The organism is Streptomyces bugieae (genome assembly GCF_036352915.1).
GTDB lineage: Bacteria > Actinomycetota > Actinomycetes > Streptomycetales > Streptomycetaceae > Streptomyces > Streptomyces endophytica.
Window position 1 is genome coordinate 845,380 of the sequence record NZ_JAZBJP010000001.1, and the last position, 114,659, is coordinate 960,038.

Genomic DNA, 114,659 nt, shown 5'->3' on the forward strand with positions numbered 1-114,659 from the left:
CAGCTGGCCGAGACCGTGCTCGCCTACCTGAACGCCTTCGGCGACGTCCGGGCCGCCGCCGCCCAGCTGCACGTGCACCCCAACACCCTCCGCTACCGGATCCGCCGGGCCGAGGAGCTGACCGGCCTCGACCTCGGCCGCCCCGACCAGCGCCTGCTGGCCATGCTGCAACTGCGGCTGCCGCCGGCCCCCTGAGCCGTCACCGACTGCAGCGGCTGTTGGTTCATATTTCTCCTAGACTGGGCGCGATGCTCCCCTTGAGCCGACGGACTGGCGATCATGAGCTCCGACAAGGCACGGCCGGGCGGTTCCGACCGGGCGGGTGACCTCGCGAAGGCCGCCACGGCCGAACTGGACGCACAGGGGCTGATCGTCTCCTGGACCCTCGCCGCCCAGCGGCTGCTCGGTTACCGGGCCGAGGAGGTCCTCCGCCACCCCGCGGCGGAACTGCTGGCCCTCCCCGGCGACAGGGAGCGGGCGGCCGCGGTCGCCGCGTGGTGCCGGACCGGCGACGGCTGGGGCGGTTCGGTGGCCGCGCGCCACCGCGACGGCCGCGATCTGCAGCTGGCCGTCCAGGTCACCCCGGTGCTCGACGGCGCCGGCGGCGAGCGGTGGTCGGTGTTCGCCCTGGAGGAGTGGCGGATGCCGGGCGGCGGGGTCAACCAGCTGATGCTCGAACCGTTCCTGGCACACGCCCCGGTCGGCATGGCCGTGCTGGACACCGAGCTGCGCTACGTGTGGGTCAACGACGTGCTGGAACGGCTGATACCCCTGGAACGCCGGCTGGGGCGGACGGTGGACCAGGTCCTGCCGCCGCTGGAGGCCGAGGCGTTCCACGAGCGGATGCTGCGGGTCCTGCGCACCGGCATCCCGGTGATGGACTACGAATTCCGCAGCCCCACCTACGCCGACCCCAACCAGGAGCGCGCCTACTCGGCGTCCTTCTTCGGGCTGGCGGATCCGCAGGGGCGGCGGATCGGCATCTGGTACATGGTCATCGACGTCACCGAGCGCTGGCGGGCGCAGGAGCGGCTGGCCCTGCTGAACGACGCCAGCGTCCGGATCGGCAGCACCCTGGACGTCACCCGCACCGGGCAGGAACTGGCCGACGTCGCGGTGCCGGCGCTCGCCGACTTCGTCGCCGTCGATCTGCTGGACTCGGTCCTCCGGGGCGAGGAGCCGGTGCCCGGTCCGGTCGACAGCAGTCTGCTGATGCGGCGCTGCGGCCAGCAGTCGGTCAACGAGGGCTGCCCGGAAGCGGGGTTGGCGGTCGGCGAGGCCGTCCGGCGCTCCCCGGCATCGCCCATCACCCGCTGCCTGCTGGCCGGCGAGTCCCTGGTGGAGGCGGCCCTGGACCAGACGTCCAGCGCCTGGGTCACCGAGGACCCGGCCCGCGGCGCGGTGATCCGGGCGTACGGGTTCCGGTCGGTGATGGTGGCGCCGGTGCAGGCCCGCGGGGTGACGCTGGGCGCGGCGACGTTCTTCCGCTCGCGCCGGCTGGGGCCGTTCACCGCGGACGACGTGCGGCTGGCCGAGGAGCTGGTGGCGCGGGCCGCGGTGTGCGTCGACAACGCGCGCCGCTACACACGGGAGCGGACCGCGGCGCGGGTGATGCAGCAGAACCTGCTGCCGCACGAGCTGACCGGCGGCTCCGCCCTGGAGGTCGCGTCCTGGTACTTCCCGGCGGACGCGCCGAGCGGGGTGGGCGGCGACTGGTTCGACGTGATCCCGCTGTCCGGTGCCCGGGTGGCGCTGGTCGTCGGGGACGTGGTCGGCCACGGCATCAACGCCGCGGCCACCATGGGCCGGTTGCGGACGGCGGTGCGCACCCTGGCCAACCTCGATCTACCGCCCGATGAGCTGCTGGCAAGGCTGGACGACCTGGTCATCGGCCTGGTGAAGACCTACGGCGCCGAGCCGGCGGAGACCGGGAACGCCACGGTGGCGGCCACGTTCATGGGCGCGACCTGTCTGTACGCGATCTACGACCCGGTCAGCCGGCGGTGCTGCATGGCGCGGGCCGGGCACCTCCCGCCCGCGGTGGCCGGGCCGGACGGCACGGTCGAGCTGGTGGACCTGCCCGCCGGTCCCCCGCTGGGGCTGGGCTCGCTGCCGTTCGAGGCGGTCGAGCGGGAGCTGCCCGAGGGCAGTCTGCTCGCGCTCTACACCAACGGGCTGATCGAGACCTGCGATCCGGACATCGGGGTCGGGCTGGCCCGGCTGAGCGGCGCGCTGACGATGCCCGGGGCGGCGTTGAAGGACATCGGCGGGCGGGCGGTCAAGGCGCTGCTGACCGGACCGCCGTCGGACGACGCGGCGCTGCTGCTCGCCCGTACCCGCGCGCTCGGTGCGCACCAGGTGGCGTCCTGGGACCTGCCCGCCGACCCGGCCGTGGTCGGCAACGCCCGGGCGCTGGCCGGCCGGCAGCTGGCCGAATGGGGCATGGAGGAGCTGCAGTTCACGACGGAGCTGGTCGTCAGCGAGCTGGTCACCAACGCGATCCGGCACGGCACCGGCCCGATCACCCTGCGGCTGATCCGGCAGGCCGGGCTGATCTGCGAGGTCTTCGACGGCGGCAGCACCGCGCCGCATCTGCGCCATGCCCGGACGACCGACGAGGGCGGCCGCGGGCTGTTCATCGTCGCCCAGCTGACCCGGCGCTGGGGCACCCGCTACACCCCCACCGGCAAGATCATCTGGACCGAGCAGGACCTGCCGTCCGAGACGGCGTAGGAGTTCCGGGACGGCGCCGGCGCCGTTGGGCACGACGTGGGCGGGGACCCGCCAGGAGGCGGTGTCGTCGAGGTAGTCGTGATCGAGGACGCCCAGCGCGGCGTGCGGGCGGATCCGGAGCCCGGCGGGGCCCTGCGGGGTGGACATCCGCCACCACGTGCCGCGGTGTGCATATAGACACCACGTTGCTATTCTGACAATGCGTTGTCAAGTGTCGTGGTCACGTGTGTGCCACGTGCCGAAAAGGCGTCCCGTGAAGGGGGCCCGGGAGGAGGACCGGGTGTCGGACGAGATGGCCCTGCTGGTGGCCGATGTCTTCGAGGCCGCCGGGGCCCTGCGCCGCCTCGGCGAGCGCACCGCGCAGGCGGAGGGGCTCACCCAGGCCCGGTGGCAGGTGCTGAGCGTGGCGTCGGACGCGCCGATGACGGTGCCGCGGGCGGCCCGGCGGCTCGGGGTCAGCCGGCAGAACGTGCAGCGGGTGGCCAACGACCTCGCGGACCTGGGCCACCTCACCTTCGAGCCCAACCCGGATCACCGTGGTTCCCCGCTGCTGGTGCCCACCTCCGAGGGGCGGCGGGCGCTGTCCCGCGTCACGGAGCGCGCCACCGCCGTCCACCGCGCCCTGGCCCCCGCTCTGCCGGCGTCCGCGGTCGCCGAGACCCGGGCGTTCCTGCGCCGCCTGCTCGCCGAGCTGGACCGCCAGGAGGGTGCCGAGGGCGGGCGCGTCCCGCACCGGGGGGAGTCCTCGTAGGCGGCCGGCTACGGATTTCGCATTGGCCGGTCGCACAGCCATCGGGGGTGACTTTGTCGTCCCTCACAAATACGCCGCCGCGCATCGCCACATACGCTGACGCAAATCCATTCGGACGTGATGCCGCTCACCTCTCACGAGGAGGCCGGGCACGCTGCGGCGGCGCGATCAGCGCTCCCCACCCGCGCGAGCATCCGGAATCCGCGGCCCCGTGCCGCCGCTTTCGACATTCGACAGGGCCATGATCGCCACCTGCCAGCACCCGGCCCTGTCGTGCGTCCAGACCGAGGCGATCCCAGCAGTCACCCCGTGCATGACCCCTCCAACCCCTCAACGGATGTCGCAATGACCACACCTCCCCAGAGCCACCTGGCCGCTCCGCCCGCTCCCCCGGAAGACGGGTCGGCGTCGCAGCAGTCAGGGCTGCGCTCCGGCCTCAAGAACCGCCATCTGTCCATGATCGCCGTGGGCGGGGTCATCGGCGCGGGCCTGTTCGTCGGCTCCGGCTCGGGCATCGCCGCGGCCGGCCCCGGCATCCTGCTCTCCTACGCCCTGGTCGGCGCGCTCGTCGTGTTCGTCATGCGGATGCTCGGCGAGATGGCGGCGGCCAACCCGACCTCCGGTTCCTTCTCCGCGTACGCGGACCGGGCGCTCGGCCGCTGGGCGGGCTTCTCGATCGGCTGGCTGTACTGGTTCTTCTGGGTCGTGGTGCTCGCCGTCGAGGCGACCGCCGGGGCCGCCATCCTCACGAGCTGGGTCCCGGCCGTCCCGCAGTGGGCCTGGGCCCTGATCGTGATGGTCGTACTGACCGCCACCAACCTCGCCTCGGTCGCCTCCTTCGGCGAGTTCGAGTTCTGGTTCGCGGGCATCAAGGTCGTCGCCATCGCGGCCTTCATCGTCCTGGGCGGCCTGGCGATCTTCGGAGTGCTGCCCGGCACCGGCCACGCGGCGACCGGCTTCGGGAACCTCACCTCGCACGGCGGGTTCCTGCCCCACGGGCCCAGCGCGATCCTCACCGGTGTCCTGATGGTCGTCTTCTCCTTCATGGGCTCCGAGATCGTCACCCTCGCCGCCGGTGAGTCCGAGGACCCCGAGCGCGCGGTCACGAAGGCCACCAAGAGCGTGATCTGGCGAGTGGGCATCTTCTACCTCGGCTCGATCCTGGTCGTCGTCTCCCTGCTGCCGTGGAACGACCCCTCGATCACCAAGAAGGGCTCCTACGTCGCGGCCCTCGACTCCATCGGCATCCCGCACGCCGGCCAGATCATGAACGTCATCGTGCTGACCGCCGTGCTCTCCTGCCTGAACTCCGGCCTGTACACCGCCTCCCGGATGGCGTTCTCGCTCGGCCAGCGCGGTGACGCGCCGAAGAGCTTCGCCCGGACCAGCGTGCGCGGCGTCCCGCAGGCCGCGATCCTGGCCTCGGTCATCTTCGGCTTCATCGCGGTCGGCTTCAACTACCTGTGGCCCGACACCGTCTTCCAGTTCCTGCTGAACTCCTCGGGCGCGGTCGCGCTCTTCGTGTGGCTGGTGATCTGCTTCTCGCAGCTGCGGATGCGCGGGATCATCCTGCGCGAGAACCCGGCGAAGCTGGTCGTGCGGATGTGGCTGTTCCCGTACCTGACCTGGGCCACGATCGCGATGATCACGTTCGTGCTGGCCTACATGCTGACCGACGACAGCGAGGGCGGCGGCCGCATCCAGGTGCTGCTGTCGGTGCTGCTGGCGGTCGTGGTCGTCGGGATCTCCCTGGTCCGCGACCGGATCGGCGGCAAGTCCGACAAGACGGCGGGGCTCCCCACCCGCTAGCAGAAACGGACCGTACGGGGCGGTGGTGTGCACGGCACGCCACCGCCCCGTACGATCCCTGGACCGCCGCCCCCCGCCGCCCACGACTCCCGCTCGGAAGGCCAGCCCACGACGATGCCCGTCTTCAGACGCCGCAAGGACAACGTTCCCCGGATGGCCCCGGAGCTCGACGACGTCACCCTGGGCCGGGTCCGGAAGCGCGTCGAGACCGCCTGGTCCCGCGGTTCACTGGACACCGCCGTGATGGCCACCATGGCGCAGCTGCTCGACGAGACGGGCGACGACTGGGACCGCAAGGCGCACCGGCTCGCCGTACTGGCCGCGTCGGCCGGCCGGGGACTGCCCGGCATCTGGCGGCGGCACAGCCCGCACGACCCGGACGCCCTGCTGCTGCACGCCTGGTCCGATCTCCTCCGGGCCCGCGAGCCGGGTTCCGCCGTCGACCTGGCCGAGACCCGGGAGACCTGCCGGATCGCGGCCGATCTGGTGCCGGCCGATCCCACGCCGTGGACCCTGCAGCTGGCCGTGCTGCGGCTGGAGCGCCGCCCCTCCCAGGAACTGTCGGCGATCTGGCGCGAGATCAAGGCCCGCGATCCCTGGAACCGCGAGGCGCACCTCCAGGCCCTGGGCTACCTCTCGCCCGACGAGTGCGGCTCCAGCGCCCTGGTGCTGGACCTGCTCGACGGTGTGCGCAACAGCATGCCGCCGGACGCCCCCGCCGCCGGCCTGGAGCTGACCGCGCTGGTCCGCGCCCATCAGCGGGCGGTGGCCACCGGCGGGCTGTCCGCCCTGGGCGCGGGCGAGATCTGGCGCCGCCCGGACGCCGCCCGGGCCCTCGACCAGGCGGCACGGTACTGGCCGGCCCCCGGCTACCTGCACCACGCCCAGGCGATGGTGGATCTGAACGTCCTGGCGTACGCGCTGATCAAGTCCGCCCGGATGACCGAGGCGGCGATCGCCCTGCGAGCCACCAAGGGCGTCACCACGCCCTGGCCGTGGAACCTCGACGGTGAGCCCATGGAGCGGTTCACGCACCATTTCGAGCGGGCGATAGCGGACAGCTGAAGCCCGGACCGGGGCGAGCGGGGCGCCGCGCGGGCGCACGTCGTCAGCGGTCCGTGGCCCGTACGCGATGCGCCCGGTGTGTTCCCTGACCGCGGCGGCTTGTCCGTTTCCGGAGCATACGTACGGCCCGTAGCCGGAACGGGTGGAATTGCGGTCTCTTTCCGGTCTCTCCGGAGTGCCCCGATGTCGTACCGGGGATTGCTTCCTGGAAGAGCGTGGGGAGATCCGTATGCGGGACACCGTCAGCACCGGCCGCTCCGCGGCGACACAGGGCCGACGCGTGCTGCTCCTGCTCGCTCTGCTGGCCCTGCTGCACGCGGCGTTCGCCCCGGGCTCCCCGGAGGCGCCGGCCGGTGCCAGGGCCTGTGCCCCCCGCGCCACGGCCCCCGTCGCGTCCGCACCGGCCGTGCGGCCGTGCGCCGTGGGAGCGCCGGTGCTGGCGTCCGGCGACGGCGACCCCAGGCATCCGGGCAGCGGCGTCCGCCACCGGTGCGAGGGGTCGGTCTGCCATCTGCGCCACCACGTCCCGACCGGGGCGGCCGGCAAGGCGCTCGGGGCGTCACCGGTGGCCGCCGCCCGCACCGCGGGCGGCGTCCCAGCGTCCGGTGCCGTCCACACCTCCTCCGCCGCCGCTCCCGCGGGGCGCGTGACCGTTCTGCGCTGCTGACCGGGCCCGGCCGCATCCGCCCGCCCCGGCCCGTTCGACGGGCCACCGGGGTGCGGCGTGCGCGGCCTGCCGCCATCCGCTCACAGGACCGGCACCGCAGGAGAACCGGTATGCCCCGCGACATCTTCGGGGCCCTCGGCGCGCTCGTCCGCGCCGAGGCCTCGCGCACCGTCCCCAAGCCGAAGACCACTCCCCCGGCCACCTCGCGGCCGCCCGGCCGGCCGGTCCCGCCGCCGGGCGTTCCGGCCCCGCCACCGGGCGGCCCGGCCGATCCGCCGCCGGGCGCCCCGGACGCGGCGGACACCGCGGACGCCCCCGTCGCCCGCGGGCGCCGCCGTCCGCTGACCGCGCTGCTGCGCACCCTCCGCCTTCGCCGGAAGGGCCGGCCCGGCTCCGCCAACGGGCGGAGCGGCTCGGCCTCCTGACGAGGCGGGGCGGGCGACCAGGCGGGAGCCGCCGGGGCCCGGCAGCCCGGACCGGCGGCGTGCGCGCGGGCCCCGTTTGTCCGCCTCCCTGCCCGGCGCGATGCTGGACGCATGGCCGCACACACGGCCGGAGCCCCGGCACCGGTCTCCGGCCCGGATCTGGCGTCCGCCTGGGCCGTCGGGCGGCCCGGTCCGGTGGCCTCGGGGCCGCTGGTGGCGGTGCGGCGCCCCGTTCCCGCGCCGGGTCCCGGCGATCTGCTGCTGCGGGTCGAGGCGTGCGGGGTCTGCCGTACGGATCTCCATCTGGCCGAAGGGGACCTGCCGCCGCGCCGCCCCTCGACCGTCCCGGGGCACGAGATCGTCGGCCGGGTCGTGGCCACGGGGGCGGCGGTCGGCCGGTTCCGCGTCGGTGACCGGGCCGGCGGGGCCTGGCTGCGCGGCACCTGCGGCGGCTGCCGTTACTGCCGGGCGGGCCGCGAGAACCTCTGCCCGGCCTCCCGGTACACCGGCTGGGACGCCGACGGCGGGTTCGCCGAGGCCGCCGTGGTCCCCGCGGACTACGCCTATCCACTGCCGGAGGACCAGAGCGCCGTGCAGCTGGCGCCGCTGCTGTGCGCCGGGATCATCGGCTACCGGGCGCTGCGCCGCAGCGCGCTGCCGCCGGGCGGCCGGCTCGGCATCTACGGGTTCGGGGCCTCGGCGCATCTGGCCGCGCAGGTCGCGCTGGCCGAGGGGGCCCGGGTCCATGTGCTGACCCGTTCGGCGGCCGCCCGTCAACTCGCCCTCGACCTGGGGGCGACCTCGGCCCGCGACGCGTACGACCGGCCGCCCGAGCCGCTGGACGCGGCGGTCCTCTTCGCGCCGGTGGGCGACCTGGTGCCGGTGGCGCTGGAGGCGCTGGACCGGTCGGGCACGCTCGCCATCGCCGGGATCCACCTCACCGACATCCCGGTGCTCAACTATCAGCGCCACCTCTTCCACGAGCGCGATCTGCGCAGCGTGGCCTCCAACACCCGCCAGGACGGCGAGGAGTTCCTGCGGACCGCGGCGCGGATCGGCATCCAGGTCACCGTCAGTCCGTATGCGCTCGCCCGGGCCCCGCAGGCGCTGACCGATCTGGCCGCGGGCCGGGTGCGGGGCGCGGCGGTGCTGGTGCCCACCTGACCGGGCGCCCGCCGGCCTGGGGCCGCGCGGACGCCGACTGGCTCCCGCCTCGCCGGATGCCGCACCATGGAGGCAAAGCGGTAAATTACCGCATATCCGATGAAATGGCGGCGGGGTGGAGCCCTGGCCCCGAGGGCGGATTCGGCAACCGTGGCGTACGACAACGGCTTCCCTCCGCGTACGGAGGCGGTGCAGGCAGTGACCACGCGGGTCCTCGGGTCGTCCGGGGCCGAGCTGACCGCCGTCTATGTCCCGGCCGAAGGGGACGGCGAACTCCATCTGGCCGAGATGGTGGGTGGCTCCGGTGTCCGCATCGGACTGCCCGCCAGCTACGACGCGTCCGGCAACTCCCCGGTCGCCGCGGCCTTCCGCACCGGCCGGCCGCAGTGGGTGGGCGCCGCCGACCTCGCCGGGCACGGAGAGGTCTCGCTCGGGGTGCTGCCGCTGGGCGACGACACCAGGCGGCTGGGCTGCCTCGTCGTCGTCGACCAGGCGACGCACGCCTTCGACGAGGACCGCCGGCACCTCCTGGAGCTGCACGCCGACCAGGTGGCCGCGGGCCTGGAGGCGGTGGCGGCCCGGGTCATGGCGCGCACCGAGCGGCAGTCGCTGCTCGGCCCGGGGCTGGACACCCTGCGCGGCGGCGCGTTCACGCTGGTGCTGCGCACCGGCCGGATCGACGCGGACGCCCTGGTGCTGTCGCTGTTCGGGATCGCGCCGCCGGAGTTCGACCGGCGGGTCGAAACGCTGCTGGAGCGGACCGCGCCGGACGACGTTCCGGCGCTGATGTCGATCGTGGAACCGGGCGGACTGCCCGTCTCCGGGCAGCAGCTGTCCTTCCGGATCCGCCGGCCCAACGGCGAGCTGCGCTGGCTGAGTCTGCGCTGCCGGGTGCGCTACGACGCCGACGGGACGCCGGAGCGGATGCTGGGGGTGGTCGCCGACGCCTCGTACCTGCGCCCCAGCGCCGACGAGGTGTCCGTCGTCCAGCGGCTGTCGACCGCGCTGGCCGGTGCGACCACGATCCGGGAGGTCAGCCGGGCCGTGGTCGACGTGCTGCGGCCGCCGCTGGCCGCCAGCCGGATGGGGGTCGCCGAGCTGGAGGCCGACCGGCTCGTGGTCACCGTCCTCGATCCCCCCGAACCGGAATCCTGGCCCGAGAGCTGGCAGCGCGAATGGCGCACCGAATGGCCCGACGCCTCGTGCCACGCCCTGCCCACGCTGGAGGGCGTCCTGCGGGGCGGCCATGTGGCGCTGTGGCCCCCGGGGGCGGAGCTGGAGCCGGGGCTCGCGGACATCGGGCCGGGCGGGCTGGCGATCCTGCCGCTGCCGGCCGACGGCCGGGTGGTCGGCGTGTGCCTGCTCGGCTGGGACACCGAGCACCGGTTCGGGCCGGAGGAGCGGTCGCTGCTGACCGCGACCGCGGGGCTGGTCGGCCAGGCCCTGGTCCGCGCGCACGCGCTGGACGCCGGCCATGAGCTCGCCACCATGCTCCAGCGCAGCCTGCTGCCCCGTACGCTGCCGTCGCTGGCCGGCGGGGACACCGCGGTCCGCTATCTGCCGGCCACGATGGGCCTGGAGGTGGGCGGTGACTGGTACGACGTCATCCCGCTCTCCGACGGGCACGTGGCGCTGGTGATCGGGGACGTCGAGGGGCACAGTGCGGGCGCCGCGACGATCATGGGCCAGATGCGCACCGCGATCCGGGCGTACGCGGTGGAGGGCCATCCGCCCGACGTGGTGATCGCGCATGCCAACCGGCTGCTGCTCGGCATGGAGACCGATCTCTTCGCCACCTGCTCCTACGTGGACCTCGACATGGAGGAGGGCATCGCCTGGTTCGTGCGGGCCGGGCATCTGCCGCCGGTGCTGCGGCACCCGGACGGCCGGACCGAGGAGCTGAGCATCGAGGGCGGGCCGCCGCTGGGGGTCTCCGCGGAGGGCGAGTTCCCGCTGACCGAGGTCGGGCTGGCACCCGGCACGCTGCTGGTGCTGCTCACCGACGGCCTGGCCGAGTCGGCCAGCCTCCCCCTGGAGGACGGGATGCGCCGGGTGTGCGAGGTGCTCGCCGCGGCCGATCCGGCCGACACCGGGCGGGTCGCCGACGAACTGCTGGGCAGCGCCAAACGGCGGGACGACGACGTGGCGGTGCTGGTCCTGCGCTACGACGGCATGCGGGTCCGCCCGACCCGGGCGCACTGGGCGGTGTGGCGGCTGCCCGACGCGGTGATGCACGCCCGCCGGTTCACCGGCCGCACGCTGCGCACGTGGGGCGTGACCGAGGAGATGGACGTGGCGCTGCTGGTGGTGTCCGAGCTGGTCACCAACGCCATCGCGCACACCCAGGGCGAGGTGCGGCTGGACCTGACGCTGGCCGCCGACCGACTGCGGATCGCGGTCAACGACGCCTCGCCGCGGGCCCCGGTCAAGCCGGCGAGCGTGGACTGGGAGGCGACCGGCGGCCGCGGGCTGCTGCTCGTCGAGGCGATGTCGGCCTCGTGGGGCTCGGTGCCGCTGAGCGGCGGCAAGCAGGTGTGGAGCGAGATCAGCCTGCAGCCGGACGAGCGGATCGAGGCCGCCGGGATCGCGGAAGGAGGTCCGGGGCGGTGACCGGGCGTCTGCGCAGAGCCGTCGTCGCGCTGGCCGCGCTGGGACTGCTGGCCGGCCCGGCGGCCTGCGGCGAGGCCGGCGGCGGACACCGGACGGCCTCCTCCCCCGGCGCCCTGCGGATCGGGGTCCTCCTGCCGGACAGCACCTCGCGCTTCTACCACTTCGACAAGCCGCTGATCGAGCAGCGGATCCACCGGTTGTGCCCCGGGTGCTCGGTGGAGACCGTCAGCGCCCAGCACGACGTCGCCACCCAGCAGCAGCAGATGGACGCGATGATCACCAAGCGGGTCGACGTGCTGATCCTCGACGCCACCGACTCCCGGTCGCTGCGCTCCTCCGTCGAGGACGCCCACCGGGCCGGCATCCCGGTCGTCGCCTACGACCGGCTGGCGGAGGGCCCGATCTCGGCGTACGTCTCGTTCGACGGGGCGAAGGTCGGCCGGCTGCAGGGCGAGGCGCTGCTGCGGGCGCTCGGCCCCGCGGCGCACCGCGCGCAGATCGTGATGATGAACGGCGCGGCGACCGACCCCAACTCCGCGTGGTTCAAGCGCGGTGCGCTGTCCGTCCTCGCGGGCAAGGTGCGGATCGGGAAGTCGTACGACACGGCCGGCTGGCGTCCGGAGGCCGCCAACGGCAACATGACCGCCGCGATCGCGGCGCTCGGCGCCGACCACATCGACGGGGTCTACTCCGCCAACGACAGCCTGGCCGGCGGCATCATCTCCGCGCTGAAGGCCGCCAAGATCTCCCCGCTGCCGCCGATCACCGGTCAGGACGCCGAACTCCCCGCCATTCAGCGCATCCTCCAGGGCGAACAGATCATGACCGTCCTCAAGCCCTTCAAGCCCGAGGCCGACGCCGCGGCCGCGATGGCGGTGACCCTGGGGCGCGGTGAGCGGCTCGGCCGCCTGGCTCCCCACCGGATCAACAGCCCGACCCTGCGCGACATCCCGGCCGTGCTGCTCACGCCCGTCGAGGTGACGGCGGCGAACATCAAGGACACGGTGGTCAAGGACGGTATGTACACCATCGACCAGATCTGCACCCCCAAATACGCCTCCGCCTGCCGGAAGGCGGGGCTCACCAGCTAAGGCAGGTACCCATGTCAGCACCTCCGCTGCTGGCGCTGCGCGGCATCTTCAAGCGGTACGGCGCCGTGCAGGCCCTCGCTGACGTCGACCTGGAGGTCCGCGCCGGTCAGGTCGTGGCGCTCGTCGGGGACAACGGGGCCGGCAAGTCCACCCTGATCAAGGTGATCGCCGGGGTCGATCCGGCGGACGAGGGCACCGTCGAGTGGCAGGGCCGGCCGGTGCACATCACCCGGCCGCACGAGGCCCAGGACCTGGGCATCGCCACCGTCTACCAGGACCTCGCGCTGTGCGACAACCTCGACGTGGTCGGCAACCTCTTCCTCGGCCGGGAGATCCACCGGGCCGGGCTGCTGGACGAGGTGGAGATGGAGCGGGTCACGCTCGGCCTGCTCGACACCCTCGCCATCCGGCTGCCCAGCGTGCGGCTGCCGGTGGCCTCGCTGTCCGGCGGCCAGCGGCAGACCGTCGCCATCTCCCGCTCGATGCTGGGCGAGCCGCGGCTGGTGCTGCTGGACGAGCCGACCGCGTCGCTGGGCATCGAGCAGACCGCCCAGGTCCTCGACCTCGTCGAGCAGTTGCGGGAACGCGGCCTCGGAGTGCTCCTGATCAGCCACAACATGGGCGACGTCAAGGCGGTCGCGGACTGGATCGCGGTGCTCCGGCTGGGCCGCAACAACGGCTTCTTCGACGTGACCACCACGTCCCACGAGCAGATCATCTCCTCCATCACCGGGGCCACCGACAACGCGGTCTCCCGCCGCGCGTCCCACTGGGAGACGGAGCGATGACCCGGCAGCGGGAGGGCGAGCAGGCGGCGCGCCGCACCCGGCCGGCGCCGGGGCGGGCCGACCGGAACCCGCTCGCGGCCCTCAAGCGCCGGTTCCACAGCGGGGAGCTCGGCTCGGTCCCGGTCGTGCTCGGGCTGCTCGTGGTGTGGATCATCTTCGAGAGCCTCAACGAGAACTTCCTCTCGCCGCGCAACCTGTCCAACCTGAGCGTGGACATCGTCGGCATCGGCCTGATCTCGACCGGGGTGGTGTTCGTGCTGCTGCTCGGCGAGATCGATCTGTCGGTCGGCTCGGTGAGCGGGCTGGCCGCGGCCGGGTTCGCGGTGCTCAACGTCAACCAGGGCGTCCCGGAGGGGCTCGCGCTGGTCCTGGCCGTGCTCGCCGGGACCGTGATCGGGGCCGTGCAGGGGTTCTTCTTCGCGAAGGTCGGGGTGCCCGCCTTCGTGGTCACCCTGGCCGGACTGCTGGGCTGGAACGGGCTGATGCTCTACATCCTGGGCTCCGCCGGCACCATCAACCTCGACGACCAGGGCCTGCTGGCCAAGCTGACCGGCTATTACTTCACCCCGGTGGCGGCCGCGTACGGCCTGGCGGCGCTCGGGACGGCCGGCTACTTCCTCGCCTCCTACCAGGACGTGCGGCGCCGCCGGGCCGCCGGGGTGCCGGCCAGGCCGCTCGGCGAGATCGTGCTGCGCACCGCGGTGCTGGCGGTCGTCTCGCTGGCCGCGGCGTTCGTGCTCAACCAGTTCCAGGGCCTGCCGCTGGCCCTGCTGATCTTCCTGGTGTTCCTGGTCGGTCTCGACCAGGTGCTGCGCCGGACGCCGTACGGGCGCATGATCTTCGCGCTCGGCGGCAGCGTGGAGGCCGCCCGCCGCACCGGCATCAACGTGGACCTGGTGCGGATCTCGGTGTTCATGGTCTCGGGGACGATGGCCGCGATCGGCGGGCTGTTCCTGGCCTCCCGGGTCACCTCGGCCACCCAGACCGCGGGGTCCGGCAATCTGCTGATGGACGCGATCGCCGCCGCGGTCATCGGCGGCACCAGCCTGTTCGGCGGCCGCGGCCGGACCTGGTCCGCGCTGCTCGGTGTCCTGGTCATCCAGTCGATCGCGTCCGGCGTGGCCCTGATGGGCATCCAGACCGCCGTCCAGTTCATGATCACCGGCGGGGTGCTGCTGGTCGCCGTCGTCATCGACTCGCTCTCCCGGCGGGCCCGGCGGGCGCACGGCAGGGTGTGAGGCGCCCGCCCCGGCCCGGCCGCGCGGGCCCTCTTCCGTTCTGCCGGTGCCGGACCGGACCGCGCCGCGCACCCTGGAGGTGTGGCGACGCACACCGGTCCTGGCCCGGCCCCGAAGGAGAGGAGCGAGGCGATGCAGGAAACCATCACCGCAGGCGTGGACGGTACGCCGGAGTCGTCGGCCGCCGTTCTGTGGGCGGCCCAGGAGGCAGAGCTGCGCAGGGCCCGGCTGCGGCTGCTGCACGCCTGGGTGCTGCTCGCCCCGGAGTCCGCCGGGCCGCCCGGCGGGGAGAGCGACCAGAACTACTGGCCCCACCGGATGATGGACGAGGTGGCCGGTACCGTCCGGGCCCGCTACCCGGACCTCCCGCTGGAGCGGGAACTGGTGCCCAAGGACCCGCTGGAGGCTTTGACGGACGCCGCCGGCCGCTCGGACCTGCTGGTCCTGGGCACCCGCGACCTGGGCCCGGTGTCGCGATACGTACTGGGCGAGGTCGGCCTCCAGCTCATCGCCCGCACCACCACCCCCCTGGTCCTGGTCCGCACCCGGCAAGGCGCGGCGGTGGCCGGCCACGGCGGTGACGTGGTCGTCGGGGTCGGCCTGCACGAACCGCACGAGCCCCAGCTCACCTTCGCCTTCGACTGCGCCCTGCGGCACGGCGTCACGCTGCGCGTCGTGCACGGCCGGCACCTGCCGTCGTTCGCGTACAACCGGGGCGGCGGGGTGGAGCCGTACGCGGCCGAGGAGGCGGCCGCGGTGGCTCGTCAGGACCTGGCCCGGGCGCTCGGTCCCTGGCGGGAGAAGTACCCGGACGTGGCGGTGGACGCGCGGGTGGAGCTGGAGAGCGCGGCGCCGGCGCTGCTGCGCGACACCGCGGACGCCGGGCTGCTGGTCGTCGGGCGCCGCCACCGCCATCTGCGGCCCGGGCCGCGGATCGGCCACGTCGTGCAGGCGGTCGTCCACCACGCCGCGTGCCCGGTGGCGGTGGTGCCGCACGAGGGGAAGGGCGGATGATGACGACAGGGGCACCGAAGCGGAGGTGAACCATGGCGATCAGCGTCGAATGGCCGGTCCGGCTGCGGCTCGTCGAGGAGGGCGGCACGACCACGGCCCGGGTGGAACTCCGTACCCGTGCCGCGACCTTCACCGGGCACGGCACCGCGCGGCGCAGCCCGGAGGACCGGGACGTGCCGGAGATCGGGGAGGAGATCGCGGCCGGGCGGGCGCTGCGGGACCTGGCCGGGCAGCTGCTGCGGACGGCCGACGACGACCTGGAGGACGCCGGTGCCGCGCCGCCGCGGCACGAGACCCGCACCGCCTACGGCTGGACCGACGCACTGGCCTGAGCCGCGGTGGCGGACCGTGCCCGGTCGTGGAAGGAGCCGGCCATGTCGGATGCCACGCTCACCGACCTCTACGAGGTGACCATGGCCCTGTCGTACGTCCGCGAGGGCATGGTGCGGCCGGCGACCTTCAGCTGCTTCGTCCGGGACCTGCCGCCGGACCGGGGCTTCCTGGTCGCGGCGGGCGTGGAGACCGTCCTGACGCACCTGGAGGGGTTCCGGGTCGGGCAGGACGACGTCGAGGTGTTCGCCGAGACGCTGCAACGGCCGGCAAAGGACCTGGCCCCGCTGCTCGGCATGCGCTTCACGGGCGACGTGCGGGCGGTGCCGGAGGGGCGTGTGGTGCTGGCCGGCGAACCGTTGCTGGAGATCACCGCACCGCTCCCCCAGGCCCAGCTGCTGGAGTCGTACGTCCTCAACCAGCTCAGCCATCAGACCGCCCTCGCGTCGAAGTGCGCCCGCTGTGTGCTGGCCGCGCACGGGCGCCCGGTGGTGGACTTCTCGCTGCGGCGCACCCACGGCACCGCGGTGGCCCACACGGTGGCCCGGCTGGGCGCGATGGCCGGTTTCGCCGGCACCAGCAACGTCGCCGCGGCGCACGCCGAGGACCTGCCCGCCGTCGGCACGATGGCGCACTCGTACGTGGAGGCCTTCGAGGACGAGGAGGCGGCGTTCACCGCGTTCGCGCGCTGCCATCCCGGGCCGGTGACCTTCCTGGTGGACACCTACGACACGGCGTCCGGGGTCGCCGCGGCGGCCCGGGTGCTGACCGCCCTGGGCCGCGGGGACGGCTCCGCGATCCGGCTGGACAGCGGGGACCTGGCCCGGCTCTCCCGGCAGGCCCGCGCGATGCTCGACAACGCGGGCCTGCCGCAGGTCCGCATCGTCGCCAGCGGCGGCCTCGACGAGTTCGCGGTGCACGACCTGGTGACCGCGGGGGCGCCGATCGACGTCTTCGCGGTGGGCACCCGGGTGGGGGTGAGCGCCGACGCGCCCTACCTGGACTCGGCGTACAAGCTCGTGGCGTACGACGGCCGGCCGGTGATGGAGCTGTCGGCGGCGAAGGTGAGCGCGCCGGGCCGCAAGCAGGTGTTCCGCCGGCCCGGCTTCCTGGACGTGATCGGGCTGGCCGACGAGGCGCCGCCCGCGGACAGCGTGCCGCTGCTGGCGACGCTGATGCGGGCGGGCGAGTGCTACGCGCCGCGGGACCGGCTGGCGGACGCCCGGCAGCGGCTGACGACGGACCTGGCCGGGCTGCCCGGGCCGGCCCGGCGGATCCGGTCGCCGCAGCCGGTGCGGGCGGTGGTGTCGCACCGGCTGGCCGTGCTGACCGACCGGGTCCGGCGGCGGACCGAGCGCGAGATGCTGGCGCCGTTCGGGGCGGGCGCCTGACGGCCCCGAGGAGACGCGGACCGAGGAGCGGCGGTCCGGGAGACCGCCCGGAGGCGCGCCGTCAGGCCCGTTCCGGGACGACCACGACGGGGCAGTCGGCGTGGCACAGCGCGCTGTGGGCGACCCGGCCGAGCGGCAGCCCGAAGTGCCCGTGGCGGTGCCCCGCGCCGACGACCAGGAGGTCGGCCGCGGCGGCGCGGTGCACCAGCACCTTGTGCGCCGGCCCCTCGACGGTGGTGCGGCGCACCGTGACCGCCGGGTGCTCGGCGGCCGTCTCCGCCAGCGCCGCGTCGAGCTGCTCGGCGGCCTGCTTGTCGTGGTAGCTCTGCGCCTGGGCGGCGAGCAGCGGCGGGTCGTCGCTGCGTTCGTGGGCGGGACAGCGCCAGGCGCGGACGGCCTTGAGGAGACAGCCGCGGGCCTCGGCCTCCCGGAAGGCGAACCGCACCGCCTCCGCGCTCTTCGCCGGTTCGCCGACGCCGAGCAGGATGCTCCGGTGGCTGCCGACCAGCCCGGCCCGGTCGCCGCGCACCACGGCCACCGGGCACCGGGCCCGGGCCGCGACCGCCACCCCGACGGAGCCAAGCAGCCGGCCGAGGACCTCGCCGCGGCCGCGGGAGCCCAGGACCAGCGCGTAGGCGTAGTGGGCCTCGCGCAGCAGCGCGTCGACCGCCTCCTCGGGCAGCACCTCGGCGGAGACCTCGACGTCCGCGCGGCGGCAGCGGGCGCGCTCCACGGCGGCTCCGGCGACGGCCTCGGCGAGCACCTGTTCACCGGGCGGTTCCGCGGCGTCCGGGCCGGACTCCGGGGGCTCGTAGTGCTCCCAGGTGGAGGCGTGCACGATCCGCAGCGGCAGGCCGTGCAGGGCCGCCTCGTCCACCGCCCAGTCCAGGGCCCGCAGGGCCGGGTCCGAACCGTCGACACCCACGACCAAGGGCCGTTCCATGGCCGCCACCGCCCTTCTCACGGTCGTCCGGCTCCCGCCCGCGCCCTCCCATCGTCACCCCGCGTACGGGCGCCCGCCACGTCCAAACGCGCCCGCGGCTGCCGGGCGTGGTGCCATGGAAAGGACACCGACGCCGGACCCGACAGAACCGGCGACGGACAGCGACGAACGGATGTCACGATGACCGGTGCGCCGTTGCTCGCCACGGCCCTGCGCTCACTGCGGGCCGTGGTCCTCGACACCGACGGAGTGATCATCGACTCCGCCCGGCTGCACGCCGCGGCCTGGAAGGAAGCCTTCGACCCGTTCCTGGAGGCCACCGGCGGCCAGCGCCCGTTCGACCTCGTGGAGGACTACCTGCGGTACGTCGACGGCCGCTCCCGGCTGGACGGGGCGGCCACCTTCCTGGCGTCCCGGGGCCTGGACCTGCCGCCCGGCGGCGTGGACGACGCCCCCGGCACCGGCTCGGTCGGGGCCCTGGCCGCACGCAAGGAGCAGCTCTTCACCGCCGGCCTGCGGACCCACACCATCGAGGCCTGGCCCGGCAGCGTGCGCCTGCTGGACGCGCTGCGGCGGGCCCGGGTCCCGTGCGCCGCGGTCTCGGCGTCCCGGCACGCGACCGAGCTGCTGGCCGCGGCCGGGGTGCTGGCGCTGTTCCAGACCGTGGTGGACGGCAACGAGGTGCGCCGGCTGAACCTGCCCGGCAAACCGGACCCGGCGCTGTTCGTCGAGGCGGCCCGGCGGCTGGACGTGCCGCCCCGGGACACCGCCGTGGTGGAGGACGCGCTGGCCGGTGTCGAGGCGGGCCGGCGGGGCGGGTTCGGGCTGGTGGTGGGCGTGGACCGGACCGGCGGCCGGATCAGCGCGGCGGCCCTGCGCCGGCACGGCGCCGATCTGGTCGTGGCCGACCCCGGCGAGCTGCTGGTGGCCGGGGAGGACTGATGGCGCGCCTCTGGAGCTGGTCGTACGAGGGCTATGACCCGGCGGGCGAGCGGCTGCGGGAGACGCTGTGCGCGCTGGGCAACGGCTACTTCGTCACCCGTGGCGCGGCGTGCGAGGTGCTGGGCGACCCCGTGCACTATCCGGGGACGTACGTGGCCGGCTGCTACGACCGGCTCACCTCCACCGTGGCGGGCCGGTCCGTGGACAACGAGGACATGGTCAACATGCCCAACTGGCTTCCGCTGCGCTACCGGATCTGCCCCGCCGACGCCGCTCCCGGCCCGTGGCTCTCGCCCGACCACCCGCATCTCACCGCGCACCGGCAGGCTCTGGACCTGCGCGGCGGCACCCTGACCCGCTCCTCGGCGTACACCGACGAGGCGGGGCGGCGGCTGGGCGTGGAGGAGCGCCGCCTGGTGCACATGGGCGAGCCGCACCTGGCCGCGCAGCGCCTGACGTTCACGGCCGACGGGTGGGCCGGCGCGGTCGAGGTGGAGGCGGCGATCGACGGCGGGGTCCGCAATGCCGGGGTGGCGCGCTACCAGGGGCTGGCCGACCAGCATCTGCGCGGCTGGGAGGCGGGCTCCGAGCGGCCCGACACCATGTGGCTGACCTCGCGCACCATCGACTCGGACATCCTGGTGGCGCTGGCGGCGCGGCTGCGGGCCACACCGGCCCGGGGCGTGGCGCACCAGACCCGGCTGACGGTGCTGCGGACCTTTCAGACCATGGTGCTGCCGATCGGCCCCGGCAGCACCGCGGTCGTCGACAAGACCGTGGCGCTGTACACCTCCCGCGACCCGGCGATCGAGAGTCCCCGGCGCGCGGCGGTCGACTGCGTGGTCCAGGCGCCGCACTTCCGGCAGTTGCTGGCGTCGCACCGCCGCGCCTGGGCGGACCTGTGGCGGCAGGCGAAGCTGGAGGTGCCCGGGGAGGCCGGCCAGATCCTGCGGCTGCACCTCTTCCACGTGCTGCAGACCCTGTCGCCGCACACCGCCGAACTCGACGTCGGGGTGCCGGCCCGCGGACTGCACGGCGAGTCCTACCGGGGGCACGTCTTCTGGGACGAGCTGTTCGTGCTGCCGTTCCTGAACCTGCATCTGCCGCAGGTCTCCCGGGCGTTGCTGGAGTACCGCTACCGGCGGCTGCCGGCCGCCGTCCACGCGGCACGGGAGGCCGGCCGGACCGGTGCGATGTACCCGTGGCAGAGCGCCGGGGACGGCCGGGAGGAGACCCAGCAGCTCCACCTCAACCCGCGCTCGGGCCGCTGGCTGCCCGACTACTCGCGGCTGCAGCACCACGTCGGCTCGGCCATCGCGTACAACATCTGGCAGTACGGACAGGCCAGTGGTGACAGCGACTTCGTGCAGACCAAGGGCGCGGAGATGCTGCTGCAGATCGCCCGCTTCTGGGCCTCGGCCACGGCCTGGGACACCGGGCTGGGCCGGTACCGGATCCGCGGGGTGGTCGGTCCCGACGAGTACCACGACGGCTATCCGGGGGCGGCGCAGCCGGGCGTGGACGACAACGCCTACACCAATGTGACCGCGGCCTGGGTGCTGATGCGGGCCCTGGAGCTGTGCGACACACTGCCCGAGGCGCACCGCCGGCAGCTCTTCGAACGGATGCAGCTCACCCCGGACGAGCCGGAGCGCTGGGAGGACATCGCGCACCGGCTGCATGTACCGCACCACCGCGGCGTCATCAGCCAGTTCGCCGGGTACGGGGACCTCGCCGAACTGGACTGGGAGGGCTACCGGCGGCGGTACGGCGACATCCGGCGGCTGGACCGGATCCTGGAGGCGGAGGGCGACACCGTCAACCGCTACCAGGCGTCCAAGCAGGCCGACGTGCTGATGCTCGGCTACCTCTTCTCGCCGTCCGAACTCGCCGCCGTGTTCGGCGGGTTGGGGTATCCGCTCGACGAGGACACCTGGCACGCCACGGTGGACTACTACCTGAGCCGCACCAGCCACGGCTCGACGCTCAGCGCGCTGGCCCACGCCTGGGTGCTGGCCCGGGTCCAGCGGCCCGACGCCTGGGCGTACTGCGAGGAGGCGCTGGCCGGGGACGTGGCCGACGTCCAGGGCGGTACGACCGCGGAGGGCATCCACCTGGGCGCGATGGCCGGCAGCCTGGACCTGGTGCAGCGCGGCCTGACCGGGCTGGAGACCCGGGAGGAGGCCCTCTGGCTGGACCCGGCCCCGCTCCCGCAGCTGTCGAAGTTCGCGGTGCGGATCCGCTACCGCTGGCACTGGGACGTCGATCTGCGGATCCGCGCCGAGCAAGTGGGCATCGCCGTACCGGAGTCGGACCTGCCGCCGGTCCGGGTCCGGCTGCGCGACCGGTCCTTCGTCATCGCGCCCGGCACGGCCCGCCGCCTCGACCTGCCCGACCCCTGACGCGCCGGGCGCCCTCGCTAAGGGGCGCGGTCCGGCGCGCCCGGCAGCAGCGCGTCGAGCGCGGCGCGGTCGGTCTTGCCGTTGGCGTTGAGCGGCAGGGCGTGGAGGGCGGTGAGGGTGGCCGGGACCATGTAGCCGGGGAGCCGGTCGCGCAGGGCCGCGCGGAGGCCGTCGGCGGTGGTGCCGGGGATGCCGGTGTACGCGGCGGTGAGTTCCACGCCGCCGGGGGTGCTCCGGGGCAGCACGGCGGCGTCCCGGACGCCCGGCAGGGCGCGCAACGCGGCCTCGACCTCGCCGAGTTCGACGCGGTAGCCGTGCACCTGGACCTGCTGGTCGCCGCGGCCGAGATGGACCAGCGGCCGGCTGCCGTCGCCGGCGGCCGGGACGGCGGACGCGTCCAGCGCGGTGACGCGGTCGCCGGTGCGGTACCAGTGGTCGTCGGTCAGCGGTGTGGCCGGGTCGTACGGGGAGCCGTCGGGTGCCAGGAAGCGGCCGGTGTTGTCGGCCGGGTCGAGGTAGCCGGGGAAGCGCTGTGCGCCGCGGACGCACAACTCGCCGTCGTGGTCGAGGAGTTGGAGTCCCGGGTAGGGGGCTCCGATGGGGACGGTGCCGTTGGCCGGGGTCGGCCAGTGGGCGGGGTCGGGGGGCAGGCGGTAGGCGGTGCAGGTCACGGTCAGCTCGGTGGGGCCGTAGGCGTTCTCCAGCCGGCTGTGCGGGGCGGCGCGGTGCCAGGCCGCGGCCTGCTGGAGGGTCAGCGGCTCACCGCAGAACATGCTGTGGCGCAGCGTCGGCATGCTGTCCGGCTTCAGCGCGCGGAACCGCCGGGCGAGGGAGATCACCGACGGTACGGAGTTCCAGTGGGTCAGGGCGTGCCGGTTGACGAAGCGCACCGGGGCGAGCAGGTCGTCGCGGGACGGGACGACGAGGGTGGCGCCGCTCCCCCAGGTGGTGAACATGTCGTGCACGGACGGGTCGAAGGTGAGGTCGAAGGTCTGTGCGCAGCGGGCGCCGGGGCCGGCGGCGGCGCGCGGGACGGCGTGCGTGAGGTAGGCGCAGACGTTGCGGTGCTGGATGGGGACGCCCTTGGGGACGCCGGTGGAGCCGGAGGTGAAGAGGAGGTAGGCGAGGTCCTCAGGGAGGGCGGCGGGCAGGGCGGGGAGCGGTGCGGCGGTGAGGTGCGGCAGTTCGGGGTCGGTGCGGGTGACCAGGGGCACGCCGGGCGGGGTGGGCGAGGCGGCGGTCCCGTCGGAGAGTACGGCGTCGAGCCGGGCGGCGCGGACGATCCGGGCGTTGCGCTCGGCCGGGAAGGCGGGGCCGAGCGGGACGACCGTGGCGCCGAGGCGCAGGACGGCGAGGTATCCGGCGTAGGCGACGGCGGTGCGGCCGGCCAGCAGGCCCACCCGGCGGGGCGGGGTTCCGTCCAGGCGGTCGAGCAGCGCGGCCGCGAGGGCGTCGGCGCGGGCGGCGAGCCGGGCGTAGGTCAGCGTGCTGCCGCCGGTCTCCAGCGCGGGCCGGTCCGGGTGGGCGGCGGCCGTGGCCGCGAACCAGTCGTACAGGGTGTGCCGTGCGGCGGGGATGCTCACCGTTCGCCTTTCCAAGGGATGGGGTGGTGCGCGGCAGGGGTGCCGGGCGTACCAGCGGGCCCGCCCCGCGTGCCTGCGGTCATGGCGAATGCGCAGCTCAGCGGGGTGCTGGAGTGGTCGCGCAGGCTCAGCCAGCGGTAGCCCTGCCAGCGGCCCGAGCGGGCGCCGGGCGGGACGTCGATGGTCCAGGGCCGCCCGGCGAGGCCCAGTCCGCCGGCCTTGACGCAGGCTTCCTGGGCGGTCCACACCCAGGCGACCTCCTCGGCGGCCGCGGCCGGGGGCAGTGCGGTGAGCCGCCCGGCGTGCGCTCCGAGCAGCCGCCGGGCGAAGGAGGCGCTGACGGCGGGGTCCGGGCACTGGACGTCCACGCCGACGGCGCGCCCCGGCGCCACCCCGGCGGCGAGCGCGCCCCGGCTGTGGGACACGCTGATGCCGAGGTCCGGGTGCCCGCGCAGATGCGGCTTGCCCCGCCGGTCGGGGACGATCTCCGCCCCGGCCGGGCCGGGCCGCACGGCGGCCAGCAGCTGCCGCAACAGCCCGCGGCCGGCGAGGAATTCGCGGGCCCGCCATTCGGGCAGGGCGGCCGCCCGGAGCCGGTCGTCCCGGTGGGTGCTGGGGGCGGTGCGGTCCGCGGTCGTGGTGGCCACCCAGACCCCGCGGGCCACCTCGATCGGTGCCGTCACGGCAGGGTGCCCGGCCGTTCGAGGGCGGCCAGCACGTCCTCGGCGGCGTCCGCGAGGATGCCGAGGACCACCTCGTCGGCGCCGCCGCCGATGCCGAACAGCGCGGCCTGGGCGCGGAGTTCCTGGATCCCTCCGGTGGTGAAGCCGGCCGCGCCCCACAGCTGGGCGCAGTCGGCGAGGACGTGGTGGACGGTGGCGCCGGCGGCCGCCTTGAGGGTGGCGGCCGCCGTGGCGTCGTGCCGCAGCGCCACCTGGTCGGCCAACTCGACGGTGAGGGCGTGGAGTGCGCGTACGCGGAGCAGGCCGGCCGCGAACCGCTGCCGGACCGCGTCACGGTCCCACAGGGCGCCGTCCCCGTGCGGGCGCCCGGCGAGGCGGCGGTGGGTGTCGGCCAGCACCCGGCGGCACAGCGCCACGCCCCACTGGGCGCCGGCCAGCCGTTCGGTGCCGATGTGGCGGGCGAAGAGCGGCAGTCCGAGGCCGACGCGGCCGAGCACGTGGTCCCGGCCGAGCCGTACCCCGTCGAAGGTGACGTGGCCGGCGCCGGAGGCGGCGAACAGGGCGGAGTCGGCGGGGCGCACGGTGACGCCCGGTGCGTCGGCCGGCACCAGGACCCAGGTGAAGTGGGTGAAGTGCCGTCCGGGGCGGTGCCGGGCGAGGACGAGGAAGTGGGCGGCGGTGGTGGTGTTGGCGATCCAGTTCTTCTCGCCGGTCACGTCGAGGGCGTCGTCCTCGATCCGCAGTTCCGTGCGGAGGGCGGTGAGGTCGGTGCCGGCGGTGACGTCGGTGGCGGCGAGGGCGAGGGTGGCCCGCCCGGCGAGCGCACCGTCCAGGGCCTGCCGGGCCACCGGCGCCCGGCCGGTGGTGAGCAGGGGCAGCGCGGTGGCCAGCTGGACGCTGACCGACAGGGTGGCGGCGACGGAGAAGCGGGCGTCGACGGCGGTGAGCAGATCGGCGAGGCCGGCCGGGTCGATGCCGGTGCCGGGCCGCCGGTCGCGGTAGGCGCCGGCGGTCAGGCCGGCGCCGCCGAGTGCGGCCCAGACCTGTGCGCCGGGTGCGGTGCGGGGCAGTGCGTCGAGCGGGGCGTAGCGGGCGTCAGGCAAAGCTCACCCCCTGGTCGCGCAGCGCCAGCCGGCCGTCGGCGAGGTGCAGCCGGTCGTTGCTGTAGTTGAGCGGCGCGGACCGCAGGTCGCGCAGGGCCTGTTCGAGCCGGGTGGGTGAGTCCTTGAGGTAGCCGTGGCGCAGTCCGAGCGCGGCGATCAGGTCGTCGACGGCCGCCAGGCACTCCTCGGAGGCGGTGATCTTCAGCGCGTTGAGCTGGAGCTGGCGGGCCGGTGCGGACAGGTCGGCGCCGAACTCCACGGTGCGCAGGGCTTGTTGGAGCAGGGCGTGCACGATGTCGAGGCGCTGCCGGGACCGGGCGATCCGGGTGAGGAGGAGCTCGGAGGTGAGGTCGAAGCGGGCCCGGCCGGCGGGGCTGCGCAGCAGGCGCAGCACGCGGGAGAGCGCCCCGGCGGCGGTGCCGAGCCAGACCGCCGACCAGCCGAGGTGGGCCAGCGGCCCGAAGACCGTGGCCGCGATCCGGTGGAACTCCCCCACTTCGCCGACGACTTGGTGGCCGGGGACGCGTCCGGTCAGGGTGAGCGCGGCGCTGTGGCCGGCGCGCATGCCCATCGGCTGCCAGTCGCCGGAGGCGGTGAGGTCGAGCTGGTCGCGGTGGGCGTAGACCAGCGTCACCTCGTGGGCGGTGGCGTCGGCCCCGGGGCTGCGCATGGTGATCAGGAAGCCGTCGGCGTGGGCGCCGCCGGTGACGATGGGCGCGAACCGCTCCACCGCCAACTCGCCGCCCTCGTCGGCAAGTTGCGCCTGTGCGCTGAGCAGGTGGCCGCCCTTGCCGGCCTCCGTGGTGACGGAGGCGAGGTAGCACTCCCCCGCCGCGATCCGCGGCAGCACCTCCTTGCGCAGCCGCTCGCTCCCGTAGCGGACCAGGGCCGCCGCCTGCTGGCAGTGCATCGCGAAGATCATGCCGACGGACATGTCGCTGCGCCCGAGGGTCTGGGCGGCGGCCACCAGGTCCCGTGCGGTGCCGCCGAGTCCGCCGTGTGCGACGGGGACCAGCAGGCCGAGCAGGGCGGTGCGGCGCAGCGCGTCCAGCGCGGCCACCGGGAATTCCGCGGCGCGGTCGGTGTGGGCCAGGTGTTCCTCGGTGGCCTCGGTGACGGCGGCGAGCCGGTCGGTCAGGTCGAGCGGGGGCCGGGGGGCGGGCTCGGTGGTCATGCGGTCTCCCGGCCGGCCGTGCCGTCGCCGGCGCCCGCCGGCAGCTGTGCGGCGATCACGTTCCAGAGGCTGCCGGCGGTGGCGAAGGTGGTGTCGTTGAGCTCCTCGTCCGGCAGCGAGATGCCGAAGGTGTCCTCGACGGCGAACAGCAGCTCGATGGCCTGCATGGAGTCGACGCCGAGTTTGCGCAGGTCGGTGTCGGGGGTGAGGGTGATCTCGCCGGGGCCGGCGGGCTTGAGGAAGGGCCGCAGCAGGGCGGTGAAGCGGGCGTCCATGGGGTCTCTTTCGTGGTGCGGTCAGCGGGCGATGCGGCACAGGTCGTCGACCCGGCGGAGGTTTTCGGGTACGAGCGCGTCGGCGTCGAGTTCCCGGCCCAGTGCGGTCTCCAGCCGCTCGATGATCTCGATCAGCCGGAAGGAGCTGAAGGAGGGGAAGGAGTCGAAGGGGGCGCCGTCGAGGAGGCCGGCCACCTCCACGCCGAGCACCTCCGCGGCCACGGCGGCCACCCGGTCGCGGAGCGCGTCGTCGGCGGGTGGGGCGGCCGCGGGGGCCGGGTTGCCGGGCGGGGTGCCGAAGACGGCGATGTCGGCGGTGAGCACCTGCCGCAGCCGGTCCACGACGCCCGGGGGCTCGGCGCGGCCGCGGGACAGCCGGCGGTGGGCGAGGTAGGTCTGCTCGACGACCTTGTCCCAGGCCCGCAGGTGCCCGGCCTCGGCCGCCCGCCGCTCCTCGTCGGCGTGGTCGGTGAAGAGCGCGCGGTAGGTGGCGTGCAGGGTGCGGGAGCGGGCCAGCAGCCAGGTCTCGACGGCCAGTTGACCGATCGCCCGGACGCGGTCCGGGCAGGCGTCGTACGCGTCGAGGTAGGCGGCGACCGCGCTCTCGTCGACGGACACCAGCGGGGGCGGTCCGGCGGCCGGGCGGGCGGTGTCCGGTGCCACCTCGACGACCTCGGCGGACTCGATGCCGGCCAGCGCGTCCTCGGTGAGCACCCAGGTGCCGGGGGCGGCGGTGCCCCAGGAGGTCTCGCTGCGGTAGGCGTCGGTGACGTGCCAGCCGCCGGGCCCGGCGGCGAGCAGGAAGCTGTGTTCCATGTGTGCCTGCCCGTGGTACGGCAGCCAGGGCAGGTGGAAGGAGTCGGCGACGACGTAGCGGGCGGCGCCGGCCCGGCGGATCGCCGCGAACATGCCGGTGCGGCTCATCCGCTCCCGCCGCACGACGCGGAGCCCCAGGAGGCCCGGCGCCAGCCGGAGTTGCTCGGTGAGCGGCGGATCGACGGTGGGCAGTCCGCCGGGGCCCTCCCAGGAGCGAAAGCCCAGGGGGGCGCCGAGCCGGAGGTGTGCTCCGGGCCCGTGGTGGTGGTCCGCGAGGACCGCCAGGTTGACCTGGACGCAGTCGAGCAGACCGCTGTGGACGGAACCGAACGCGAACTGCTCCGGTTCCCCTGTGACGGCCATGGCCGGTGTCCTTCCGTGCGGGGTGGTGGGGCTCATGCCGCCCCCGTCAGCCGGGCGAAGCCCTCGGCGATCCGGGTGAGTTCGGTGGCGATGTGCGGCAGGCGGGTGGGGTCGGCGGCGTGCAGCGCCTCGTGCTGCTGCCGTTCGTCGCCGTAGAGCAGGCTGGTGGCGGCCTTGAAGCGCAGCGCCTGCGGGGCGTCGCCGAGGAGGTGTCCGGCGAGCACGACGATGCCCGCGTCGTCGAGGAGGCGGGCGGCGAGCGAGGCGGAGTCGGTGACGCCGCGGGCCGCCAGCCGGTCGCGCAGCGGCGCGAAGTCCGGGTAGACGTAGAAGCCGCCGGTGGGCGGGCGGCACACGGCGCCCGCCTCGACCGCGGTCCGGTGCACGGCCCGGGCCACCGCGCCGTGCAGCCGGGCGCTCGCCCGCATCCGCGCGGTGATCTCCGGCGGTTCGGCGTACGCGTACTCGGCGACCTGCTGCATCGGCCCGGCCAGGGTGGACCAGATCTCGCTGGCCGCGGCGAGGGTGGCGTCCCGGAGCAGGGCGCCGGTGTCGCCGGAGGGGAAGCGGGCCACGCCGATCCGCCAGCCGCCGAGGCCGAGGGTCTTGGACAGTCCGCTGGTGACGACGGTGCGTTCCGGGGCGACTTCGGCGGGGCTGAGGTAGGGGGTGGCGTCGGGGTCGTGGACGAGGTCGCGGTAGATCTCGTCGGAGACGATCAGCAGGTCCTCGGCGCGGGCCAGCGCGCACAGGTCGCGGATCAGCGCGGGCGGGGCCACGGTTCCGGTGGGGTTGTCGGGGAGGGTGAGGACCAGCAGCCGGGGGTCGGCGCCGGCCGCCCGGGCCCGGTGCAGGGTCTCGCGCAGCGCGTCGGGCGCCGGGACGCCGCCGCACTCGGCGGGGACCGGCACGCCGAAGACCTTCTTGCCGGCGTACCGGGCCTGCGGGGCGTAGCTGTTCCAGGCGGGCCGGGGCAGCAACAGGTCGCCGGGGACGACGAGTTGGAGGGCCATCAGCAGCGGTTTGCTGCCGGGGGCGACCATCACCCGGTCGGGTTCGGTGGGCAGCCGGCGGCGGGTGAAGTAGCCGGCCACCGCGCGGCGCACGCTCTCCGCGCCGGCCACCGGCCCGTACGCCGAGCGGCTCGCGCCGGCCGCCAGCTGGGCGGCGAGCTGGGGCAGGACCGGCAGCCGGGCCTCGCCGAACGCCAGGTGGACCAGCGAGGCCCCTTCGGCGCGGCGCCGGTCGACGAGCTGGTTGAGCGCCAGGTTCGGGGAGGGCGGGGCGACGGTGACGGCGGTCATGCGGGGTTCCTCTCCGCGCGGCCGGTGCGGCGGGCCGCGCCGGGGCCGGCCGGGCCGGGTGCGGTCGGTGCGCCGCCGCGCAGGGCCGCGGCGAGGTCGGCCGGGGTGGCGGGGTCGGGTACGAGGTCGTCGAGCCAGGCGGCGTCGGCGGAGTAGCGGGCCCGGAACGGCCGGCCGACCAGGTCGGGGTTGCGGGCCTGGAGCATCCGCAGCCGGAAGTACGCCCCGTCGGGGGTCTCCTCGACGCCGTCCACGACGACCTTGCCGGGGGTGGCGGACATCACCGGGCCGCGCACCGTGCGGGCCAGGCCCGGCAGGGTGCGGTAGGCGTCGGTGAAGATCTCGACCGCCCTGGCCAGCGGCACCTTGAAGTAGTCGTAAGGGCCGGTGTCGCGCTCGACGAACAGGTAGTAGGGCACCGCGCCGGCCGCGAGTTCGGCCCGCCACAGCTCGCTCCAGACCCGGGCGTCGTCGTTGACGTGGGCGATCAGCGGCGCCTGGCAGTAGACCACCGCGCCGGTCGCACGGATGCGGGCCAGCGCCTGCCGGGCGAGGCCGGTCGCCAGTTCCCGCGGGTGGCTGAAGTGCGCCATCACCGCGAGCTGCCGCCCGGAGGCGATCACCCGCTCGAACAGCCGCAGCACGTCGTCGGCGTCCGGGTCGGTGACGAAGCGCTGCGGCCAGTAGGCGACGGACTTGGTGCCGATCCGGATCGTGCGGACCGTCTCGACGCCCAGCAGCGGCTCCAGGTGGCCGCGCAGCCGCTCGGTGGACATCACCATCGGGTCGCCGCCGGTGACCAGCACGTCGTGGACCTCGGGGTGGTCGGCGAGGTAGCGGATCAGCCCGCCGGGGTCGGGGGCGGCGAATTTGAGGTCGGCGTCGCCGATGAACTGGGCCCAGCGGAAGCAGTAGGTGCAGTAGGCGTGGCAGGTCTGGCCCTGGCCGGGGAAGTAGAGCACCGTCTCGCGGTATTTGTGCTGCAGGCCGGGGAGCCGGCCGCCGTCCTGGGTGGGCACGTTGAGCTGCTGCTGGCCGGACGGGTGGGGGTTGAGGCGGCGGCGGATCTCCTGGACGGCCCCGCGCAGCAGCGGCTTGTCGGCGGGGTCGGCGGAGAGTTTGGCCAGCTGGTTCTCGTCGGCCGGGGCGAGCATGCCGCGCTGCGGGAAGGTGAGTTGGAACATCGGGTCCTGGGGGACCCGGTCCCAGTCGATGAGTTCGCCGAGCACGTACTCGTTGACGCGGAACGGCAGCACCAGCGACACCCGGCGCACGGTCTCGCGGAGGTCGTCGGGCAGGCCGTGGCGGCGGGCGATCTCGTCGAGGTGGCGGGGGCCGAACGCCCGGAAGCGGGCGGTCTCCGGCAGGCCGGCCGGCATCAGCGCTCACCCCCGGTCCGGTGCGGTTTGCGGTAGAGGTCGTCGCCGAGGACCAGGAAGTCCAGGTCCATGGCGCGGAAGGCGCGCAGCGCGTCGGCGGCGGTGTTGACGATGGGCTCGCCCTTGTCGTTGAAGGAGGTGTTGAGCAGGACCGGGGGCGCGCCGTGCCGTTCCAGGGCGTCCAGGGCGGCGCCGACCGCGGGAGCCTCGTCGCCGTGCAGGACCTGCGGCCGGGTGGTGCCGTCGACGTGGACGACGCCGGGGGCGACCTGCCGGCCGAGCTCGGTGGCCTTGGCGGCGCCGAGCATGTAGAGGCTCAAGTACTGCTGCTGCGCCCAGAGTCGGGCGCCGTAGCCGGGCCGGGTGACGCCGGCGAAGGGGCGCCACTGCTCGCGGTTCTTGACGGTGTTGACCCGGGTGTTGACGTCCGCGGTGTCCGGCACGGCGATGATCGAGCGCCGGCACAGCGCCCGCGGCCCCACCTCGGCCCGCCCCTGGGCGACCGCCCCCACCTGCCCGTCCAGCAGCAACCCGGTCAGCTCGTCGATGTCCAGATCCGCCCGCACCAGCCCCGAGAGGTCCAGCCCCTCGGCCACGGCCCCACGCCGGCCCCGCCCCGGCACACCGGCGCCCGTAACACCGGCCCCCGGAGCACCCGCTCCCGGCACCCCGGCCCCCGGAGCACCCGCTCCCGGCACCCCGGCCCCCGGAATACCCGCCCCCTCCCCGCCGTTGAGGCGATCAGGGGCCCACACATCCACCCCCAGATAGGGACTCAGCGCCCCCGCCCTCCTCCTGGGCGGCCGCACCGTCCAGGCCGCCCCGAGGGCGACCCCCGCGTCGTGCGGTACGGGCGGTACGTACAGCGGGCCGGGCAGCGTGCCGTTGGTGCTGCAGTTGAGGGCGACGCCGCCGCTGAGGCACAGCTCCTCGACGCCGGCCGCCCTGCGGGTCAGCGCGGCGAGATGGGTCACGGTCTGCTCGATGAGCCGCTGGGCGGTGTACGCGACGAGGACGGCGTTCGGGTCGTCGGGGAGCCGCTCCTCGGGGACGCACGGCCCGTCCGCCCCGGCGATCTTGGTGTAGCGCTCCCGCCAGCGGCCGACGGTGTCGTCGTACTGCGCCTTGATCTCGTCGGCGGTGGCCTTCCCCCGGCTCTCCGCCAGCGGTTCGACGGCCAGGCCGAAGTCGTCGGCCGTGAGGTCCACCAGCGGCTCGACGTCCAGCCCGGCGGCGCGCCCGTAGGCGGCCAGGCCCATGGTCTTGCCGGCGTTGAGGAAGGAGAAGCCGAGCCAGGTGGAGGCGGCGTCGTAGGCGTAGCCGAGCGAGGCGGTGCGCTGCCAGCTGCGTTCCAGGCGGGGTTCGGCGCCGTCCTCGTACGTCCAGATCGTGGAGGACTCGTTCTCGCCGTGGCCGTCGACGACCAGCACCCCGGCCTTCGGGAAGGGTGAGGCGTAGAAGGAGGAGGCGGCGTGCGCCTGGTGGTGGGGGACGCGGACGACCTCGGGCGTGCGGCCCGTGAAGTCCAGTCCGACGGCGTAGGCGAGGAATTCGGCGTCGTTCGCGAAGCGCCGCGGGTAGAGCTGTTCGCTGTCCCAGCCGAGGGCGACCACGTCGATGTCGGCGGCGGTGATGCCGGCCTGGGCCAGGCAGAAGCGGGCGGCGCCGAACGGCTTGCGGTAGAGGGAGTGGCGGTGGCGGTTGACGCGCTCCTCTTCGGTGAAGGCGATGATGTCGCCGTCCCCGTTGACGAGGCAGGCGGCGCTGTCGTGCCAGCCGGTGGGCGGTGCGTTGACACCGAGGATCCAGGTCATGGGCGGTTGTCCTTGGTCGGGGTGGACGGTCGGAGCAGCGGGGTCAGGGAGTGGCGTACGGCGTGCCGGGCACCGGTCAGCGCGGTGGCGCACTCCTCGGGGGTGTCGCCGACGGCGATGAGGGCGGCGAGGCGCGGCACGATGCCGCGGGGCGGCAGCCGCAGCGTGGTGCCGGGCGCGGCGAGCGGCACGGCCCGGACGATGCCGGGGACGGTCGCGGCGGTGGTGAGGTCGAGGGAGTGGACGGTGCCGTCGTGCTCGGGGTAGACGAAGCTCACCTCGGCGCAGCGGTCGTGGTGCGGGGTGAGTTCCGGGGTCCGGCCGAGGGCGAGGTCGGCGGCGGCCGCGACCGGGTCGACGCCGGTGGCGAGGGTGCCGAGGAGCGGGATGAAGTCGCCGCCGAGCCGGCCGTTGACCTCGACGACGCGGGGTCCGGTGGGGGTGAGGCGGAGTTCGGTGTGGGTGAGGCCGGTGCGGATGCCGAGGGCGGTGTGCGCGTCGGTGACGACGGAGCGCACCTCGTCGGCCCACGGCTCGTGCCGCCAGGGCGCGACGAGGTGCCCGGTCTCCTCGAAGTACGGGGCGAAGCCGAGGCGTTTGCGGGCCACGTTGACGATCCGGACGGTGCCGTCGGCGACCGCGCAGTCCACGCTGATCTCGGGTCCGGTCAGGTATTCCTCGACGATCGCGCCGGCGGTCGCGGGGATGCCGGGGAAGGCGGCGGTGCGGGCCTGGTCGAAGGCGTGCCGGACCTGTTCGGGGTCGCCGGCGAGGGTGACGCCGATGCTGCCGGCCAGGGCCCGGGGTTTGACGACGACCGGCCGGCCGAGTTCCTCGGAGGCGGCGACCGCCTCGTCGGGGGTGTGGACCTCGTGGAAGCGTGCGGAGGGCACTCCGGCTGCGGCGAGCAGCCGGCGGGTGGCGAGCTTGTCGCGGCAGCGGCGGGCGGCCTCGGGGCTCATGTGCGGCAGGCCCAGCCGGCGGGCGGCCTCGGCGGTGCTCTCCAGCAGGGTCTCGTCCCAGGTGAGGACGGCCCCGGGGCCGGGGTGGCCGGCGAGCAGGTCGGCGATCGCGCGGGTGGTCGCGGTGGCGTCGGAGGTGTCCGCGGTACGGAACCGGTCGGCGAGGTACCGGCGTTGCCAGTCCGGCTCGGTGGACTGGACGAGGGCGGTGGTCACCCGGCCGGCGACGGTGTCCAGGGCGTAGGCGCGGTAGGGCGGGTTGCCGCAGCCGACGAGGACGAGCCGGGCGGGTGCCGCGGGGTCGACGGGGGTGCAGTCGAGCCGGGCGGTGCGCAGGGTGCGGTGGAGGGCGGCGGTCACTTCCGCGCTGCTGCGGCCGCGGAAGCGGAACCGTGCCCCGGCGTGTTCGTATCCACCGCCCCGCATCAACGTGCCCCGTTCCGGGAGGACTTGGGCGTACGGTCCGTCGTCGGCAGGATATCCGGTGATATCGCGTACCCGGCAGGGGGCGGGGACGGAGGGCGGGACCAGCAGCCAGCCGGCCACCTCGTCCGGTGCGGGGTGCGCGCCGGCGGTCGGGTCGGGGGTGCCGACCTGGTGGGCGAAGGCCGCGGCCATCAGGTCGATGCCGTGCACCTCGCGCCAGACGAAGGGGACTTCGGCTCCGCCGGGGCGGGCGCCGATCTCCAGGACGGTCAGGTCGCCGCGCTCGCTCTCGAAGAGTTCGAGGTGGAAGACGGACGGGCCGGTGAACAGGGCCTCGGTAGCGGCGGCGGTGAGCCCTCCGATGCGGGCGAGGAGCGCGGGGTCGTCGATCTCCACCGAGCCGAGTGCCGCGCCGGTGGTGAACTCCAGGCAGGTGTGGAGGTAGCGGGAGGCCCGCCAGGGACCGAGGCGGTCGCCGGTGTGCACGCCGTCGACGTGCAGGACCTGGTCGGGCCGCCACTGCTGGACGAGCATGCCGGTCTCCGGCGGGAAGGCGTGGCGCCCGAGGTCGTCCGGGGAGTCGAGGCGGGTGATGCCGGCGCTGGCGGTGCCGCGCCGCGGTTTGAGCAGGACCGGCCAGCCGTGCCGGGCGGCGAAGGCGGCCACCGCGTCGGGTCCGGTGGCCGCGGCGGTGGGCGGTACGGGGAGGCCGGCGGCTTCGAGCCGCTGGGCCATCAGCAGTTTGTCGCGCAGCGGCAGCAGGTCCTCGGCGCGCTGTCCGGGCAGGCCGAAGGCGTCGCGGAGGTCGGCGGCGAGGTCGAGGTCGGTCTCCTGGAGGGCGACGATCCGGGTGGGCGGGCCGAGCCGCTCGACCAGGGTGTCGAGGGCGGCGCGGACCTCCTTGACGTTCTCGGTGCTGTCCACGAGCCGTACCGCGGCGGCCTGTTCGACGGGGAGGTGGCGGGCGGCCCGTTCGGTGGTGAGGTAGCTGACGCGGTGGACGGAGTGGTCGAGGTAGGCGGCGTAGTCGGCGTAGCGGTCGGTCCAGCGGTGCAGGACCAGGACGTGTTCGGGCACGGGCGGCCTCCTGGGGGCAGGAACGAGCACGGCGGGGGTGGGGCGGGCGACGGGGGCCGGCCGGGGGTGCGGCCGCGCGGCATCGGCGGCGCGCGGTGTGGTCCGGCGGGGGGCACGGGGCCGGCCGGTGCGGCGGGCGGGATCCGCCGGGCCGCGGCGCGTGGCCGTGGCCGGTGCCGGTGTGGGTGGGCGGTTCCGCCTCAGGGCCGCCCGGCGGCGGTGAGCAGGCCGTCGTGCAGGTCCCGGAGCAGCTCGGCGCACTGTTCGCGGCCGAGGTCCTTCGCGGTGAGCCGGATCGAGAGCCCGGCGTCGGTCTCCAGGGCACGGGCGTAACATCGCGGCCCGATGGTGGTGAAGGGTTCCTCCCAGGTGAGGGTGGGTGGGCGGCCGTCCCTCGGGCCCTGTTGCGGTGGGGCGTCCAGTGGCGAACCGCCGGGTACGGCCACGTAGTTGAAGGCGCAGGCCGGTTCGGCGGCACCGGGCGTCCGGGCGCGCAGGGCGGCGACCGCGGTGACGTCGTGCATGCCGTGCCGGAAGGCGGTCAGGCCGCTCCAGTGCACCGCGTCCGCGAGGGTGACCAGGTCGTCGGTGCGGGCCTGTTCGACGAGGGCGGGGACCCACTGGTTCATCGAGGTGACCACGGTCTTCCAGCGGCCGGCGAAGCGGTTGGCGCTCATCAGTTGGACGAGCAGGGTGTCGGTGCCGCATCGGCGGGCGACGCTGCGGACGTAGGCGGCGAGGACGACGCTGGAGACGGAGACCCGGGCGCGTTCGGCGAGGGTGTGGGCGGCCGGGCGGGCGGCCGCGGAGTGCAGGGTGGCCTGGACGGTGCCGCCCGCCGTGCCGGTGTGGGGCAGGGCGGCCGGCGGTGCGTGGGAGAGCAGCTGGGTCCAGTGGTCGAGCGCGGCGGCCTGCCGGCGGAGTCCGGCGGGGCCGTACTGTTCGGCGGCGAGGTCGGCGGGGCCGGGCGGGGTGGGGCCGAGGCCGTCGGGGTCGGTGAGCGCCTGCCGGAATTCCCGGTGCAGGAGTTCCTGGGCCCAGGCGTCGGCGGTGATGTGGTGTTTGACGAACAGCAGGTGGGTGGGGGTGCCGTCGCGGGTCAGCAGCCGGGCCCGCCAGCCGTGCTGCCGGCCGAGGTCGAAGGGCTGGTGGGCGAGTTCGGCGGCGCGGCGGTCGGGCGCGGTGCCGTCGTCGGGTACGGCCGGCAGGGTGTCGTCGGTGTCGCGGTCGGGCGTCAACTGCCGTGGCGCGTCGGCGTCCTGGAGGTCGTAGCGGGTGCGCAGCGAGGGGTGCCGGGCGGCGACGGCGCCGAGCGCGGTGCGGACCCGTGCGGCGTCGGTGCCGCGCGGCAGCGGCCAGGCGGCGGCGTTGTTGGGCTCGTGCCGCCGGTGGGCCGGCAGGTCGCGGATGTCATGCCACACCGAGAGCTGGCCCAGCGAGAGCGGTCCGGCCTCGGTCATACGTTCCCCCATTGCTGCACTTCCATCATGCGAAATTTGAATTCCGTGCACGACCGACGCTGCCACAAGCTGTTGAAGTCTGTCCAGGTCGACCGGGCGACCATCAAACGTGACCCACCTCACACGCCAACCCCGTCGCGCACATGAGAACCTGATCACCACTCTTCGAAATTCAACTTCCGCTATACGGAAGCATGGAGGGCGCTTCGACCGCCGGCCGGGCGCTTCCCGGGGCGCCGCCGCGCACGCCCGTCAGCAGCCGACGGATCGTCATATCCGCCCCGGCTGCCCCGGATTCACCGTTCCCGTACACCACGAGGGGTCTTTCGCACCGTGAGCACCGTGAGTCAGCCGCCGTCCGCCCCCGCCGGTCCGGCCGGGGAGTTCCTCCACGACTTCCTGCTCGCCGCCGCCCGGCACACCCCCGACGCCCCCGCCGTGATCGAGTCCCCCCGGCCCGGTGCGACCACCGTGACCACCTACGCCGAACTCGGCGCCCTGGTGGACGCGTACGCGGACGGCCTCGGCGCGCTGGACATCGAGACCGGCTCACGGGTCGTCCTGGAGTCCGACACCACCGCACCGGCCGTCGCCGCGCTCCTCGCCTGCTCCCGGGCCGGCCTCACCTTCGTCCCGGTGAGCCCCGAAACCCCGCGGCAGCGACTGGAGTCGATCCTCGCCACCGCCCGGCCCGCGCTCCACCTCCAGGCCGCGGACGGCACCCGGACCGGCCTCCCGCCGACGACCGGCACCGCCCGGTTCGGCCCGGACGGACTGACCGTCGACCGCGCCCCCGGACCCCACCGGCCCCGCCGCCGGGTGCCCTGCGTCACCGACCCCGCGTACATCATCTTCACCTCCGGCACCACGGGCCGGCCCAAGGGCGTGGTGATGAGCCACCGGGCGGTGACCGCCTTCTACCGGGGCATGCTGGCGCACCGGATCGCCGCGCCCGAGGACCGCGTCGCCAGCACCTCACCGCTGCAGTTCGACTTCTCGCTGCTCAACATCGGCCTGGCGCTGGGCAGCGGCGCCGCCGTCGTCCCGGTCCCGCCGCAACTGGTGCGCTGGCCCCGCCATCTGCTGCGGGTGCTGCGGGAGACCGGTGCCACCCAGGTCAACGGCGTCCCGTCGATCTGGCGGCAGCCGCTGCGGTACGAGCCGGAGCGGCTGGCCGCCCTCGACCGGCTGCGTTCGGTGCTGTTCTGCGGCGAGGAGTTCCCGCTGCCCGAACTGCGGCGGCTCCAGGAACTGCTGCCCGCGGCCCGCATCATCAACTGCTACGGCGCCACCGAGTCGATGGCCGCCTCCTTCGAGGACGTCCCGCGCCCCCTGCCGGACGACGTGGAGCGGTTGTCCATCGGCGTCGCCCACCCCGGTGCGGAGATGCTGCTCGTCGACGCGTCGGGGACGGTCGTCGACCGGCCCGGCGTGCCCGGCGAGATCCATCTGCGCAGCCCCGCGCTGTTCTCCGGGTACTGGGACGACCCGGAGGCCACCCGCGCCGCGCTGGTCCCCGACCCGCTGTGTCCGCAGTCCGGCCAGGTGGTGCTGCGCACCGGCGACCTGGCCGTCCGGGGCGAGGACGGCGCGTTCTTCTTCCGCGGCCGGACCGACTCCCAGGTGCAGATCAACGGCAACCGCGTCGAACTCGCCGAGGTGGAGCGGCGGTTGACGGAGTTCCCCGGCGCCGCCGCCGCGACCGCGCTGGCCCTTCCCCTCCCCGACGGCGGCCTCGAACTCGCCGCCTTCGTGGTCCCCGGTGCCGGCCGGACCCCGCCGGACGCCGGCGCGCTACGGGAGTTCTGCGCCGCGGCCCTGCCGCCGTACATGGTCCCGCAGCAGATCCAGCTGCTGGACGCGCTGCCCGTCACGGCGAACGGCAAGGTCGACCGCGCGGCCCTGGCCGACGCCGCCGCCCGGGCCGTGGCACCGGCCGTGCCCGGCGGCGGCCCGCAGTGACCGACCACCCGCAGGAGAGAGCCGTGCGCAGCACCGACGCCCCCGCACCGCCGCCCGGTGCGCCCGCACCCGGCCGGCTGCGCCGTTACGTCCGGGTGCGGGCGGGCGGACTGCCCCGCGCGTTCTGGGTGCTGTGGGGCGGTTCGCTGGTCAACCGCCTGGGCTCGATGGTCAATCCCTTCCTCGCCCTCTATCTGACCGGTGCCCGCGGCGTCTCGCTGGCCGACACCGGCCTGGTCCTCGCCGTCGTCGGCGTCGGCTCGGTCGTCTCCCAGCCGCTGGGCGGCTTCCTCGCCGACCGGTTCGGCCGCCGGGTGGCGCTGACCGGCGGGATGCTGGCGAACGGCGCGACCCTGCTCGTCCTCGGCCACGCCCACGGCCTGACCGTGCTGATCCTCGCCTGCTTCACGCTCGGCGTCACCATCGACCTCTTCCGCCCCGCCGCCCAGGCCCTGGTCGCCGACGCGGTGCCCGCCGCCGACCGCACCCGCGCCTTCGGGCTGCTGCTCTGGGCGATCAACCTCGGCTTCTCGGTCGCCATGGTGCTCGGCGGCCGGCTCGCCTCGCACGGCTACCAGTTGATCTTCTGGATCGACGCGGGCGCCTGTACGTTCTTCGGGGTGCTGGTGTGGCTGGCCGTCCCGGAGACCCGCCCGGCCGTCCGGGACCGCACCGCCGGCAGCTACCGCACCGTCCTCGCCGACCGCCCCATGCTCGCCTTCGCCGGGATCATCGTGGTCTACGCGGTCGTCTTCCAGCAGGCGTTCGCCACCCTGCCGCTGGCGATGCGCGGCACCGGCCTGTCCAGCGGCGCGTACGGCCTGGTGATGGGCGTCAACGGCATCGTCGTGATCGCCCTGCAGCCGCTGATCGGCCACCGGCTGGCCGACCACGACAAGAGCCGGGTGCTGGCCACCGGGTTCGCCCTGGCGGCCGGTGGCAACGCGGTGGCCGCCACCGCCTTTGCCACCGTCGGGTACGCGCTGGCGGTCACGGTCTCCACGGTCGGCGAGATCCTGGTCTTCGCGGTCACCGCGGCGGTCGTCGCCGACCTGGCGCCGGCCCCGCTGCGCGGCCGCTACAACGGCCTGATCGGGATGGCCTGGGGCACCGGCTTCCTGATCGCCCCCGTCGCCGGCACCCGTCTGCTCACCCTCGGCTCCCCCGCCCTCTGGCTGACCTGCGCCGCGCTGTGCCTGCTCGCCGCGGCCGGCCAGCTGGCCCTGGCACCGGCGCTGCGCCGCCGCGCCACCGGCTGACCGGCGAACCGCCGCACCGCGCACCGCGCACCGCGCACCGCGCACCGGAAGGAACCGCACCGTGAAGAAAGTCCTGCTGATCGAGCCCGACGTCGCCGCGGGCGAGGACCTGCTGACCGCGGCCGCCGGGCTGGGCCTCGCGGCCTACGCCGCCACCCATGAGGACGTGTACGCGCGCTACCGCCCCGATCTGAAGGCGCGGATCACCGCGCCGGTCTTCACCGACTTCGCCGACCCCGCGGCCGCCCGCGCCGAACTGGCCGCGTTCTGCCGCGCCCACGACGTGGCCGCCGTCGTTCCCTGCTGGGAGTTCCTCACCCCGCTCGCCACCCGGCTCGCCGCGGACCTGGGGCTGCCCGGCCACCGGCCCGAACTCGCCGACGCCGGCCGCAACAAGCGGATGATGGCCGAGGCGTTCGCGGCCCGCGGCGTACCGGCCCCGCGCACGGTCGCGGCGCCGGACGCCGCCGCCCTGGCCCGCCGGATCGCGGACGCCGGGCTGGACTTCCCGCTCGTCGTCAAACCGGCCGAGAACGCCGCCTCGATCGGGGTGTCCGTCGTCCGCTCGGCCGCCGAACTCCCCGCCGCCGCCCGCCTGGCCCGCTCCGAGACGCACAAGCCCTCGCACGGCATCGCCCTGGACCGCACGCTGCTGGCACAGGAGTACGTGCCCGGCGAGGAGTTCAGCGTCGAGACGGTCCTGGCCGGCGGCGAGCTCCACCACCTCGCGGTCACCGAGAAGTTCACCACCGACGGGGCCCACCGCGCCGAACTGGGCCACACGGTGCCGGCCGAACTCCCCCGCGACATACGGGCGGCCGTGCTCGCGGCGGCCACCGCGGCGTGCACGGCCCTGGGCCTGCGCCACGGTGTCGCGCACACCGAGGTGAAGGTCGACCCCCGGGGCCGCCCGTACGTCCTCGAGGTCGGTGCCCGGCCCCCGGGCGACCACATCATGAGGCTGGTCAAGGAGGCGCTCGGCATCGACATGGCCCGCGCCTGCCTCCAGGCCGCGCTGGGCGAACGCCCCGACGTGACACCGCGCCGGGCGGCGGCCGCCGCGATCCGTTTCCTCACCGCTCCGGAAGCCGGCACGCTGCGCTGGGTCAGTGCCCTCCCCCGCGGCGAGCACATCGTCGCCACCGGCCTGTCGAAGCTGCCCGGCGACGACGTCGGCGGTCCGCACGACAACCTCAGCCGGATCGGCCGGATCATGCTCCGGGCCGGCACCGCGACCGAGGTCAACAAGGCGGCGGCCGCGGCCCTGGAGTCCGTCACGGTGGAGCTGACGACCCGCTGGTGACCCGCCTCGACGATCTACTGAATCCGTCGCGACAAAAGACCTGGACAACGAATTCCGCCGCCATGTAGACAGTCGACCATGGAATCAGGACACAAGGCCCCCATGACAGCCCGGCCCGGCCGCAGCCTGTCGCAGACCGACCGCACCCGCCACCGCCGGCTGCGCGAGCAGGGCCCGACCGACCGCGCGGCGCTCGACGCCGTCCTGGCCGAGGGCTTCCTGTGCCATCTCGGCGTCATGGTGGACGGCACCCCGCTGGTCGTCCCCACGGTCTACGGCGCGGACGGCAGCACGCTCTACGTCCACGGCTCCGTCGCCAGCCGCAGCCTGATCGCCTCCCCCGGGACCGACGTCTGCGTCACCGTCACCCATGTCGACGGCCTGGTGCTGGCCCGTTCCGTCTTCGAGCACGGCGTCAACTACCGCAGCGCGATGGTGTTCGGCACCCCGCGCCCGGTCACCGACCCCGAGGAGAAGCTCGCCGGGCTGCGCTGCCTGACCGAGCAGGCCGCGCCGGGCCAGTGGGACTACGCCCGCCGCCCGAACCGCAAGGAGCTCGCCGCGACCACGCTGCTGGCGCTCTCCCTCGACGAGGCGTCGGTGAAGGTCCGTACCGGGCCGCCGGACGACGGCGACGGGCCCGACGCCGCGCTCGGCCTGTGGGCGGGGGTGCTGCCGCTGCACACCACCTGGGGCCCGCCGCAGGCCGACCCGCTGCTGCCCGCCGGCATCGCCCCGCCCGCCCACCTCACCGCACGGGCCGCGGGAGCGACGCGGCACGGGTGAGGAGTCCCTTAGCGTTGAGGGGTGGACGAGACGGGACCGGGCGGGCCGCCGCCGGACACCGACGAGGTGGACTTCCCCGCCCATCAGGCGGCGCGCTGCGGTGGACTCGCCGAACTGGACGGCGAGATCGCCCGCTGCCGGGCCTGCCCCCGGCTGGTGGCCTGGCGCGAGCAGGTCGCCGCGCACCCCCGTGCGGCGTTCCGGGACTGGGAGTACTGGGGGCGGCCCGTCCCCGGCTTCGGCCCGTCGGACGCCGCGCTGGCGGTCGTCGGCCTGGCGCCGGCCGCGCACGGCGGCAACCGCACCGGCCGGATGTTCACCGGGGACGCCTCGGGGGACTTCCTGTTCGCCGCGCTCCATGCGGTGGGCCTCGCCTCCCGGCCCACCGCCACACACCGGGACGACGGCCTGGAGCTGTACGGGGTGCGGGTCACCGCGCCGGTGCACTGCGCCCCGCCGGAGAACAAGCCGACCCCCACCGAGCGGGCGACCTGCCGGCCCTGGCTGGCCGCCGAACTGGAGCTGCTCTCCCCGGGGTTGCGGGCGGTCGTGGCGCTCGGGGCCTTCGGCTGGCAGGCGCTGCTGCCCGTCCTCGGCGAGGCGGGCTGGCCGGTCCCCCGCCCGCGCCCGGCGTTCGGCCACGGCGCCGAGCTGGCCCTGCCCGCCACCGGCCGGCGCCCCGCACTCCAGGTCCTGGGGAGCTACCACCCCAGCCAGCGCAACACCTTCACCGGCAAGCTCACCTTCGACATGCTCGTCGCACTGCTCACCCGCGCCGCCGAACTGGCCGGACTGCCCCGTACGGCGCCCCGGCGGCCATGACCCCCGCCCAACTGCGCGCGGACGCAGGGGAGATGGTGTCCCCTACGTCCGCGCCCTGCGGGGTGGCCCCGGGGTGATGCCGTGCCGCGGCTACTGCGCGACCGGGCGGCGGCCACCGCGGCCACGGCCCCGGCGCGGCGGGCGGCCCGCGCGGGACCGGGTGCGCGCGGCCGACGGCTTCGCGGCCGTGGGCTGCGCCGGAACCTCGATGGTGACCGCGACGCCGGACGGCTCGCGCGCGCCCGTGATGCGGACCAGTTCCTCGTCGCTGGACTTGAGGCGGGTGGTCGCCGGAGTGATCCCGGCGTCCCGCATCAGCCGGGTCATGTCGCGCTTCTGGTCCGGCAGCACCAGCGTGACCACCCGGCCGGACTCGCCGGCCCGGGCGGTGCGGCCGCCGCGGTGCAGATAGTCCTTGTGGTCGGCCGGCGGATCGACGTTGACGACCAGGTCGAGCGCGTCGACGTGGATGCCGCGGGCCGCGACGTTGGTCGCCACCAGCGCGGTGACCTGGCCGTTCTTGAACTGGTCCAGGGTGCGGTTGCGCTGCGGCTGGGTGCGGCCGCCGTGCAGCGCCGCCGCGTGCACCCCGTTCGACAGCAGCCGCTTGGCGAAGCGGTCCGCGGCGCGCTTGGTGTCCACGAAGAGGATCACCCGGCCGTCGCGGGCCGCGATCCGCAGCGCGACGGCCTTCTTGTCGGTCTCGTCCGCGAGGTGCAGCACATGGTGTTCCATCGTGGCGACGGCGCCGGCCGACGGGTCGACGGAGTGCACCACCGGGTCGGTCAGGAACTGCCGGACCAGCCGGTCCACGTTCCGGTCGAGGGTGGCCGAGAACAGCATCCGCTGCCCGCCCGGCTCGACCTGCGCGAGGAGCGCCGTGACCTGCGGCAGGAAGCCCATGTCGGCCATCTGGTCGGCCTCGTCGAGGACGGTCAGGCGCACCTGTCCGAGCGCGCAGTCGCCGCGCTCGATGAGGTCCTTCAGACGCCCGGGAGTGGCGACCAGCACCTCGGCGCCGCGGCGCAGCGCGGCGGCCTGCTTGGTGATCGACATGCCGCCCACCACGGTGGCGATGCGCAGCTGTACGGCGGTGGCGTACGGCTGCAGCGCGTCGGTGACCTGCTGGGCGAGTTCGCGGGTGGGCACCAGGACCAGGGCGAGCGGTGCGCGCGGGGTGGCCCGCAGCCCGGCGGTGCGGGCCAGCAGCGCCAGCCCGAAGGCGAGCGTCTTGCCGGAGCCGGTGCGGCCGCGGCCGAGGACGTCGCGTCCGGCGAGCGAGTTGGGCAGGGTCGCGGCCTGGATGGGGAACGGCTCGGTCACGCCCTGTGCGGTGAGCGTCTTCTGCAGGGCCGCCGGCAGGTCGAGCTCCGCGAAGGACGCGACGGCGGGCAGTGCGGGGACCACCGGCTCCGGCACGGTGAATTCCTGCGGCGGGGCGGCCTTGCGGGCCGGGGCCTTCCGGCCCGCCGCCTTCCCCGCGGACGTGCCGGCGGCCTGGCCGGGGGAGTTCCTGCGCCGGGGGTTTCCGGATCCGGCGGGCCGGGGTGTACCGGTGCGCTGCGGGCGTGCGGAGCGAGCCAATGGGGTTCCTTTCCAGGGCCTGGGACAGTACGGGGCCGGGGCCCGACGAGCCCCCATCCGGAAAGGCGTGAACCGGCCGGAAAACAGCAAGTGCGCCTGCGGACCATTCCCGTCAGGCGCACATCATGATCATGGGTACCGAACTGCAACCCTGGCACCCTAGCACGCCGGCCGCTCGGGGCCGTTCGCCGATCCGCGCCTACGGGCGGCCGCGGTCCCGTTCCGCCAGGTCGGCCAGCATGGCGTCGGCGAGGTCGCGCTCGGCGGCGTAGAACCGCTCGGACCACTTCAGCACCAGCGCCGGGCCGGACCGGGCCGCCTCGTCGCGGGCGGCCGCCGCGTCGGCCTCGGCGCGCTGCCGCATCGTCTCGGCGAACTCCCGGTGCCGGCCCAGGACTTCCCGCATCCGGTCGTCCTCCAGCAGATGGCCGAGCCACAGCCGGAGCATCACCCCGTGCTTGAGGACCGGGGGTTCCACCGGCGCCTCGCGGGCCCACCGGCGGACCGCCGCCATCCCCTCGTCGGTGATCACGTAGACCCGCTTGTCGCGGTGGCCGGTCTCCTGGGCGACCGTCCGCGAACTGACGTAACCGGCCTTCTCCAGGCGCTTGAGCTCGCCGTAGATCTGGCTGAAGGACGGACTCCAGTAGAAGAAGCGCAGCGACCGGTCCGACCACTTCTTCAGGTCGTAGCCGGACAGCTCCTCGCCGAAGGAGAGCAGTCCGAGCACCGCCCAGCCGGTGGCCGGCAGGTCCGGCCGCGCCACGTCGCCGGCGTCCGCCCCGTCCGGCTTCTTGTCCGTCACGTTCCGCAGTCTACGGTCCGGCGCCGCCACGGCCGGGTCCGGAAGGCGCCAACTCCCTTGCTCCCAAGCCCCCGGCCGCGGCGCGCGGTGCGGACCGCGGCCGGTCGGCCAATAGTGGAGAGGTGAGCATCCAGGGCCTGCGCGGGCACCGCTCGGTGGTCGGCAACGCGGTCCGTGTGACCACCGCGTCCTGCGTCGGCTTCTACCTCGGCCGCTACGGGCTCGGCCTGACCGTGATGGCGGTGTACGCGGCCTTCACCGCGGTGTCGCTGGGCGCGCTCGCCCGCATCCCCGGGTCCGGGCGGCAGCGCGCCGCGACCGTGCTCACCGCGGTCCCGGCCGGTCTGCTGCTGCTCACCCTGGGCACGCTGCTGGCCGTACGGACCTGGGCCGCGGTCCTCGGCATGCTCGTCGTCGGCTTCGTGATCGCGTACGCGGCGACCACCGGGCCGCGGATCGCCGGCGCGGCCCCCGGGATGCAGCTGCTCTACATCCTGCCGTGCTTCCCGCCGTACGCTCCCGAGATGCTGGGCCAGCGGCTGGCCGGTTTCCTGCTGGGCGCGGCCCTGCTCGCGGCCGCCCAGCGGTTCCTGCTGCCCGAACCGGACACCCCGCCGTTCCGCCGACTGCTGGCCGGGGCCGCCGACGCGGCCGCGGACCTCGCGGAGCTGCACGGCGCGCCGGCTCCCGGGCCGCTGCTCGCCCGGGCCCGGGCCGCCGCCGACGCGCTGCGGCCGGCCCGCGTCCCGCCGGCCGACGTGCCGGCCTCCCCCACCGTCGCCCACAAGGCCATGGGCCACGCCGCCGAGGCGGCCCGCACCCTGCTGGCCCGGCTCGACGCCCTGCACACCGCCGAGGACGCGCACCGCGCCTACCGGCCCGAGACGGTCGCCCTGCTGACCGGCATCGGCGAGGCCGCCCGCGGATCCGCGCGGGCGCTCCGCGACGGCCGCCGACTGCGGCCCGGGCAGGGGCCGCAGACCGCGGAACTGGAGCGCGAGCTGGGGCCCGTACGCACCCACCAGGCGCTGGACACGCTGGAGCGGCTGGACGCCGACGAGCGGCTGGTCTATCTGCGCCGCCGGTCGCTGGTGGTGCAGGCCGCCGACGCCACCGTCGTGCTGGTGCTGGCCACCCGGCTGCTGTTCGGCGACCGCAGCGTCGACCGGGACACCGCCGGGCACGCCTTCGGCTACGCCCGGGCGCGCGCCCCCCAGCTGTGGTGGCTCCGGCTGACCAGCCACCTCACCCCGCGCTCGGTGATCTTCCAGAACGCCTGCCGGTTCGCGCTCGGGCTGGCCGCGGCCCGGGCGGTCGCCGGGGTGCTCGACCTCCAGCACGGCTTCTGGGTGCTGCTGGCGACCCTGACGCTCACCCGGACGACGAGCCTGGAGACCCGCTCCGCGATCCGGCAGGCGCTGCTGGGCACGCTGGCCGGCGCCGTGCTGGCCGGCGGGCTGCTGGCCCTGGTGGACGACCGGGCGGCGGTGTACGCGGTCCTGCTGCCGGCGGTGATGCTGCTGGCGTTCACCCTGGGGCCGCTGCGCGGGCTCGCCTGGGCGCAGGGCGGCTTCACCCTGGTCGTCGCCACGCTGTTCGCGCAGGTCTCCCGGGTCACCTGGCACCTCGCACCGGTCCGGCTGACCGACGTGCTGGCGGGCAGCGCCATCGGGCTGGTCTGTGGTCTGGTGGCCTGGCCGCGGGGCGCGGGGAGAGAGGTGCGGCGCAGCATGGCGGCGCTGTGCGCGGCGGTCGCGGAGTCCGTCGGGCGCACCGCCGCCCGCGTCGTGGACCGTACCGGGGCCGGCGCGACCGGCAGCGGCGCGGCGGCGGGCGGGCCGGGCACCGCGGCGCTCGACACCGAGGCGGAGCTCGGGGCGATCAACCGGGCGCTGGCGCTGGCGCGGGAGAGCCTGGCCCAGTACCAGAGCGAGCCGCGGGAGCGCACCGCCCGGCAGCCGGACTGGCCCGTGGTACTGGTCGCCGCGGCGGACGCCCGGCGCGGCGAACGGCTGCTGCCCGGTCGCCCGGGCCGGCTCACCCACCGGGAGACCGGGGACTGGCTGCGGCGGGCGGCGGACGACACCGCGGCCGGCTACCGGGCGCTCGCCCGGCGGCTGGGCGCCGACCACACCGCGCCGCCGGACCGCAGCCCGCCGCTGGACGTCCGCGGGCTGCTGGCGGTCGTCCAGCGGATCCCGCGGGACAGCCCGGACCGGGAGACCCGGGCACTGGCCGCGGCGCTGCTGCTGGACTCGGTCATCTGGCTGGACGCGCTCACCACCGATCTGACCCGCATCCAGGAGGAGGTCTGACGCCGGTCGGGCCGGGGCTACGACCGGACGCGCTGGGGGAAGTGGGTGTGGTTCCGGCTCCGTCGGCCGGCGGGGTCCGCCGCGGCCCCGGCCTACTCCAGCAATCCGGCCACCACGCGCAGGTCCGCGATCAGGCCGGCGTAGGCCTCGGCGCGGTCGTCGGAGCGCAGGACGGAGGAGGGGTGGACGGTGGCCACCATCAGCCCCCGCTCGCTCTCGATCGGTGCGCCGCGCTCCTTCGTCACCCGGAACGAGGAGCCGAGGAGGGTCTTGGCCGCCGTGGCGCCGAGCAGCACGATCACCTCCGGGTCGAGTCGGTCCAGTTCGGCGTGGAGCCAGGGCCGGCAGGCGGTCAGCTCCCGCAGGCTCGGGGCCTTGTGGATGCGGCGTTTGCCGCGGCCGGCGACGGTGAACTTGAAGTGCTTGACGGCGTTGGTGAAGTACGCCTGCCGCTCGTCGAGCCCCACGTCGTTCATGGCCTTGCGCAGCAGCCGTCCGGCCGGGCCGACGAACGGCTCGCCCTGCCGGTCCTCCTGGTCACCGGGCTGTTCCCCGACGAACACCGTCCGTGCCGAGGCGCTGCCCGCGCCGAAGACCGTCCGGGTGGCGTCGCGGAAGAGCGGGCAGCCCCGGCAGTCGGCCGCGGCCCGGCGCAGCGCCGTCAGGCCGCCGCGGGCGGGCAGGTAGGGGGTGGCGTCGTAGCCCTGCCCCGTCTCCGAACGCTCCGCCATCGGCGGCACCGCCTTCCCGTCGTGCGGCCGCCGCGCCGACCGCGGCCCACCGCAACGGGTTCCCGGACCGGCCCGCGGTTAACGGCCGGACGGCGGTTGTGCACCGGATGCGCGGTGGCCGGCGGGTGCCCGCCCGGGTGCGGATGGCCCTGCCGGACCCGATCCTGAAGCAGTGGAGTGGCGCGTGACGTGTGACCTCCCGCCGCTCGGGCACCCGCGGGAGCAGGAGCCCGAGGGCGACCGCAGCGGGCCCGGCCCCCGGAGCCGGGCCCAGGAACGAACCCGACCAAGGCAGCGTGTCGCGGTACGGCCGTGACAGCGGAACGGACACACATGAGCAATGGATTCATGGGTCCGGAGGGTTACGGCCCGGACCCGTTCGGTGAATTCCTCGCGCGCTTCTTCGGCAGCGCCGCGAAGTCGGCGGGCGGGGAGGCGGGGCAGCCGCTGCCCCGGCAGGCGGACATCGCGCGCCTGATGAGCGGGCCCGCCCGGGACCTGGTGACCTCCGCCGCCTCGTACGCCGCCGAGCACGGCAGCACCGAGCTCGGGACCGAGCACCTGCTGCGGGCGGCGCTGTCGACGGAACCGACCCGGAGCCTGCTGCGGCAGTCGGGGGCGGACCCGGACGCGCTGGCGGCCGAGATCGACCGGAGCGCCGGCAGCGGGCCGCGGCAGTCCAGCGTGGCGGTGACCCCGGCGGTGAAGCGGGCGCTGCTGGGCGCGCACGACCTGGCGCGGGACCACGGCGCGTCGTACATCGGCCCGGAGCACGTGCTGGACGCGCTGGCCGCCAATCCCGACTCGGCGGCCGGCCGGATCCTCAACCTCGCCCACTTCGACCCCAACGCCGCGCCCCAGAGCGGTCACGGCCCCTCCTCGCACCACTCCGGGGGCGAGCACGGCGCCGCGCCCAAGCACGACACCCCGACCCTCGACAAGTACAGCCGCGATCTGACCGACGTCGCCCGGGCCGGCCGGATCGATCCGGTGATCGGCCGCGAGGAGCAGATCGAGCAGACCATCGAGGTGCTCTGCCGCCGGGGGAAGAACAACCCGGTGCTGGTGGGCGACGCGGGCGTGGGGAAGACCGCGATCGTCGAGGGCCTGGCCCAGCGGCTGGCCGACGGCGACGTGCCGGACATCCTGGCGGGCCGCCGGGTGGTCGCCCTGGACCTGACCTCCGTGGTGGCCGGTACCCGCTACCGCGGTGACTTCGAGGAGCGGATGAACGGGATCATGGAGGAGGTCCGGGCCCACCCCGACTCGCTGATCATCTTCATCGACGAGCTGCACACGGTCGTCGGGGCCGGCGGCGGCAGCGGCGACGGCGGGTCGCTGGAGGCGAGCAACATGCTCAAGCCCGCCCTGGCCCGCGGGGAGATGCACGTCATCGGCGCCACGACGCTGGAGGAGTACCGGCGGCACATCGAGAAGGACGCCGCGCTGGCCCGCCGCTTCCAGCCGATCCTGGTGCCCGAGCCGACCATCGCGGACACCGTGGCGATCCTGCGCGGGCTGCAGGACCGCTACGAGGCGCACCACCAGGTGCGGTACACCCCCGAGGCGCTGCGCGCCGCCGTCGAGCTCTCCGACCGCTACATCGCCCACCGCTTCCTGCCCGACAAGGCCATCGACCTGCTCGACCAGGCCGGTGCGCGGGTGCGGCTGCGCTCGGGCACCAAGACCACCGACGTGCGGGCGCTGGAGCGTGAGGTGGAGCAGCTGGCGGTGGACAAGGACCAGGCGGTGGCGTCGGAGCAGTACGAGCGGGCGACCGAACTGCGGGACCGGATCGCGGAGCTGACCGCGCGGATCGAGGCCGCCCAGGGGTCGGTGCCGAGCGGGGACGGCCGGATCGTGTCGGTCACCGGCGAGGACATCGCCGAGATCGTGTCGCGGCAGACCGGTGTGCCGGTGAGCAGCCTGACCCAGGAGGAGAAGGAGCGGCTGCTGGGCCTGGAGGACCGGCTGCACACCCGGGTGATCGGGCAGGACGACGCCGTCACGGCGGTCTCCGAGGCGATCCTGCGGTCGCGGGCCGGGCTCTCCGACCCGAACCGCCCGATCGGCAGTTTCCTCTTCCTGGGACCCACCGGCGTGGGCAAGACGGAGCTGGCCCGGGCGCTGGCCGAGGCGCTGTTCGGCAGCGAGGAGCGCATGGTGCGGCTGGACATGAGCGAGTATCAGGAGCGGCACACGGTCAGCCGGCTGGTGGGTGCGCCGCCCGGATACGTCGGCCACGAGGACGCCGGCCAGCTGACCGAGGCGGTGCGGCTGCACCCGTACTCGCTGCTGCTGCTCGACGAGGTGGAGAAGGCCCACCCGGACGTCTTCAACATGCTGCTGCAGGTGCTCGACGACGGGCATCTGACGGACTCCCAGGGCCGCACCGTCGACTTCAAGAACACCGTCATCGTGATGACCAGCAACCTGGGCTCGGAGGCGCTCAGCGGCGGGCGCGGGGTGCTGGGCTTCGGCCCGGACGTCTCGGGGCCGGAGGCCGGTGACGGGGCCCGGGAGCGGGCGCTGGCCAGTCTGCGCGAGCACTTCCGCCCGGAGTTCCTCAACCGGCTCGACGAGATCATCGTCTTCCGCCGGCTCACCGACGAGCAGCTGCGGCAGATCACCGGCCTGCTGCTGGAGGGCACCCGGCGCCGGCTGCACGCCCAGGACATCTCCGTGGAGTTCCGCCCGGAGGCCGTGGACTGGCTCACCCACCGCGGCCACCAGCCCGAGTACGGGGCCCGGCCGCTGCGGCGCGTCATCCAGCGCGAGGTCGACAACGCGCTGTCGCGGCTGCTGCTGGACGGTGCGCTGTCCGCCGGCGACGAGGTGTGTGTGGAGGTGGCGGACAAGGAGCTGGCGTTCCGCGTCAACCAGCCCGAGAGGACATAGCGAACCGGGGCAGAAGCGGCGGACGAGCCTTCGGGAACGCGCGGACGGACAAGGGAGGACCGGTGGGAGCGCTGGGGCCGCGTCAGACGTCGTCGGGCCGCGACGAGTCTCCGGAGGAACGTGCCGACCGGCGGTGGATCGAGCTGCTCCAGGAGGTGCGGGTCATCCAGACCGGGGTGCAGATCCTCTTCGGCTTCCTGCTCACCGTCGTCTTCACCCCGCGGTTCCCGACGCTCAGCCACACCGACCAGGTCATCTACGTGGTGACGGTGCTGCTGGGCGCGGCCACCACGGGCGCGCTGATCGGCACGGTGACGTTCCACCGGCTGGTCACCGGTCACCGCCTGAAGCCGGAGACGGTGGTGTGGGCGTCGCGGCTGGCGCTGATCGGGACGGTGCTGCTGCTGGCGACGGTCGCCTCCGCGCTGCTGCTCATCCTGCGGATCGCGATGTACGACGCGTTCGTGCCCTGGATCGTGGTGGGGCTGCTCGCCTGGTTCGTGCTCTGCTGGTTCGCGCTGCCGGCGTGGGTCCTGCACCGGTACTCGTCGAAGGACTGAGCCGGGCCCCCGGGCGCCCGGCCGGGCCTTACAGGGGCATGATGGTCACAGCGGGGGGAACCCGCCGAGACGGAGGTCGAACGCCATGGTTGCGTTGCTTCTGGTCCTGCTCATCGCCCTGATCCTCTTCGGGGCGGGGTTCGCGCTGAAGGCGCTGTGGTTCGTCGCCCTGGTGGTGCTGGCGATCTGGCTGGTCGGGTTCTTCGCCCGCTCGTCCGGACCGGGTGGCGGGCGCGGCCGCTGGTACCGCTGGTAGCACCGGCCCGACCGGCCGCCACAGGGCAGGCATCGGGGAGGTTTTCCGTGACGCAGAACATCTGGAACTACCAGGACAGCGTGGGATACGTGTCCGGGACCGATCTCACCGGTTTCGCCGTCGAGGCGATCGACGGCACCGTCGGGACGGTCGACGAGCACTCCGACGAGGCCGGGACCGGCTATCTGGTCGTGGACACCGGAGTGTGGATCTTCGGCCGGGAGATCCTGCTGCCGGCCGGGCTCATCTCCTCGGTCGACCTGGACCGCAGCACGATCTACCTCGCGTGCACGAAGAAGGACATCGAGGACGCCCCGGAATTCGAGCGGGAGAAGCACATCGGGGACGACGACTACCACCAGCAGCTCGCCGGCCACTACGGCGCCCGTGGCCGGCTTCTGCGGCCGGTTACGCTCCGGCCGGTGCCGGACCCACCCGGCGGGGACGGCTGAGCAGCGCCGCCCCGGCCAGGCCCGCGCTGACGATCGCCAGGGCCACCGCCAGCAGTTCGGGCCACATCCCGGTCTCGCCGAGACCGCCGCCCAGGGGGGTCAGCACGCCCGCCCGGGACAGCGCGTGCAGCGCGATGATGACCATGGCCGCGGCGGCACTGACCGTCCAGACGAGGGCGGTGTCCCGCATCGCCAGCCAGCCGGCCAGCAGCAGGTAGACCACGGCGATGGCCATCGACAGCCCGGCGGCCGCCTGGGCGCCCTGCATGTGCGCGGAGTGCACCGGCAGGTGGCTCAGCCCGCACAGCGCCAGCGCGGCCGCGGCCGGCCAGCGCAGCACGGACCGCAGCACACCGGGGAACGCGTAGCCCGGCTGCCGGGGCTCGTCGTGCCCGGCGTGCTGCTGGGCCCACGCCGGCTGCCCGCCCTGCTGCTGGTTGGTGGCGGGGCGGGACCAGGGGGTGCGCTGCGGCGGCTGCTGGTGCGCCGCGGTGTCGTGCCGGCCGCCGGCTCCGACCGGGTGGCCGACGGGGCCCAGCGGACGGACGTCCGGGTCGAGGAACGGCATGGCCGCGGTGGGCTCGGGCTCCCCCGGACCGCCGCCGGGACCACCGGTACCACCGGGGCCCCCGTGGCCGGGGTCCGGCGGGAAGTGCGGGGGCATGTCGTACGGGTCGGCGCCGCCCGCCTTCGTCCGGTCGAACAGCTCGATGAGCTGCGCTACCTCCTCGACGGACCGGCCGACGGCCGCCGCGCGCAGCGCGTCGTGGCCGGCCTCCGCGGTGTCCGGGTCGGCCCGGAGCAGATCGAAGAGCTCCGCGACCTCGCTCACCGGACGGGAAACGACCGCCAGCCGGAGGGCTTCGTCGCCGGGGTTGGGAACGTCGCCGCTCCGGCGGAGCAGTTCCACGAGGGCGGCGACTTCCTCCAAGGGCCGATGGGTGACTGCCTCCCACAGAATCGTGCGGGCCGAGTTCTTCTCAGGGGTGAGGGGCGGAATGTGCTCGCCGTGTTCTGTCGATGACAGTTCGGCGTCGCCCCCATAAATAGCTGGTTCGGATGTCATGGAGGACTCCACTGAACGATGGGAGCGTCAAACACCAGGAGCGCTGACACTCGGCGGACGTTGAGCTGCTGTGCTTCAGCCAACGTCCCTCTTCGGCGCGGTCGCCATTCAGGAAGGCCATCCGGTGGAGACACGCCGGGAAGCCCGGGCGTGCCGCATCCGCGGGCGGGGCCACGAAGGGGCGTCGTGGCGGCCGGCCTTTCCTTCCGCCGGGGCGGCGGGATTTTCGAGGTGCCGTGCGCCGCCGGGCCTGATTCGCTGGTATCGGGCAGCTTCCCTACACAGTGCGAGGACAGACCATGGACGCAAGCGGAGAATCCCGTGCACGCATTCAGCAGATGCGGGACAAGGCGAGGGAATTGCAGGAGACCGCGGAGCGCACCAGTGATCCGGAGGAGCAGAAGCGACTCCAGGAGAAGGCCCGCCGGCTGCAGTCGCAGAGCGAGCAGGAAAGCATGATGCGGGGCGGTGACATCTACCCCGCGGAGTGAGCGGGACGACAACGACAGGACGGGACGCGGCCGGCGGGCCGCGTCCCGTCCGCGTTCCCCGGCAGGGCCGCCGGGTGCCGTCACACGGTGAACGGCTGCTGGTCCAGGAATGCCGGCCCGGGATTTCCGGTCGTGTAGAGGTGGGGGCTCTGGGTGGGGGGCATACCGCGCTGGATGTCGCGGTGGAAGGTGCGGTAGCCGCCGCGGAAGGTTCCGCCGTTCCACACGTCCAGAAGGGTCCCGGTGAATTTCCCGTTGGTGTCGCCGTCGGAGGCCAGCTGATTGTCCTGACAGGCGGCGAGAAGCAGGGCGTCGGCGGACGGTTCCCGGCTCTTGCGGGCGCCGAGTTCCTGCTGGATTTCCTGGAAGAATTCCCGGTCGCGCCGGTAGATCTCGTACTGCCGGTCGGGCGGCATCAGCCGGGCGGCGGCATTGCCGTCGCCCTGGTCCGGCATTTCGACGGCGGTGCCGCTGTGGCAGCAGTCGAGGACGACGAGGAGGCGGACGCCGCGGGCGAACCGGCCGAATTCCCGGTGCAGCTCGTCGTCGAGGAATTCCCGGTCGTACAGCACCAGCGTCTCGTCGAGCCGGTCCGCCTCGTCGTCGCCGCCGGTGGTGTTGGGGACCTGGCCGCCGTGCCCGGAGTAGGTGAACAGCAGGATGTCGCCGGCCTTGAGGGTCTTGGCGGCCGTCCGCAGTGCGGCGGTGACCTGCTCGACGGTGCCGTCGGGGGTGAGCAGGGTCGTCGGGGCGAAGCCGGCGCCGCGGGCCAGCGCGGCCATGTCGTGGGCGTCGTTCTCGCAGGCGACGAGCCGGCCGTCCCAGCCGCCGTACCGGGCGGGATCGACCTGGTTGAGTCCGACGTGGAGGGAGAGGCCGGTGGGCATCGCGGGCTCCTTGGCAGCGGCGGGGGTCGGGGCAACGCCTGGATGCGTTCCGTGGCGGGCGGGCCGGTGAACTCGCCGGCCCGCCCAACCGCCTGAACGGGCCCCTCCGCGCACGCCGGCGGCCCGGCGCACGACGGTGCGGGCGGCTGTTGGAGTGGCTTCGCCGGGGACGCCGCTCGGCGGCCCGTACCACCGGGAAGCGGTGGTCATATGACCACATCCGATGCGTCCCGGGCCGGCCGCGCCACGACCGGCCCGGCACCCGGGGACGCCCTGGCGGACCGCGCGGGCTACGACGAGCACTTCCTCGGCGTGCCCGTGCCGCTGCCGGTGCCGGCCCTCCCCGGAACGGAGACCGTGGTCCTGCACTACACCCACTTCACGGTCCTGCTGCGCCCGGACCGGCGGCTGGCGGCGGCCACCGGCGTCTGCGTCGACGGCCGGCTGCTGCTGGAGCACGTCCCGCGGGAGGGCGGCTGGCGGTTCGACCCCCGGCTGCCCGAGGACCTGCAGGCCGGCGACCCGGTCTACCGGGACAACTCCCTGGACAAGGGCCATCTGGTGCGCCGGCTCGACCCGGTGTGGGGCGAGGCCGCGGAGGCCGCCCGGGCCAACGCGGACACCTTCCACTACACCAACGCCGCCCCGCAGGCCGATGTGTTCAACCAGGGCAAGAAGCTCTGGGCGGGGCTGGAGGACCACCTGCTCGACCACGCCGCCACCCAGGACCGCAAACTGGCCGTGCTGACCGGTCCGGTGCTGCACGACTCCGACCCGCCCTACCGGGGCATCCAGGTGCCGCTGCGCTTCTGGAAGGTGGCCGCGTTCCTCCGGGACGGCGCGCTGGCGGCCACCGCGTACGTCCTGGACCAGAGCCCGGACCTGACCCGGGACGCCGACCGGGCGCTGGCCGGCGCGGTGCCGGGCGCACCGCCGCCGCTGGGCGCCTACCGCACGTTCCAGGTGCCGGTGTCGGACATCGCCGAGCTGACCTCACTGGACCTGGGCCCGCTGCCGGCCGTCGATCTGATGCCGGTGGTGCGCGCCCCGGAGGAGCGCTGGAAACGACTCGCGTCGCACGACGACATCGTGCTGCGGCGCGACTGAACGGGGAGGGGACACACCATGCGACCGAGCGTCGTCTACGTCCACGGCAACGGCAACAAGCCCCGCGCGGACCTGCTCAAGTCCCAGTGGGACACCGCCCTGTTCGGCCGGGACATGGGCGCGGCGTCGCGGATGGCCTACTGGGCGCCGGTGCGCTACCCCGCGCCGCTGCCCGACCACCGGCCGGACCCGCTGGACGGCGGCCCGCAGCCGGCCGAGGAGCCCCCGTCCGGCGCGGCGGAGCGGGCCGCGGCCGCCGCCCCGCCCCCCGAGGAGTTCGTCGCGCGGACCCTCGACGAGGCCCGGCGGGAGGCCGGCGACACCGGACCGGAGGGGCGGGCGCACCCCGACGAGGACGCCCTGGCCGACTGGCTGCGGGACATGACCTACCTCGCGGACACCCTCGCGCACACCGAGAGCGCCCCGGAGCCCGGGCCGGCCGACGAACTGCCGCTGGAGGCCGTGCCGCTGCCCCGGCCCGGCCGCGTCGCGCTGTTCCGGGAGCTGGTGAAGCACGCGTTCAAGGACGTCCACGCCTACTTCTTCGGCGGGGCGGGGCCGGCGATGCGGGCGGTGGTGCAGGAGGCGCTGGACGGCCCGGACGGCGGCCCGCTGGTCGTGGTCGGGCACAGCCTGGGCACGATCATCGCCTACGAGGCGCTGCGGGAGCGGGAGCGTGAGGTCGCGCTGCTGGTCACCGTCGGCTCGCCGCTGGCGATCACCGAGATCCAGGACAGCCTGGCCCGCCCACCGGCCGTACCGGACGGCGTCACGGCCTGGCGGAACGCCTCCGACCTGCGGGACCTGGTGGCGCTGGACCACACCCTGCGGCCCGAGTACGCGCCCCAGGACCGGGTCACCGACGTGCTGGTCACCAACGACAGCCGCAACCACCACGGCATCGGCGAGTACCTGTCGCAGCATCCGGTGCGCGAGCCGGTGCTGCGGATCTTCGGCGACGGCCCGGGGTAGGCCGGGCATGCCGCTGACCGAAACCGAGTGGGACCTGGTCACCGCCTGGGTGCAGAACCATCTGCTCGACACCACCGAGCCGCACGACCGGCTCGCCGAGTACGGCTTCCCCGAAGACTTCGTCGCCACGCTGCCGCTGACCCACATCAGCTCGGACAACGCCCGGGCCCTCGTCCACCGCTCGCGCACGGACATCCGGCGGCAGCTGCGGCTGGTGGAGGCGCTCACCGCCGTCGACGAACTGGCCGTGCTGCCCGACATCGCCAAGGTGCGGGAGTTCCGGGACCGGCTGCGGGAGGACTACCGCGCCCACGCCGCCCAGGACACCTTCCGCACCTGCGTGCTGAAGAACGGCACCGAGGCCTTCATCGACCGGCAGGGCCTGCGGGAGACGCTGCGCCGGTTCATCGCCGACCCCGACAAGTGCATCCTGCTGGTCGACGGCGAGCCGGACAGCGGCCGCTCCTACACCTACACCTTCCTGCGCCACATCGGTCAGCACAGCGGCTTCCGTCCCGTCCGGGTCACCCTGTCGCGGACCTCCACCGCGGCGAAGGTCGTCCGGCGGCTGGCCGACTTCGTCGCCGAACCGGGCACCGGCCCCGCCCCGCTCAACCCCACCGACCTCAACGACCCGCTGCCGTCCGTCGACGAGGCCGCGCACTGGGTCGCCGGCCGGGCCACCGCCGCCGAGGAGCGGCTGTGGCTGGTACTCGACGAGTGCGACCGGCTCGACCCCAGCTCCGACGTGTGGGACTTCATCGGGCAGCTCGCCATGGCCGTCTACGAACACTCCGCGGTCCACGGCGACCAGGCGCCGCGGCTGGTGCTGCTCGGCTACGGGCGCGCGATGCGCCAGCTCCCGTACGACCTGCGCGGCAGCCTGTGCTGGGACACCGCGCGGGTCGTCGAATCAGGCGATCTGCGGTCCTTCTTCGACCAGGTCTTCCACGAATCGCCGCCGGAGGTGCTGGCGGCCGGCGGCCCGCAGCAGTCCGCCATCGACGAACTCGTCGAGGTCGCCGTGGAAGAGGTGCTCTACGCCGCGGAATCCGGCGGCGGGGGCGACGAGAGCTATATGCGCAGGGTCAGCACGGCGGTGGAGGGAGCGGTCCGTGTCTACCGGTCCCTCTGACCGCCCCGCCCGCCCGGGCCTGCGGGAGGTGTTCGCCGCCCGGCTGCGCGAGGCGCTGCACACCGGCCAGGAGCGGCCCGGCGGCGTCTCCCCCGCCCGCCGCGCCTACCGGGAGGCGGCCTGTCTGCTGGCCCGTTTCGACCCCCGGGAGCTGCGGCTGCCCGACGAGAAGCACGCCACCGGCCGGGCGGTCCTGGAACTCGTCGACGACTGCACGACCCTGGGCATGCAGGACCAGGCCGGGTGGGCCCTCAAGGCCGAGGTCCGGGAGGAGGCGCTGCGCGGGCTGGCCGGGCCCGAGGCCGCCCGGCACCTGCTCGCCGCCAACATCAACCAGCTGCCCGCCGAGCCCGGGCCGGAACGGTTCGCGCTGGCCCAGCTGTTCGGCACGCCGCTGGCGATCGACCGGCTGACCGCCGGCGAACTGGCCGACGCGCTGCAGGCGGTGCTGTGGCTGTCCCGGGTGCCGGGCGTGACCGGCCTGCCGGACACCGGCCGGCTGCAGCGCGCCCTGGAGCGGGCCCGGCTGCTGGAGCCGCTGGAACGCCTGGTCCGCCGCGCGTTCCAGGGCCGGGCCCGGGAACTCGCCGAGCTGCGCGGCTACCTCGACCTGCCCGGCGCCGCCGCACCGCCCGGGCCGCCGCAGCCCGTTCCCGGCGGCCGCCCGTTGCCGGTCCCCCCGATGGTCATCCACGGCCCCGGCGGCATGGGAAAGAGCACCCTGCTGGCCAAGTTCCTGCTCGACAACGTCCAGGACCCGGCCGGCGGCATCCCGTTCGCCTACATCGACTTCGAGCGGCCCACCCTCTCCCTCCACGAGCCGGTCACGCTGATCGCCGAGGCCGCCCGGCAGCTCGGCGTCCAGTACCCCGCCCACCGCGCCGAGCTGGACGCGCTGGCGGAGGAGTGCCAGCAGGCCGCCCGCAGCCAGCGCGAGGGGCAGGAGCGGGTGACCCAGCTGCAGGAACTCGCCACCACCCGGGCGGTCCTCGGGCGCAGTTCCTCGCAGCAGTTCCAGTCGGCGGCCACCGGCCGGGAGACCAAGCTGGTCCGGCGGGTCGGCGCGGTCCTGGCGCGGGCGGTCGCGGAACGGAAGACCTCTCCCGACGAGCCGGACCCGCCGTTCGTGATGGCCGTGGACACCTTCGAGGAGGCGCAGTACCGCGGCTCGCCGGCGCTGGGCCGGATCGTGGCGATCCACCTGTCGTTCCAGAGCGCCTATCCGCGGATGCGGCTCGTGGTCTCCGGACGGGCGCCGGTCGACCACCCGGCGAAGCGGATGAAGCCGTTCGACATCGAACTCGGCGAACTCGACCCGGAGGCGGCGGTGGGCCTGCTGGCCTCCTGCGGCGTGGACGATCCCGAGGTGGCCCGGCAGCTGGCCGACCGGGTCGGCGGCCATCCGCTCAGCCTGAAGCTGGCGGCCCGGGCCGCGACCCTCGCGTGCCAGGAGGGCGAACCGACCGAGGAACTGATCCGCAGTCTGCCCGAACGGCGGCGGGAGGTCTTCCGCCGGGTCGACCAGCTGCTGGTGCAGGGCATCCTCTACGAACGGATCCTCAGCCACATCGCCGACGAGGACATCCGCCGGCTCGCCCACCCGGGCCTGGTGCTGCGGGTCATCACCCCGGAGATCATCAAGGACGTGCTCGCCGGGCCGTGCGGCATCGACGTGCCGGACCAGGGCCGGGCCCGGGAGCTGTTCGGCGAGCTGAGCCGGCTCGACATGGTCGAGCCGGCCCGTCCCGACGCGGTGCGCTACCGCGGCGACGTCCGGGCCATCATGCTGCGGCTGCCCGGCGGCGACCGCACCGCGGTGATGCGGGAGGTCGAGCGGCGCGCGGTGGCGCACTACGCGGGCCGCGACGGGCTGGAGGCGCGCGCCGAGGAGATCTACCACCGGCTGCGGCTGGACGAGAACCCGCGCTCGGTGGAGGAACGCTGGCTGCCGGGCGTCGAACGGTTCCTCGCCGGGGCCCAGCAGGAGATGTCGCCGCGGGCCGCGGGGCTGCTGACCGCCCGGCTCGGCGGCGGTGCGCCCGACCACGTGGCGGCCGGCGCGGACCAGGAGGACTGGGAGCGGATCGCCGCCCAGGAGGTCGAGGACCTGCTGGCGCAGGGGTTCGCGCCGGCCGCCCTGGAGCGGATCGGCCGGCGCCGCCCCTGGACGCCGTGCAGTCCGCTGCACGCGCTGTACGCCGAGACGCTCAGCCGCGTCGGGCGGCGGGACGAGGCCCGGCGGGCGGTCGCGGACGCCCTGGGCCCGGCCGAGCGCGCGGGGTGCGGGGAGCGCCGGCTGGAGCTGCTGCTGCTCTCCGCGCGGCTCGCGCAGGAGGACGGCGATCCGGTGCACGCCGACCGCGCGCTACGGGCCGCGGAGGACGTCGCGGTGGGCCTCGGGCAGGACCTGGAGGCGATGGGCGCGCTGCTGGCCCGGGCCCGGCTGACCGGCGACGAGGGGCACGCGGAACCGGCCACCGGCCGGCAACTCGCCGAGCGGCTCCGGAAGTTGCCCGACGACGTGCTGTCCGAGCGGCCCGTGCTGGTCCGCGCGGTCGCCTCGCAGATCTACGCCCAGGCCCCCGGCGCGCTGGAACACGCGGTGGAGGTGGTGGGGCTGCCGTCCGACGACGAGACGCTGGACGCGCTGGGCGCGGCGATGCGCCGGGCGACCCGCCGGCAGCCGGCGCTGCTGGGCAAGGTGATGGAGATCCTGGACGAGGCCGCCGGGCCGTCCCGCCCGCAGCCCGGGGCCGCGCCGACCAGCATCGCCGGGATCCTGCGACTGGCCCGGGACCGCGGCACCCTCGACACGCTCGCCCGGCGCCTGCTCGCCGTGCCGGACCGGAGCGGGGAGATCGTCGCCGGGGTGGCCGCGGCGATGGGCGCGGGCAGCGGCGGGCAGGGCGCCAGCGACGTGCACGTCCGCCCCGCCCCGGCCGCCGAGGAACGACACGCGCGCGAAAGGCGTGAGGACCGGTGAACGGCTATCTCTCGCCGGACGAGATCCGGGCGGTGCTCGACGCCGCGGTGGAGACCGGGCTCGCCGACCCGTCGGTGCGGCCGCTGCTGATGGACGGGATCATGCCCCGCTACCGGGGCACGCTGCCGCTGCACCCCGCGCCGGGCCGCCAGGTGCACTCCGACCTCAGCCAGATGAACCGGGTGGAGCGGCTGGTCGACGGCTCGGTGCCGCTGGAGATCTGGCTGCGCAACGCCGTCGCCGAGACCACCGAGGCCGGTCCGCTCACCGTCTTCCAGCGGGCCCTGGACGACGTGGCGCGGCAGGCGGGCGGTGAGCCGGACGTCCTGGCCACGATGCCCGCGCCCGGGGAGATCAAGGAGGAGATCGTCCACCGGGACGACACCGTGCCGATCGGGTTCCTGCGCGGCGGGGAACTCGCCGGCGGGGCGGTGGCCCGCCTCAAGGTGCCGCCGTACCAAGGGGGTTCGCCGCTGCAGCCGAACGGCTTCCCGCACTCCGGCACCGGCTGGCTGATCGCCCCCGACCTGCTCATCACCAATCACCACGTGGTCAACGCCCGCGCCGGGACCGGCGCGGGACGGCCGGTGGCCGACCCGGAGGACCTGCACCTGCAGGCGCGGCACACCCGCGCCCGGTTCGACTACGACACCGACGACGTCGAGACCGAGGAGGCCGCGGTCGGCGAACTCGTCGCGGCGGACGCGGCGTTGGACTACGCGCTGCTGCGGCTGGCCGAGGCGCCGGACCGGCCGGTGCTGCGGCTGGCGGAGCGGCCGCTGACGGTCGGCCGGGGCGACTACGTGGCGGTCAACATCATCCAGCACCCCGGCGGCCTGCCCAAGCGGGTCGCGCTGCGCAACAACCTCGTCTACGAGGCGGACGAGAACGACGTGCGCTACTTCACCGACACCCGCGGCGGGTCCTCGGGCTCGCCGGTCCTCACGGACGACTGGAAGGTGGTGGCGCTCCACCGGGGCACCCGGCGCGTGGAGGACGTGCTGTTCCAGGGCCGGACCACGGCGTTCGTCAACGTCGGCACCCAGATGCGCAGCGTGCTGCGCCATCTGGAGACCACCAGTCCCGGCGTCCACGCCGAGATCCAGGCGGCACAAGCGGCGCCGTAGCGCGAGGCGACGGCGCGTTGGAGGAGGGCGAGATGCACAGGCGGAACAGATCACCGGTGGCGGCCGGCCCGGAGCAGGTCTTCTCGGATCTGCGCGAGGTCGCCGCGCGGGTGCGGGACGGGCTGTCGTCCGAGATCCCGGAGTCCCTGGAGGAGCTGCCGGCGGAGCAGCAACCGGCGGGCCAGATCGGGCAGTTCGCGCAGGCGGAGCGGGCCCGGGTGCTGACCGCGGGCGCGATCGGCCTGGAGAAGCTCGCCGAGGGGCGCACGGACGAGATCAGCGACGACGAGTCCTTCGGCATGGAGGCGATCGTCCTGCTGGAGGGCCGGCCGGCGATCCTCGTCCAGAACCACGACTTCGCGGCCCAGCAGGGCGACTGGGCGGTGCTCGACGGGCACCGGGCGGCGATCCGGGACTCCCTCGCGCGGATCGGCCGGGTCGAACTGTCCGGCCACATCAGCCTGGACTGGCTGGGCACGGCGTTCCTGGTCGGCCCCGACACCGTTCTGACGAACCGTCATGTGGCGCTGGAGTTCGCCCGCGGCGACGGCCGCGGCTGGACCTTCCAGCAGGGCATCAGCGCCCACGTCGACACCGGCGAGGAGTACGTCGACCCGGTACTCGCCGGCGGCGGCACGGCCCCCGCCGCCGCCGGCCCCTCGTTCGACGTCGTCGAGGTGGTGGGCATCCACGAGGACGTCGACCTGGCCCTGCTGCGGGTCGCCCCGCCGGCCGGCGGCGGCGCGCTGCCCCCTCCCCTGGCGGTGGCCGCGGACGCCCCGGCCGACCTGCCCGGCCGCCCGGTGTACTGCGTGGGCTACCCGGCGTACGACGGCCGGCGCAACGAACCCGAGTCGATGCGCCGCATCTTCATGGACATCTACAACGTCAAACGGCTGCAGCCCGGCACCACCACGGAGCTGGTGCCGGACCGGAACGTCATCAAGCACGACTGCTCGACGCTGGGCGGCAACAGCGGCTCCCCCGTCATCGACCTCGCCGACCACCGGGTGCTCGGCCTGCACTTCGGCGGCCGCTACGGCCTCGGCAACTACGCCGTGCCGCTGTGGCAGCTGGTCGAGGATCCGCTGCTGGCCCGGGCGGACCTCAACTTCGTCTGAGTCCGGCCCGGGCCACGCCCCTTACGCGGTCGGCCGCTCTACTTGACGAACTCGGTGGTGTAGGTCTTCTTCAGGTCCACCGACGCGTTCTTGAGGTTGGGGTTGAAGGACTTCAGCACCCGCTCCACGGTCGCCGGGCCGTCGGCCGGCATCACACCGTCCTTGGTGAACATCGGCAGGGTGTCCTTGATCGCCTGCACATAGAGCTCCTTGCCGCCCTGCGCGTAGTCGGACGGCATCTTGTCGGCGATCTGCTCGGGCGTGTGCGTGGACATCCACTTCAGGGTCCGCACGAAGGCCTTGGCGAGCTTGCGCACGGTGTCCTTGTGGCTGTTCACCCAGTCGGTGTTCATGTAGAGGCTGGACGACGGGTACGGGCCGCCGAGCGCCTCCTTCGACCCCTCGGGCGTACGCATGTCGATGAGCACCTTGCCCAGGTTCTTGTCGACGACCTGCGCGACGGTCGGGTCGGTGGTCATCCCGCCGTCGATCGAACCCTGCTTCATCGCGGACAGGAAGGTCTGCCCGGCGCCGACCGCCACCGGCGTGAACTCGTTCGTCTGCACCCCGTTCTTCACCGCGAGGTACTTGGTCAGGAAGTCGGTGGACGAGCCGAGACCGGTGACGCCGAGCTTCTTGCCCTTGAAGTCCTTGGGCGAGGTGAGGCCGGCCGCCGCCTTGTTGGACACCACCTCGACCTCGCCGGGGGCGTGCGCGAACTGCACCACCGACTCCACCTGCTTGCCCTTCACCTGCAGGTCGAGGGTGTGGTCGTAGAAGCCGACGACACCCTGGACGTCACCCGAGAGGAGCGAGGTGGTGGCCTGCACACCGGCCGGTTCGGTCAGCAGCGTGACGTGCACGCCCTCGTCCTCGAAGTAGCCCAGCTGCTGGGTGAGTCTGGCGGGCAGGTAGATGACCTTGTCCAGACCGCCCACCATGATCTTGATCTTGCCGTTGTCACCGCCGGCCGCGGCGTCCTGGGATCCGGTGCCACCACAGGCGGTGAGGGTGGTGAGGGCGAGCAGGGCGGAGGCCGCCGCTGCGGTGAACTTGACGGACGTACGCATGATCAAATCCTCGGCTTCATAAGGGAGTTGACGGAAAGAACAGCGTTGACGGAAGGAACGGCACGGCGGGTCAGCGGCCGTCCGCGGCGTCGGACGGCTTCCAGCGGAACAGCCGCTTCTCCAGGAACGCCAGCAGCCCCTCGGCGAGCAGGGCGACCACGGCGAGGATCACCATGGCGGCGTACACCCCGGCCGCGTTGAACGTGCCCTGGGACGCCGACACCAGCAGGCCGAGGCCCTTGGTCGCGCCGATGTACTCGCCGACGATCGCGCCGATCAGCGCGAATCCGAAGCTGACGTGCAGGCTCGTGAAGATCCACGAGGTGGCCGACGGGATCACCACCTGCAGGGTCACCTGGCGGTTGCTCGCCCCCAGGATCCGGGAGTTGGCCACCAGATTGCGGTCCACCTCCCGGGCGCCCTGGAACGCGTTGAAGAACACCGGGAAGAACACCAGGACCACGGCGGACGCCACCTTGGACGCCGGACCCAGACCGAACCAGATCAGGAAGATCGGGGCCAGCACGATCCGCGGCAGCGCGTTGAGCACCTTGATGTACGGGCCGAGCACATCGGCCAGGAAACGCACCCGGCCCAGCGCGATGCCCAGCACCACCCCGGCGAGGACACCGATGACCCAGCCGAGCAGCGCCTCGTAGAGCGTGTACCAGATCTGCTCCCACAAAGGGCCCTGCGGGGTGCCGTATAGCGCCCACTGGCTCATCTGGTCCCAGATCTTCGACGGCATCGAGAAGTTGAACGGATCGATGACCGCCGCCCGGGCCAGGCCCTCCCACAGCCCGAGCAGACCCACCAGCAGCAGCACCCGGGCGCCGTACACCAGCAGCCGACGCCGGCGCGCGGCCCGCGCCCGCTCCCGCGAACGGTCCGCGCGGGCACCGGACTTGACCACCGCGACGGGCGCGGAGACGGTCTCAGGCGGCATGGGCGGCACCCCTCTCGCGGGTGATGCGGACCTCTTCACCGAGCGAGGACCAGATCTCCCGGTAGATCTCGAGGAACCGCGGCTCCAGCCGCACCGACTCGACCCGCCGGGGCCGCGGCAGATCGATCTCGAAGACCTCCTTGACGGTCGCCGGCCCCGCCGTCATCACCACCACCTTGTCGGCGAGCGCGATCGACTCCTCCAGGTCGTGCGTGACGAACACGACCGAGGCACCGGTGCCGGACCACAGCTCCAGCAGCTCGTCCGACATCAGCGCCCGGGTCTGCACGTCGAGCGCCGAGAACGGCTCGTCCATCAGCAGGATCCCGGGATCGTTGACGAACGTCGCGGCCAGCGCGACCCGCTTGCGCTGGCCACCGGAGAGCTGATGCGGATAGCGGTCCTCGAAGGACGCCAGCCCGACCCGGGCCAGCCATTCCCGCGCCCGCTCCCGGGCCTCCGCCTTCGGCACACCGCGGAAGCGCGGCCCGGCCATCACGTTCGACAGCACGGTGCGCCACGGGAAGACCGCGTCCTGCTGGAACACGAAACCGACCGTGTTGCCGATGCCGCGGACCGGCTCCCCGGCCACCAGCACCTCGCCCCGGGTGGGCTCCTCCAGCCCGCTGATCAGGGTGAGCGTGGTGGACTTCCCGCACCCCGTGGGGCCGACCACGGCGACGAACTCACCGCGTCCGACGACCAGATCCAGATCCCGTACCGCGGTGTGCAATCCGCCCGACGGTGTCCGGAACGTCTTGCTGGTGCCCCGTAGTTCGATGGCGGGGCTCAGGTGGCTGTTCATGGCCCGGGACGCTAGGTGTGATCCGGCGCACCGACACGCTTGTGGCCACAACCCGCCTTTCTGCGCGCAAACCCTGTTGTGCTCGTTTTGCTCACGCTAGAACAACTACAACATCACCAGGGGGTGCGCGGATGCTCACGCACGGCATACCGTGCGAGCATCACGCCGTAAAGAGAATGTGTCGGTTCCGCGCGGACGCGGAAGGGGCCCAGGACGAGGAGAGCATGCGGATCCACTGGCCCCGGCGCGTCTTCGCCCAGGTGCTGACCGCCCAACTCACCCTCACCACCGGCGTGATGGTGCTCGCCACCAGCCTGTTCCTCGCCCCGCTCAGCTCCGAACTCGACGACCAGGCGATGCGCCGGGCACAGTCCATCGCCCAGACCACCGCCACCGACCCCGCCCTCCCCCGCGAACTGACCACCACCCCGCCCGACCGACACGGTCCGGTGCAGACCGCCGCGGAACGGATCCGCCGGGCGACCGGCGCCCTGTACGTCGTCGTCATGGACACCCACGGAGTGCGCTGGTCGCACACCAACCCCGCCGAAATAGGCCGGCACGTCTCCACCGACCCCAGCCGCACCCTCGCCGGACGCGAGGTCCGCCAGATCGACACCGGCACCCTCGGACGGTCGGCCCGCGCCAAGGTCCCGCTGCGCGACCGCCACGGCCGCATCGTCGGCGCCGTCTCCGTCGGCATCGCCTACGACAGCGTCCACAGCCGCCTGATCGACACCCTCCCCGACGTACTGCGCTACGCGGCCGCCGCGCTCGCCGTCGGCGTCCTGGCCACGGTCGCCCTCGCCCACGGGCTCCGCCGCCGCACCCACGGGGTCGCGTTCACCGACATCTCCGCACTGCTCGCCGAACGCGAGGCGATGCTGCACGGCATCCGCGAGGGCGTGGTCGCCTTCGACCGGCGCGGCCGGATCCGGCTGGTCAACGACGAGGCCGGACGGCTCCTCGGACTCGACGCCGGGGCCGCCGGACGGGCCCTGGAAGAGGTGCTGCCGCCGGGCCGGACCACGGAAGTGCTGGCCGGACGGGTGGCGGGCACGGACCTGCTGGCCGTCTGCGGCGGCCGGGTCCTGCTCGCCAACCGCGTACCCACCCGGGACGGCGGAGCCGTGGTCACCCTCCGCGACCGCACCGAACTCGAACTGCTCGGCCGCGAACTCGACGGCACCCAGGGCCTGTTGGACGCCCTCCGCGCCCAGGACCACGAACACGCCAACCAGCTGCACACGGTACGCGGACTGCTCGAACTCGGCCGGTACGACAAGGCCGTCGAATTCGTCACCGAAGTGGCCAGCGCCCACCGCGCCTCCGCGGAACAGATCGCCGAGCGGGTGCACGACCCGCTGCTGTCCGCACTGCTCGTCGGCAAGGCCGCCATCGCCGCCGAACGCGGGGTGTCACTGCGGATCTCCGACGCCACACTGCTGCCGGACGCCGTGGTCGACCCGCGCGACCTGGTGACCGTCCTCGGCAACCTGATCGACAACGCGCTCGACGCCACCGCCGAACGCCACCGCCAAGAACCCTTCGTCGAGGTCGAGTTGCGGGCCGAACACCGCACCGTCGTCCTGCGGGTCTCCGACACCGGACCCGGAGTCCCGCCCGCCCTGCGCGAGCAGATCTTCGCCGAGGGCTGGTCCACCAAGACACCCCGCCCGCCGGCCACCGGACGGCAGTCCACGGCCCCGGTGGCCTTCCACCGCGGCCGCGGCATCGGCCTGGCACTGGTGCGCCGGCTCGCCGAGCGCTACGGCGGAATGGCCCGGGTCACCGCCCGCGCCGGCGGCGGCGCGGTCTTCACCGTCGTCCTGCCCGAAGCCCTCCAGGAAGAACGCACCACCACGTCGATCGGAGAATCACGATGACCGTCGGAGCATCACGATGACCCAGGGAGCGTCACGATGATCCAAGGAGCGTCACGATGACCCTCGGAGCGTCACGATGACCGGAGGACCCCGATGATCGACGTCCTCGTCGTGGACGACGACTTCCACGTCGCCGAGATCAACGCCGCCTACGTCTCCCAGGTGCCCGGCTTCCGCGTCACCGGCTGCGCCCACACCGCCGCCCAGACACTCGCCGCCCTGGAACGCACCCCCGCCGACCTGGTGCTGCTCGACCACTACCTGCCGGACGAGAACGGACTGTCGCTGCTCCGAAGGCTGCGGCAACTCGGCCACCGCACCGACGTGATCATGGTGACCGCGGCCCGCGACGTGACGACCATCCAGGACGCCATGCGCTCCGGGGCGCTGCAGTACCTCGTCAAACCGTTCGGCTTCTCCGGACTGCGTGCCAAGCTCGACGGCTACGTCGCGCTGCGCCGCACCGTCGAGGGGGTGAGCGGGCGCGGCGAGGCCGGCCAGGAACAGGTCGACCGGATATTCGGTGCCTTCCGCACCGCCGAATCGCCGCACACCGAACTCCCCAAGGGCCACTCCGCGGCCACCGTCGGGCTGATCCGCCGGGTCCTGGACGCGGCCCGGGTACCCCTGTCCGCCCACGAGGTCGCCACCCGCGCCGGCGTCAGCCGCTCCACCGCCCAGCGCTACCTCAAACACCTGGAACGCAGCGGCCACATCATCCTGACCCTCAAATACGGCGACACCGGCCGCCCGGAACACCGCTACCGCTGGGCGGCGGCGGGCTGACCCGGTGGCGCGCGCCTTGGGTATGCCTCCTTGAGGTATGCCTCATTCGGGCAGTTCCCCTCGGGGCACTTCCGGCCTCGGGGCACTTCTCCCTCGGGCACTCCTCCCCGGTGTTTCTTCCTCGGGGGTCTCTTCAGTGGGCTTGGGCATTTCTTCCGTCCGGGCCCAGGGGGTGGGGCGCGCCCCCTAGCCTCCTGATCATGGAGATCTCGACGACCGGCATTTCGACGACCGGTATCTCGACGACCGGCGGGAAGGACACGACCGGCAGGGAGGACACAACCAGCAGGGAGGACACGACCCCGGCCCTGCTCGACGCCGCGGCCCTGACCGCCGACCAGGAGCTTGCGGCCCGCTTCCCCGCCGAGGCCCACCGAGTACTGGCCGACCTGGTACGCGCCGGCGCTCCGCTCGGCTGGGACGAGCCGCCGGCGCCGGACGAGGTGGCCGACCTCATCGGTCGGGTCCTGCGAGCCGCACGGCGCGGCGACGGGGCACTGCGCGCCGCCTACCTCGACCGCCGCCTGATCGGGCTGGGGTACTGGCTGCGCTACGCCCAGGCGACCAACCGCCAGCACGCGGACCTGGTGAAGATCGCGGTGGCCGCCGAGGCGCACGGCCGCGGCATCGGCAGGTCGCTGACCAGCACATTGGTCGCCGACGCCCGTGACGCGAAGATCGAGGTCCTCACCCTCGATGCCCGCGCCGACAACACCCGCGCACTCCGCCTCTACCGCTCCCTCGGCTTTCGCGAATACGGCCGCCTGCCCGCCTTCATCGCCATGGGCGGCCGCCGCTACGACAAGGTCTTCTACATGCTGGACCTCCGCACGGACCACCCCACCACCCACCCTCCGCATCCCCCCGCGCCTTGACATCCCCCTCCCCCAGGTCTCAGGATCCATCCGTGACCCCAAACCTGTCAGACAGCCAGACAGCCTCCGGTCCCGGCGGCGGTCCCGGCGGCGGTCCCGGCGGCATGCCCAGCGGCATGCCCAGCGGCGGTCCCGGCGGCGTGCCCGGCGACATGCCCCGCCGCGTGAGCGCGATGGAAGCGGTCCTGCACCACTTGCGCGGTGCCATCGAACGGGGCGAATACGCGGTCGGCGACAAGCTCCCCTCGGAGGCGGAGCTCTGCCGCCGCCTGGAGGTGAGCAGACCCGTACTCCGCGAGGCCCTGCGCGCCCTGCAGACCATGGGGCTCACCGTCTCGCGCACCGGCAAGGGCACCTTCGTCGTCTCCGACGGCGCGGTGGCCGACCCCACGTTCGGCGACTACGCGGCGAGCGACCTGCTGGAGGTCCGCCGCCATGTGGAGATCCCGGTCGCCGGGTACGCGGCGCAGCGCCGTACCCCGGAGGACCTCGACCACCTCACCCACCTGCTGGACCGGATGGAGCGGGAGACCGACACCACCGCCTGGGTGGCCATGGACACCCTCTTCCACCTGGCGGTCGCCCAGGCCGCCCGCAACCCGGTCTTCCGCCGCGTCATCGAGGAGATCCGCGACGCACTGGCCCGCCAGTCGGCGTTCCTCAACGAGCTCGGCGGCCGCCGCGAGCAGTCCAACCGCGAACACCGCGCCATCGTCGAGGCCCTCATCGACAACTCCGCCCCCGACGCCGAACAAGCCATGGCCCACCACCTCACCCGCGTGGAAACCACCCTCACCCAAATCGTCACCGCCACCCCCGGCCCCTCCCCCACCCCCGACGCGGCCCCCACCCCGAAACCCGAGCCCCAGCCATGACCAACCGCCCCCTCCCCGACCCGACACCCACCGGCGGACCCTCACCCTCCGCCGAACCGTCGCCCTCCCACGCCCCGTCGCCGTCCCGCGCCCCGTCGCCGTCCCGCGCCCCGTCGCCCTCCGGGGAACGGTCCCCCTCCGGCGAACGGTCACCCTTCGGTGAGATGGCGCCGACGGGACGGGCCGGCGTGCCGACGGGACGGGCCGACGTGGTGTCGAACCCGCCCGAGATCCGCGAGCCCGCCCACGCCCCGATCGCCCACGTGGTGCGCGGAGGCATCATCGAGGGCGTCCACCACGGCTCGGTCGTGGTGCTGGCGGCCGACGGAAGCGTGCAGTTCCAGGCCGGCGACATCGAGGCCGCCTTCTACCCGCGCTCGGCCCTCAAGCCGCTCCAGGCCGTCGGCCTGCTCCGCGCGGGCCTGCCGCCGCTGGACGACGAGGCGCTGGCCCTCGCCGCCGCCAGCCACTCCGGCGACGAACGCCACCTGGCCACCGCCCGCCGCATGCTCGCCACCGCCGGCCTGACCGAGGACGCCCTGCGCAACGTCCCCGACCTGCCCTACGGCCCCGCCGAACGCGACGAGTGGATCCGCCGCGGCCTGGCCCCCACCCGCCTCACCCAGAACTGCTCCGGCAAGCACTCCGCGATGCTGCTGACGACCCTGGCCCGCGGCTGGCAGCCGGACGCCTACCTCGACCCGGGCCACCCGCTGCAGCGCGAGATCGCCGCGACGGTCGAGGACCTCACCGGCCAGCGCATCGCCCGCGTCACCGTCGACGGCTGCGGCGCCCCGCTCTTCGCCGTCTCCCTGCACGGCCTGACCCGAGCCGCCGCCCGGCTCGCGACGGCAGCCCCCGACACCGACGAGGGCCGGGTCGCGCAGGCCATGCGTACCCACCCCGAGATGGTCTCCGGCGCCGACCGGGACACCGCCCGGCTGGTGGGCGCGGTCCCCGGGCTGCTCGCCAAGGACGGCTTCGAGGGCGTTCAGATCGCGGCACTGCCGGACGGGCGGGCGGTCGGCGTGAAGATCGCCGACGGCGCCGACCGGGCCCGTATGCCCGTCACGGCGGCGGCCCTGGCGCACTGCGGTGTTGACCCGGACGTCCTCGCCGACTTCGCCACCACACCGGTCATCGGGGGCGGCGCACCGGTGGGGGCGTTGCGGGCGGCGGGGGCACTCGCACAGGGGCTCGCTGCGGATCTCCGGGCGGGTCTCCTACGAGAGCTTTCCTCCTGAACACCTTCTGACGCCTCCCCCGACGCCTCCCGTCCCGACGCCCCCCGACGCCTCCTGACGCCTCCTCATACCCCGGCAACGATTACGGAGCGTGATTCGTTCCCGATATTGTCACTCTCTGTGATGAATATGTCGAGGGTCCCCTCCGCTCCGCCCCTCTCCTCCCCTCCGCTCCACTCCTCCACTCCGCTCCTCCGAAGGAAGATTTTTCGTGACTGCTGTTACTGATCACCGTTGGGAACACGATCTGTTGGGGGATCGGGAGATACCCGTTGAGGCCTACTGGGGCGTGCATACGTTGCGGGCGGTGGAGAACTTCCCGATCAGTGGGGCGGCGATCTCTGCGTATCCGCATTTGATCAACGCGCTGGCTGCCGTCAAGGAGGCGGCGGCGCGGGCCAACCAGGATCTGGGGCTGCTCGATCGGGAACGGGCGGAGGCGATTGTCGGTGCCTGCCGGGAGATTCGGGTGCAGGGGCGGCTGCACGAGCAGTTCGTGGTTGATGTGATTCAGGGGGGTGCCGGGACCTCGACGAACATGAACGCCAATGAGGTGATCGCCAATCGGGCGTTGGAGATCCTCGGGCATGCGAAGGGCGACTACGACCGGCTGCACCCGAACGAGCACGTCAATCTTGGGCAGTCGACGAACGATGTGTACCCGACCGCGGTCAAGGTCGCCACGATCATGGCGGTGCGGGAACTGGTCGGTGCGATGGGTGTGTTGCGGGAGAGCTTTGCCGCCAAGGCGGAGGAGTTCCGCGATGTGCTGAAGATGGGGCGGACGCAGCTTCAGGACGCGGTGCCGATGACGCTGGGGCAGGAGTTCTCCGCGTACGCGGTGATGCTGGAGGAGGACCAGAGCCGGCTGGCGGAGGGCGTGCTGCTCATCCACGAGATCAATCTCGGTGCGACGGCCATCGGTACCGGCCTCAACGCCCCCCGGGGGTACGCGGAGGCGGCACGCGGGCATCTGGCCGCCATCACCGGGCTGCCGCTGGTGACCGCGGCCAACCTTGTCGAGGCGACGCAGGACTGCGGGGCGTTCGTCCATCTCTCCGGTGTGCTGAAGCGGATCGCCGTCAAGCTCTCCAAGAGCTGCAACGACCTGCGGCTGCTGTCGTCCGGGCCGCGGGCGGGCCTGGCGGAGATCAACCTGCCGCCGGTACAGGCCGGTTCGAGCATCATGCCGGGCAAGGTCAACCCGGTGATCCCGGAGGTCGTCAACCAGGTCGCCTTCGAGGTGATCGGGAACGACGTCACCATCACGATGGCCGCCGAGGCGGGGCAGCTCCAGCTCAACGCCTTCGAGCCGATCATCCTGCACTCGCTCTCCGAGAGCATCACCCACCTCGGGGCCGCCTGCCGGACGCTCGCCGAGCGCTGCGTGGACGGGATCACCGCGAACACCGAGACGCTCCGGGCGAGCGTGGAGAATTCGATCGGGCTGGTCACCGCGCTCAACCCGCACATCGGCTATACGGCGGCGACCGCGATCGCCCAGGAAGCCCTCGCCACCGGGCGCGGTGTGGCCGAACTCGTCCTGGAGCAGGGGCTGTTGCCCGCCGAACGGCTTGCCGCCCTGCTGCGGCCGGAGGAAGTGGCGGGCACGGGGCGACTCTGAGGCGACGAATCCGAGACGACGACACCGAGAACGATGTCGCCGAGAACGATGTCGCCGAGTCGACGACGCTGAGTTTCGACAACGCCGAGTCGACGACGCTGACACGAGGCCCCCGTGGACGGCGACCCGTCCGACCCGGCCCGGCCCCGGCCGGGCCCCGACCCGCCCCGACCCGGCCCGACTGTCGTCCGCGGTGAGCCCGTACGGCCGTCCGCCGGCCGGCGACGTCGGGTCCTCCCCTCCGCCCGCACACCGGCCCCCGGGCCCGGAACCCCGGCCGGTACGCGGAATAACCCCGTCCCGGAACCGCGCTCCCCGGGTGAGTGGATCAGAATCGTGTACAGGGGTCTTGCGGGGCCCGGACACGAGACGCTTCGGAGAGAGGGATCGCATGCGTATCGCGCTGTGCCAGATGACGGCATCGACCGAGCCGAAGGAGAATCTCGCGGCGGTGCAGGAGCACGTGCGGCGGGCGGCGCGGGAGGGGGCCGGGCTGGCGGTGTTGCCCGAGGCGTCCATGGTGCGGTTCGGGGTGCCGCTGGGGCCGGTGGCGGAGCCGCTGGACGGGCCGTGGGCCGAGGGGGTGCGTGCGGTGGCCCGGGAGACGGGGGTGACGGTGGTGGTGGGCATGTTCACCCCGGCGCCTGAGGGGCGGGTCGCCAATACGCTGCTGGCGACCGGGCCGGGTGTCGAGGAGTCGTACGACAAGATCCATCTGTATGACGCGTTCGGGTTCCGGGAGTCCGACACGGTGGCCGCGGGCAGCCGGGTGGTGACCATCGACGTGGAGGGTGTCCGGGTGGGCCTGGCGACCTGCTACGACCTGCGGTTCCCGGAGCTGTTCCGGGCGCATGCGGATGCCGGGGCGACGGTGTCGGTGCTGCCCGCTTCCTGGGGCGCGGGCCCCGGCAAGTCGGCGCAGTGGGATCTGCTGGTGCGGGCCCGCGCGCTGGATGCGACGGTGTGGCTGGCGGCCGTCGATCAGGCGGCGCCGGCCCCGCAGGCCGACCCGGAGGCGCCGACGAAGGCGCCGACCGGTGTCGGGCGCAGTGCGCTGGTCGGCCCGGACGGCACGGTGCGGGCCCAACTGGGCGGTGCGCCCGATGTGTTGGTGGCCGAGGTGGATGCGGAGGAGACGGCGCGGGTGCGGCGGGCGGTCGCGGTGCTGGACAACCGCCGGCTGTAACAACTGCCGGCGGTAGCGGGAACGTGCGGGTGTGGCGGTCGCCTCCCGCCCCGGCCGGGGGCAGGGGACGGCCGCCACGCCAGGTATTCAGCCGATCGTGGCTGTCGGCTCGTCACGCAGGCCCAGTCGCAGGTGTTCGACGTGATAGAGGGCCTGGTCGAGGAGTTCGGCCACGTGGTGGTCGTAGAGGGCGTAGACGATCGAGCGGCCGTTGCGTTCGCCGGTGACCAGGCCGAGGTTGCGGAGCAGGCGGAGCTGGTGTGAGCAGGCGGACTGTTCCATGCCGACGGCGGTGGCGAGGTCGCCGACGGCGCAGGGGCCTTCCTGGAGGCGGGCGAGGATGCGTAGCCGGGAGGGGGTGGAGAGGGCCTGGAGGGTGGCGGCGACGTCGGCGGCGCCGACGGCGTCGAGTCGTTCGCGGGTGGTCGTGGTGCTTTTGTCGTCCGTTCCGTGGCCCATGCGGTCATCCTAGCGATGGGGCATGCGACCTCTTCACTCGTTTTCCTCCGACTCCTGACGGGCCGTCAGGGGCGTGCGGAGTCGTCCTCCCGCACCATGTCCGCGCACTTCTCCCCGATCATCATGGTGGTGATGCACGGGTTGACGGTGACGAGTTCCGGCATGACCGAGCCGTCCGCGACGCGGAGGCCCGTGATGCCCTTGACCCGCAGCCGGGCGTCGAGGGGTGCCATGGCGTCGTCGTCGGCGCCCATCTTCACCGTGCAGGAGGGGTGGTAGACGGTGTTGTGGGTGGTGCGGATGTAGTCGAGGAGTTCGTCGTCGGTGTGGACGTCGGGGCCGGGGGCGAGTTCGGCGCCGGTCCAGCCGGCGAGTGCGGGGCGGGCGGCGATCTCGCGGGCCAGGCGCAGGCCGTGGGTCATGACGCGGATGTCGTGGGGGTCGGTGAAGTAGCGCGGGTCGACCTTGGGCTTGTCGCGGAAGTCGCGGGTGCGGAGCCGGACGGTGCCGCGGGAGCGGGCGCGGGTGACGTTCGGGGTGAGGCAGAAGGCGTTCTCGGAGGTGGGGTAGCCGTGCCGGGCGGTGTTCAGGTCGAAGGGCACCGAGCCGTAGTGGAACATCAGATCCGGGCGGTCCAGGCCGGGTTCGGTGTCGGCGAAGATGCCGATCTCCCACCACTGGTTGGAGGTGGTGACCATGGGCTGCTTCGCCTGCCACATGATGACGCCCTCGGGGTGGTCCTGGAGGTTCTCGCCGACGCCGGGTGAGTGGACGCGGACGTCGATGCCGAGGTCGCGGAGGTGGTCGGCGGGGCCGATGCCGGAGAGCATCAGCAGTTTGGGGGTGTCGACGGAGCCGCAGGAGACGATGGTTTCGCGGCGGGCGCGGACGGTGCGGGTGTGGATCAGGTCGGGGTCGAGGTAGGCGACGCCGGTGCAGCGCCGGTCGTCGTCGATGAGCAGGTGTTTGGCGCGGATGCCGGTGCGTACGGTGAGGTTGGGGCGGTTGCCCATGACGGGGTGCAGGTAGGCGACCGAGGAGGACTGGCGGATGTTGTGCTCGTCGGAGTTGATCTGGAACCAGTGGGCGCCGCGGATGACGGTGCGGCCGGTGTTGAAGGGTGTGGTGGGGATGCCGCTCTGGGCGCAGGCTTCGAGGAGGGCGGTGCCGCAGGGGTCGGCGGGTTTGATGGTGCGCAGGGTGACGGGGCCGGTGCGGCCGTGGTGGTCGCCGGGCGCGTCGTTGTTCTCCAGGCGCCGGTAGAGCGGGAAGGTGTCGCGGGCGCCCCAGCCGGTGGCGCCGTTCGCCTCCCAGCCGTCGAGGTCTTCGGCGGGGGCCCAGAAGGCGATGCAGGAGTTGTGTGAGGAGCAGCCGCCGAGGACCTTGGCGCGGGCGTGCCGCAGGTGGCTGTTGCCGTTCTCCTGGGGTTCGACCGGGTAGTCCCAGTCGTAGCCGGATTCCAGCAGTGCCATCCAGCGTTCCAGGCGCAGGATGTTGTCGTCGCCGACGTCGCTGGGGCCGGCTTCCAGGACGCAGACGGTGACGGTGGGGTCTTCGCTGAGGCGGGCGGCGACGACGTTTCCCGCGGTGCCGCCGCCGACGACGACGTAGTCGAACTCCGCGTGTTCCATGGGGTGTTGTCCTCCGGGGGCAGGTCGGTCAGTCGGTGGCGGCGAGGGTGACGGGGGCGTCGGTGGTGCCGGTCGTGGTGGGTTCGGTGGTGGCGGCGTGTTCGGCGAGGACGCCGGTGCGGTGCCGTTGGACGCACCAGTAGTAGGCGAAGCCGCCGACGGCGACGGCGCCGACGAAGAGCACGGCTCCGTAGCGCAGGTACCAGTGGTGCGGCGGGGTGGCGTTGTAGACGGCGTCGCGGGGCCAGGCGAGGTTGACGATCATGCCGGCGCCCCACAGGACGGCGATGACGTTGACCGGCAGGCCCCAGCGGCCCAGGGTGAACCGTCCGCCGCCGGCCGGTGTCCAGCGGCCGCGGAGCCTGGCGATCAGCATCGGGGCGGTGACCAGCAGATAGGCCAGGTAGATCATGATGATGCCGATGCTGGTGACAACGGAGAAGATCTGCGGCTGGCGGATGTTGAGGAGCAGGACGCCGAGGGAGAGCACCCCGACGATGACCGCGGGCAGGACCGGTGTCCGGAAGCGCGGGCTGACCTTGGCCATGAGGGAGGCGGCGGGGAGGTTGTTGTCGCGGGACATGGCGAACGCCAGCCGGATGGCGGCGGTGTGCACGGCGAGGGCGCAGACGGTGACCGCGATGAGGACGCACCAGAGCATGGCCTTGCCGCCGGTGTCGCCGAGGACGTCGAGGACGACGTACTGGAGGCCGTCGGTGGACAGTCCCTTACCGTTCAGGCTGCTGACGCTCATCATGGCGAGCAGCAGGATGAGCCCGCCGAGGACGAACGAGGCGATCAGGGCGCGGAGGATGGCGCGGGGTGCGTTGCGGGACGGGTCGAGTGATTCCTCGCCGAGTGAGGCGGCGGTGTCGAAGCCGTACATGACGTAGGCGGAGGCCAGGGAGGCGGTGAGGAAGGCGCCGAGGTAGCCGAGGTGCTGGCCGTCGCCGGCGTGGTGGGTCTGGAGGACGACGCCGGGGCCGCGTACGACGTGGACGGCGAAGAGCACGATCAGTACGACGGTGGCGATGAGTTCGATGAAGACGCCGGCGGTGTTGATGCGGGCCATCAGTTTGACGCCGAAGGCGTTGACGAGGGTGGTGAAGAGGATCAGTACGGCGGCGAGGAGGACGCCGTTGGTGGCGGTGTCGTAGGTGCCGGTGCCGTCGCCGATGAATTGGAAGGCGGCGGAGATCTTCGGCAGGGTGAGCTGGTAGGCGAGTGCGACGGCGGCGAGCGAGACGATGGAGGCGACGAGCATCATCCAGCCGGCCAGCCAGCCGATGTGCGGATTGCCGAGTTTCTTCGCCCAGTTGTAGACGGAGCCGGCGACGGGGTGGCGGGCGGCGAGTTCGGCGAAGGACAGGGCGATCATCAGCTGGCCGGCGAAGACGAGGGGCCAGGACCACCAGTAGGCGGGGCCGCCGATGCCGTAGCCGAAGTAGAAGAGCTGGAAGGTGCCGGTGAGGATGGAGATGTAGCTGATGCCGGCGGCGAAGGTGTGGAAGTTGCCGAGGGTGCGTTGGAGTTCGGGGCGGTAGCCGAATTCGGTGAGTCCGGTGTCGTCCGGTTCGGGGCCGGCGGCGGGTGGTGCCGTTCCTGTCTGTGCCGTTCCTGTCTGTGCCGTTCCTGACTGTGCTGCGGTTCTTGCCGATGGTGCGTCGGGTGAGCTCAAGGGCCTTCCTCCTCGGTCGAACCGGTCGAGCCGGTGGGGCTCGACCGGCCTCGGTCGGACTTGATCGGACTCAGTCGAACCAGTGCACCGGTGCGGGTGCCGTGTTGCGCCAGATGTGTTTGATCTCCCGGTACTCCTCCAGGCCGCTGGGGCCGAGCTCCCGGCCGGTGCCGGACTGTTTGAAGCCGCCCCACTCCGCCTGCGGGAGGTAGGGGTGGTAGTCGTTGATCCATACGGTGCCGAGGCGCAGTGCGGCGGCGACGCGGTCGGCGCGGGCCTGGTCGGTGGTCCAGACGGCGCCGGCGAGTCCGTAGACGGTGTCGTTGGCGAGCCGTACCGCTTCGTCCTCGGCGGTGAAGCGCTCGACGGTCAGCACGGGCCCGAAGGACTCCTCGCGCACCACGGTCATGCCGGCCCGGCACTCGTCCAGCACCGTGGGCAGGTAGTAGTGGCCGTCGGCGAGTTGGGGGTCGTCGGGGCGGGTGCCGCCGCAGCGGAGCACCGCGCCCTCGGCGATGCCGGTGGCGACGTACGCCTCGACCTTGGCGCGGTGGGCGGCCGAGATCAGCGGTCCGGTGCGGGCGTGTGCGTCGAAGGGGCCGCCGAGCCGGATCAGCCGGGCGCGGCGCACGATCTCGTCGACGAAGCGGTCGTGCAGGGCGTCCTCGACGAGCAGCCGGGCGCCGGCCGAGCAGACCTGTCCGGAGTGCAGGAAGACGGCGGTGAGGGCGTGGTCGACGGCGGTGTCGAAGTCGGCGTCGGCGAAGACGATGTTGGGGTTCTTGCCGCCGAGTTCGAGGGCGACGCGTTTGACGGTGCCGGCCGCCGCGGCCATGATCCGCCGGCCGGTGAGCAGCCCGCCGGTGAAGGAGACCATGTCGACGTCGGGGTGGTCGGTGAGCGGGGCGCCGGTTTCCGGTCCGGTGCCCAGGACGAGGTTGGCGACGCCGTCCGGCAGTCCGGCCTCCTGGAGGAGCCGCATCAGGTGCAGGGCGGTGTGCGGGGTGAGTTCGCTGGGCTTCAGGACGAAGGTGTTGCCCGCGGCCAGGGCCGGGGCGACCTTCCAACTCGTCTGCAGCAGCGGGTAGTTCCAGGGGGTGATCAGGGCGCAGACGCCGACCGGTTCGTGCACGATGCGGCTGTCGACGTGGGGTACGCCGGGGTCGGGCAGCCGGCCGTCCTCGGTGCCGGCCAGTCGCCCGAAGTAGCGGAAGCAGGCGGCGACGTCGTCGATGTCGGTTTCGCTCTCGGCCAGGCGTTTGCCGGTGTCGAGGGATTCGGCGCGGGCGAGGGCCGCCCGGTCGCGGAGGAGGAGGGCGGCGACGCGGAGCAGCAGGTCGCCGCGGGTGGCGGCCGGGGTGGTGGGCCAGGGGCCGTGGTCGAAGGCGTGGCGGGCGGCGGCGATCGCGTCGGCGGTGTCCTTGCCGCCGCCCTCGTCGACGACGGCGACGAGGCTGCCGTCGGCGGGGCAGCGGATCTCGCGGGTCCGCTCGTCGCGGGGTGTGGTCCAGCTGCCGCCGATGAACAGGTCAGGCACCGTCGGCTCCCAACTGCTGCAGGAGCCAGCTGTGGAAGATCCCGATGTGGTGTTCGGTGGGGACGAGGACGCCGCCGGAGCGGTAGGCGCGGGAGGACATGGCGGGCTGGGTGCGTTCGCACGCGGCGAAGTCCTGGGCGTTGACGCGGTGGAACAGTTCGACGGACTTGGACACGTCGGCCCCGGAGTCGATGACGTCGGGTGCGTAGAGCCAGTCGCATTCGACGACGGTGCGGTCCTCGGCGAGCGGGAACATGCGGTGCAGGATGACGTGGTCGGGCACGAGGTTCACGAAGACGGTGGGCTTGACGGTGAGGGCGTAGTAGCGGCGGTCCTGGTCGTCGGAGATCTCGGGGAGTCTGCCGAATCCCTCGCTGCCGTCGACGGTGAAGCCCTTCACGCCGTCGCCGAACTCGGCGCCGTGGCCGACGTAGTACTGGGCGGCGTAGCCGTCGGCGAACTCCGGGAGGACGTCGGTGAGTTCGGGGTGGATGGTGGCGCAGTGGTAGCACTCCATGAAGTTCTCGACGATGAGCTTCCAGTTGGCGCGTACGTCGTAGGTGAGGCGCTTGCCGAGGGCGAGCCGTTCGGTGCCGTAGTGGTCGATGGCGGCCACCTCGCCGAGCCGTTCGACGGCCGCGCCGATCACGGTGTCCTCGAAGGACGGGGGTTCGTCGGCCAGGCACACCCAGGCGTAGCCGAGCCATTCGCGCAGCGCGACGGTGACGAGGCCGTAGGTGGCGCGGTCGACGTCGGGCATCTTGGTGAGGTTGGGGGCGGCGATCAGTTTGCCGTCGAGGTCGTAGGTCCAGGCGTGGTAGGGGCATTGGAGGGTGCGGCGGACCTGGCCCTGGGTTTCGGTGCAGAGGCGGGCGCCGCGGTGCCGGCAGACGTTGAGGAAGGCGCGTAGCCCGCCGGTGCGGGAGCGGGTGACCAGGACGTTCTCGCGGCCGACCTGGACGGTGCGGAAGGCGCCGGGCTTGTCGAGGTCGGCGGAGCGGACGGCGCAGAACCACGTGCGCTCGAAGATCCGCTCCTGTTCGGTGCGGAAGAGCGCGGGGTCGGTGTAGTAGTGGCCGGGGAGCGTGGCGATGAGGCTCGGGGGCAGGGGGAGCGTCGTCACGGGCGGACTCCTCAGACGGCGGGCGCGGCGGCGAGCCGGCGCGGGTCGAACAGCTCGATGGGGTGCGCGGTGGTGCCGGTCAGCGCCAGGTCGGCGAGGATCTCCCCGACGACCGGCACGAACTTGAAGCCGTGTCCGGAGAACCCGCAGGCCACGGTCACGTTGTCGGGGTGGGCGGGGTGCCGGGCGATGACGAAGTGCTCGTCGGGGGTGTTGGAGTACATGCAGGTGGCGGCCTTGAGGAAGCGGCCGGGCAGGGCGGGGATGTGCCGGGACATCCGGTCCGCCATGGCGGCGACTTCGTGGTCGTGGACGGTCCGGTCGATGGTTTCCGGGGTGCAGGCGGTGCCCTTGCGGAAGAAGGCGACCTTGGCGCCCAGGTCGGGGCCGTCGATGGCGGGGAAGCCGTAGACCTGGGAGCCGGTGGCGTCCTCCCAGATGTAGATGGGGTGGTGTGCGGGGTCGAAGCGGGCGGTGCCGCCGTGCGGCTGGAACCAGTACATGATCTGCCGTTCGATGGTGAACGGGACGCCGAGGTCGTCGAGCAGCCGGGGCGCCCAGGCGCCGGGGCAGATCACCAACTGGCTCGCGGTGTAGGTGTTTTCGGGGGTGTGGACGCGGACGCCGTCGCGGTACGGCTCCCAGCGGGTGACCGGTTCCTCGTAGTGCAGGTCGGCGCCCCGGCGGGTGGCCAGCTGGAGGTGGGCGGCGACGGTGTTCTCGGGCCGGACCAGGCCGGCCCGCGCCTCGTAGAGGGCGACCTCGTCGTCCTTCGGGCTGAGGGTGGGGAAGCGGCGGCGGATCTCGGCCGCGTCGAGGAGGTCGTGGGGCAGGTTCCAGCGCTCGGCGGAGAGCAGGGAGCCGGCGACGGTGCGGGAGTCGGGGCGGCCGACCATCACGCCGCCGCACAGGGTGGCGATCTCCCGGCCGGTCGCCTGCTCCAGTTCCTCGTACAGTTCGTAGGCGCGCAGCAGCAGGGGGACGTAGGCGGGGTCCTCGAAGTAGGACTGGCGGGTGATCCGGGAACCGCCGTGGCTGGAGCCGTGGCTGTGTACCGGGCCGAACTTCTCCAGGCCGAGGACCCGGGCGCCGCGTGCGGACAGGTGGTGGGCGGCGGCGCTGCCCATGCCGCCGAGGCCGAGGACGATGACGTCGTAAGACGGTGACACGAGCGTCTCCTAGCGACGGATGCGGGTCATCTTCGGGTCGAACAGCGGCTCGTCGGCGACGGTGGCGGGGACCTTCTCGCCGAAGTACTCGATGTGCACGCCGGTGCCGGTGGCGAGGTGGGCCGGCAGCCAGGCGTAGGCGACGCAGCGGCCGAGGGTGTAGCCGTAGGCGGCGCTGGTGACGTAGCCGGCGGGTGCCCCGTCGACGAGGACGGGTTCCTTGCCGAGGACGACGGCGGCCGGGTCGTCGAGGAGCAGTGCGGTCAATTTCCTTGTGGGTGGCGGGAGTTGTTCGAGGGCGGGGCGGCCGAGGAAGTCGCCGCGGTCCATGCGGACGGCGAAGCCGAGTCCGGCCTCGTACGGGGTGTGCTCCTCGGTCATGTCGTGGCCCCAGGAGCGGTAGCCCTTCTCCAGGCGCAGGCTGTTGAACGCCGACCGGCCGGCCGCGATCACGCCGTGCTGCTGCCCGGCCTCCCACAGGGTGTCCCAGAGGCGGAGGCCCAGGTCGGCGGTGGTGTAGAGCTCCCAGCCGAGCTCTCCGACGTAGCTGAGGCGCATGGCGGTGACCGGGACGTGGCCGAGGTAGGTGTCCTTGGCGCGGAAGTAGCCGAACGCCTCGTGGGAGAAGTCGTCGCGGGTCAGCGGCTGGACCAGGTCGCGGGCGAGCGGGCCCCACACGCCGATGCAGCAGGTGCCGGCGGTGATGTCGCGGAGGTGCACGTCACAGGGCGCGTGGCGCTGCAACCATGCCAGGTCGGCGGGCGAGTTGGCGCCGACCTGGAAGCGGTCGGGGGCGAGCCGGGCGACGGTGAGGTCGGAGCGGATGCCGCCCTTCTCGTCGAGGAGCAGGGTGTACGTCACCGCGCCCGGCTTCTTCGCGAGGTTGTTGGTGGTCATGCGCTGGAGGAAGGCGAGGGCGCCGGGGCCGGTGACCTCCAGGCGGCGCAGCGGGGTCATGTCGTACAGGGCGACCCGCTCGCGGGTGGCCTTCGCCTCGGCGGCGGCGAGGGGGGACCAGTGGCGGGCCGACCAGGGGTCGCGCCGCGGGGTGTCGGTGACGAGGTGGGCGTTGGCTTCGTACCAGTGCGGGCGTTCCCAGCCGCCGCCCTCCAGGAAGTACGCGCCGAGTTCCTGCTGGCGGGTGTGGAAGGGGCTGACGCGCAGCGGGCGCGGCTGCTGCATCGGCTGGAGGGGGTGGATGACGTCGTAGACCTCGATGAACTGCTGGGCGCCGCGGTCGTGGACGTAGGCGGGGGAACGCTGGGCGTCCTCGAAGCGGTGCAGGTCGCATTCGTGCAGGTCGGTCCGGGCGTGGCCGTCGACCATCCATTCGGCGACCGCCTTGGCGACGCCCGCGGAGTGGGTGACCCACACCGCCTCCGCGAGCCAGAAGCCGCTGAGCGCGCCGGACTCGCCGAGTACCGGCATGCCGTCGGGGGTGAAGGAGAAGACGCCGTTGAAGCCCTCGTCGATGTCGGTGTCGCGCAGGGCGGGCATCAGCCGGCGGCTGTCCTCCCAGCTGGGGGCCCAGTCCGTTTCGGTGAACGGGAGCGAGGACGGCATGTCCCTGTTGCGGGCGCGCGCCTGGTCGTAGGCGAGGACGGTGAACGGGTCGACGGGCAGTGGTTGGTGGGCGTAGCTGCCGATGCCGATGCGGTCGGTGTGCTCGCGGAAGTACAGGTCGCGGTCCTGGAAGCGGAGGATGGGCTTCGAGGCTTCGGTGCGGGGGTCGTTGGCACCGGCGAGTTCCGGTAGCGGCTTGGTCTTCGCGTACTGGTGGGCGAGGGGGAGGAGGGGGACGTCGACGCCGGCCATGCGGCCGATCACCGGTCCCCAGAAGCCGGCCGCGGACACGACGTGGGTGGCGGGGAAGGTGCCGCGGTCGGTGACCACGCCGGTGACGCGGCCGTCGTCCTGCTCGATGCCGGTGACGGTGTGGCGGTCGAGGAAGCGGGCGCCGCGCTCCTGTGCGCGGTCCATCTGGGCGCGGGCGGCGAGCACGGCGCGGGCCAGGCCGTCGTCGGGCGTGTGGAAGCCGCCGAGGATCATCGATTCGTCGACAAGGGGCCAGAGTTCCTTGCAGCGCTGCGGGGAGACCAGTTCTCCGCGGACGCCCCAGGAGGCGGCCCAGCCGGCCTTGCGGTGCAGGTCGGCCCAGCGTTCGGGGGTGGTCGCCAGTTCCAGGCCGCCGACCGGGTTGAAGCAGGACAGGCCGTCCACCTCGAGGGCGGAGAACTTCTCCACCGTGTAGCGGGCGAAGGCGGTCAGGGTCTTGGAGGGGCTGGTCTGGAAGACCAGGCCGGGGGCGTGGGAGGTGGAGCCGCCGGGGGCGGGCAGCGGGCCCTGGTCGAGGACGGTGACGTCGGTCCAGCCGCGGGCGGTGAGTTCGTCGGCGAGGGAGCAGCCGACGATGCCGGCGCCGATGATGACGACGCGGGCGTCGGTGGTGGGCTGTGCCGGGGTCACAGGACCACCACCGATCGCAGGACCTCGCCGCGGTGCATCTTCTCGAAGGCGGACTCGACCTCGTCGAGGGTGATCCGCTCGGTGACGAAGGCGTCGAGGTCGAGGCGTCCGCTGAGGTGGCGGTCGATGAGGACGGGGAAGTCGCGGCTGGGCAGGCAGTCGCCGTACCAGGAGGACTTCAGGGCGCCGCCGCGGCCGAAGAGGTCGATGAGCGGCAGCTCGATGGTCATGTCCGGTGCGGGGACGCCGACTTGGACCAGGGTTCCGGCCAGGTCCCGCATGTAGAAGGCCTGTCGGTAGGTTTCGGGGCGGCCGACGGCGTCGATGACGACGTCCGCGCCGTGTCCGCCGGTGAGTTCCCGTACCGCCTCGACGGGGTCGGTGCGGCGGGAGTTGACGGTGTGGGTGGCGCCGAAGCGGGTGGCGCCGTCGAGTTTGCGTTCGTCGATGTCGACGGCGATGACCCGGCGGGCCCCGGCGATCGAGGCGCCGGCGACGGCGGCGTTGCCGACGCCGCCGCAGCCGATGACGGCGACGGTGTCGCCGCTGCCCACCTGCCCGGTGTGGACGGCGGCGCCGTAGCCGGCCATCACGCCGCAGCCGATGAGTCCGGCCGCTTCGGGCCGGGCGGCGGGGTCGACCTTGACCGCCTGTCCGGCGGCGACCAGGGTCTTCTCGGCGAAGGCGCCGATGCCGAGCGCGGGACTGAGCGGTGTCCCGTCCGTCAGGGTCATGGGCTGGGTGGCCTTGCGGGAGTCGAAGCAGTACCAGGGGCGGCCGCGGCGGCAGGACCGGCAGCTGCCGCAGGGGGCGCGCCAGGCGAGTACGACGTAGTCGCCGGGGGCAAGATCGGTGACGCCGGGACCGACGGCTTCGACGATTCCGGCGGCCTCGTGGCCCAGCAGGAAGGGGAATTCGTCGTTGATCGCGCCGTCCCGGTAGTGCAGATCGGTGTGGCAGACTCCGCAGGCCTGTACGGCGACGAGCGCCTCGCCCGGGCCGGGATCCGGCACCAGGATCGTCCGGAGCTCGACGGGTGCGCCTTGTTTCGCCGCGACGACGGCATGGACTTCGTGTGGCATGCCCTACCCCTCAGTGTTGCGCAGTGCACGACTGGTTGCGCGATGAGAGACATAGTGGGAACGCCGTCTCGGCACCGTCAAGGGGTACGGGCCAGCTGTTCGTAAAAGGCTCGTTACGCGTCCGGACACGGCGGCGGGGCCGGAGCTGTGCGCCCCGGCCCCGCCGCCGTCACCCGCCCGTCAGCGGCTCAACAGGCGTATCCCATACGGCGGGAGAGCTCCTCGGCCGCGGAGACGGTGCCCTTGACGACCTCGGGCAGCCGGTCCTCGTCCAGCCGGTACGCGGGCACGGACACGCTGATGGCCCCGATCACCGAGCCGTCGTGCGCCCGCACCGGTGCCGCGACCGCGCGCAGCCCCAGCTCCAGTTCCTCGACCGCCATCGCGAAGCCGCGCTCGACGACCTCCGCCAGTTCGCGGCGCAGTTCCTCGGCCGAGGTGACCGTGCGCTCGGTGAGCCGCGGCAGTTTCCGGCCGAGGACGGCGTCCTGGACCGGCGCCGGCTGGTACGCCAGCAGCGCCTTGCCGCTGGAGGTGGCGTGCAGCGGGGTGCGCCGGCCGAGCCAGTTCTGCGCGGTGACCGAGGCCGGGCCGCGGGCCTGCATGATGTTCACCGCGGCGTCGCTCTCCAGCACGGCGATGTTGACGGTCTCCCCGAGCTCGTCGGCCAGTTGCCGGCAGACCGCGGCGCCCTCCTGGGAGATGTCCAGCCGGACGGCGGCCGCGCCGGCCAGCCGCAGCACGCCGGCCGCGAGGAAGTACTTGCCGCGCTCCTGCTCCTGGCCGACCAGACCGCGGCTCTCCAGCACGCCGAGCAGCCGGAACGCGGTCGATTTGTGCACGCCCAGTTCGTCGGCGACCTCGGTCACCCCGGCCTCGCCGTGCCGGGCGAGGATCTCCAGCACGGTCACCGCGCGGTCCACCGACTGCACGGCGCTCGCCGGTCCCTTCGACGGCCTGCCGTCCGTCCGCCCCTCCACGATGTCCGTCATGTGTTGGTTCTCACCACCTGGCCGCCTGGTAGCGGGTCCGAAATTGAACGGTCGGCAATTCCGGGGAGCGCTTGACGCACCCGTCCCCGGTCTGGATTCTGTTGCGCATAGCGCTCCATCGTGCGCAACGTGAAACTCGATGATACCGAAGAGTAACAGGGGGGTCCCGTGATTCCTGTCTGCCACCTTGCCGACCTGCCCGCAGGCGAGTCCGTACGCATCGACACCGCACCTCCGATCGCCGTCTTCAACGCCGACGGGCAGCTGTACGCCATCGACGACACCTGCACCCACCAGGACGCCTCGCTCGCGGACGGCTGGCTGGAGGGGTGTCTGGTCGAATGCCCGCTGCACGCCGCTTCATTCGATCTCCGCACCGGTGCGCCCACCTGTCTGCCCGCCCGCCGGGCCGTGCGGACCCATCCGGTGACCGTCGAGGACGGCATGATCTACGTGCACCACGTCGCCGAGGAGGGCACCGCCGCATGAAGTCGGTCGCTGTCATCGGGGCCTCGCTGGCGGGTCTGTACGCCGCCCGGGCCCTGCGCGCCGAGGGGTTCGACGGCCGGCTGGTCATCGTCGGGGACGAGCACCACCGCCCCTACGACCGGCCGCCGCTGTCCAAGGACTTCCTCACCGGCACCACCGGCCAGGACCAACTCGCCCTGGTCGACGCCGAGGAGACCGCCGAACTCGACGCCGAGTGGCTGCTCGGCACCCGGGCCACCGGCCTGGACACCGCCGCCGGCGCGGTACTGCTGGACCACGGCCGGCCGCTGACCGCCGACGGCGTGGTCCTCGCCACCGGCGCCACCCCGCGCCGCCTCCCCGGCCCGGCACCCGCCGGAACCCACACCCTGCGCACCCTGGACGACGCCCGCGCCCTGCGTGCCGACCTGACCCGGGGCCCGGTCCGCGTCGTCGTCATCGGCGCCGGATTCATCGGTGCCGAGGTCGCCTCATCCTGTGCCGCCCTCGGCCATGACGTCACCGTGGTCGAGGCCGCCCCGCTCCCGCTCCTGCCGCAACTCGGCGACGAGATGGCCCGGATCTGCACCGCGCTGCACGCGGACCACGGCGTCACCCTGCTGACCGGCACCGGCGTGGCCGCCCTGCACGGCGCCGGCGCCGACCCCCGTGTCACCTCGGTCGAGCTGTCCGACGGCCGCCACCTGCCCGCCGACGTGGTCGTCGTCGGCATCGGCGTCCGGCCGCACACCGACTGGCTCGCCTCCTCCGCGCTGCCCCTCGACGACGGCGTGGTCTGCGACGCCGGCTGCGTCACCGCGCTGCCCAACGTCGTCGCGGTCGGCGACGTCGCCAGGGTGGCCGGCGTCCGGGCCGAGCACTGGACCAGCGCGACCGAACAGGCCACGGTCGCCGCCCGCAACCTCCTCGCCGGCCGCACGGTCGCCACCCACCGGGCACTCCCCTACTTCTGGTCCGACCAGTACGGCGTCCGCATCCAGTTCGCCGGCCGCCGCGGGCCCGACGACACCCCGCGGATCCTCGAAGGCTCCCCCGACGACCGCAGCTTCCTGGCCTGTTACGAACGCGAGGGCCGGACCACCGCGGTGCTCGCCCTCAACCGCCCCCGCCCGTTCATGCGGCACCGCCGCGACCTCGCCCGCGCCACCCAGCCGGCCACCACCTGACCTCCGCCCGGGCCCCCGGGGTCAGGAGGCCGGGGTGTCGCGGGGGTCGATGCGGTACGAGAAGGCGGCGCCGCCCGTGTCGAAGGCCGTGGCGCCGCCGTCGACGGTGAGGACGGCGCCGTTGACGAAGGACGCCGCCGGGGAGAGGAGCCAGACGATCGCCTCGGCGACCTCCTCCGGCTCGCCGGGGCGGCCGGCCGGGAGGAGCCGGGTGGCCTCCTCGTACGCGGCGTCGATCCCGTCCGGCAGGCCGGCCTCCTCGGCGAAGCGGGCCATCCGGCGGTCGGCCATCTCCGTACGGACCCAGCTGGGGCAGACGATGTTGGCACGCAGGCCGTCCCGGCCGTAGTCGACGGCGAGCGAGCGGCAGAGCTGGAGCAGCGCCGCTTTCGACGTCGCATAGGCGGCGTTGGCGGTGCCGTTGCGCAGCGCGGAAACGGAGGCGACCGCGACGACCGCGCCACGGGAGGCCAACAGGTGTGGCAGGGCGGCGCGTTGGAGGAGGAAGGCGCCGGTGAGGTTGGTGGACATGACGGTGTGCCAGTCCTCCAGCGAGATGTCCCCCACCGAACCGCTGCGTCCCACACCGGCGTTGACGACCAGTCCGTCGATCCGGCCGTAGGCGGACACCGTGGTGTCGACGAGGTCCTGTACGGACTCGGGGTCGGCGGTGTCGGAGGGGTGGGCCAGCGCGCCGGTCTCCTCGGCGAGGCGGCGCAGCGGTTCCGGGCGGCGGCCGGAGATCACCACGTCGTGCCCGGCCGCCCGCAACAGCCGCGCCGTGGCGGCGCCGATGCCGGTGCCGCCGCCCGTCACGACCACCACTCGCCGTTCCGTCATGCCGTTCCCGCCTCCCCGATGATCAACTGCCGTCTCGTGATCATACGTTCGGCGGGGGTGCCGGGACCGCACGCTTTCGGCCCTTTGCGCACGGGCCGCCCTCGGGGCCCTCCCGGGTCAGGCCCCCTTCAACTGGCGGGCGGCGGCGTCGACGGTTTGGGTGAGGAGGGTGGCGATGGTCATGGGGCCGACGCCGCCGGGGACCGGGGTGATCAGGGAGGCGCGGGTGGCGGCGGAGTCGAAGTCGACGTCGCCGATGTTGCCGGGGTTGTAGCCCGCGTCGATGACGACCGCGCCGGGCTTGATGTGGTCGGCGGTGAGGAGGCGGGGCCGGCCGACCGCGGCGATCAGGATGTCGGCCTGGCGGGTGTGGGCGGCGAGGTCGGTGGTGCGGGAGTGGCAGTACGTCACGGTGGCGTTGCGGCCGAGCAGCAGCATCCCGACCGGCTTGCCGAGGATCGCGCTGCGGCCGACCACGACGGCGTGCTTGCCGGCCGGCTCGACGCCGTAGTGGTCGAGCAGCCGGAGGATGCCGCCGGGGGTGCAGGAGGCGAAGCCCTCGGCGCCGAAGCTCATGGTGGCGAAGGAGTGGTAGGTGACGCCGTCGACGTCCTTCTCCGGGGCGATGGCCTCGAAGGCGGCGCGCTCGTCGATGTGCGGCCCGACCGGGTGCTGGAGGAGGATGCCGTGCACCTCGGGGTCCTGGGAGAGCGCGGTGAGGGTGTCGACCAGTTCGCCGGTCGTGGTGGCGGCGGGCAGGGCCACGTGCCGGGAGCGGATGCCGGCCTTCTCGCAGCGGTTGCGCTTCATCCGGACGTACGTCTCCGAGGCGGGGTCCTCCCCCACCAGGACGGTCGCGAGGCACGGGGCCTGGCCGGTCCGCTCGGTGAGGGCGGCGGCGCGCTCGGCGGCCTGCTCGACGATCTGGCGGGCCAGCGCGGTGCCGTCCATGAGGCGGGCGGTCGGGGACATCGGGTACTCCTGAGCGTCGTCGTCGATCGCCCAGGCGCGCGGCAGTGGCCCTGTCGGCCGGGCCGCTCCCCGGTGGTACTCCACCCAAGCGCCAGTCACGGCCCGCCGTCCACTCTAGACGACGGCTCACCCGTGGGGGTGAGGAGCCGCGGGTGGGACGGGCGGTCCGGTCAGGGGGCTCCGTGGCCGGGTGCGGACAGGGGTGGGGTGGTGGGGGTGGTGGCCTCCCACTGGCTGAGGATGCCGTCCCAGTCGTGCTGGGCGGCGGTGATGGCGTTGGCGTCCCAGGTGGGGGCGGCGGGCGGCGGGGACTCGTACCCCGGGTACTCCTGGTGGTCCTGGTAGCCGGGGTGGTGCTCGTGCCCGTGGTGGGCGTGCTGGCCGTTCTGGGTGGGGTGGAGGGTCTGAACGGTCTGGGTGGTCTGGGTGTCGTGAGGGTGCTGGTGGGCCTGGTGGCCGTGGTGGTTCTGGTGGGTGGGGTACTGGTGATAGCCGGTGGACGGGGACGAGGCGCCGTACTGGGGGTGCTGCGGGTGCTGGGGGTGGCTCGTCGCGTAGGACTGGTACTGCTGGTACGGCTGCTGTTTCCAGGTGTCGTGCTCGTACTGCTCCCAGGCGGGCCGGTCGGCGCGTTCACGCCAGGCCGTCGGGCCCGTGTCGGCCGACGGGGAGGGCTGGAGGGTGGCCATTCTTCGGTGCCGGCCGGTGCGGTCGGGCGGCGTGGCCGGGGCGGGGCGGGTCTCCGTGGAGAGCTGCTGGGCGCGGGCCACCAAGAGGCGTACGTCCAGGCCGAGTTCGGTGGCGAGTGCGGTGAGGTCGACCCCGGTGTGCCAGCTGGTCATCAGGACCGCGTCGAGGGCCGGCGCCCAGACCGGGTCGTGGGTGACCGGGGAGGCGCCGGACGGTGCGGCGGGGGTGCCGGGCGTGGTCCCGGCCGGGGCGGGCCGGTCCGCCGTGGGCCGGTCCGCGGCGGGCTGTGCCGGTGCGGGGCGGGCGGCGGCCGGCGCGGCGGGCGGCTGGGCGGGGGCCGGCTCGCGTACCGTGGTCTGTTCCCGCGCCGGGGACTGTTCGTGCGCGGGGGGCTGTTCGGCGAGCAGGCTCTTGGCGACCGCGCGGGCGTCGTCCTTGCCCACCGTGCGGCGGGCCAGCCGCACTTCGCGCTCGTCCAGGCCGAGCAGGTCCGCCACCACCGCGTCGCTGCCGACGGTCACGGCGAAGGCGGCCAGGGTCCGGGACCGGCGGGCCTCGGCCTCGTCGAGGAGTCCCTGCGTCCGGCGGACCTCGTCATCGCTGCTGCAAAACGCCTGTGCGAGTACCGCGTGGCGCTCCCACAACTCCCTCGGTTCCATGACAGCGACAACGTTTTTTCGTCCGGATTGGACCGCTTCCCGGCAATAGATCACTGCATGAGGTGATATTCGAGGGAGTTAACCCCCTGCCTCCGGGACTCATGTGCGGGCAGCCGCAAAAATACGCAGTGACCCCAGGCCGGAAGAATCGTTTCTACGGCCATGAGCGCCCCTACCTCCGGCACCGTCGCAGGTCACGGTCACACGTTCCTCCCCCGTCCCGCGTCCACGCCACGCTGGATCACCGCGGAGATCACCCGGCAGACCCCGGTCTACGCGGCGCTGGTGCGCCTCTGGACGGAGCGCGCGGCCACGGTACCCGGAGTCGCCGATCCGGAGTGGCAGCGGCTGGTCTCCTACCGGGCGCTGATGGAGGAGACCGAGACCGCGCTCACCGCGCTGCGGCCGCACCGTGCGCCCGACGTACTGCCGTCGAGGCGGCAGGTGCCGGCGGCCCGGCCCGCGCACCAGGACGCCTGAGCCGCGGCCGGCGCGGCGCCGCACCCGCGGACCGCGGAAGCGGTCCGCCGTGTTGACGCCGGATTCCGCCCGGCCGCAGGGCCGCACCGCCGGGTGTCCCCGCGGTGCCGCGCGAGGCGGCCCCACGGCCCTCCGTCGGGTCCGGGCCCGGGCCGGGCAGAAGCATGATCAGGAATCCGCCACGAACCGATGAGGGCACAGATGTCGAGACCACCGCTTCCCGAATCCGCCACCGCCATGCTGGCCAAGCCCAACCCCTCGGTGATCACCACCCTGCGGTCCGACGGCCAGCCGGTGTCCACCGCGACCTGGTACCTCTGGGACGACGGCCGGGTGCTGGTCAACATGGACGAGGGCCGCAAACGGCTCCAGCACCTGCGCCACGATCCGCGGGTGACGCTGACCGTGCTCGACGAGGGCAACTGGTACACCCATCTGACCCTGATCGGGCGGGTGGCCGAGCTCCGGGACGACGAGCGGCTGACCGACATCGACCGGCTGGCGCAGCGCTATCTGGGCAAGCCGTATCCGCAGCGGGACCGGCGCCGGGTCAGTGCCTGGATCGAGGTCGAGCGCTGGCACGGCTGGGGCAGCCTGAAGGACAGCAGCCAGGCCGGATGAGGGCGCGGCCGGGCGGCCGGCCCGGTGGGTCCGGCCGTCAGCCGATGCGCTGCTGGAGCTGGGCGGCAACGGTGGCGACGTCGTCGCCGATCGCCAGGACGCCGTTGACGTCCGGTGCCGACGCGCCGTTGACGCCGGCGAAGAAGACGTCGAACCGGCCCTTGCCGCGCTCCAGGTAGCCGGCGACGGTCTCGACGCCCACGGCGATGCGGTGGTTGAGGTCGTCGGCGCCGGCCACGGTCCCGGTCTTGGCGAAGACCTTGCCGCGGGCGGGGCAGTGCCGGCAGCTGTCCGCGAGGGTGCCGTCGACACCCAGGACGGGCAGCGCCTCGCGGAAGCGCCGTGCCTCGGGGGTGCGCTGCCAGTACGCCAGGATCTGGGCGAGGGCGCGCGGCGTGGTGCGGTCGGCCGGATCGCCGCCCCGGCCGTCGGCGAGCTGGACGGCCCGGCGGTCGACCCCGGCCCGGTCGAGGAACTTGGCGAGCACGGGGAACCCGTCCTGGCAGTCGGTGCTCCCCTGGTGGGTGGCCATCAGGCAGAGCGCGAGGTTCGCGCCGAGGTTGTGGCTGACCTTGAGGATGAGTTCGGCGTACTCGGCGTAGGGCGGGGAGGTGTAGCGGGCCACCGTGGTGGCGCCCCGGTAGGAGCGGGGCAGCCGGGCGGCCGGGTTGGGGCCGACGGACGGTGCGGTGACCTGGACGCCGGCCCGGGCCAGCGCCTCGATCAGGGCGGTGCGGCCGAAGACGTTGGGGTCCTTGACGGGGGCGATGCGCAGGACTGGGGCGGAGCCGGCGGCGATGGTGCCGGTGAGGCGGATGCGGGTGCCGTCGGGGGAGGTCGTGACGGTGATGTCGGCGGGTGTGCCGGCCGCGACGGTGCGGACGGCGGAGGTGACCCGGTAGGGCGCGACCTTGGGGCGCACCTCCAGGCCGGCGGGGGCGCCCGGGCCGCTGCCGGGGGTGGTCAGCAGGTCGATGACGTTGTCGTTGACGATGAGCGGGGTGGGCACGGGGTCGAGTGCGGGGTCGGGGCGGAACAGCCGCGGGTCGACGACCACGTCGCCGACGACCCGGCGGATGCCCGCCGCCCTTACCTGGCGGGCGAGTTGGTCGAGGCCGGCCAGCGGGTTCTGCGGGGTGAGGGTGGCGCCGGGGATGACGTTGGCGTAGGTGTGGTCGACGGTGGTGTAGGCGACGGTGCCGTTCTTGCGGGTCCGGCCGCCGAGGGTCAGATCGCCCTGGGCGACCAGGTCGAGGTCGCCCCTGAGGGTGCCGTTGCGACGCCGTCCGACGGCGTACACCGGGGTGACGAAGCGGTGGCCGCTGCCCAGGGTGTGCCAGGCGCCGCTGACGCTGAAGAGCTTCGCGGTGGATCCGGGCAGGAAGAACTGGTCGGCGTAGCGGGACCGGATCACCTTGCCGGTGCGCGGGTCCTGCTGGAACAGGCCCCACTGGGCGTGCCGGTAGGCGGGTTTGCGCAGCACGGCGGCGGTGCGCGGGTCGAGGCCGCCCCGGTCGGCGGGCGCGCCGGTGGCGGCGCCGGTGGGCGTGCCCGTGGGCGTCGGTGGCGTCTCCCGGACGAGACCGGTGAGGACGATGCCCGCGGACAGCAGGAGGGCCGTGGCCACAAGGGTGCGCCGGCGGTTCCTGCTGCGGATGGCGGATGGTGACATGCAGACTCCGGGGAAAGGGGCGCGGACCGCCGCCGGTTGAGCATGCAGGAGGCCCGGGAGGTGTTTTCCCGGGCCTCCTGCGCGTGACTGCCTGACGGGGATCAGAGGAGCCCGAGCAGGCCGAGGCCCAGCAGGCCGCCGCGGCCGTAGCCGTCGCGGCCGTAGCCGTCGCGGCCGTAACCGTCGCGGCCGTAACCGTCGCGGCCGTAGCCCCGGTCGAATCCGTCGTACCCGTCGTTGCGGCCGTAGCCGTAGCCGTCGCGGCGGCCGTCGCGGCCGAAGCCGTCGTAGCCGTCGTGGCCGCCGTGCCCGAAGCGGCCCTTGCCCTTGTGGCCGCCCTTGTGGCCGGCCTTGTGACCGGCCTTGTGACCGCCGTGGTGTCGGTTGTGATGCCGGTTGCCGTGGTGGCCCTCGTCGCAGCGCTGCGAGGAGCACAGGGGGCTCTGGGCGCTGCTGGGGGGTGCGGTCGCGGCGGTGGCGGCGCCGGCCGTCGGCACCACGAGGGCAGCCGCGGTCAGGCCGGCCACTGCGAGGCCGCGAGGGATCGAACGGAGCATGTTTCCACCTTCACTCGACTCTGCAGAAAATGAATATTCTCCGCATATGCGACGATAAGGAGGGTTTTACCCCTTGACCTGTGACGCGCCGAGGAATCACCGGAACGCAGTATGAAATTGGGCAAACCGCACGAAAGCCTCCACGCGAATTCCGGGCGCGCACCGGAGGGCCGCCTCGCACCTTCTCCCGCGCGCCCTCCCCTGTCAGTCCGTCACGCCGTCCGCCGGGAGGTCCTCCAGCAGGTGCCGCAGCGCTCCGACGGCGAGCCTGCAGACCGTGTCGGGGTCGGCGCTCGCCAGCGGCTCCTTGCCGACCACCACCCGCATCAGACCGATGCCCAGCAGCCAGGACAGCGCCAGGTCACCGCGCAGTCCGCCGTCGTCGGACGCCGAGAGGGTGGCGAGCACCTCGGCGTACTCCTCCCCCAGTCCGCGCAGCGCGTCCGCGATCTCGTCGCTGCCGCCGATGGAGCGCAGGCACACCTCAAGGGAGCGGTCGGCGCCCGGGCCGCCGCCGGCGAGCATGCCGCGCAGCGCGACCTCGAACAGCCGGTCGGCGGGGGTGGTCCGCAGCTGTTCCTGTCCGCCGCGCGCCATCACCTCGCCGAACAGCGCCTTCTTGGTGCCGAAGTAACGGAACAGCAGAGCCTGGTTGGCGCCCGCGCGGGCCGCGATGTCCCGTACCGTCGCCCGCTCGTACCCCCGCTCCGCGAACAGCTCCGCCGCGGCGTCCAGCAGCCGCCGCCGGGTGCCCTGGGCGTCCCTGCGGCAGGTGCCGTCCATGCCGTGCTGGGAGGTCTCCCCCATCGTCGCGTCACGCTCCTCTCCGTCGGCCCGTCACGATGACGGCGCCGATGCGTCGTTGACCGCCCCCGGGGAGCGGCATACCGTTATGTAAGCAGGTGCTTACACAAGGGAGGTCACCTTGACCACAGCCGACACAGCACCCCTCTCCTACCCCTTCAATGTCGCCGAGAGCCTCGACCTCTCGGACGCGTACGAGCAGGTCCGCAACAGCCCGGGACTGCTGAAGGTACAGCTGACCTACGGCGAGCCGGCCTGGCTCGTCACCCGTTACGCGGAGGCCCGGTTCGTCCTCGGCGACCAGCGCTTCAGCCGTGCGGAGAGCGCCAACCACGACGAGCCCCGGCAGTCCGAGGGCCGCCGGGACAGCGGCATCCTGGGCATGGACCCGCCGGACCACACCCGGCTGCGCACCCTGGTCGCGAAGGCCTTCACGGTCCGTCAGGTCGAGAAACTCCGGCCGCAGGTACGGCAGTTGACCCACGAGCTGCTCGACGAGCTGGAGGCCGCCGGGCCGCCGGCCGACCTCGTGGACCGCTATGCGCTGCCCATCCCCGTCGCGGTGATCTGTCGGCTGCTCGGCGTACCGGAACAGGACCGTCCGAAGTTCCGGGCGTGGAGCGATGCCGCGCTGTCGACCAGCTCGCTGACGGCCGAGGAGTTCGATGCCAACCGGGACGAACTCCGCGCCTACATGGGGCAGTTGATCGAGGAGCACCGGCGCGCCCCGCGGGACGATCTGATGACCGCGCTGATCGACGCCCGGGACACCGGCGACCGGCTCTCGGAGCTGGAGCTCGTCGACCTGTGCGTCGGGATCCTGGTCGCCGGGCACGAGACCACCGCCACCCAGATCCCCAACTTCGTGCTGGCACTGCTGGACCACCCGGACCAACTGTCCCTGCTGCGCGAGCGGCCCGAGCTGATCGGCGGCGCCGTCGAGGAATTACTCCGGTTCGTCCCGCTCGGCAGCGGCGCCGGCCAGGCCCGCTACGCCACGGAGGACATCGATGTCGGCGGCACGCTGGTGCGGGCCGGCACGCCCGTCCTGGTCGCGGTCGGCGCCGCCAACCGCGACGCGCTGCGCTTCGACGCGCCGGGCACGCTGAACATCACCCGGACCGGCAACCAGCACCTCGGCTTCGGTCACGGCGTCCACCACTGCCTGGGTGCCCCGCTGGCCCGGCTGGAACTCCAGGAAGCGATCGGCGCCCTGATCACCCGCTTCCCGAAGCTCCAGGTGGCCGGCGACATAGAGTGGAAGACCCAGATGCTGGTGCGCGGCCCCCGGGTCCTGCCGGTGGGGTGGTGAGTGCCCCGATGACGTGGGAGATCGAGATCGATCCGCAGCTGTGCATGGCGTCGGGCTCGTGCGCCGCCATCGCACCGGACCTCTTCGTCCTCGACGGCGCGCACGCCCGGCCGCCGCACGACCGGATCGAGGAGGACGAACGCGCCCTGGACGCGGCCGACGTCTGCCCCGCCATGGCGATCACCGTACGGGCCGCCGGGAAGGTCCTCGGACCGCGCCCGTGAGGCGTCGCCCGCCGGACGGCACCGGTGGGGCACGGCCGGCGGCCGCGCCCCACCGGGACGTTCGCGCGATGCCTCATGCGGCCGGTGTGCGCGCCGGCTCGAACCGGGCTATCTGCCCGGTCTCCAGGGCGACGTAGAGCGCACCGTCGGGGCCGAACGCCAGGCCGTGCGGCTCCGCTTCACGGTCGGGCAGGTCGTACTCCCGGATGTGGCCGTCCGGTGTGAGGTGACCGATGCGGCCCGCGGCCCATTCGGTGAACCAGCAGCCGCCCGCGGGGCCGGCGGTGATGGCATGGGGCCGGGCCGCGCGGTCCGGGAGGGGGAACTCGTCGATCCGGCCGTCCGTCGTGATGCGGCCGATCTGCCCCGCACCGATCTCGACGAACCAGAGGGCGCCGTCCGTACCGCAGGTGATGCCGACCGGTCCGGCGGCGTCGGTCGGCAGCGGGTGGAGGGTGATCGCACCGTCGAGGCCGATCCGGCCGATCGCGTTGGCCTGGTTGAGCGTGAACCACAGCGCGTCGTCCGGCCCGGCGGCGAGGGCCGACGGGAACGCCCCGGTCACCGGCAGCGGGAACTCGGTCACCCGGCCGTCGTCCGGGGTGAGGCGGCCTATGCGGTCGCTGTGCATCTGTGTGAACCATAGCGCGCCGTCGGCGGCGGCCGCGATGCCGAACGGGCCGCTGTCCGGGGTCGGCACGGCGAACGACGTGGCCTCTCCGGTGACCGTGATCCGCCCGATCCGGTGGTCCCGGGCACGGGTGAACCACAGGGCGCCGTCGGGTCCGGGCGTGATGAGCGACGGCCCGCAGGTCGGCACGTCGAGGGCGTACCGGTCGAGCCGACCGTCGGGCGTCAGCCGCCCGATCCCGCCCGCGTGGACCAACGTGAACCACAGCGCGCCGTCGGGGCCGGCGGCGATCGCGTACGGACCGGCGGCGGCGTCGGAGACGGATATCCGGGTGAGGGAGGTGGAGGGGATGTCGGGGCCGGAGGTGGGACGTTGGGGCACAGGTCTCCTGTTATCGATTACGACTTACTGCTACTCCAGTTGCGTTAGCAGTAGAGTGCCATGAAGTGGCCGGACCGGCAAGGCATTTCGCGAAGAGGGCTCGGTAAGGATTCTGACGGGCCGTCACAACGGTGACCCGGGCGTTCCGGCGTCGGAGGCGGGGTGCGACGATGGGCCCGTCATGGTTGCGGGGCAGGTACTCAGGGGGCTTCGGGCCGCGGTGTTCGCCGTGGTCTGTGTGCTGCTCGCCGCGCTGGGTCACTCGGTGATGTCCGGTGCGGCGGTGCCCGTGTGGATGCTGCTCGCGGCCGGCGCGGCCACCACAGCCGGCGCCTGGTGCGTCGCGGGCCGGGAACGCGGGCCGCTGCTCGTCGGCCTGCTGACCGTCGGCACCCAGACCGCCCTGCACAGCGCCTTCTCCCTCGGCCAGGCGATGGCCCGTTCCGGTGGGGGGCAGGTGCCGCTGGTCCGGCAATGGACGGACAACTTGCTGTGCGGCCCCGAGGAACTGCCGGCCTCCGGGGGCGATGCCGCGGAGATGATGCGGCTGATGCACCGCCAGATGGCCGCGATGCCAGGGATGTCCGACGGAACCCCCGACATGGCCGGGATGCCGGGCATGGCGGGGATGGCGCATCCGGGCGGTGCGGCGCACGGCAGTGCGGCCGGCATGGTCGCGGCCCACCTCCTCGTCGCGCTGCTCAGCGCCTGGTGGTTGTGGGGCGGTGAGCGGGCCGCCTTCCGCCTCGTCCGCAGCGTGTCGGCCCGGCTGTTCGCGCCGCTGGCGCTGGTGCTGCGGATCGTCCTGCCCGACGTGCCGCCCGCCGTGCGCGCCGCGCGTCAGGAGCCGCGCCGGGCGGTGCGCAAGCTTCTGCTGGCCCACGCGAGGTCGCTGCGGGGTCCGCCGCACGATCCGGCTGTCCGCTGACAGCACGGTCGAATTCCCGAGCCGGGGACGGGCGCCGGGCGCGCCTGATGTCCCCGCTCCGACTTCACCGGTCACCGCCGTGTGCGGGGACCGGGTCATGCGAAGGACTCCAGATGATGAATCGTGTCCGGATGCCGGTGGCGACGCCGCGCGTGTCCGTGACCGGCGTGCGGGGCGCCCAGGCGGCCTCAGCCCGCGGCGGTACCTCCGGTCTGCCCCTCCTCGTAGACGCAGACGACTCCACTCGGCCACTCGGGGCGCGAGCGCAATCCGGCGAGCAGCGCCTCCAGGGTCGCCGGGTCGCCCCCGGCTTCCGGGGCCTCCGCGGCCTCCGCGCCCGCGTGCGCGACCCGCGCCGACAGGGCCCGGGCCTGTGCCTCCCAGCGCCGGCACTCGGCGCAGCCGGCGAGATGGTCGTCGAGCAGACCTGGCGTCAGGCCGGATGGCAGCTCCTCCCCGTCGAGGCGGGCGGAGAGGGCCGTACGGAGGGGCGCGCAGTGCATACCGCCATCCTCTCCGAAGCGCGGACCGGTGGCGAGGGGCGGTCGCGGAATGCGGGATGACGAGGCGGTGACCGGCTGGGCGCTGGCCGCCCGGACCGGTGACGAGCGGGCCGTCGAGCAGTTCGTCCGGGCCACCCAGCTCGACGTGCGGCGCTATGTGACGCATCTCAGCGGCGATCCGCAGGCCACCGACGACCTGGTGCAGGACACCTATGTGCGGGCGCTGCGCAGTCTGCCGCGGTTCGAGGGCCGGTCGTCGGCCCGAACCTGGCTGCTGACCATCGCCCGGCGGGTGGTGGCGGACCGGTTCCGGTCGCATGCGGTGCGGCCGCGGCTGGCCGCGACCGACGACTGGCAGGCGGCGGCGGAGCGGGTGCAGCCGCGCGGGCTGCCCGGCTTCGACGAGGGCATCGCGCTGACCGGGCTGCTGGCGGCGCTGGCGCCGGAGCGGCGGGAGGCGTTCCTGCTCACCCAGGTACTGGGGCTGCCGTACGCGGCGGCCGCCGGGGTGATGGGCTGCCCGGTCGGGACCGTACGGTCCCGGGTGGCGCGGGCCCGGGAGACGCTGGTGGCGCTGCTGGCGGAGGCGGAGCGGCCGGAGCCGGCCGACCGGCCGTGTGTGCTCGCGGGCGCGGTGGCCTGACGGCCGGACCGCGCCCGCCGGGGCGAGGAGCTCAGGGACGGGCGGAGCCGGTCCCTGAGCCCCCGCCGCCGTTCGTGCCGAGTTCCCCGGGGCGTACGGCGGTGGCCCGTACGGTCCGTGAGGGGCTGTCGCGGAAGTGCAGGGTGAGGGTGAGCCGGTCGCCGGGCGCGAGCCGCGGCGGCGGGCTGATCATGATGTCCAGGGTGGTCGGCGTCATCCGCAGGGTTTCGCCGGCCGGGACTGCGGCGGTGGGGACCATGGCCATGCTGCGGGCGTTGTGGCCGATGTCGACGGAACGGCCGAGCATCGCCCGGTGTCCGCCGGGGCCGGTGACGCCGGTGAGGACATCGTCCGCGCCACCGGTGTTGCGGACGGTGAAGAACGCGGCGGTGGCCTCGGGGCCGGACGGGACCAGCACCCGGCCGTCGGTGACCTCCATCCGGGCCGGGGTGCCGGCCCGGCCGGCCGCCGTCCAGGCGGTGAGGGCGCCGAGGGTCGCCAGGCAGGTGAGCAGGGGTACGGCGACGGTGGCCGCGGGCAGCCGTGTCATGCGGTCTCCCGGTGTGCGGTGGTGGTGCGGCGGCCGGTGCCGCCGCGGCCCGGCCGGGCCGGTCCGCCGCCGGGCTGCCAGGCGCGCAGCCGGAGGCTGTTGCCGACGACGAGCAGGGAGCTGGCGGACATCGCGGCGGCGGCGAGCATCGGGTTGAGCAGGCCGACGGCGGCGAGCGGCACGGTGACCAGGTTGTAGCCGAAGGCCCAGACGAGGTTGGCCCGGATGGTGCCCAGGGTGCGCCGGGCCAGGCGTACCGCGTCGGCGACGGCCTGGAGGTCCTCGCGGACGAGGGTGACGTCCGCGGCGCCGATCGCGGCGTCGGTGCCGCTGCCCATGGCGATGCCGAGGTCGGCCAGTGCCAGGGCGGCCGCGTCGTTGACGCCGTCGCCGACCACCGCGACCCGGGCGCCCTGCTGCTGGAGGGTGGTGACCAGGGCGGCCTTGTCCTCGGGCGTCACGTCGGCGTGCAGTTCGGTGATGGCGAGGTGGCCGGCGACCGCGCGGGCGGTGGCGGCGCGGTCGCCGGTGGCCAGGACCGGGCGCAGGCCCAGCCGGCGCAGGTGGTCGACGGCGCGGTAGCTGTCGGGGCGCAGCGCGTCGCCGACCGCGAGGACGGCCTCGGGGGTGCCGTCGACGGTGACCAGGACGGCGGTGTGACCGGCGGTTCCGGCGTCGCGCACCGCGTCCCCGAGGGGGGCCGGCAGTCCGGCGGGGTCTCCGGGCCGGGCGACCTCGACGCGGTGCCCGTCCGTGGTGCCCCGGACGCCGTGGCCGGGCAGGGCGGTGAAGTCGCTGACGGGCGGCAGGGGTTGGCCGGGGTCGCGGTCGCGGGCGCAGGTGGTGACGGCGCGGGCCAGCGGGTGTTCCGAGCCCTGTTCGACGCCGGCCGCCAGGCGCAGCGCGGGGTCCGGGCCGAGGCCGTCGGTGCGGGCGGTGACGGCAATGACGGTCATCCGGCCGGTGGTGAGGGTGCCGGTCTTGTCGAGGACGACGGTGTCGATCCGGCGCAGCCGTTCCAGCGCCTGCGGGCCGCGGACCAGGATGCCGAGCTGGGCGCCGCGGCCGGTGGCGGCGAGCAGGGCGGTCGGGGTGGCCAGGCCGAGGGCGCACGGGCAGGCCACGACGAGGACGGCGACCGCGGCGGTGACCGCGGCCTGCGGGTCGGCGCCGGCGCCGAGCCAGAAGCCGAGGACGGTGACCGAGACGGTCAGCACCGCGGGGACGAAGACCGCGGCCACCGCGTCGGCCAGCCGCTGGATCCGGGTCTTGCCGGTCTGGGCGTCCTCGACGAGCCGGGTGATCCGGGCCAGTTGGGTGTCGGCGCCGACCGCGTCGGCCCGTACCTCCAGCAGCCCGCCGGAGTTGAGCGCGCCGCCGACCGCCGCCGAGCCCGGGCCGACCTCGACCGGGCGGCTCTCGCCGGTGATCAGGGACAGGTCCAGGGCGGAGCCGCCGGTGACGACGGTGCCGTCGGTGGCGACCCGTTCCCCGGGCCGGACCAGGAAGTGGTCGCCGGCCCGCAGCCGCTCCACCGGGATGCGCCGCTCCTCCCCCGCCACCCGTACGGCGACGTCCTTGGCGGCGAGTTCGGCCAGCGCCCGCAGGGCGGCGCCGGTGCCGCGCCGGGCCCTGGCCTCCATGTGCCGCCCGGCCAGCACGAACAGCGGTACGCCGACGGCGGCTTCGAGGTAGAGGTGCGCACTGCCGTCACCCGCGGTGGGCAGCAGGCTGAAGGGCATCGTCATGCCGGGCGCGCCCGCCCCGCCGAGGAACAGCGCCCACGCCGACCAGCCGAAGGACGCGGTCACGCCGAGCGAGACCAGGGTGTCCATGGTCGCGGCGCCGTGCCGCAGTCCGCGCAGCGCACGGGCGTGGAAGGGGGCCGCGCCCCACACGGCGACCGGGGCGGCGAGCACGAAGCACAGCCACTGCCAGTGGCGGAACTGCCAGCCGGGCACCATCGACAGGACCAGGACGGGCAGCGAGAGCAGGGCGGTGACCAGCAGCCGGTGGCGGGCGCCGCGGGTGTCGTCGTCCGGCGTCGTCAACTGCCGCTCGTCGTCCGGGTGTTGCGGCACCTCCGGTTCCGGGAGCTGCGCGGTGAAGCCGGCCGCCTCGACGGTGGTGACGAGGTCGTCGACGGACACCGCGTCCGGGTGCCGCACGGTGGCCCGGCCGGTCGCCAGGTTGACCGAGGCCGCGACACCGTCCAGCCGGCCGAGTTTCCGCTCGACCCGGCCCACGCAGGCGGCGCAGGTCATCCCGCCGATGGTGAGGGTGGTCGTACGGGCGGTCATCGCGGTGCTCCCGCGACGAGCGGGCGGGGCGCGGGGGCGCCCATGCCGTGCATCCCGCCCATGTCCCCGTCGTCGGCGGGCGCGTGGTCGCCGCCGCGGGTGCCGCCCGCCGGGTGCAGGCCCGGGGCGACCGGGCCGGCGAGCGTACCGGCCGCGTAGGACAGCGCGAAGAGGACGGCCAGCAGGGCGATGAATCCGAGCACCGGCCGGGCGGGCAGCAGGCGGGCGGCGAGCGTGCGGTACGGGGGCCGACTGCGGTCGGCCGGAGAACGGGACATCGCGTCATCGTGGCAGGTGGACGCGGGGTGGAGCGGCCGATCGGGGGGCCTTTGGCACGTGAGGTTCATCCTGTTCCGGCACCGGAACCCGGTGGCGTCGCCGGACGACTAACTGGGTTTGCGCGCGCCCCCGTTCGCCCTCCGCCGCTCCCGCTTCCGCCGGATTCGTCGGCGTACGCCGGGAACTCGACGCGCTTCGCGACCGACCTCTCCCACGCCGTGCCGTTCGCGCACGGCGGTCACCGGTCAGTGCCGTGGAGGAACACCCATGTCCAGATTGCCCGAGCCCGTCGAGCTCTACGGGGCGGACTACACCCGAGATCCGTATCCGCTGTACGCGGAGCTGCGGGCGCGCGGCCCGGTGCACCGGGTGCGGTTCCCCAGCGGGGTGTGCGCCTGGCTCGTCACCGGGTACGAGGCCGCCCATCAGGCGCTGACCGACCCGCGGTTGGGCAAGCACCACTCCCGGGGCAACGCGGCCTGGCGGGCCCGCGCCTCGATCATGCCCGAGCCGCAGCACTCCCAACTCCAGGCGCATCTGCTGCACCAGGATCCGCCCCGGCACACCGCGCTGCGCCGGCTCCTCACCGGCACCTTCGCCCCGTCGCGCGTCGAGGCGCTCCGGCCCCGCTTCCAGGAGCGGGCCGAGGCGCTGCTCGACGGGCTGCCGGCGAGCGGCCGCACGGACCTCGTGGAGACCTTCGCGGCCCGCTTCCCCTTCCAGGTCCTCGCCGAAGTGATCGGTCTGCCGGCGGAGTTCGCGGAGCGCTTCGACCGGGACTGGGGCAAGGTGGTCCAGCCGGTGGGGCCCACCGACCCGGGCCGGCCGGCGTACGAGGCACGGCTGCGCGGGCTGCAGGGCTACATCGCCGGTCTGGTCGCGCACAAGCGCCGGGAGCGGGGCGCGGATCTGCTGTCCCGGCTGGTGGCCGCGTGCGACGACGGCCGGATCGAGCCGGCGGAGCTGGATTCGATGATCTTCCAGCTGCTGGTGGCCGGGCAGGAACCGGTCACGAACCAGATCACCACGGCCCTGGTCGCCCTGCTGCGCCACCCGCGGCAGCTCGCCGAGCTGGCCGCCCGTCCGGAGCTGCTGCCGCGCGCGGTGGAGGAACTGCTGCGGTACGACAGCGCCTTCGAGCTGACGACCTGGCGGTTCTTCGCCGAGGACGCCGATCTGCACGGGACCCGGGTCCCGGCCGGCGACTCCGTCATCGTGTCGCTGTGCGCGGCGAACCGGGACCCGCGCCGGTTCACCGACGCCGACCGCCTCGACCTCGACCGCTCCCCCAACCCGCATCTGGCCTTCGGCCACGGCATCCATTTCTGCCCCGGCGCCACGCTCGCCCGGATCGAACTCCAGATCGCCCTGGAGACGCTGCTCCGACGGCTCCCCGGTCTCCGGCTCGCCGCACCGGACGACCAACTCACCTGGATTCCGGCCGTGTTGGCGCGGGGCGTCGACCGGCTGCCGGTGGCGTACGGAGCCGGCGGGGACGCCGACGGGAGCGCCGTCGGTACGGCCTCCGGGAGCGGCTGCCCCTTCACCGCGGGGCGGTTCGCGGACGGGGCGGCCGCCGCGTGCTGACCCGCCCCGACCGAGTGCTGCCCACCCGTCCCGCCGCCGTCCCGCCGCCCGCCGACCCCGGCGCGGTGTGCGCGGCGGTGCTCGCCGTCCTCCTGCCGTACCGGCGGACGCTGGACACCGCGGGCGGGGACGGGCCGGAGGCGTTCCCCGAGCAGCACCGGCAGCTCATGGGTCCGGTGGCGGCCGGCGAGCCGATCGTGTTCACACTCCCGGGCTTCCCCTGCAAGTCACCGAACCCGGCCAAGGTGCTCGGCCCGCTGCCCGACGAGGGCGAGCGGCTGGCCCTGCGCTTCCTGGACGCGCTCTGCGCCCGGATCGAGGCCGTCCATCCGCCCGGCGCCCGGGTGGTCATCTGCTCGGACGGGCACGTCTTCAGCGACCTCATCCACGTGCCCGACGCCGCCGTCGACGCCTACGGTGACGCGCTGCGCGCCCTGATCCGCGCCGAGGGGCTGACCCGGCTGGACGTCTTCGACCTGCGGGCGGTGTACGGGCCCGGGCTGTCGTACGACGCCCGGCGGGCGCTGGTCGACGAACGGTACGCCCCCACGCTGGAGGCGCTGCGCGCCCGGACCCGCGGCCACGAGCCGACCCGCCGGCTGTACCAGGGCATCACCCGGTTCCTCTTCGAGGACACCGCCGCGTTCGCCGGCACCCGTTCGGCGCTGCAGCGCGACTGCCGGCGGCGCGCGTACGGGGTGATGCGGCGCAGCCACGCCTGGGGCGAGCTGGTCGCCCGGCATCACCCGGACGCGGTCCGGCTCTCGATCCATCCGCAGCCGCGCGGCTCGGCGAAGTTCGGGATCCGGCTGCTGGCGGCGCCGGACGTCTGGCTGACGCCCTGGCACTCGTGCGTGCTGGAACTCCCGGACGGCAGGCGGGAGTTGCGGCACCGCGCGGAGGCCGAGCGGCTCGGCCGGGTGGTGCTGCGGGACGGCCGGCCGAGCCACTTCGTGGCGGCGGGGTGAGGGGAGGGGGAGGGTGGTCGGTGTGGCCTCCCTCCCCCGTCGGTCGCCCCTGCCCCGTCAGCCGCACCGTGCGGGCAGCGGCGCCCGGTGGTCGTAGGCGATCAACAGGTCGCCGGTGAGGGGGTGTTCGGTCACCGCGGCACGTACGCCGAAGACCTCGGCCAGCAGGTCCGGGGTGAGCACCTCGCGCGGGGTGCCGGAGGCCACCACCCGTCCGCCGTGCAGCACGTGCAGCCGGTCGCAGAGCGAGGCGGCGGCGTTGAGGTCGTGCAGGGAGATCAGCGTGGTGCGGCGGCGGTCGCGCAGCAGGGTGAGCAGTTCGACCTGGTGGCGGATGTCGAGGTGGTTGGTGGGTTCGTCCAGCACCAGCACCTCGGGGTCCTGGGCGAACGCCCGTGCCAGCAGGGCGCGTTGGCGTTCGCCGCCGGAGAGGGCGGAGAACCGACGGGCCTGGTGTCCGGCGAGTCCGACGGCGGCCAGCGCCTGCGCCACCCGTTCGCGGTCCTCGCGGTCGTCCCCGGCGAAGGCCCGTTTGTAGGGCGTCCGCCCCATCATCACGACCTCGCGCACGGTCAGTTCGAAGTCGCTGCCGCGTTCCTGGGGCAGCGCGGCGACCTGCCGTGCCGTCCGCCCGGGCGTGAGCGTGCGCAGATCGGTGCCGGCCAGCAGGACGCGTCCGGCGGTGGGCCGCAGATGGCGGTAGACGGTCCGCAGGACGGTGGACTTGCCGCTGCCGTTGGGGCCGACGAGTCCGGCGATCTCGCCGGAGGCGGCCATCAGGTGCACCCCGGCGACGACGTCCCGGCCCGCGTAGCCGACGTGCAGATCCTCGATCGCGACGTTCACCGGTCGGCCGCCGTCCGCCGGTCCAGCACGAACAGCAGGGCGGGCGCGCCGATCAGCGCGGTGACCACCCCGACCGGCAGTTCCTGGGCGTCCATGGCCGTCCGGCACACCAGGTCCACCACGACCAGCAGCAGCGCCCCGGTCAGCGCGGACAGCGGCAGCAGCCGGCGGTGGTCGCCGCCGATGACCAGCCGGCACAGGTGCGGCACCATCAGGCCGACGAAGGCGACGGCGCCGGAGACCGCGACCAGGACGCCGGTCAACAGGCTGGTGACCACGAACAGTTCGCGGCGCAGCCGGGTCACCGGGACGCCCACGCCGGCGGCGGTCTCGTCGCCCATGAGCAGGGCGTTCATGGCGCGGGCCCGGGCCTGGAGGGCCAGCAGCCCGGCCGTGACGGCGAGCAGCGGCAGCCCCAGCAGACTCCAGGTGGCCCCGCTCAGGCTGCCCATCAGCCAGAACAGCACGCTGCGGGTCTGCTGTTCGTCGCCGGCCTGCAGGACCAGGTAGCTGGTGAACCCGGAGAGGAACTGGCCGACGCCGACGCCGGCCAGCACCAGCCGCAGCGGCGAGAATCCGCCACCGCGCCGGGCCAGGCTCCACACCAGAGCGAACGCGGCCAGCGCGCCGGCGAAGGCGGCCGCGGACAGCCCGAGCCCGAGCAGTCCGCCGGTGCTCGCGCCCAGCACGATCGCGGCGACCGCGCCGAGCGAGGCGCCGTTGGAGATGCCCAGCAGGTACGGGTCGGCCAGCGGGTTGCGGACCAGTGCCTGGGTCGCGGTTCCGACGAGCCCGAGGCCGGCGCCCACCAGTGCGGCCAACAGGGCGCGGGGCACCCGGAGTTGCCAGACGATGAGGTCGTCGGTGCCCGGCCGGGGCGGCGCGCCGCCCAGCCGTCGCAGCACCACCGACCAGACCTCCGCGGGCGGGATGGCGGTGGCGCCGACGGAGACCGCGGCGGTCAGGGCCGCCAGCAGGGCGGCGCCCAGGACGAGCGCGAGCAGTCCGGCGCGCGGGGTCCGCCGCCCGGTCCGGTCGTCCGCTTCCGCCCGGCCGGGGGCCTCGGCGAGGACGGGTGTCACCGCCGGGCCTCCTTGAACCGTGCCGGGTAGAGCGTGTGCGCGATCTCCTCGACCGTGTCGGCGGTGCCGACCCCGGGGATCGTCGTGCGCTCCGAACCGATCCGCAGGAAGTGCCCCTTCTTGACCGCGGTCAGTCCCTTGGTGGCGGGGAAGCTCTTCAGGAAGGCGGCCGCCTCGTCGAAGGCGCGGGCGTTGGCCGCGGCGTCACCCCGGTTGCGCACCCCGAGCTGGATCCAGTCCGGGTCCTTGGCGACCACGTCCTCCCAGGAGACGGGCCGGAAGTCGCCGTCGCAGCCGGCGAAGACGTTGCGGGCGCCGGCCTGGGTGAGGACGGCGTTCGCGACCTGCTTGCGGCAGACCGCGAGGGGCTGCTTGGTGCCGGCGTCGTAGTCGAAGAAGAAGTACGTCGGCCGCTGCCGCTCGGGGACGGTGCCGACGGCCCGCTGCACGGCGGCGACCTTGGCCCGCATGCCCGCGATGAGCTGCTTCGCCCGGTCGGCCGTACCGGTGACCGCGCCGAGCCGGCGGATGTCGTCCTCCACCCCGGACAGGTCCCGCTGCGGCTGCTTCGCCATGGGCGCGCAGGCGGTGGAGGCGAGGTAGAGGTGCTTGATGCCGGCCGCCGCGAACTCGTCGTCGGTGGGTGCGTCCCCGGCACCGCCCATGTGGCCCATCGAGGCGAAGGTGTCGATGTAGAGGTCGGCTCCCGAGCCGAGCAGTTTCTCCTTGGCGATGAGGTGCTTGCCGAGGACGGGCACCTTGCGGGCGCGGGCGTCGAGGGCGGCGGGCAGGGCGCCCTTGCCCGGGGGGAAGCCGGTGCCGATGACGCGGTCGCCGGCGCCCAGCCGGAGCAGCATCTCCAGGGCGGAGGCGTTGCTGGTGACGATTCTGCGCGGCGGGGCGGTGAAGGTGGTCTTCGTGCCCTTGCAGTCGGCGATCCGCACCGGGAATCCGGCGCCGCCGCGGCCGGCGTCGTCCCGGCCGGTGTCCGCTCCCCCGCCGGCGCACGCGGTGGCGGTCAGTGCCACGACCACGGCCAGACCGCACAACTTCCCAGGACGCATGGTGCTTCTCCCCTACGCTTCCGCGGCCGGTCCGCCCGGCCGGGGGGCCGTGGACACGGCCCGGCACAGGTAGTCGGCCGGTTCCCGGGTGCGGTTCCGGGGCGGTGGGGTGCTTTTCGCGCGGCCCGGCCGTTCAGTCGTCGAAGCCGCTGCCCTGGGGGCCGTAGAGGTCGAGCAGCCGGGTGCGGGTGCCGTGCAGCCGGTGGGAGACGGTCTCGGCGACGTAGCGGTACACCGCGCGGCCGAGGACCGGGTCGCGTTCGCACAGCTCGCGGACCGCCGGGGCGTCGAACTCGACCGCCTCGACCGGGCCGACGGTCTGCGCGCCCAGGTGCCACAGGTAGGGCGGGAACAGCCAGGACCAGCCGAGCAGTTCGTCCCGGCCGAGGGTTTCCACGACGGCGGACCGGCGGCCGGGGACGTGCTGGTCGAGGGCGACCTGGCCGCTGCGGATGATCCAGAACCGGTCCGCCCGCCGGCCCTCCTCGAAGAGCCGGGTGGCGCGGGGCAGCGTCACCTCGCGGGCGAGCTCGGTCAGCAGTCGCCGCTGCTCGGGGGGCATCGCGTCGATCAGGTTGCGCGCCGTGGCCATCTCATCCTCCGTCCGCCGCTTGGCACGATATGCGGTGGACGGCGGGGATGCCGGGAACGGCTCGTCCGGCGGTGCGGCCGTTCCCGGGCGGGTCGTGCGCTCAGGTCAGCTGACGGCGCACCAGGTCGTGCAGCCGGCCGCCGGTGTCGGCGAGGAGCGTGGCCGGGGCGCCCTGCTCGACGATCCGGCCGTCCTCCATGACGATCACCCGGTCGGCGTCCATGACGGTGGAGAGCCGGTGGGCGATCACCAGCCGGCTGGCGCTGAGCTTGCGGGTGCTGTCGATGACGATGCGCTGGGTCTCGTTGTCCAGGGCGCTGGTGGCCTCGTCGAAGAAGAGGATCCGCGGCCGCCGGACCAGGGCCTGGGCGATCATCAGGCGCTGCCGCTGCCCGCCGGAGATCGCGCCGCCGCCGGAGATCATGGTGTGCAGGCCCATCGGCATCCGCTTGATGTCCTCGGCCAGGCCCGCCATCTCGGCGGCCGCCCAGGCCTCCTCCTGGGTGAAGGACTCGGCACCGCAGATGCAGTCCAGGATGGAGCCGGTGAGCGGCTGGGCGTTCTGCAGGACGACCCCGCACTGGCGGCGGACCGCGGCCTGGTCCAGGGCGCCGAGGTCCTGGCCGTCGTAGAGGACGCTGCCGGAGGTGGGCTTGTCGAAGCCGATCAGCAGTCGCAGCAGGGTGGACTTGCCGCAGCCGCTGGGGCCGACGACGGCGACGAATTCGCCGGGGCGGACCTGGAGGGAGATGTCGTCGAGGACCAGCGGGCCGTCGTCGGTGTAGCGGAAGGAGAGCTTCTTGGCCTCGATGGCGCCGGTGAGGGTGCCGGGCTGGGCGCTGGCGCCGCGTACCTCCGGTGCCTCGTCCAGCACCGGCCTGATCTGTTCGAACATCGGCAGGGCGGCGGCGGCCGAGACGAAGGCGCCGGTGATCTGGGTGACCGAGGTCAGCAGCATGGTGACCGAGGTGTTGAAGGTGAGGAACGAGCCGGCCGACATGGTGCCGCGGGCCGGGCCGGCCAGCAGCATGAAGAGGGTCAGCGAGCACAGCGGCAGGTAGACGGCGTTGAGGACGGTGGTGAGGTTCTTGATCCGGCCGGCCTTCTGCTGGAGCTCCCGGGACCGGGCGAACTCCCGGGCCCAGGCCGCGTAGGCGAAGCTCTCGGCCGCGGCGACCCGCAGCTTGGGCAGTCCGCGCAGGGTCTGGAACGCCTGGTTGTTGAGCTTGTTGGACAGCTTGATCAGCCGCCGCTGCCAGCGCAGCTCCCACAGGCCCATGATAAGGAAGACCGCCCCGATGACGACCAGCATGCCGAGCGCGGCGAGCGCCAGCGGCACGCTGTAGACGAGGAGCAGGACGAGGTTCATCGCGCCGACGGTCGTGGACTGCACGGCCACCGGGCCGATGCCGGACAGCACCCGCCGGATGGCGCTGATGCCCATCGCGGCGCTGGCCAGTTCGCCGGTGGAGCGTTCGGTGAAGAACTTGGTCGGCAGCCGCAGCAGCCGGTCCCAGACGGCCGGTTGCAGGGCGCTCTCTATTCGGCCCTCCATGCGGAGCACGGTGAGGCTCTGCAGCAGCATGAAGGCGGCGGCGACCACGCTGCTGACGATGACGGCCAGTGCGACCTGCACGATCAGGCTCTTGTCGGCGGCCGGGACGTACACCCCGAGGACCTTGCCGGTCGCGATCGGGACGAGCGCGCCGAGGGCGACCGTCACCAGTCCGCTCAGGGCGAGGTTGCGGACGTCGGTGCGGGTGCCGCGCAGGCTGAAGCGCATCAGCCGCCACATGTTCATCGGCCGCTCGGGCAGCGGGCGGTAGAACATGACGGCGCGGGCCTCGAACTCGTCGGCGTTGTCCTTGCCGATCCGCATCCGCAGGCCGGAGGCGGGGTTGACCGCCTCGTAGCGGCCGCGGCGCCACAGCAGTGCGACGGGGGCGCCGGACTTGGCGCGGTGGCCGACCAGGGGGCCGGTGTCGGTCCGCCACCAGGTGCCGGTGAGCCGGACCGCGCGGGTGCGGATCCGGGAGCTGACCGCGATCCGTTCGACGGGGGTGATGCGGTCGTTGACGGCGCCGCCCCTGGGGGGCTCGGTGAGGGTGATCCCGGCGGCCTCGGCGACCGTGCGGCAGACCGCGAAGGTGGTGTCGTCGCCCCGGTCCGTCCCGGCGCCGCCCCGCCCGGCGCGGTCCTGCCGGCCGATGGAGGCCAGCAGCGCCTGGTCGGCGCGCTCGCGGACGGCCTCACCGGCCTTGATGCCGGCCGCCGTACGGTCCTCGTGGGCGCGCTCCAGCTGCTCGATCCAGCGGTCGACGGCGGACAGCAGCCGGTACTGCTGGTTGACCATCCGCTGCCACAGTTCGGGGTCGACGAGCAGGTCGGCGGCCGCCTCCGCGCTGTAGGAGGCGCCGTACTGGACGCTGCCGGGCGGGACCGGCATCCAGAGGACGTCGTCGTCGGCCACCGCCTCGTCGCCGGGCCGGCCGTCCAGCGGGGCCTCGAAGAGCACGCCGAGGCTGCGGGCGGTGCCCAGCGCGAAGGCGTGCTCCAGCGGGCCGTACGCCGCGGGGTGGCCGTAGCCGCCGGGCGCGGCGTACAGGGGCTGCGGACCGGTGTCGGTCTGCTCGCCGTACCCGCCGTAGTCCCAACGGGGCAGCTCGCGCAGCGGGATCCGGCGCACCGCGCAGTCCTGCGAGGGGCGGCCGAGCAGGGTGTGCTGGGGGCCGTCGACCGGGCCGAGGAGCAGGGCGCCGGGTTCGAGCCGGCCCAGGAAGTGCCAGTGGCCCTCCGCCGCGGCGTCGACCGCGAACAGGTCGAGCGCGCCGGCGGTGACCAGCCACAGCACGTGCGGCCCTTCGAGGGGGACGCTGCGCAGTCCGGCGCAGTCGACCGGCGCGCCGAGGCCGCCCAGGGCCTGCGTCACCGCGTCGGTCTCGCCGGATCCCGCGTGCGGGATGGGGGGCAGGGCTGACACCTCAGTGCTCCTTGACCAGCTCGGCGTACGCGCCTCCGGCGGCGACCAGGTCCTCGTGCCGGCCGCGTTCGACGACCACGCCGTGGTCGAGGACGACGATCTCGTCGCTGTCGCGGACGGTGCTGAGCCGGTGGGCGATGACGACGCAGGCGCAGCCGCGCCGCCGCAGGTTGTCCATGATGATCTGTTCGGTCTGCGCGTCGAGGGCGCTGGTGACCTCGTCGAGGACGAGGATGCTGGGGCGCCGGACCAGGGCGCGGGCGATCTCCAGGCGCTGCCGCTGGCCGCCGGAGAAGTTGCGGCCGTCCTGGTCGACCCGGCTGTGGATGCCGTCGGGGCGGCGGGCGATGACGTCGTCGTAGAGGGCGGCGTCCTTGAGGGCGGTGATGACCGCCTCGTCGGGGATGGAGGGGTCCCACAGGGCCACGTTGTCCCGGACCGTTCCCTCGAAGAGGAAGACGTCCTGGTCGACGAAGGAGACGGAGGCGGCGAGCGCGCTGCGGGAGAGGTCCTCCAGGCGCTGTCCGTCGATGCGGATGGTGCCTTCCCAGGGGCTGTAGAGGCCGGATATCAGCCGGGAGACGGTGGACTTGCCGCTGCCGGAGCCGCCGACCAGGGCGACCTGGCGGCCCGGGCCGACGGCCAGTGAGAAGCCGGTGAGCAGCGGTTTGTCCAGCGGGCTGTAGCCGAAGGTGATGTTCTCCAGCGTCACGTGGCCCTTGAGCCGGCGGGTGTCGCCGTCCGAGCCCGGCCGGGTGTAGAGGCTGTCGGCGGGGAAGGACTCGACGTCCTTGAGGCGGGCCACGTCGGCGGCGAAGTCCTGGATGCGGCCGGCGACGCCGTTGAGCCGGGTGATGGGCGCGGTGAAGCGGGTGACCAGCGCCTGGAAGGCGACCAGCAGACCGATGGAGATGTGGCCCTCGACGGCCCGCAGTCCGCCGATCCAGAGGATCAGGGCGCTGTTGAGGGTGGCGAGGGTGGGCGCGACGACGGCCAGCCAGGCGCTGGGGACGCCGAGCCGCTGCTGTTCCTCCAGGGTGGCGGCGTGCTGGCCGGCCCAGCGGCGGAAGTAGCCGTTCTCCCCGCCGGTGGCCTTCATGGTCTCGATGAGCTGCAGGCCGGTGTAGGCGGTGTTGGTGAGCCGTGCGGTGTCGGCGCGGAGTTTGGCGGTGTGGGTGGCGCGCAGCCGGATCACGATCCGCATGGCGACGACGTTGAGCAGGGCGATGCCGACGCCGATGACGGTGAGCTGGGGGTCGTAGGTCCACAGCAGCACGGCGTAGAGGACGACGACGATGCCGTCCACGCCGGCGGCGGCGAGGTCCCGGGCGAGGGTTTCGGCGACCGCGTCGTTGGACTGCAGGCGCTGGACCAGGTCGGCCGGGCTGCGCTGGGAGAAGAAGGTGACCGGGAGCCGGAGCAGATGGCGCAGGAAGCGGGCGCTGGTGAGGGTGGAGGAGATGATCCGGCCGCGCAGCAGGTTGGCCTGTTGCAGCCCGGTGAGGACGGCGGTGAGCGCGACCATCGCGGCCATCGACGCGAAGAGCGGCCCCAGCAGCGAGGTCTGCTTGCCGATCAGGAACATGTCGATGTACGTCCGGCTGAGCGCGGGCACCGCGGCGCCGACCGCGACCAGCAGCAGGCTGGCGAGGAGCGCGGCGAGCAGGGTGCCGGTGGTGCCGCGCATCCGGGCGGGCACCGCGCCGAGGACGCCGGGCTTGCGGCCGCCCTTGCGGAAGGACTCGGACGGTTCGAAGACCAGGGCGACGCCGGTGAAGCTGGTGTCGAAGTCCTCCGTGGGCACGAAGCGGCGGCCCTTGTCGGGGTCGTTGATGTGCACGCCGCGGCGGCCCATCCGGCGGCCCATGCCGTCGTAGACGACGTAGTGGTTGAACTCCCAGAAGAGGATGGCCGGGGCCTGGACCTCGGCGAGCGCGGCGGTCTCCATCTGCATGCCCTTGGCCTGCAGGCCGTAACTGCGGGCGGCCTTGAGCAGGTTGCTGGCGCGGGAGCCGTCGCGGGAGACGCCGCAGGCGATCCGCAGCTCCTCCAGGGGAACGTGCCGTCCGTAGTGGGCGAGCACCATCGCCAGGGAGGCGGCGCCGCATTCCACCGCCTCCATCTGGAGGACGGTGGGGGTGCGGACCGCCTTGACCTTCTTGGGTGCCGGGGGCGGGGTGGCGCGCCGGCGCCGGGCACCGGACGCCGCTTCGGGGCGGTGCCGGCCGCGGCCGGCCGGCGGCAGCCGGTCCTGCGGGGGTGCGGAGTCCTGCGATGCGGTCACGGCAGCAGCCAATCGATCGGGTGCTGCGCGGCGAGGTGGACGGCGCCGCTGGCCAGCGTCATGGAGTCGACGGTGTAGGGCGGGCCGTCGGAGGTGGACCAGGCGTAGCCGGACCTGTTCCGGGGGGCGCGGTCGAGCTGTACCAGGACGGCGACCGGCGGGCCGGCTTTGGAGAACTGCTCGCCGAGCTGGCTGCTGCCCAGGTAGGCGCCGATCCGCTGGCGGGTCTGGGCGGTCCGGCCGACGGCCTTGACCCGGCCGCGCAGCACGCCGTACTGCTGGTTCGGCACGGACTGGACGGTGAGGTCGACGGAGGCGCCGACGGGGACCGAGGCGCCGTTCTCGGCCGGTACGTACAGCGTCGCCGTCAGGGGGTCGCCGGTGTGTGCCACGCGTTCGACGGAGGCCACGTCCGCGCCGGTGGTGACGACCGAGCCGATGGTGGCGACCATCGTGGTCAGCCGGCCGGCGGCGATCGTGCGGACGACGGCGGTGCCCCGGGGGGTGCGGACCTTGAGGACCGGGGCGCCCGCGGACACCCGCTGGCCTTCTTGGGCGAGGACGGCGGTGACCTGTCCCGCGACGGGGCTCTGCAGGACGTAGCTGCCCTGGCCGTGGGTGAGGATCCCGGGTGCGGTGAGGGTGGAGGAGACGGTCCCGGTCACCGCCCATACGGCGGCGGCGAGCAGGCAGAGGACCGTGACGATCAGGACGAGC

Annotated in this window: 98 protein-coding genes and 1 riboswitch (2 of these 99 only partly in view); of the genes, 51 read left to right on the forward strand and 47 right to left on the reverse strand. The window is 73.9% G+C overall.

The genetic code is table 11. The annotated features are described in order from the left end of the window. The 15 genes from V2J85_RS03990 to V2J85_RS04060 all read left to right on the forward strand — a co-directional run. Positions 1-195 carry the end of a helix-turn-helix domain-containing protein gene (locus V2J85_RS03990; protein ID WP_330820631.1) on the forward strand. It extends 1,434 nt beyond the left edge of the window, so the window shows 195 of its 1,629 coding nt (coding positions 1,435-1,629); its start codon lies off the left edge, out of view; the stop codon is at positions 193-195. A gap of 84 nt (positions 196-279) precedes the next feature. Next, positions 280-2,733 carry a SpoIIE family protein phosphatase gene (locus V2J85_RS03995; RefSeq protein WP_261953060.1) on the forward strand — a complete coding sequence of 818 codons (2,454 nt, stop codon included), beginning with the start codon at positions 280-282 and terminating at the stop codon, positions 2,731-2,733. Between the two features lie 280 nt (positions 2,734-3,013). Then, entirely contained in the window at positions 3,014-3,484 is a 471-nt protein-coding gene (locus V2J85_RS04000) for a MarR family winged helix-turn-helix transcriptional regulator (RefSeq protein WP_261953059.1), read from the forward strand. Between the two features lie 345 nt (positions 3,485-3,829). Beyond that, entirely contained in the window at positions 3,830-5,293 is a 1,464-nt protein-coding gene (locus V2J85_RS04005; protein WP_261953058.1) for an amino acid permease, read from the forward strand. Positions 5,294-5,407: 114 nt separating this feature from the next. Beyond that, positions 5,408-6,358: a hypothetical protein gene (locus V2J85_RS04010; RefSeq protein ID WP_261953057.1), complete on the forward strand. Its 951-nt coding sequence runs from the start codon at positions 5,408-5,410 to the stop codon at positions 6,356-6,358. 229 nt (positions 6,359-6,587) lie between these two features. Then, on the forward strand, positions 6,588-7,025 hold the full coding sequence (locus V2J85_RS04015) for a hypothetical protein (RefSeq protein ID WP_261953056.1): 438 nt from the start codon (positions 6,588-6,590) through the stop codon (positions 7,023-7,025). 110 nt (positions 7,026-7,135) lie between these two features. Further along, positions 7,136-7,450, forward strand: coding sequence for a hypothetical protein (locus V2J85_RS04020; RefSeq protein ID WP_330820632.1), 315 nt, complete (start codon positions 7,136-7,138; stop codon positions 7,448-7,450). A gap of 111 nt (positions 7,451-7,561) precedes the next feature. Then, the gene (locus V2J85_RS04025; RefSeq protein WP_261953054.1) at positions 7,562-8,614 is read left to right on the forward strand and encodes a zinc-dependent alcohol dehydrogenase family protein; all 1,053 of its coding nucleotides are present in this window, start codon (positions 7,562-7,564) and stop codon (positions 8,612-8,614) included. Positions 8,615-8,764: 150 nt separating this feature from the next. Continuing rightward, positions 8,765-11,224: a SpoIIE family protein phosphatase gene (locus V2J85_RS04030; RefSeq protein WP_261953053.1), complete on the forward strand. Its 2,460-nt coding sequence runs from the start codon at positions 8,765-8,767 to the stop codon at positions 11,222-11,224. Further along, on the forward strand, positions 11,221-12,315 hold the full coding sequence (locus V2J85_RS04035; protein ID WP_261953052.1) for a sugar ABC transporter substrate-binding protein: 1,095 nt from the start codon (positions 11,221-11,223) through the stop codon (positions 12,313-12,315). Before V2J85_RS04030 ends, V2J85_RS04035 begins: the two co-directional genes overlap by 4 nt. A gap of 11 nt (positions 12,316-12,326) precedes the next feature. After that, the gene (locus V2J85_RS04040; protein WP_261953051.1) at positions 12,327-13,103 is read left to right on the forward strand and encodes an ATP-binding cassette domain-containing protein; all 777 of its coding nucleotides are present in this window, start codon (positions 12,327-12,329) and stop codon (positions 13,101-13,103) included. Continuing rightward, entirely contained in the window at positions 13,100-14,341 is a 1,242-nt protein-coding gene (locus tag V2J85_RS04045) for a sugar ABC transporter permease (protein ID WP_261953050.1), read from the forward strand. The genes V2J85_RS04040 and V2J85_RS04045 overlap by 4 nt, the downstream gene beginning before the upstream one ends. A gap of 132 nt (positions 14,342-14,473) precedes the next feature. Then, complete coding sequence (locus tag V2J85_RS04050) at positions 14,474-15,355, forward strand: universal stress protein (RefSeq protein ID WP_261953049.1); 882 nt, start codon at positions 14,474-14,476, stop codon at positions 15,353-15,355. A gap of 32 nt (positions 15,356-15,387) precedes the next feature. Continuing rightward, positions 15,388-15,687 carry a DUF1876 domain-containing protein gene (locus tag V2J85_RS04055; protein WP_261953048.1) on the forward strand — a complete coding sequence of 100 codons (300 nt, stop codon included), beginning with the start codon at positions 15,388-15,390 and terminating at the stop codon, positions 15,685-15,687. Positions 15,688-15,729: 42 nt separating this feature from the next. After that, complete coding sequence (locus tag V2J85_RS04060) at positions 15,730-17,076, forward strand: nicotinate phosphoribosyltransferase (RefSeq protein WP_330820633.1); 1,347 nt, start codon at positions 15,730-15,732, stop codon at positions 17,074-17,076. Positions 17,077-17,137: 61 nt separating this feature from the next. On the opposite strand, the gene V2J85_RS04065 is transcribed toward V2J85_RS04060, so the two are convergent. Further along, positions 17,138-18,019 carry a universal stress protein gene (locus tag V2J85_RS04065; protein ID WP_261953046.1) on the reverse strand — a complete coding sequence of 294 codons (882 nt, stop codon included), beginning with the start codon at positions 18,017-18,019 and terminating at the stop codon, positions 17,138-17,140. 180 nt (positions 18,020-18,199) lie between these two features. On the opposite strand from V2J85_RS04065, the gene V2J85_RS04070 reads away from it, so the two are divergent. Both V2J85_RS04070 and V2J85_RS04075 read left to right on the forward strand, forming a co-directional pair. Continuing rightward, positions 18,200-18,961, forward strand: a complete 762-nt coding sequence (locus tag V2J85_RS04070; RefSeq protein ID WP_330820634.1) for an HAD family hydrolase — start codon at positions 18,200-18,202, stop codon at positions 18,959-18,961. Next, a complete protein-coding gene (locus tag V2J85_RS04075; protein ID WP_330820635.1) occupies positions 18,961-21,363 on the forward strand; it encodes a glycoside hydrolase family 65 protein in 2,403 nt (800 codons plus the stop codon). The genes V2J85_RS04070 and V2J85_RS04075 overlap by 1 nt, the downstream gene beginning before the upstream one ends. 17 nt (positions 21,364-21,380) lie before the next feature. On the opposite strand, the gene V2J85_RS04080 is transcribed toward V2J85_RS04075, so the two are convergent. The 11 genes from V2J85_RS04080 to V2J85_RS04130 form a co-directional block, all read right to left on the reverse strand. Further along, positions 21,381-22,946, reverse strand: a complete 1,566-nt coding sequence (locus V2J85_RS04080) for an AMP-binding protein (RefSeq protein ID WP_330820636.1) — start codon at positions 22,944-22,946, stop codon at positions 21,381-21,383. Next, positions 22,943-23,629 carry a 4'-phosphopantetheinyl transferase family protein gene (locus V2J85_RS04085; RefSeq protein WP_330820637.1) on the reverse strand — a complete coding sequence of 229 codons (687 nt, stop codon included), beginning with the start codon at positions 23,627-23,629 and terminating at the stop codon, positions 22,943-22,945. Before V2J85_RS04085 ends, V2J85_RS04080 begins: the two co-directional genes overlap by 4 nt. Further along, positions 23,626-24,732, reverse strand: coding sequence for an acyl-CoA dehydrogenase family protein (locus tag V2J85_RS04090; protein ID WP_330820638.1), 1,107 nt, complete (start codon positions 24,730-24,732; stop codon positions 23,626-23,628). Before V2J85_RS04090 ends, V2J85_RS04085 begins: the two co-directional genes overlap by 4 nt. Further along, positions 24,725-25,906 (reverse strand): acyl-CoA dehydrogenase family protein, encoded by a 1,182-nt coding sequence (locus tag V2J85_RS04095; protein WP_330820639.1) that lies wholly within the window; start codon positions 25,904-25,906, stop codon positions 24,725-24,727. The genes V2J85_RS04090 and V2J85_RS04095 overlap by 8 nt, the downstream gene beginning before the upstream one ends. Beyond that, entirely contained in the window at positions 25,903-26,181 is a 279-nt protein-coding gene (locus tag V2J85_RS04100; RefSeq protein WP_261953039.1) for an acyl carrier protein, read from the reverse strand. Before V2J85_RS04100 ends, V2J85_RS04095 begins: the two co-directional genes overlap by 4 nt. 21 nt (positions 26,182-26,202) lie before the next feature. Further along, complete coding sequence (locus V2J85_RS04105) at positions 26,203-27,360, reverse strand: hypothetical protein (protein WP_330820640.1); 1,158 nt, start codon at positions 27,358-27,360, stop codon at positions 26,203-26,205. Positions 27,361-27,392: 32 nt separating this feature from the next. Next, the gene (locus V2J85_RS04110) at positions 27,393-28,664 is read right to left on the reverse strand and encodes a pyridoxal phosphate-dependent aminotransferase (protein ID WP_330820641.1); all 1,272 of its coding nucleotides are present in this window, start codon (positions 28,662-28,664) and stop codon (positions 27,393-27,395) included. After that, entirely contained in the window at positions 28,661-30,043 is a 1,383-nt protein-coding gene (locus V2J85_RS04115; protein WP_330820642.1) for a KamA family radical SAM protein, read from the reverse strand. Before V2J85_RS04115 ends, V2J85_RS04110 begins: the two co-directional genes overlap by 4 nt. Beyond that, positions 30,043-31,857: a carbamoyltransferase C-terminal domain-containing protein gene (locus tag V2J85_RS04120; RefSeq protein WP_330820643.1), complete on the reverse strand. Its 1,815-nt coding sequence runs from the start codon at positions 31,855-31,857 to the stop codon at positions 30,043-30,045. The genes V2J85_RS04115 and V2J85_RS04120 overlap by 1 nt, the downstream gene beginning before the upstream one ends. After that, entirely contained in the window at positions 31,854-34,322 is a 2,469-nt protein-coding gene (locus V2J85_RS04125; protein WP_330820644.1) for an ATP-grasp domain-containing protein, read from the reverse strand. Before V2J85_RS04125 ends, V2J85_RS04120 begins: the two co-directional genes overlap by 4 nt. A gap of 200 nt (positions 34,323-34,522) precedes the next feature. Next, complete coding sequence (locus V2J85_RS04130) at positions 34,523-35,794, reverse strand: condensation domain-containing protein (protein WP_330820645.1); 1,272 nt, start codon at positions 35,792-35,794, stop codon at positions 34,523-34,525. Positions 35,795-36,115: 321 nt separating this feature from the next. Between V2J85_RS04130 and V2J85_RS04135 the strand changes: the two genes are divergently transcribed. The 5 genes from V2J85_RS04135 to V2J85_RS04155 all read left to right on the forward strand — a co-directional run bounded on the left by V2J85_RS04135 (position 36,116) and on the right by V2J85_RS04155 (position 41,914). Next, a complete protein-coding gene (locus V2J85_RS04135; RefSeq protein WP_330820646.1) occupies positions 36,116-37,744 on the forward strand; it encodes an AMP-binding protein in 1,629 nt (542 codons plus the stop codon). Positions 37,745-37,767: 23 nt separating this feature from the next. Beyond that, a complete protein-coding gene (locus tag V2J85_RS04140) occupies positions 37,768-39,003 on the forward strand; it encodes an MFS transporter (protein WP_330820647.1) in 1,236 nt (411 codons plus the stop codon). Between the two features lie 61 nt (positions 39,004-39,064). Next, a complete protein-coding gene (locus V2J85_RS04145) occupies positions 39,065-40,306 on the forward strand; it encodes an ATP-grasp domain-containing protein (protein ID WP_330820648.1) in 1,242 nt (413 codons plus the stop codon). A 102-nt stretch (positions 40,307-40,408) separates the two neighbouring features. After that, complete coding sequence (locus tag V2J85_RS04150; protein WP_261953029.1) at positions 40,409-41,092, forward strand: pyridoxamine 5'-phosphate oxidase family protein; 684 nt, start codon at positions 40,409-40,411, stop codon at positions 41,090-41,092. 21 nt (positions 41,093-41,113) lie between these two features. Then, positions 41,114-41,914, forward strand: a complete 801-nt coding sequence (locus tag V2J85_RS04155; RefSeq protein WP_330820649.1) for a uracil-DNA glycosylase — start codon at positions 41,114-41,116, stop codon at positions 41,912-41,914. A gap of 90 nt (positions 41,915-42,004) precedes the next feature. Here the strand turns inward: V2J85_RS04155 and V2J85_RS04160 are convergent, their stop codons facing one another. Then, a complete protein-coding gene (locus V2J85_RS04160) occupies positions 42,005-43,498 on the reverse strand; it encodes a DEAD/DEAH box helicase (RefSeq protein ID WP_261953028.1) in 1,494 nt (497 codons plus the stop codon). Positions 43,499-43,697: 199 nt separating this feature from the next. Then, positions 43,698-44,303: a PadR family transcriptional regulator gene (locus V2J85_RS04165; RefSeq protein ID WP_261953027.1), complete on the reverse strand. Its 606-nt coding sequence runs from the start codon at positions 44,301-44,303 to the stop codon at positions 43,698-43,700. A gap of 122 nt (positions 44,304-44,425) precedes the next feature. Here V2J85_RS04165 and V2J85_RS04170 point away from each other — a divergent pair, with 122 nt between their 5' ends. Continuing rightward, positions 44,426-46,618 carry an FUSC family protein gene (locus V2J85_RS04170; RefSeq protein WP_330820650.1) on the forward strand — a complete coding sequence of 731 codons (2,193 nt, stop codon included), beginning with the start codon at positions 44,426-44,428 and terminating at the stop codon, positions 46,616-46,618. 92 nt (positions 46,619-46,710) lie between these two features. On the opposite strand, the gene V2J85_RS04175 is transcribed toward V2J85_RS04170, so the two are convergent. Continuing rightward, the gene (locus V2J85_RS04175; RefSeq protein ID WP_330820651.1) at positions 46,711-47,349 is read right to left on the reverse strand and encodes a UdgX family uracil-DNA binding protein; all 639 of its coding nucleotides are present in this window, start codon (positions 47,347-47,349) and stop codon (positions 46,711-46,713) included. Between the two features lie 333 nt (positions 47,350-47,682). Here V2J85_RS04175 and V2J85_RS04180 point away from each other — a divergent pair, with 333 nt between their 5' ends. The 4 genes from V2J85_RS04180 to V2J85_RS04195 all read left to right on the forward strand — a co-directional run bounded on the left by V2J85_RS04180 (position 47,683) and on the right by V2J85_RS04195 (position 51,515). Next, a complete protein-coding gene (locus V2J85_RS04180) occupies positions 47,683-50,247 on the forward strand; it encodes an ATP-dependent Clp protease ATP-binding subunit (protein ID WP_261953024.1) in 2,565 nt (854 codons plus the stop codon). 62 nt (positions 50,248-50,309) lie between these two features. Beyond that, a complete protein-coding gene (locus tag V2J85_RS04185; RefSeq protein ID WP_261953023.1) occupies positions 50,310-50,807 on the forward strand; it encodes a DUF6328 family protein in 498 nt (165 codons plus the stop codon). An 85-nt stretch (positions 50,808-50,892) separates the two neighbouring features. Continuing rightward, entirely contained in the window at positions 50,893-51,063 is a 171-nt protein-coding gene (locus V2J85_RS04190; protein WP_261953022.1) for a hydrophobic protein, read from the forward strand. Positions 51,064-51,110: 47 nt separating this feature from the next. Beyond that, complete coding sequence (locus V2J85_RS04195) at positions 51,111-51,515, forward strand: PRC-barrel domain containing protein (RefSeq protein WP_330820652.1); 405 nt, start codon at positions 51,111-51,113, stop codon at positions 51,513-51,515. Here V2J85_RS04195 and V2J85_RS04200 read toward each other — a convergent pair. Then, positions 51,472-52,581 carry a hypothetical protein gene (locus tag V2J85_RS04200; protein ID WP_261953020.1) on the reverse strand — a complete coding sequence of 370 codons (1,110 nt, stop codon included), beginning with the start codon at positions 52,579-52,581 and terminating at the stop codon, positions 51,472-51,474. The two genes, V2J85_RS04195 and V2J85_RS04200, sit on opposite strands and share 44 nt — an antisense overlap. 299 nt (positions 52,582-52,880) lie before the next feature. Between V2J85_RS04200 and V2J85_RS04205 the strand changes: the two genes are divergently transcribed. Beyond that, on the forward strand, positions 52,881-53,072 hold the full coding sequence (locus V2J85_RS04205; RefSeq protein ID WP_261953019.1) for a DUF6381 family protein: 192 nt from the start codon (positions 52,881-52,883) through the stop codon (positions 53,070-53,072). An 80-nt stretch (positions 53,073-53,152) separates the two neighbouring features. Here V2J85_RS04205 and V2J85_RS04210 read toward each other — a convergent pair whose 3' ends face one another. Continuing rightward, on the reverse strand, positions 53,153-53,959 hold the full coding sequence (locus V2J85_RS04210) for a caspase family protein (protein WP_330820653.1): 807 nt from the start codon (positions 53,957-53,959) through the stop codon (positions 53,153-53,155). 210 nt (positions 53,960-54,169) lie between these two features. Here V2J85_RS04210 and V2J85_RS04215 point away from each other — a divergent pair, with 210 nt between their 5' ends. Genes V2J85_RS04215 through V2J85_RS04240 form a run of 6 tightly spaced genes read left to right on the forward strand, consistent with a single transcriptional unit; the run spans position 54,170 to position 62,404 of the window. Then, complete coding sequence (locus V2J85_RS04215; protein ID WP_261953017.1) at positions 54,170-55,066, forward strand: DNA/RNA non-specific endonuclease; 897 nt, start codon at positions 54,170-54,172, stop codon at positions 55,064-55,066. Positions 55,067-55,084: 18 nt separating this feature from the next. Beyond that, a complete protein-coding gene (locus V2J85_RS04220) occupies positions 55,085-56,038 on the forward strand; it encodes a hypothetical protein (RefSeq protein WP_330820654.1) in 954 nt (317 codons plus the stop codon). A 7-nt stretch (positions 56,039-56,045) separates the two neighbouring features. Further along, a complete protein-coding gene (locus tag V2J85_RS04225) occupies positions 56,046-57,173 on the forward strand; it encodes a hypothetical protein (RefSeq protein WP_330820655.1) in 1,128 nt (375 codons plus the stop codon). Beyond that, complete coding sequence (locus V2J85_RS04230; protein WP_330820656.1) at positions 57,154-60,156, forward strand: ATP-binding protein; 3,003 nt, start codon at positions 57,154-57,156, stop codon at positions 60,154-60,156. Before V2J85_RS04225 ends, V2J85_RS04230 begins: the two co-directional genes overlap by 20 nt. Further along, positions 60,153-61,283 (forward strand): trypsin-like peptidase domain-containing protein, encoded by a 1,131-nt coding sequence (locus tag V2J85_RS04235; protein ID WP_261953013.1) that lies wholly within the window; start codon positions 60,153-60,155, stop codon positions 61,281-61,283. The genes V2J85_RS04230 and V2J85_RS04235 overlap by 4 nt, the downstream gene beginning before the upstream one ends. Before the next feature lie 32 nt (positions 61,284-61,315). Next, complete coding sequence (locus V2J85_RS04240; protein WP_330820657.1) at positions 61,316-62,404, forward strand: trypsin-like serine peptidase; 1,089 nt, start codon at positions 61,316-61,318, stop codon at positions 62,402-62,404. A 38-nt stretch (positions 62,405-62,442) separates the two neighbouring features. On the opposite strand, the gene V2J85_RS04245 is transcribed toward V2J85_RS04240, so the two are convergent. The 3 genes from V2J85_RS04245 to V2J85_RS04255 form a co-directional block, all read right to left on the reverse strand. Beyond that, a complete protein-coding gene (locus V2J85_RS04245; RefSeq protein WP_261953011.1) occupies positions 62,443-63,474 on the reverse strand; it encodes an ABC transporter substrate-binding protein in 1,032 nt (343 codons plus the stop codon). A gap of 70 nt (positions 63,475-63,544) precedes the next feature. After that, positions 63,545-64,420: an ABC transporter permease gene (locus V2J85_RS04250; RefSeq protein WP_261953010.1), complete on the reverse strand. Its 876-nt coding sequence runs from the start codon at positions 64,418-64,420 to the stop codon at positions 63,545-63,547. Beyond that, entirely contained in the window at positions 64,410-65,225 is an 816-nt protein-coding gene (locus tag V2J85_RS04255) for an ABC transporter ATP-binding protein (RefSeq protein ID WP_330820658.1), read from the reverse strand. Before V2J85_RS04255 ends, V2J85_RS04250 begins: the two co-directional genes overlap by 11 nt. A 224-nt stretch (positions 65,226-65,449) precedes the next feature. On the opposite strand from V2J85_RS04255, the gene V2J85_RS04260 reads away from it, so the two are divergent. The 7 genes from V2J85_RS04260 to V2J85_RS04290 all read left to right on the forward strand — a co-directional run bounded on the left by V2J85_RS04260 (position 65,450) and on the right by V2J85_RS04290 (position 73,701). Beyond that, the gene (locus V2J85_RS04260; protein ID WP_330820659.1) at positions 65,450-67,111 is read left to right on the forward strand and encodes a sensor histidine kinase; all 1,662 of its coding nucleotides are present in this window, start codon (positions 65,450-65,452) and stop codon (positions 67,109-67,111) included. Positions 67,112-67,204: 93 nt separating this feature from the next. Further along, positions 67,205-67,897: a response regulator gene (locus V2J85_RS04265; protein ID WP_261953007.1), complete on the forward strand. Its 693-nt coding sequence runs from the start codon at positions 67,205-67,207 to the stop codon at positions 67,895-67,897. Positions 67,898-68,097: 200 nt separating this feature from the next. Beyond that, complete coding sequence (locus tag V2J85_RS04270) at positions 68,098-68,772, forward strand: GNAT family N-acetyltransferase (protein WP_330820660.1); 675 nt, start codon at positions 68,098-68,100, stop codon at positions 68,770-68,772. Positions 68,773-68,945: 173 nt separating this feature from the next. Continuing rightward, positions 68,946-69,647 (forward strand): FadR/GntR family transcriptional regulator, encoded by a 702-nt coding sequence (locus tag V2J85_RS04275; RefSeq protein ID WP_261957239.1) that lies wholly within the window; start codon positions 68,946-68,948, stop codon positions 69,645-69,647. A gap of 164 nt (positions 69,648-69,811) precedes the next feature. After that, positions 69,812-70,891, forward strand: a complete 1,080-nt coding sequence (locus V2J85_RS04280; RefSeq protein ID WP_330820661.1) for an asparaginase — start codon at positions 69,812-69,814, stop codon at positions 70,889-70,891. Positions 70,892-71,102: 211 nt separating this feature from the next. After that, entirely contained in the window at positions 71,103-72,515 is a 1,413-nt protein-coding gene (gene aspA, locus V2J85_RS04285) for an aspartate ammonia-lyase (protein ID WP_330820662.1), read from the forward strand. 391 nt (positions 72,516-72,906) lie between these two features. Further along, positions 72,907-73,701 (forward strand): carbon-nitrogen hydrolase family protein, encoded by a 795-nt coding sequence (locus tag V2J85_RS04290; RefSeq protein ID WP_261953003.1) that lies wholly within the window; start codon positions 72,907-72,909, stop codon positions 73,699-73,701. Positions 73,702-73,788: 87 nt separating this feature from the next. Here V2J85_RS04290 and V2J85_RS04295 read toward each other — a convergent pair whose 3' ends face one another. The 9 genes from V2J85_RS04295 to V2J85_RS04335 all read right to left on the reverse strand — a co-directional run bounded on the left by V2J85_RS04295 (position 73,789) and on the right by V2J85_RS04335 (position 85,838). Then, positions 73,789-74,160 (reverse strand): ArsR/SmtB family transcription factor, encoded by a 372-nt coding sequence (locus V2J85_RS04295; protein WP_261953002.1) that lies wholly within the window; start codon positions 74,158-74,160, stop codon positions 73,789-73,791. A 65-nt stretch (positions 74,161-74,225) separates the two neighbouring features. Then, complete coding sequence (locus V2J85_RS04300; RefSeq protein ID WP_330820663.1) at positions 74,226-75,791, reverse strand: GMC family oxidoreductase; 1,566 nt, start codon at positions 75,789-75,791, stop codon at positions 74,226-74,228. 28 nt (positions 75,792-75,819) lie between these two features. Beyond that, complete coding sequence (locus V2J85_RS04305; RefSeq protein ID WP_330820664.1) at positions 75,820-77,469, reverse strand: APC family permease; 1,650 nt, start codon at positions 77,467-77,469, stop codon at positions 75,820-75,822. Between the two features lie 70 nt (positions 77,470-77,539). Then, the gene (locus V2J85_RS04310; RefSeq protein ID WP_261952999.1) at positions 77,540-79,006 is read right to left on the reverse strand and encodes an aldehyde dehydrogenase family protein; all 1,467 of its coding nucleotides are present in this window, start codon (positions 79,004-79,006) and stop codon (positions 77,540-77,542) included. After that, positions 78,999-80,129, reverse strand: coding sequence for an aromatic ring-hydroxylating oxygenase subunit alpha (locus V2J85_RS04315; protein ID WP_330820665.1), 1,131 nt, complete (start codon positions 80,127-80,129; stop codon positions 78,999-79,001). Before V2J85_RS04315 ends, V2J85_RS04310 begins: the two co-directional genes overlap by 8 nt. Before the next feature lie 11 nt (positions 80,130-80,140). Further along, positions 80,141-81,298, reverse strand: a complete 1,158-nt coding sequence (solA, locus tag V2J85_RS04320; RefSeq protein ID WP_330820666.1) for an N-methyl-L-tryptophan oxidase — start codon at positions 81,296-81,298, stop codon at positions 80,141-80,143. 9 nt (positions 81,299-81,307) lie between these two features. Next, positions 81,308-83,764, reverse strand: a complete 2,457-nt coding sequence (locus V2J85_RS04325; protein ID WP_330820667.1) for a GcvT family protein — start codon at positions 83,762-83,764, stop codon at positions 81,308-81,310. Next, positions 83,761-84,846 (reverse strand): S-(hydroxymethyl)mycothiol dehydrogenase, encoded by a 1,086-nt coding sequence (locus tag V2J85_RS04330; RefSeq protein ID WP_330820668.1) that lies wholly within the window; start codon positions 84,844-84,846, stop codon positions 83,761-83,763. The genes V2J85_RS04325 and V2J85_RS04330 overlap by 4 nt, the downstream gene beginning before the upstream one ends. A 188-nt stretch (positions 84,847-85,034) precedes the next feature. After that, positions 85,035-85,838 (reverse strand): IclR family transcriptional regulator, encoded by an 804-nt coding sequence (locus tag V2J85_RS04335; protein ID WP_261952994.1) that lies wholly within the window; start codon positions 85,836-85,838, stop codon positions 85,035-85,037. A 168-nt stretch (positions 85,839-86,006) separates the two neighbouring features. Here V2J85_RS04335 and V2J85_RS04340 point away from each other — a divergent pair, with 168 nt between their 5' ends. Further along, positions 86,007-86,327: a bifunctional 3-phenylpropionate/cinnamic acid dioxygenase ferredoxin subunit gene (locus V2J85_RS04340; protein ID WP_030411057.1), complete on the forward strand. Its 321-nt coding sequence runs from the start codon at positions 86,007-86,009 to the stop codon at positions 86,325-86,327. Continuing rightward, complete coding sequence (locus V2J85_RS04345; protein ID WP_330820669.1) at positions 86,324-87,493, forward strand: NAD(P)/FAD-dependent oxidoreductase; 1,170 nt, start codon at positions 86,324-86,326, stop codon at positions 87,491-87,493. Before V2J85_RS04340 ends, V2J85_RS04345 begins: the two co-directional genes overlap by 4 nt. Before the next feature lie 21 nt (positions 87,494-87,514). On the opposite strand, the gene V2J85_RS04350 is transcribed toward V2J85_RS04345, so the two are convergent. The 3 genes from V2J85_RS04350 to V2J85_RS04360 form a co-directional block, all read right to left on the reverse strand. Continuing rightward, complete coding sequence (locus V2J85_RS04350) at positions 87,515-88,333, reverse strand: SDR family NAD(P)-dependent oxidoreductase (RefSeq protein ID WP_330820670.1); 819 nt, start codon at positions 88,331-88,333, stop codon at positions 87,515-87,517. A 117-nt stretch (positions 88,334-88,450) separates the two neighbouring features. Then, complete coding sequence (locus V2J85_RS04355) at positions 88,451-89,305, reverse strand: bifunctional 5,10-methylenetetrahydrofolate dehydrogenase/5,10-methenyltetrahydrofolate cyclohydrolase (protein WP_330820671.1); 855 nt, start codon at positions 89,303-89,305, stop codon at positions 88,451-88,453. A 21-nt stretch (positions 89,306-89,326) separates the two neighbouring features. Next, positions 89,327-89,414, reverse strand: a riboswitch (ZMP/ZTP riboswitch). Positions 89,415-89,475: 61 nt separating this feature from the next. After that, on the reverse strand, positions 89,476-90,654 hold the full coding sequence (locus V2J85_RS04360; protein WP_261952990.1) for a hypothetical protein: 1,179 nt from the start codon (positions 90,652-90,654) through the stop codon (positions 89,476-89,478). Positions 90,655-90,816: 162 nt separating this feature from the next. On the opposite strand from V2J85_RS04360, the gene V2J85_RS04365 reads away from it, so the two are divergent. Beyond that, positions 90,817-91,134 (forward strand): hypothetical protein, encoded by a 318-nt coding sequence (locus V2J85_RS04365; RefSeq protein ID WP_261952989.1) that lies wholly within the window; start codon positions 90,817-90,819, stop codon positions 91,132-91,134. A gap of 201 nt (positions 91,135-91,335) precedes the next feature. Continuing rightward, on the forward strand, positions 91,336-91,755 hold the full coding sequence (locus V2J85_RS04370) for a PPOX class F420-dependent oxidoreductase (protein WP_330820672.1): 420 nt from the start codon (positions 91,336-91,338) through the stop codon (positions 91,753-91,755). 37 nt (positions 91,756-91,792) lie between these two features. Here V2J85_RS04370 and dacB read toward each other — a convergent pair whose 3' ends face one another. The 3 genes from dacB to V2J85_RS04385 form a co-directional block, all read right to left on the reverse strand. Continuing rightward, positions 91,793-93,427: a D-alanyl-D-alanine carboxypeptidase/D-alanyl-D-alanine endopeptidase gene (dacB, locus tag V2J85_RS04375; protein WP_330820673.1), complete on the reverse strand. Its 1,635-nt coding sequence runs from the start codon at positions 93,425-93,427 to the stop codon at positions 91,793-91,795. Between the two features lie 101 nt (positions 93,428-93,528). After that, positions 93,529-93,984 (reverse strand): hypothetical protein, encoded by a 456-nt coding sequence (locus V2J85_RS04380; RefSeq protein WP_330820674.1) that lies wholly within the window; start codon positions 93,982-93,984, stop codon positions 93,529-93,531. Positions 93,985-94,188: 204 nt separating this feature from the next. Next, a complete protein-coding gene (locus V2J85_RS04385) occupies positions 94,189-94,791 on the reverse strand; it encodes a TetR/AcrR family transcriptional regulator (RefSeq protein ID WP_330820675.1) in 603 nt (200 codons plus the stop codon). A 118-nt stretch (positions 94,792-94,909) separates the two neighbouring features. Here V2J85_RS04385 and V2J85_RS04390 point away from each other — a divergent pair, with 118 nt between their 5' ends. Together V2J85_RS04390 and V2J85_RS04395 are read left to right on the forward strand one after the other, a co-directional pair. Next, positions 94,910-96,100, forward strand: a complete 1,191-nt coding sequence (locus V2J85_RS04390) for a cytochrome P450 (RefSeq protein ID WP_261952984.1) — start codon at positions 94,910-94,912, stop codon at positions 96,098-96,100. An 8-nt stretch (positions 96,101-96,108) separates the two neighbouring features. Further along, the gene (locus tag V2J85_RS04395; protein ID WP_261952983.1) at positions 96,109-96,324 is read left to right on the forward strand and encodes a ferredoxin; all 216 of its coding nucleotides are present in this window, start codon (positions 96,109-96,111) and stop codon (positions 96,322-96,324) included. A 73-nt stretch (positions 96,325-96,397) separates the two neighbouring features. Here V2J85_RS04395 and V2J85_RS04400 read toward each other — a convergent pair whose 3' ends face one another. After that, the gene (locus V2J85_RS04400) at positions 96,398-97,336 is read right to left on the reverse strand and encodes a Vgb family protein (RefSeq protein ID WP_261952982.1); all 939 of its coding nucleotides are present in this window, start codon (positions 97,334-97,336) and stop codon (positions 96,398-96,400) included. Positions 97,337-97,517: 181 nt separating this feature from the next. Between V2J85_RS04400 and V2J85_RS04405 the strand changes: the two genes are divergently transcribed. Continuing rightward, a complete protein-coding gene (locus V2J85_RS04405; protein ID WP_261952981.1) occupies positions 97,518-98,264 on the forward strand; it encodes a PE-PGRS family protein in 747 nt (248 codons plus the stop codon). Positions 98,265-98,452: 188 nt separating this feature from the next. Here V2J85_RS04405 and V2J85_RS04410 read toward each other — a convergent pair whose 3' ends face one another. Beyond that, positions 98,453-98,767, reverse strand: a complete 315-nt coding sequence (locus V2J85_RS04410; RefSeq protein ID WP_261952980.1) for a zf-HC2 domain-containing protein — start codon at positions 98,765-98,767, stop codon at positions 98,453-98,455. Positions 98,768-98,816: 49 nt separating this feature from the next. On the opposite strand from V2J85_RS04410, the gene V2J85_RS04415 reads away from it, so the two are divergent. Next, complete coding sequence (locus tag V2J85_RS04415) at positions 98,817-99,410, forward strand: sigma-70 family RNA polymerase sigma factor (RefSeq protein ID WP_261952979.1); 594 nt, start codon at positions 98,817-98,819, stop codon at positions 99,408-99,410. A gap of 31 nt (positions 99,411-99,441) precedes the next feature. On the opposite strand, the gene V2J85_RS04420 is transcribed toward V2J85_RS04415, so the two are convergent. From V2J85_RS04420 to V2J85_RS04430, 3 genes are read right to left on the reverse strand one after another with little or no spacing between them, the layout of a single operon-like run. Further along, positions 99,442-99,960, reverse strand: a complete 519-nt coding sequence (locus tag V2J85_RS04420) for a copper chaperone PCu(A)C (protein ID WP_261952978.1) — start codon at positions 99,958-99,960, stop codon at positions 99,442-99,444. After that, positions 99,957-102,260, reverse strand: coding sequence for a heavy metal translocating P-type ATPase (locus tag V2J85_RS04425; RefSeq protein WP_330820676.1), 2,304 nt, complete (start codon positions 102,258-102,260; stop codon positions 99,957-99,959). The genes V2J85_RS04420 and V2J85_RS04425 overlap by 4 nt, the downstream gene beginning before the upstream one ends. Next, a complete protein-coding gene (locus V2J85_RS04430) occupies positions 102,257-102,538 on the reverse strand; it encodes a hypothetical protein (protein ID WP_261952976.1) in 282 nt (93 codons plus the stop codon). The genes V2J85_RS04425 and V2J85_RS04430 overlap by 4 nt, the downstream gene beginning before the upstream one ends. Positions 102,539-102,806: 268 nt before the next feature. Between V2J85_RS04430 and V2J85_RS04435 the strand changes: the two genes are divergently transcribed. After that, the gene (locus V2J85_RS04435) at positions 102,807-104,126 is read left to right on the forward strand and encodes a cytochrome P450 family protein (RefSeq protein WP_330820677.1); all 1,320 of its coding nucleotides are present in this window, start codon (positions 102,807-102,809) and stop codon (positions 104,124-104,126) included. Beyond that, positions 104,120-105,094: an L-tyrosine/L-tryptophan isonitrile synthase family protein gene (locus V2J85_RS04440; protein WP_419836734.1), complete on the forward strand. Its 975-nt coding sequence runs from the start codon at positions 104,120-104,122 to the stop codon at positions 105,092-105,094. The genes V2J85_RS04435 and V2J85_RS04440 overlap by 7 nt, the downstream gene beginning before the upstream one ends. Positions 105,095-105,151: 57 nt before the next feature. Here the strand turns inward: V2J85_RS04440 and V2J85_RS04445 are convergent, their stop codons facing one another. From V2J85_RS04445 to V2J85_RS04475, 7 genes are all read right to left on the reverse strand, one after another. Continuing rightward, positions 105,152-105,940 (reverse strand): ABC transporter ATP-binding protein, encoded by a 789-nt coding sequence (locus V2J85_RS04445; RefSeq protein ID WP_261952974.1) that lies wholly within the window; start codon positions 105,938-105,940, stop codon positions 105,152-105,154. Continuing rightward, positions 105,937-107,022, reverse strand: a complete 1,086-nt coding sequence (locus tag V2J85_RS04450) for a FecCD family ABC transporter permease (protein ID WP_261952973.1) — start codon at positions 107,020-107,022, stop codon at positions 105,937-105,939. The genes V2J85_RS04445 and V2J85_RS04450 overlap by 4 nt, the downstream gene beginning before the upstream one ends. Next, positions 107,019-108,086, reverse strand: coding sequence for an ABC transporter substrate-binding protein (locus V2J85_RS04455; protein ID WP_261952972.1), 1,068 nt, complete (start codon positions 108,084-108,086; stop codon positions 107,019-107,021). The genes V2J85_RS04450 and V2J85_RS04455 overlap by 4 nt, the downstream gene beginning before the upstream one ends. A 133-nt stretch (positions 108,087-108,219) precedes the next feature. Next, the gene (locus V2J85_RS04460) at positions 108,220-108,678 is read right to left on the reverse strand and encodes a cyclic nucleotide-binding domain-containing protein (RefSeq protein ID WP_261952971.1); all 459 of its coding nucleotides are present in this window, start codon (positions 108,676-108,678) and stop codon (positions 108,220-108,222) included. A gap of 100 nt (positions 108,679-108,778) precedes the next feature. Further along, positions 108,779-111,658, reverse strand: a complete 2,880-nt coding sequence (locus V2J85_RS04465; protein ID WP_261952970.1) for an NHLP bacteriocin export ABC transporter permease/ATPase subunit — start codon at positions 111,656-111,658, stop codon at positions 108,779-108,781. Position 111,659: 1 nt separating this feature from the next. Next, positions 111,660-113,942 carry an NHLP family bacteriocin export ABC transporter peptidase/permease/ATPase subunit gene (locus V2J85_RS04470; RefSeq protein ID WP_261952969.1) on the reverse strand — a complete coding sequence of 761 codons (2,283 nt, stop codon included), beginning with the start codon at positions 113,940-113,942 and terminating at the stop codon, positions 111,660-111,662. After that, positions 113,939-114,659: the 3' portion of an HlyD family efflux transporter periplasmic adaptor subunit gene (locus V2J85_RS04475; protein WP_261952968.1), read on the reverse strand. The gene runs 86 nt beyond the window's last position; 721 of the gene's 807 nt are visible here — the last part of the coding sequence; the start codon falls outside the window, past its right edge; it ends in the stop codon at positions 113,939-113,941. The genes V2J85_RS04470 and V2J85_RS04475 overlap by 4 nt, the downstream gene beginning before the upstream one ends.

Excerpts from the sequence above, each read along its gene's own strand:
- V2J85_RS03995 (WP_261953060.1), top strand. The coding sequence starts at position 280 with ATGAGCTCCGACAAGGCACGGCCGGGCGGTTCCGACCGGGCGGGTGAC.
- V2J85_RS04005 (WP_261953058.1), top strand. The coding sequence starts at position 3,830 with ATGACCACACCTCCCCAGAGCCACCTGGCCGCTCCGCCCGCTCCCCCG.
- V2J85_RS04010 (WP_261953057.1), top strand. The coding sequence starts at position 5,408 with ATGCCCGTCTTCAGACGCCGCAAGGACAACGTTCCCCGGATGGCCCCG.
- V2J85_RS04015 (WP_261953056.1), top strand. The coding sequence starts at position 6,588 with ATGCGGGACACCGTCAGCACCGGCCGCTCCGCGGCGACACAGGGCCGA.
- V2J85_RS04020 (WP_330820632.1), top strand. The coding sequence starts at position 7,136 with ATGCCCCGCGACATCTTCGGGGCCCTCGGCGCGCTCGTCCGCGCCGAG.
- V2J85_RS04025 (WP_261953054.1), top strand. The coding sequence starts at position 7,562 with ATGGCCGCACACACGGCCGGAGCCCCGGCACCGGTCTCCGGCCCGGAT.
- V2J85_RS04040 (WP_261953051.1), top strand. The coding sequence starts at position 12,327 with ATGTCAGCACCTCCGCTGCTGGCGCTGCGCGGCATCTTCAAGCGGTAC.
- V2J85_RS04045 (WP_261953050.1), top strand. The coding sequence starts at position 13,100 with ATGACCCGGCAGCGGGAGGGCGAGCAGGCGGCGCGCCGCACCCGGCCG.
- V2J85_RS04050 (WP_261953049.1), top strand. The coding sequence starts at position 14,474 with ATGCAGGAAACCATCACCGCAGGCGTGGACGGTACGCCGGAGTCGTCG.
- V2J85_RS04055 (WP_261953048.1), top strand. The coding sequence starts at position 15,388 with ATGGCGATCAGCGTCGAATGGCCGGTCCGGCTGCGGCTCGTCGAGGAG.
- V2J85_RS04060 (WP_330820633.1), top strand. The coding sequence starts at position 15,730 with ATGTCGGATGCCACGCTCACCGACCTCTACGAGGTGACCATGGCCCTG.
- V2J85_RS04065 (WP_261953046.1), bottom strand. The coding sequence starts at position 18,019 with ATGGAACGGCCCTTGGTCGTGGGTGTCGACGGTTCGGACCCGGCCCTG.
- V2J85_RS04070 (WP_330820634.1), top strand. The coding sequence starts at position 18,200 with ATGACCGGTGCGCCGTTGCTCGCCACGGCCCTGCGCTCACTGCGGGCC.
- V2J85_RS04075 (WP_330820635.1), top strand. The coding sequence starts at position 18,961 with ATGGCGCGCCTCTGGAGCTGGTCGTACGAGGGCTATGACCCGGCGGGC.
- V2J85_RS04095 (WP_330820639.1), bottom strand. The coding sequence starts at position 25,906 with ATGACCACCGAGCCCGCCCCCCGGCCCCCGCTCGACCTGACCGACCGG.
- V2J85_RS04100 (WP_261953039.1), bottom strand. The coding sequence starts at position 26,181 with ATGGACGCCCGCTTCACCGCCCTGCTGCGGCCCTTCCTCAAGCCCGCC.
- V2J85_RS04105 (WP_330820640.1), bottom strand. The coding sequence starts at position 27,360 with ATGGCCGTCACAGGGGAACCGGAGCAGTTCGCGTTCGGTTCCGTCCAC.
- V2J85_RS04110 (WP_330820641.1), bottom strand. The coding sequence starts at position 28,664 with ATGACCGCCGTCACCGTCGCCCCGCCCTCCCCGAACCTGGCGCTCAAC.
- V2J85_RS04115 (WP_330820642.1), bottom strand. The coding sequence starts at position 30,043 with ATGCCGGCCGGCCTGCCGGAGACCGCCCGCTTCCGGGCGTTCGGCCCC.
- V2J85_RS04120 (WP_330820643.1), bottom strand. The coding sequence starts at position 31,857 with ATGACCTGGATCCTCGGTGTCAACGCACCGCCCACCGGCTGGCACGAC.
- V2J85_RS04130 (WP_330820645.1), bottom strand. The coding sequence starts at position 35,794 with ATGGGGGAACGTATGACCGAGGCCGGACCGCTCTCGCTGGGCCAGCTC.
- V2J85_RS04150 (WP_261953029.1), top strand. The coding sequence starts at position 40,409 with ATGACAGCCCGGCCCGGCCGCAGCCTGTCGCAGACCGACCGCACCCGC.
- V2J85_RS04175 (WP_330820651.1), bottom strand. The coding sequence starts at position 47,349 with ATGGCGGAGCGTTCGGAGACGGGGCAGGGCTACGACGCCACCCCCTAC.
- V2J85_RS04180 (WP_261953024.1), top strand. The coding sequence starts at position 47,683 with ATGAGCAATGGATTCATGGGTCCGGAGGGTTACGGCCCGGACCCGTTC.
- V2J85_RS04190 (WP_261953022.1), top strand. The coding sequence starts at position 50,893 with ATGGTTGCGTTGCTTCTGGTCCTGCTCATCGCCCTGATCCTCTTCGGG.
- V2J85_RS04200 (WP_261953020.1), bottom strand. The coding sequence starts at position 52,581 with ATGACATCCGAACCAGCTATTTATGGGGGCGACGCCGAACTGTCATCG.
- V2J85_RS04205 (WP_261953019.1), top strand. The coding sequence starts at position 52,881 with ATGGACGCAAGCGGAGAATCCCGTGCACGCATTCAGCAGATGCGGGAC.
- V2J85_RS04210 (WP_330820653.1), bottom strand. The coding sequence starts at position 53,959 with ATGCCCACCGGCCTCTCCCTCCACGTCGGACTCAACCAGGTCGATCCC.
- V2J85_RS04215 (WP_261953017.1), top strand. The coding sequence starts at position 54,170 with ATGACCACATCCGATGCGTCCCGGGCCGGCCGCGCCACGACCGGCCCG.
- V2J85_RS04220 (WP_330820654.1), top strand. The coding sequence starts at position 55,085 with ATGCGACCGAGCGTCGTCTACGTCCACGGCAACGGCAACAAGCCCCGC.
- V2J85_RS04225 (WP_330820655.1), top strand. The coding sequence starts at position 56,046 with ATGCCGCTGACCGAAACCGAGTGGGACCTGGTCACCGCCTGGGTGCAG.
- V2J85_RS04240 (WP_330820657.1), top strand. The coding sequence starts at position 61,316 with ATGCACAGGCGGAACAGATCACCGGTGGCGGCCGGCCCGGAGCAGGTC.
- V2J85_RS04245 (WP_261953011.1), bottom strand. The coding sequence starts at position 63,474 with ATGCGTACGTCCGTCAAGTTCACCGCAGCGGCGGCCTCCGCCCTGCTC.
- V2J85_RS04250 (WP_261953010.1), bottom strand. The coding sequence starts at position 64,420 with ATGCCGCCTGAGACCGTCTCCGCGCCCGTCGCGGTGGTCAAGTCCGGT.
- V2J85_RS04255 (WP_330820658.1), bottom strand. The coding sequence starts at position 65,225 with ATGAACAGCCACCTGAGCCCCGCCATCGAACTACGGGGCACCAGCAAG.
- V2J85_RS04260 (WP_330820659.1), top strand. The coding sequence starts at position 65,450 with ATGCGGATCCACTGGCCCCGGCGCGTCTTCGCCCAGGTGCTGACCGCC.
- V2J85_RS04265 (WP_261953007.1), top strand. The coding sequence starts at position 67,205 with ATGATCGACGTCCTCGTCGTGGACGACGACTTCCACGTCGCCGAGATC.
- V2J85_RS04270 (WP_330820660.1), top strand. The coding sequence starts at position 68,098 with ATGGAGATCTCGACGACCGGCATTTCGACGACCGGTATCTCGACGACC.
- V2J85_RS04275 (WP_261957239.1), top strand. The coding sequence starts at position 68,946 with ATGGAAGCGGTCCTGCACCACTTGCGCGGTGCCATCGAACGGGGCGAA.
- V2J85_RS04280 (WP_330820661.1), top strand. The coding sequence starts at position 69,812 with ATGGCGCCGACGGGACGGGCCGGCGTGCCGACGGGACGGGCCGACGTG.
- V2J85_RS04290 (WP_261953003.1), top strand. The coding sequence starts at position 72,907 with ATGCGTATCGCGCTGTGCCAGATGACGGCATCGACCGAGCCGAAGGAG.
- V2J85_RS04295 (WP_261953002.1), bottom strand. The coding sequence starts at position 74,160 with ATGGGCCACGGAACGGACGACAAAAGCACCACGACCACCCGCGAACGA.
- V2J85_RS04300 (WP_330820663.1), bottom strand. The coding sequence starts at position 75,791 with ATGGAACACGCGGAGTTCGACTACGTCGTCGTCGGCGGCGGCACCGCG.
- V2J85_RS04330 (WP_330820668.1), bottom strand. The coding sequence starts at position 84,846 with ATGCCACACGAAGTCCATGCCGTCGTCGCGGCGAAACAAGGCGCACCC.
- V2J85_RS04335 (WP_261952994.1), bottom strand. The coding sequence starts at position 85,838 with ATGACGGACATCGTGGAGGGGCGGACGGACGGCAGGCCGTCGAAGGGA.
- V2J85_RS04345 (WP_330820669.1), top strand. The coding sequence starts at position 86,324 with ATGAAGTCGGTCGCTGTCATCGGGGCCTCGCTGGCGGGTCTGTACGCC.
- V2J85_RS04350 (WP_330820670.1), bottom strand. The coding sequence starts at position 88,333 with ATGACGGAACGGCGAGTGGTGGTCGTGACGGGCGGCGGCACCGGCATC.
- V2J85_RS04355 (WP_330820671.1), bottom strand. The coding sequence starts at position 89,305 with ATGTCCCCGACCGCCCGCCTCATGGACGGCACCGCGCTGGCCCGCCAG.
- V2J85_RS04360 (WP_261952990.1), bottom strand. The coding sequence starts at position 90,654 with ATGGAACCGAGGGAGTTGTGGGAGCGCCACGCGGTACTCGCACAGGCG.
- V2J85_RS04365 (WP_261952989.1), top strand. The coding sequence starts at position 90,817 with ATGAGCGCCCCTACCTCCGGCACCGTCGCAGGTCACGGTCACACGTTC.
- V2J85_RS04370 (WP_330820672.1), top strand. The coding sequence starts at position 91,336 with ATGTCGAGACCACCGCTTCCCGAATCCGCCACCGCCATGCTGGCCAAG.
- dacB (WP_330820673.1), bottom strand. The coding sequence starts at position 93,427 with ATGTCACCATCCGCCATCCGCAGCAGGAACCGCCGGCGCACCCTTGTG.
- V2J85_RS04380 (WP_330820674.1), bottom strand. The coding sequence starts at position 93,984 with ATGCTCCGTTCGATCCCTCGCGGCCTCGCAGTGGCCGGCCTGACCGCG.
- V2J85_RS04385 (WP_330820675.1), bottom strand. The coding sequence starts at position 94,791 with ATGGGGGAGACCTCCCAGCACGGCATGGACGGCACCTGCCGCAGGGAC.
- V2J85_RS04395 (WP_261952983.1), top strand. The coding sequence starts at position 96,109 with ATGACGTGGGAGATCGAGATCGATCCGCAGCTGTGCATGGCGTCGGGC.
- V2J85_RS04405 (WP_261952981.1), top strand. The coding sequence starts at position 97,518 with ATGGTTGCGGGGCAGGTACTCAGGGGGCTTCGGGCCGCGGTGTTCGCC.
- V2J85_RS04410 (WP_261952980.1), bottom strand. The coding sequence starts at position 98,767 with ATGCACTGCGCGCCCCTCCGTACGGCCCTCTCCGCCCGCCTCGACGGG.
- V2J85_RS04415 (WP_261952979.1), top strand. The coding sequence starts at position 98,817 with ATGCGGGATGACGAGGCGGTGACCGGCTGGGCGCTGGCCGCCCGGACC.
- V2J85_RS04420 (WP_261952978.1), bottom strand. The coding sequence starts at position 99,960 with ATGACACGGCTGCCCGCGGCCACCGTCGCCGTACCCCTGCTCACCTGC.
- V2J85_RS04425 (WP_330820676.1), bottom strand. The coding sequence starts at position 102,260 with ATGACCGCCCGTACGACCACCCTCACCATCGGCGGGATGACCTGCGCC.
- V2J85_RS04430 (WP_261952976.1), bottom strand. The coding sequence starts at position 102,538 with ATGTCCCGTTCTCCGGCCGACCGCAGTCGGCCCCCGTACCGCACGCTC.
- V2J85_RS04435 (WP_330820677.1), top strand. The coding sequence starts at position 102,807 with ATGTCCAGATTGCCCGAGCCCGTCGAGCTCTACGGGGCGGACTACACC.
- V2J85_RS04455 (WP_261952972.1), bottom strand. The coding sequence starts at position 108,086 with ATGCGTCCTGGGAAGTTGTGCGGTCTGGCCGTGGTCGTGGCACTGACC.
- V2J85_RS04460 (WP_261952971.1), bottom strand. The coding sequence starts at position 108,678 with ATGGCCACGGCGCGCAACCTGATCGACGCGATGCCCCCCGAGCAGCGG.